Origin of the sequence: Maribacter sp. Hel_I_7, from assembly GCF_000688315.1 — a bacterium.
GTDB lineage: Bacteria > Bacteroidota > Bacteroidia > Flavobacteriales > Flavobacteriaceae > Maribacter > Maribacter stanieri.
The window spans coordinates 1,784,626-1,899,968 of the sequence record NZ_JHZW01000002.1 but is presented as its reverse complement, the minus strand read 5'-3'; the positions used below and the strand labels follow the sequence as shown (position 1 = coordinate 1,899,968).

The following is a 115,343-nucleotide window of genomic DNA, read 5'->3' as shown; positions in this document are numbered from 1 at the left end:
AAAAAGCTTTGAAAGAATAGCTAAAGAAGGGAGAAAGTATGGAGTTAGTTTAACCGTAATAAGTCAAAGACCTTCAGAAGTAAACAGAACAGTTTTAAGTCAATGTAACAATTTTATATCATTGAGGTTATCAAATGCAGAAGACCAATCTGTTATTAAGAAACTTTTACCTGACAACCTTGCAGGATTAACTGATGTTTTACCTGTCTTAGATATTGGAGAAGCTCTTGTGGTTGGAGATTGCTCTTTATTGCCAACTCGAATATTAATTGATGAGCCAACAATAAAACCAGAAAGTGCTACCGTCAAGTTCTGGAAAGAATGGAGTGATAAAGATGCTAAACAAGATGTAAAAAATGCAGTAATCGGATTAAGAAAGCAAACAAAATCATAAAGCACGAACACACAACAATGGCTATAGTTAATGCGGGTTTTTGTACTGAATCCAAAATTTAGAGCCTTTAACCAAGTCCGCCAAATCTTTTGATTTGGCTTTAAAAAGAAAAGATAAAACAAAATAAAAAGTTTTGGCTAAGTGCTTAATCGAAAGTTCACTGCTTTTAATTCCCGCACTAACCATAGCCGAGGCGTTACATAAAATCTATTTAAAAGCCTCCCAATCAATTTCAAACCTATCCGCAATACCTGTTCACCAAAACTTACCCATTCAACAATTTCACCCCATTTTCTAGCAATATGATAGCAATTATCACTATTTTCAATAGCATCTTATTGAAAATAGCTATTTCTGTGCATTAATAGCATTTTTATCATACGCTTTAAGCATAAAGTAAGATGATATATCTAATTAGATTGTTGATTACAATTTTCATTATAATCTTACTATCGAAATTTACTTCATGAAAAAACATAAACTACTAAGCATTATCTCAATCATACTATCTATTACTGGACTAGTCTTAGCCATTTATGGACGGGAAAGCGAGGGCAAATCTGGTGATTTGACTTTTTATGGAATGCTATTACTTGTCGTAGCACTACTTGTTTCTGCCGTAAGCACTTATCTAAGAAAAAAGAAAGTATGAAGAAATGAATGCTTAACTTCATAAGCAACAGATATTAAGTATTGCTATAAAAATCTATTACCACTACACTATTATGAGACAGTTTGCAATTACTATCATTTTCCTATTTTCATTCTTTTCAACCTTTCCTCAAAATAATATTACCAATACCACTCCGTCTTTATTACTTGGTCAAGGAGATCAACTCCTTCGCATAAAAAAAGAGCTTGCAGCAGGTAATGCTGATTTGGTGGCTGCTTTGAAAAAAATCGTTGAAGAAGCAGATGCCGCACTTGGACAACCTATTGTAAATGTAGTAGCAGAAGGTGCTTTGCCACCAAGTGGCGACGCTCATGATTACTTCAGCTATAGCCCATATTGGTGGCCAGATGCTGAAAACCCTGATGGTCCTTACATTTGGCGCGACGGGGTTACTAACCCAGACCGCCGCACCTCTGATGTCTCCAGGCTTGAGGCGATGAACAAGGCGGTAACATCTCTTGTTCCTGCTTGGTATTTCACGGGCGAAGAAAAGTATGCCGAACGTGCCGTAGAACAAATTCGCGCTTGGTATTTAAATCCTGAAACTAGAATGAGCCCTAATTTTCGCTATGGTCAAAAACGCCGTGGTCACGACTATAACAGTAGTGGTGGTATACTAGAATCTAACCGAATGGATTGGGTGGTTGATTGTGCCATTCTGCTAGAGGACTTTTCTGGCTGGACAGCTAAAGACCAAACCGACCTTCGTAAGTGGTTTGGCGAACTCGCTACCTGGATGGTGGAAAGTCCGGAAGGTATTGAAGAAGCTATGCAACCTAATAACCATGGTGCGTGGTACAATCAGCATCTCATTCTCTTTTCGCTCTACGGTGAAAAACCTGAGATTGCAAGTGCTTTTCTTGAACGCATGCCTGCACGTATTTTTGGACAAGTTTTCATAGATGGTCGCCAACCGCAGGAACTTATTCGTACAAATGCATTAAGCTATAGTATTTACGGTGCACGTGCGCTAGTAGGTGTTGCCCGCCTTGGTCGTCATCTTGACGTTGATCTATTTGCCTATCGCAGCACTGAAGGTAGAAGCATACGGCTTGCCATAGATTATATAACGCCATTTATTCTCGGTGAAGAAGAATGGCCAGGCAGTCAAATTAGACCGCTGCGTACTGGAAGAGCTTACGAGTTATATTGGAATGCAGCCCTTGGATTTCAGGAGCGTGAATTTGCCAATATTCTACATAAGTTACCGGGAGACCAATTACCATCGCCCATAGTACAGTTATTAGACCCATTACCTGAAAGCTGGTAAGTCAAGTAGAAGAAATGGATTTCGTAATTTTAATTGGAGTAACTTAGATGTTCATCAATCAAAATAAATCAATATGAAAAATCTCATTATCATCACATTACTTCTATTAACTTCCTCTCCGCTTCTAGCCCAACAAGACAAATTCATTGACGACTCCATAGAGCGATTAGAAAACTCACGCAAATACTTATTACTGGTAGCTGATATGATGCCCGAAGAAAAGTATGGGTATAAAGCAACAGAAGAGTCCTTGAGTTTTTCAGAGAACCTAATGCATATTGGGTATGCGCTAGATTGGCACAGCCAGTCGCTCATAGGCGACCGAGAAGCGCGCGTGTACCAAACGGACACCATTTTTAAACCTGCCAATAAAACAAAGGCAGAAATGATGGCACGTATAGACCAAACGTTTACCGAAGCCATTGCGCTTTTACAAGATGTTGAACCCGCACAATTAGATATTGAACTAGACTATTTTGGATCTACCAGAAGTAAGCGCCAAATTTATATGCTATTGGCAGACCATATTACGCACCACAGAGCACAAATGCTGGTTTCTATGCGATTAAACGGGTTGGTGCCGCCTAGGTATGTGCTGTATCAATAAGAACCTTACTCTTGCTTTTTCTTATCGTTCTTCATTAAATTTAGAACAACTAGTACAAGCCCTAAACATACTACTCCAAAACTGGCAATAAGAATTACGCCATAGCTCCAATTAACAAGGGGTATCATCTGTGAAATCATAGGTCGGTTATTTTAGAGCAACAAAAATAGATTGAAGTTGCAAGGCATCATATGACAATTGTCAGTAAATCAAAATACTACAACATTTATATATTTTCATTTCATAAGAGTGCGATCAAATATTGTAGGCTTGGTAAGGGTTCTGTATTTTTATAGTTGAATTTGGTATGTTATAAATGATGGTAGATAAAATTAAGTGTCCCAATTGCGCACATGAGTTTGATGTCGAAGAGGCGTTGTCCGGTAAAATGCAAGCACATTTTAAGGCGGAGTACGAGCGTAAGGTAGCAGAACAGGCAGAAATCTTTAATAAAGAGCGTAATAAACTTGCGCTAGAAGTTGAGGAATTCGAAAAGAAAAAAGAGAAAGAAAACGAGCTTTTTAAAGAAAAGCTAGCACAACGCCTTGCCAAAGAATCTGAAAAAATACAACAGCAGACCAACGAATCTTTTGAGCAAAAGTTAAAAGCGCTACAAGAAGAGAACGAGAAAAAGAAAGAGGAAAACAGGGCATTACGTTCGCAAGAAATAGATTTACTGAAACGGGAGAACGAGCTTAAAGAAAAAGCGGAGGACCTAAAGCTGAACGTGCAAAAAGAATTGCTGGAAAAGCAGACCGAAATTGAAGAAAAAGCCAAGGCTAAAGAGCGCGAATCTATGGCGCTTAAGGAGAAGGAATACCAAAAGCAACTAGACGATCAAAAGAAGCTTATTGATGAAATGAAGCGCAAGGCAGAGCAAGGATCTATGCAAATGCAGGGCGAGGTGCAAGAATTGGCTTTAGAGGAGCTGTTACGTGCCACCTACCCTTTTGATGATATAGATGAGGTGGGCAAGGGTATACGTGGTGCAGATTGCGTGCAAACGGTTATTAACTCGCTACAACAAACCTGTGGTTCTATTGTTTATGAGAGTAAGCGTACCAAGAACTTTAGTAACGACTGGATTAATAAATTAAAGCAGGATCAAATTAACTGTAAGGCAGATATTGCAGTGATCGTAACCGAAACTTTTCCGCCAGATATGGATCGCTTTGGAGAGAAAAACGGTGTGTGGATTTGCGGATTCAACGAGGTAAAAAGTGTATCGCTTGTATTACGTGAGTTGCTGCTTAAAACCCAATCTATTAAATCTTCGGATGAGAATAAAGGTGATAAGATGGAGCTGCTATATTCTTACCTTACCAGTAATGAGTTTGTACAGAACATTAATAGAATTATAGAGAACTACGATTCTATGATCAAGCAACTGAATTACGAGAAGAAAGCGGCATTCAAGAATTTTGCGGTTCGTGAGAAACAAATTTGGGGCGTTCAAGAAAATATCAACGTGCTATTCGGTTCTATTAAAGGGATTGCGGGTAATGCGTTATCTACTTCTACCATTTTAGAATTACCGGATGCGGAGATAGACGATTAATGTTTAGTTGTTGGTTGTTGGTTGTTGGTTGTTGGAAATTAGAATTTCCATGTACACAAGCAAATTTCAACTGGAAATCATTTATAACACTTTTGAAGACCTATATTAGCACATTACACAATTACGACTCAAGTTTACGAACAGCATAGCACATGGATATTTTAGATTGGATACAAGATTGGTTTAAGGAGAATTGTGATGGCGATTGGGAACATGGAGAGGTTATACAAATAACCACCATAGATAATCCTGGATGGGAGGTTGAAATTGACATTTCCAATACTTCTATTGCCTCTATGAACCTAGATTGGATTCTTAATGAAACCAGTAAACAAGATTGGTATGGGGTTAAAATAGCGGATCAAAAATTTACTGCAGCAGGTGATATTGGCAAACTGAAATTTTTGCTAGGACTTTTTAAAGAGATGATCGATAAAATAGAAAATCAGTAGTGAGAATTTCTTTTCTAGTAACGGTTGATTAAGAGCCTACCCAACTTTTAAAGTCCGACGCTTTTGCCTTGCTTACCACAATTCGTTCGCTACAAACAGGGTGAACATCAACCAACAATTTACTATTAAAATGGAATTTAATGGCGGTAATGGCTTCTCGCCTAACAATAAACTGCCTGTTTGCCCTATAAAAAACTGAAGGATCTAGAGCTTCTTCTACATCTTCTAATTTTATATCCAACACATACGACCGATCTTGTACCGTTACGGCTTTTACAACACCCGTATCTATAAAGAAATAGGCAATATCAGCTGTTTTAACGGGTAATAACTGATCACCGACACCTACCAAGAACGTTTGCTTAAAATTAGCCGGTTTGGCCTGTATTAGATGCAGCAGACTTTGTATTTGCACCTCATCTATTCCCTTTTGTTGATTTAGGGCATTAAACCGATCTAGCGCATCAGACAATTCTTCTTTATCTATTGGCTTCAATAAATAATCGATGCTATTTACCTTAAATGCTTTTAACGCATATTGATCATAAGCGGTGGTGAATATGATCGGAATATTAATATTTACTTGATCAAAAATCTCAAAGGAGATTCCGTCTGCCAAATGAATATCCATAAATACCAAAACCCCATCATGCGGCTTGGAAAAAAAATCAACGGTAGCTTTTACCGTATCTAGAATTTGAATTACCTCTATGTCTGGATCTATTTTAGTCAATAGATACGACAGGTTATCACTGGCGGCAAGTTCATCTTCTACAATAATTACTTTCATGCCGGTTGGTTTAAAGGGAGTTCTACTTTAAAAGTTTCATTATCGTTGGTTACAATCACTTCATTTTTCAACAAAAGAGAATACCGCTTTTTAAGATTATAGAGTCCGGTTCCCATGCCTTCTGCCAATGTGCTACGGCTACGAATTGGGTTTTCTACAAATAACGATTCTCCGTTAGAATATACTTTTACCGTTAACGGGTTGGTAGAGGAAATCTCATTATGCTTCACCGAATTTTCTACCAGTGATTGCAATGCCAACGGTGGCACCATTCGATCCAAGAAATCATCTGCCACATCCACTTCTATTTCTATGCGGTCCCTATAACGGGTTTCCATTAAAAAAATATAGCTACGTAAAAATTTTAATTCGTCTTTTACCGTCACCAAATTAGTTTCCCCACTCTGTAAAATATAACGATACATGTACGAGAGTTTATTTACGAACTGGGTCGCCTTTTCATTCTCCCGAATTAACGATGACAACGAATTTAAGGAATTGAATAAAAAGTGTGGATCTACCTGGTTTTTAAGTGCAGCAAGCTCATTCTCCAAGTTCTGCTGCTTTAACTGCTCGTTCTCTATTCTACTCTCTTGCTTATCTGTACTTACCCGCAACAACCGCGCGATAAAAAACAATACGATCGATAGATTGATAAATGTAAAATTGACCCAGCCTTCTTCATGAGAATCCAAAACCCGACCATTTATTAGTGGATAGAACAGCTTAATCACTTTTACTACTGCCAATAGTAGTATAATATTAATGATCAATATGAGAATCCACTTTACAAAAGGCGGCCATTTAAGACTATCATAATCTATGTTGGCATTCAACTGAATAACGGACCACGAGAAACAAAAAAAGAACAGGTAACGGTACAGAAAATCTGCCACCCAAGACATGGAGAAATCTAAATTCCCCTCCATGATACCATTATACAAATAGATGGTTTTAGGTAGTGAAACTAGAATACCAATTAATAGTGCCGTTTTTACAACCTCACCCTGTTTTACTTTCATTATTGCCATGTAAATCCTTTTCTAACGGTACGCTATAAATGTACCTAATAAACCTATTAAATCCGTAACCACAAAAAGCTGATCTTCACAAAAGCGAAGACCAACCTTAATCTAAACTACACTAACTTCTTAAAGCGCATAGGCATTAAACTCAGATGGTAAATATGCTGTAGTATCAAAACCTAAGTCTACTATTTCTTCGTTTTCAAAAATATCAAAGTCTTGTTCGGTTAAATCTGTACCTGCATAGGCATTAAATCCTATTGGTAAATATTCAAAAGCATCAAAACCTAAATTTACTTCCTCGTTGATTTCTACCAATTTAATATCATCAACTTTTAAATCGTCCATTTTTAGCGATGCTTCCAATTGTGCATTAAGGTCAATTATACAATCATCGAAAATTGCGGTGATTTCTGCCTTTTCGGCTGCTTTATGTTTTTGAACTCCTTTAAAGGAAATAAAGGTGACGGCCAATATAACTACTGCAGATAAAATTTTAATGTTTTTCATTATGTATGTTTTTAAATTTTAGAATTGTTTTTCTATACCCCAAAGATATTGAGGATTACCGCTGCCCGATAGGATAAGTAACCCAACCGACTATATTGCCATCTAAAACAGCTTTAGACTATTATGAAATTTTAATAGATTGAAAATGAAGTGTATGTAGTTGTAAAATTGTTAAATTTTAATAGCAACAGTTGCAACTTTAAATCAATATTATCATGTGGAAAAAAGCAGGAATCGCCATCGTTATTATTCTAATTGTCATTCAATTTATACGACCGGATAAAAATATTTCTGGTGATAATACATATGCTTTAGAAACCAAATACAGCATACCTAACGATGTAGAAAACATTTTGCAAGTTTCTTGTTATGACTGCCATAGCAATACCACTACATACCCTTGGTATTCAAACCTGCAGCCTATAGCGTGGTTTCTGGATGAGCATGTAACGGACGGCAAGAAACACTTGAACTTTTCTGAATTTACCAACAAGCCCTTATTTGTACAAAACCATAAGTTAGAGGAAACTATAGAAATGGTGGAAGAAAAGGAAATGCCATTGGCTTCTTATACCTATTTTGGACTTCACCAAGAGGCGGACCTCACCGAAGCACAACGCCAGAAAATTATAGATTGGGCAAACTCGCAAATGAGCTACTTAAAAGAAACGTACCCAGCAGATAGTTTGGCGTTCCCAAAAAGAAAATAATAGTGCTTACTTCGTAAACCAATCTCGTACGGTTTCTTCTGCCAGTTTATTGTTGGGTGTAAAGGCATTGTTATCCTCGCCACGATATTCAATATAACTGGGGAATTTCCACCATAGAATGCCTTGGCACCAAGGTTCATTTTCTATGCCCTTAAAAATAATCTCATACCCTCTTTGCTGTGCCTCTTCATTTATGGTATCATCTGCCTCTGCATGCGGATTCTTCCACGGGGTATCTACACTTCTAAATCCGATTTCGGTAAACACAATAGGCTTTTTAAAACGGTCGTAGACTTTTCTAATTTTCGTCTTCACAGTATCAAACTGTAAACTCATCTCCTCATCTGTAGGATTGTCCTTTTTACTCAGCGGATAGTAAGAATTAAGACCTATAAAATCTAAATCGTCCCAAAACTCTATTTTTTCAAATTCTTCACCCCAATTGGCTGCATACGTTAATTGCCCGGAATATAGCGCTCTGGTTTTCTTGATCATTGCACGCCAAGCATCGGGCTGCGATAAGGTTGCTTTGGTAAACTCTACACCAAGGCACAATGCATCCATATCATGTATTTCCGCTAAGAACGCGTAATGGCGAATCCACCGGTAATAGTAATCATGGAATTTGTCCCACTGCTCATCGGTTGGCATATTTATACCTCCCGGCCAGCTACCACCCACATATATTTGAGGTTTTAGCAAAGTATACATTCCCATGTTGCTTGCCATGGTCACCGCATGTACCACGGCATCATCATTTTCACTACCCGCATTATCACTAAAATGAAGCGGTGTTGGTGTATTTATATCATTAATGCCCGTATACGGCACAATTGCCATGGCATTACTACTCATATTCTTTTGTTTCAATAAAGATTCCGTAGCCTTTTTAGAACCATAGCCATTGTAAATGCTGTAGCCTTCGTGGGCAAAATTGAACCCTTTTAGATAGGGTAATTTTTTAGATTCTTTCTTTTCCTTGGGATGTGCCTTTGATAAACCCGCTAAATATCTTTGCCATTTGGTTTCTAATTTCGCCACTTCACTGCTTGAAAGCGAAACATTTTTATAGTGCTTTAAATACCTTTCCTTGCCCCAAGTGCTAATTAGAAAATCTGTAAACGCCCCCGCCATGCAATCTCTAATAAGGGAAGATTCCATCTCTAGAAAAGAATTATTTAAAAGCTCCCTTACCGTATACGTATTCTCAGATTCTGCCAATCTTGCAGACCAATATTTATACCCTTTCATTTGCCAGGTATCGGTAAAATAAATAGGTAGCCCTAGCGTAAAAATTGTTTTATTACTTTCACCTATAAGGTTGTGAAGCAACAAGGCATTATCCCTACCAATATGATTATTGGCATAAATTTCATTGACAATCGTGTGAACGGAATTGGTAATCGTGTCAAAAGTAGAATGGTCAGTGTTGCCCGTCATTAAACCTTTCTCTTCTGTACAGGTATAAAAATTATAGGTAATCTTAGGCACGTCTTTACCATTTACAAAAGCGACGATCTTTGCTTTTGATGCTTTTACTTCTGCCTCTTTTTCTGCTACAGCCGAAGGCTTAATTGCTTTCTGATGGTCTATAAATTGAAACTCATCTGTATCTAACAATACTTTGGTACCTGTTGCAAAATTGAAAAATGTTGACCCTTCTATACCCCAATTTGCATTGAAGTCGCCCATAACCAAGCGTTCTTTATTTACATACACCTCATATTCTAAATTCTGACGGTAAAACGACTGCCCCATCTCCGATACTTTTTCGGCAAATAAATCATAGACTTCAGTAGCACTGGTACCCGTTAAAAAACTGAAAGGAACTTTTTGATCTGCAGGACTCGGGTAAAAACATACCCCAAGAATAGCGTTATTATTTGGCACCTGTTTAGCGCCTATTTGTATTTCTGAACTTGATATTTGAAAAGGCGTGCCAAACAAGTATTTTTTTATAAGCGGATTTTCATCTACCGCGCCTACTAAATACACAATTGATGAACTCAACGATTCTTCAGCAACCTCATTTACATTGGCAAAACTTACCTTGGCACTTCGCCATGATTTTGTAACTTCTTTTAAAGAAAGCTCCTCTAAAATGTTTTTATACTGTTGCTGTAATGCTGAATCTTTGGCACCGTAGACCACTAAAATTTCTCGTTTATCAAAGAAGCTTCTGCGTAAATCTCTACGGGTAGCAACGGTATCTAACGCCTCTGGAACAATCTCATTTTCGGTCTCTGGAAAATATTCCGAACCGGCAAAACCAACAATCCCAACAATAACAAATAAGGCAACTAAGAGATATTTCTTCTTCATAAATTCAACAATAGGCAAACACTTGTATAAGATAACAAAACTGCAAACCTTAATTACAACTACACCATTATTTAACTTTTTAAAAGGAGTTTTAAGTGCGCATGTCCAACTCTGTTTTAGAGACATTTTTGTGTATCCGTTTCTACTCCCCCAAAATCACTTGAACTGGCAATGTATTGCTCATGAACTTTAGTTAGATAATAGTATTGCAGCCACCCCTTTTAAAAGCAACCACTACCCTTTTGTGGTATTCCCCGTTTTGTACCTTAACTTTGCCGTATTAAACAGCCAACGTTTCATGAAATCATTTCTACTTTTTACTCTTATCATCTGTGCTAACCTAACGAGTATTGCACAAAACAATGTAACCATACCATTAGAAGAATTCACCGAATTACGGGTTTACGACAGAATAAGTGTTACACTAGTAAAAGGCGAAGAGAACAAAATTGAAATAGCCACAGAGAATAAAAAAGACATCAGCATTACCGAAAATGATGGTCGGCTACGTTTAAAAATGTGCTCAGGAGAGTCCTTACTTAATAGCATTCTAAATATTAAGCTCCATTATACAGAAGTACTAGCCGTTATTGATGCCAATAAAAATTCTAGAATTATCTCAACCGGACTGGTAATTGGTACCGAACTAGCCATTGAAGCGCAAGATGCCAGTACCATAACCCTAAACATTGCATATAATGACATTACAGCTAAGAGCACTAGTGGTAGTGAGATAAAACTTTCAGGAACTAGCGGAAGCCAATATGCGACTATAAATACAGGCGGCAAACTTCTAAACAAAGGTTTAAAGACAAAAAGCAGTACCGTAATTGTACTATCTGGTGGAAATGCGGAAGTTTATGCCAGTGAAGCCGTTATTGCAAAAGTGAAAGCGGGAGGTTCTATTACTGTTTACGGTAACCCAAAATCAGTTGATAAAGATGATACTTTTGGAGGCAAAATTGCCATACCAGAATAATTACTGCTCTATACTCTGAACATTAAAACCTATAAGTTCATTATCTTGAAACTGAGGAGTAACTTCTATAGGGTTACAACATACCTCGCAATCTTCTACATATGTTTGTTGTGACACAGAGGGGTCTAGAAGCATTGAAACTTCTTCCCAGCAATACGGACATTGAAAATAATGTTCGAACATAGCAATTTATGTTTTCAATGCCTTTGCCAACTCTTGCAACGTAAGGGTTTGGATTACATTTCCTGCATTGGAGGTAAATATAGTATCATGCCCCAATTTTAAAGAAAGAACTTCTTCGCCTTGGTCTAAATGAATATCCGCTGCATTGATTTTTATTTCTTCTAACTTTACATCGAAACGTTTTTTAAGCGTAATCAATCCGCTGTGCTTACTTAATTCGAATCCAGAGAAATCAAACAATCTTTTTAATCCGCTGAAAAAGCTAAATCCAATAAATACCAAAGCTGCCATTGCAAATTTATAGGCTAAAGTAAATACGTCTAACTCATCACCATTTAAAAAAGTAAGTACCAGATTTACGCAACCATAAACACCTAACAAGAATACAAATAGACCTACAACTACTGCAAGTATATCTGTCAACATTGCTTTTTTGGTTCTTGTAACAGTTAAACCATCTACACTTTTATTTGCCTGAAAACCAAAATCCTTTAAGTACTCTAAATTATGTATCTGTTCCAGTTTATTGGCAATGGTAGATTCTAAACCGCTTAGGTCTACAACAACAGCACGTTCCTCTAGCTCATCTCGCAAACTTAATTGCGCTTCAAAAGTGAGTAATGAATGTTGATCCAAAATCTCTATGAGCTCGCTATTTGTTTTATCGCTATACATGTTCTTACCTAATTTGTTTACTCGATAACCGAGATTAAATGCTACAAGACTTATCTTAAAGTTACTATACTACCTACAGTTCTATATTTAATAACTGACCCGTAAGTTGCAGTAATTGAAGCTCTGCCAATTTTGCATCGTACTTTGCCAAATTCTTATTGGTCTGGGCATTCAATAAATTTATCTGTGCCTGTCTAAACTCAATAGATGTAATACTTCCCAATTGAAACTGCTCGCGAGAACGTTCAAAATTGTTTTGGTTTGTAAATACATTCTGTTCTTGAATTTGATATATTTTTAATAGATTCTCATACAATGCCATCGCATTCTGCATATCTCTATTTACTTCTAATTCTACCTGCTTGCGCAATAACTCTTGATTGGCATAGGTGATTTTTGCATTTTTTACACTTACCGTTGTACTACCACCATCAAAAAGATTCCAAGTAAGACTTGCGCCTAAAGAGATACTATTGGCAATTGAATTGGTACCTGGGAATACAGCCCCTGTTAAGAAAGCTGATGGTGCATTTTGGTTTCTGTTCCAACCATAAGAACCTGTTAAGTCTAATGTTGGTAGATACCCAGACTTGCTAACCTTAATATCATAATCATTAATGCTCAAATTAGATTCCGTTTGAAGCATGGCAACGTTATTCGTCATTGCCTGATCCATGAATTCTACTATCTGAAATTTAGGTAAGAAAACAATGGTGGTATCTACCTGATACTGCGTATTTAAATCTTGGTTCAATACCACATTTAAATCGCGTTTAGCATTCGCCAATTGTTGTTCCGTATTTAATAAATTGATGCTGTCATTGGTTTGATCAACCTGAGCATTCAATATATCTAACTTAGTGTTCTGCCCATACTCAAAAGAATACTCGGATCTCTTAATTCTATCCGTTGATATTTCCAATGCCTGCTTTTGTACATTTCTATTCTCGGTTAAACGAGCAATTTCAAAATACACACTGAACATTTGGATCATGGTATTTTCAATAGTCTCACGAGCTTGTAATGTACTTAATTGATACTGCTCTTTTAATCTCTTGTAATTATAAAATCTTCCAAGACCATCAAACAAAGTATAATTAAGATTTAAAGCTGCGTTATACCTTTGGCTTTCCGCATCATTTACTTCAATATTACCCCTATCGCTACCATCTTCATTAAATTGACCCGGAAACTCAGTAGTAGTATCATTAGTATTGTACGTTGCACCAGCAGTACCTGTCAACGTAGGCAAATATCCCGAGTTTAAAAGGCTTGCATTATTATCTGCAATGTCCACCTGATTTTTGGCAATTTCAATACCGTAATTATTCTCCAAAGCCTTAATAACGGCTTCTTCTTTAGACAGGGTTTTCTCTTGTGCAAAAACTACACAAACAGGGAGAAATACTAATAATATGATGAATTTAAATCTACTCATTACAACTTATCTATATTCTTATGTGATTGTGAACCTTCTATTTGGTCTTGATGATTACCGTCTTCAATTGCATGTTGCGAATGACCTTCTAAATGGGCGGCTTCTTTTCTTTCTTTAATTGCTCTTTCCACTTCTTCTTTCGTAATCTTATGACCAGAAGCAAATGATCTATTCTGTGCTTTTAGATTATTACTGAAAGACAAAAACAATGGTAACATTAATAATGTAAGTACCGTTGCAATACCAATACCGTAGGCTATAGAAATTGCCATTGGTTTTAAGAATTGTGCTTGTCTACTTGTTTCTAACATTAGTGGCGCCAAACCTGCAATTGTTGTCACAGATGTAAGGAAAATTGCCCTGAACCTAGACTTACCAGCTTCAAAAATGGCATTATCAAATGTCATACCCTCACGTAAGTTTGAATTAAACTTACCAATGAGCACCAGACCATCATTCACCATAATACCTATTAATGCAATGATACCCAATATAGAAAGTACGTTTATTGGGAAATCATGGATCCAATGTCCCCAAGCTACCGCTGTAAAACTAAATGGCACTAAAAGCAATAACATTAATGGCTGACTGAAACTTCTAAACGTAAATGCAATAGTGATGTAGATTAAAAGTATTACCGTGAAACCTACCAATTTCAAAGAACCAGTTAATTTCTCTAATTCTCTATTTTGACCTTCATAAGACGCACTTACTGTTGGATACTTAGATTGTATCTCTGGCATGTGTACATTCTGTATTTCAGTCATTATTTCTGTTGGACTATCCTTTACATCTTTCATATCGGCAGAAACCTGAATTTCTCTTCTACCTTCCAAACGGTTAATGGCTACATCGCCACGAACAATAGTATAATCTGCTATTTCACTCAATGGAACACGTTCACCAGTAGGGGTTACAATACGCATATCGTCTAAATTAGATATCGAAGAACGCTCTTCCCTATCGTAACGTACCCAAACCCTAATTTCATCTTGTGATCGCTGAAAACGTTGTGCCTGTACCCCAAAGAAGCCCGCACGAACTTGATTCATTAACGTCTGTAAATCTAAACCTAACAAATAAGCATTCTCCTTTAATGTTAATCGAATCTCTTTAATACCCGCCGGGTCATTATCGGCAATATCCTTTAACCTTGGGTTCTTAGTCAATATACTTTTCAACTCAGTCTTAGCAGCTTTAAGCTGTTCTATATTGTTACCTAATAACGATACAGAAACTGGTAACCCACCAAAGTTACCACCAGAACCATATATTAAACTTTCAACACCCAATACCGGACCAACAAGCTCTTCTAACCTTTTGGTTACCATATCGGCAGAAATCTCATTTGGTCTTTCTTCACCTGGTAATAGATTAATTGTCAATACCGCTGAAGAAGATCCAGGACCTAATCTTTTGATAACATTTTCAAATACTTCTTTGTCTGAGCCTACAATATACCTTTCTGTCAATTCTTGGTTGACAATCTTGGCTTTCTCTTCTATTAATGAAATAATAGAATCTGTAATTTTTTCATTAGTACCATTTGGCATCTCTAATTCTATACCTACACGGTCACTGGCAATTCTTGGAAAAAACGCAGTTCTAATAATACCACCACCTACAGACCCTAAAGTCAATATAAAACATGCCGCAATTACAGAAAATACAAATATTTTGTACTTCATAGAAAAGCGTAATACCGGTGTATACAATTTATCACGCATCCAAACCATTAGCTTATCTCCAAATTCGTTGATAACCCTAAGTTTAGCAAATGCATTTGCGAATCCGCTTTTTGGTTTATTATCTATTGGCTGTAATGCTTTTGAATGCGCCAAGTGAGCAGGTAAAATAACTAAGGCTTCCACTAATGACACTACCAGCGTCAAGATTACAATAACAGATACTTCACCAAAGAACTCTCCAATTCTACTGTCCAAAAACAAGAAAATTGAGAAGGCTAGTATCGTAGTTATAATAGCAGAAATAATTGGAGGCAATACCTCCATAGTACCATCGACAGCTGCTTGAACAGGTGATTTCCCTTTTTCATAATGCTGGTAGATATTCTCAGCAATTACAATACCATCATCTACCAAAATTCCGATTACGATGATCATACCAAACAATGATAATACATTGATGGTTACATCAAAAAAACCAGCAAAAACGAACATTCCTAAAAATGCTACCGGTAAACCAAAGGCCACCCAGAATGCTAATCTTGTGTTCAAGAACAGTGACAAGAAAATCAATACCAACACCATACCCATTATGGCGTTCTCCGTTAATAACTGTGTTCTTTGGTTAAGTGTCGTAGACTGATCAGAAACAACATCTAACTTAATGTTATTATACTTCTCATTAAATTCGTCAACATATTCATTAACCTGATCCGCCGCTAAAATAAGATCTTCATTATTAGTACTTGTAATAGAAACACTAACAGATAAATTACCGTTAAAATAACTTGCATTTGGTGTTTCGGCAAAACGATCTCTTACCACTGCCACGTCTTTTAAACGTATTACGTTACCAGATTGATCTGCCCTAACAACAAGATTATTTAGTTCACTACCATAATACGAACGGTTATTGGCACGAATTAAATACTCTTCGGCATCAGTTTTAATATTACCACCGGTTACAAGTATATTGGCATTGCCAACTGCACTTGCTACTTCTGAAAACGAAAGACCGTATGCCAAAAGATCATTCTCATTCACTGCAATTTCAATTTCCTCATCTGGAAAACCAGAAATCTCTATTTGAGATATACCGTCCATTGCACGTAGGTCATTCTCAATTTCCCTACCTACACTTTTTAATGTTGCCAACGGAATATTTTCACCACTTATGGCAAATGATATGGTTTGGCGAACAGTTTCTAACTTTGAAACTATCAGAGGCTCCATACCCGTTGGAAAGGTTGGTACTCTATCTACCGCATTCTTCACTTCCAACAACATAAAATCGATATTCTCGCCTTTCTCGATTTCTACGTTAATTGTACCACTATTCTCCCTAGACGTAGAGGTTACACGATCAACACCTTCTAAACCTTTTAAGTTATCTTCTATCTTAAGAACGATACCTTCTTCCACCTCTTGTGGTGAAGCACCTGGGTAGGTTATAGTAATAGCAATGTTCTTAGAATCCGTTAAGGGAAAGTAAGATGACTTTAATGCCTTTGCACCAACGATACCGAAAAGTGCAAAAGAAATTACTACAACGTTAACGGCAACATGATACCGAATAAAATATTCTATCAGTTTACGCATTATCCTTTTGTATTTTCTGGTTGTTCAGCATAAATTTTCACTGCCATACCCGTATAAGCTCCGCTTATTGGTTTTGACACTATAGTAACACCATTGGGAACGTTTTTAAGAACTACACGTTTATCCGAAAAATAAACGGGCTCTACGTCAATGACATCAAGTATAGAATCTCTTACAATAAAAATCTTGTTGCCTTCCAATAATAGTCCTCTATCGACCTCAATAGCATTCTCCTCTTTTTTAGCATCAAGATCTGCCTCTAAGTACATGCCTTCCCTTAGATTTTTATCTTCTACCTCTATGTATGCATTTACGGTTTGGGTCGCTTGATCAATACTACCATTGATTCTAGTAACCTTACCTTTATATGTGCTGTTATCATCTAAATTGGTTAGCTCTACCGATTCGCCTACTTTCAACAAATCTGTATAACGTTTGCTAATGGCAACCTCTAACTCATATACTTCTGTATTGATAAACTCGCCTAGTTTTTGACCAGACCTAACCAAAGTACCTTCTGTAACCAAAGTCTCGGTAAGAACACCCGAAAATGGCGCAGATATACGATACTTAGAAAGTCTTTGCTCTAAATTCTTAACATTGTAATAACTAGTTAAAATACCTCTACCTGATATAAAGAATTTTTCTTTCTCCGTAGTTAACTCAGGAAGTGCCGGAGTGCTTTTAGACATATCGAAGTTAGAAAGATAGTCTTGCCATTTGGAATAGATGTCCGGATAATCTAATCTTAGATCTGGCATAACTGCCGTTAACTGATTAAAGAGATTACTTTTTGCAGATTGTACGCTTGCAGCATATTCATCTGCATCTATACTTATAATTGTTTCTCCTTGACGAAAAGCCTGCCCTTCTTTAAACAACTTACTGCCTTTCTTAAATACACCTTGAACCTCAGCATATAATTCTACACGTTGCTTAGCTGTTAAATTACCATTTGCAGATACTACAATTGGCACTGTACCATTTTCAACTACTTCTGTAAAAACTGTTTTCACAATTTTCTCAGATTTGGGCTTGAATGTTTTTTTACTATCAACAATATACCCCGCTAAAAAAAAGGATACTACAATTAGTAAAATACCTAGTACGGTAAAAATAATCTTTCGCATTTTATTATAATTTATAAGCGTATTTCAAAAAACACAGAATCAAAAATAGTTTTAAATATTCTTAAGGATTATGCTAATTAAATGAAACGACCAAATTCAGAAGTGAAACGACTTTGAACCAATATCAGTTTAAACCAGTATAATACTTAATGAACATCCTTTAAAAAATCAAGCTTCCAAAAAACCAAAATAAATTTCTTTCATCTGTGTAAACATTCAAAATAGTGTTAAAACAGAACGAGTATTTTATAATGATTTTAACTAGAAACTTTTGGAAATCAATTAATCGTTCGCGAAACTACAAAAAATCCATTCTGACATTGAGCGGAACAATGGTTAAAGTAATCACAAAAAACACCGTGATTTTTGTTTTATCTATATAAAAAAAGGGATGCTTTCACATCCCTTTACCTAATATTATATTGTTTTTTAATTTCTTTTTACGTCTTCATATTTAGTATCTACTATACGTGTTCTACTTGCTTCTGTAGTTCCGAATTTCATGTTTAAAAATTCATCATCACTATCAAAAACAGCTAGTTTTGTACTTTGCATTCTTAACAATGAATTTAATGATCTAAAATCATTGCCTTGCAATTGCACAAACTCAAGATTGCTCAAAGAAGCCATACCACTTGGCATATCTCCTTCAAACTGGTTATATGATAGAATCAATTCTCTTAAATTAACCAAACGCCCTAAATCTACTTCAATGGCACCTGCTAATTTATTACCGAATAACTCCAAACGCTCTAGATTACCTAATTTTTCAATTGACTTAGGAAGACTACCTTCTAAATAGTTGCTAGATAAATTTAAAGTTTTAAGGGTTGAAATTTCTCCAATTCCTTCAGGAATAGTTCCTTGAAATAAATTATTGAACATAGACAACTCTTCTAAGCTCTTCATTTTAGAGTAATCTTGAGGTAATGTACCTGTCAGCTTATTCATTTCTAAACGTACAGAGGTCAATGCTTCTAATTGAAACATATCTTTAGGTAAATTACCTTCAATAGTATTAAAAGCAAGATTCAGCGTTTTTAAATTTGAAAGTGCAGAAATACCTTCTGGTATTGCACCTTTTAAATTGTTACGGTATAGCTTTAAACTGGTTACATGACCGTCTGTAATCTCTACACCATACCAAGAGGATGGATCCGCCTGTAAGTTCCACTTATTCTGCCATTGCTCACCAAGTGTACTTTTGTTGAATTCTATTAAATATTGCTTCTCACTTTTTGGTAGCTGGGCATTAACTGCAAAACTGCAAGCCAAAAAGAGCATGAAGCAGGTATAGTTAATTATGTTTTTCATAATGAAAAAGTTAAATTATTTGGGGACATTTTTAATAACACTTTTCGTCTTAGCACTGTCATTTAAAAGTACTGCCGTAAAAAGCACTTATACCATAACGTGCAAAAAATACATTTATGATACTTTACGAACGTTAATGTTCAAAAAGAAGAAAGAGATGCTGTTCAACATCTCTTTCTTTCACCAAACTAACTAAAAGTGTAAACTACTCTTACTCTTCTATATCTTCAAACTTCGTGTCTGCCATTCTGGTCTTACTGAAGTTGATATCTTTAAATTCTAATTTTCTGTCTTCTTTGTCATAATCAAAAACTAAATATTCTTTCGTTTCTAAAAATTCTAAAGCTTTAAAAGAACTGAAATTATTGTTCTGTATTTGAAATACTTCTAAACTCGCTAACTGGGAAAACTCATTAGGTATATCGCCAATAAGTCTGTTATTGGCCAAAACCAATTCTTTCAACTTACTTAATTTGCCCATATCTCTTGGGATAGCGCCTTCTAATCTATTTTCAAAAAGACCCAAAGTTTCTAATTGAGATAATGCACCTAATGAACTTGGTATATCTCCATAAAATTCATTACTAGAAAGATTTAATACTTTCAAGCCCGTTAGATTACCTACCGTAGCAGGAATTTCACCAGTAAAGAAATTATTGAAAGCTGAAAGTTCTTCTAATTGTAATAAACTACCAATACCATCAGGTAACTCACCATTAAACCTATTCATTTCTAATTTCAATACTTTTAAATTAGATAGGTTCTCTATTTCTGAAGGCAATTCTCCTGTAAGAGAATTGAACGCAAGGTTCAGCACCTTTAAATTTTCTAAATTCCCAATTTCTGAAGAAATTGATCCCATTAGATTATTGTGGAATAAATTAATCCCTACTACTTTATCATCTTCAACAGTTACACCGTGCCATTGAGAAACCGGAGTTTTTAAATCCCATTTCTTAACCCAATGGTTTCCATTGGTAGATTCATAAAGATCTACTAAAGCTTTCTTCTCTTTTTTAGAGACTTCTGCAAAGCAAACTGTTGTCAGAAATAATAAACTGAAACTTAAATAGTATAGTTTTTTCATGTGATGGTGGTTTGGCAAATTCTATTACTAAGAATTATCCTACAAATTTCAACTAATAACGTTGAAAACTGAAATTTTATCGTTGATTGACCCCTGTTTGTTGTGAAAGTAGCAGAACTTGTTGTGAAAACACTAAAAACGTATGTGAAGTAATTGCTTCTTACCCTAAAGATTCAATATCAATTGTAAGAATTTCCCAATCTTTCATAAGTGTTTCGAGCTTTTTCTTTTTCGCTTGGTAACCATCGAAAAAATTAGCTTTTGCAATGGTAGCATCGTAATCTACCAAAAGGTTATGGTCTATCTCTTTTATTTCTTTTTCAAGAGAACCAATTTTACTCTCAATAGAACTTAATTGATTTTTTAGACTCTTTAATTTCTTTTGATCTTGAAAAGAATTAGATGGTTTAGATTTTGTCTTTTCTGCAACAACTGCTGTTTTTTTCTCAATAGCTCTAAAATCTTCAACCTTACGCTGCTCTAGATAGAAATCTACATCACCTAAATACTCCCTAATTTTTTGATCTTTAAATTCATAGACCTTATTAGTAAGACCTTGTAGAAAATCTCTATCGTGAGATACCAATATTAAAGTTCCTTCAAAATTTAAACAGGCTTGTTTTAGAACGTTCTTAGATTTAATGTCAAGGTGGTTGGTAGGTTCATCCATCACCAGAACATTAAAAGGTTGTAATAACATTTTTGCAAGTGCCAAACGGTTACGCTCGCCACCAGAAAGTACTTTTACATACTTATCCACTTCATCTCCCCTAAATAGAAAGGATCCTAAAATATCTCTTACCTTACTTCTATTCTTTTCATTGGCAGCATCTATCATGGTATCTAAAATAGTCTTGTTACCATCTAAATACTCTGCCTGGTTTTGAGCAAAATATCCTATTTGTACGTTATGCCCAAGCTTTAAATGTCCGTCATACTTCAAATCACCAACAATAATCTTTGCTAAAGTAGATTTACCTTGACCATTTTGCCCTACGAAAGCAGTTTTACTATCACGTTCTATAAGTAGATTAATATCATTCAACACCAAATTGCTACCGTATGCTTTAGAAAGTTCTTCTATTTCTACCACTACCTTACCTGGTGTAACCGAAATAGGAAAACGAAGACTCATAACACTGTTATCATCTTCATCTACCTCTATACGCTCTATCTTATCTAATTTTTTAATCAAAGACTGGGCCATTGAAGCTTTGGTCGATTTTGCCCTAAACTTTTCTATTAATCGTTCTGCTTGCTGAATTTCTTTCTCTTGATTCTTTTGAGCGTTTACTTGTTGCTGTTTAATTTCATTTCTTAACACCAAGTACTCCGTATACGGCTTGTTATAGTCATAAATACGCCCCAATGAAATTTCTATGGTTCTATTTGTTACATTATCCAAGAACATTTTATCGTGAGATACAATGACAACCCCACCGGTATAATTATTCAAAAATTGCTCGAACCAAATAATAGATTCAATATCCAAGTGGTTGGTAGGCTCATCTAAAAGCAATACATCATTACTCTGCAATAATAATTTAGCAAGCTCTATACGCATACGCCATCCACCAGAGAACGTTTCTGTCTTCTTATCAAAATCTTCTCTTCTAAAACCTAGACCCTGTAAAATCTTTTCTGTTTCTCCTTGATAGTTGTACCCTCCTAATATTTCATAGTGATGGCTAACATCATTTAAGTCTACAATAAGCTGACTATACGAATCTGATTCATAATCTGTACGTTCTGCCAACTGATGATTGATTTCATCAAGTTTCAACTCTAATGCCTTTATCTCTTCAAATGCTTGGTATGCTTCTTCTAAAACCGACCTACCTTGAACAAAATCAATATCTTGTCTTAGAAATCCAATTTTAATATCCTTTTCTACCGCTATTACACCGGTATCCAAAGCCATATCCTTATTCAATAATTTCAATAAGGTTGATTTTCCCGCCCCATTTTTACCTACTAACCCTACTCTATTACCCCCATTTAAACGAAATGAAATTTCTTCAAATAAGTATTCTCCTCCGAAAGAGACTGATAGGTTGTGAACGTTTAACATAAATTCTAATTATTCTTATAGTTACTTAAAAACCTCATTTTTAATTCTGATAATTTTTAAGCTAAATTATTCTTGTAACTGTAGATATACGACCTGAAAAATATCTTAAAATCGTACCTTAGTGTAAAGTTTTGCAAATGTTAAAAAAAGGAAACAAACTCTACAGTATTTTAACAGGAAGTTGTCCAAGATGTCACCAAGAAAGCATGTATTTGGACAAAAACCCTTATCATATGGGTAAAATTTTTAAAATGCATGAGAGATGTGGTCATTGTGACCTCAAATATAAAATTGAACCGTCGTTCTTTTATGGTGCTATGTATGTGAGTTATGGTGTGGGAATTGCCTTTGCCGTAGCTGCATTTGTTATAGCTTATTTATTTATAGGTGCAGACCTTATAGAGACGTTTATCGCCATCGTCATAACCATGATTGTTTTTATGCCTATTATCATGAGATTATCTAGAAATATCTGGATCAATTTTTTCATTAGCTATGATGCTAAGGCAACAATTAAAAAAACTCATGCTTAAGTGAAACGTGCTATATTTATTTCTTCCAGTAATGACACATTAGACTCAATGCGGTCATATAGTAATCTTGCAGCCCAAGGCGCTATTGTAATACCGTGAGAACCAAAACCATTTAATACCCATAAATTATGATATTCATGATGTTGACCAATCAATGGTCTTCTATCTTTTACCGTAGGGCGCATTCCTGCTTCGTGATCAACAACCTCATAAGTACAATCTAAAAGACTATCTAGCTTAGTCATTAGTTCTCTTTTTGCCTCTTCGGTAGTCTTATTATCCTTTTGACCTCTATTATAGGTTGCACCAACCTTATACAAATCATTACCTAAAGGAATTAAAAATATGGATGATTTTATGATATTACATTCATTTAAGTCTTTTGCCTTAATGACTAGATACTCACCTTTTGACCCTTGCATTGGTAAATAATTGAAATACGGATTCTGCATTAATCCATAGCCCTCGGTGAACACAATATTCGTAGCCTTTATATTTTTATATTCAATAAAACTTGAATCGATTAGAAGCTGGTCGTAATCGAATGTTTCTGAATATAACAGATTCTCTTGCTGTAGCCATGTCTCATAACTATCAAAAAGAAACTTCGTATCTAACTTTCCAGTTTCAAGAACTTTACCAAATCCGTTCGGAACCTTAAGTCCTAAATTCTCATTTTTCACCAATGTAGTATCTAAATAAGGTTTCAGTTTTTCCTTATCAGCTGCTTCAAACCATAAATTCTGTTCTTCTATTGAGGCAAATTTGCGCAATACATTCAGCTTTTCATCAAACCGTACTTTTAGAAAATTTTCAAGCTTTGTGTAGAAATCAGTAGCAATAGGCAGCTGTTCATCTGCCCTCCATGACAGTGTAAAACGCTTTAAAATAACAGGATTATAAAGACCTCCAGCAACGCGAGACGATGTTTGAGACCTATCATTAAAAACAACGAATGTCTTGTTATTTCTACGAAGGGTATCGCAAAATGTCGTTCCGGCCAAACCCAGTCCTACTACCATATAATCTACCATGTCGCAAATGTAATGACAATTGAATAAAACCTAATACAAAAACAAAAGGCCCAATCTTTCGATTGAGCCTTTTTTATGTGAATTGGATTTTCAGTAAGCTTAATAAGCCCACATGTCTTGTTCCTTATCTCTAATTGCTTCTTTAATACGTTTTGCTTCCAACAACTGGAACAAAGCATTGTCAGCAATGTAGTCATCTACTTTTCTATCGCCTTGTACGTTATCTTCTTTATAAATAACCGCATCGAATCTTCTTGCATTTAACAGCATATCAAAAGAAATAGGCTGAGCTGAATTTTGTGAATTAAATACTTTAGCCTCGTGTAACATTTCACGTGCATCTGGATACCATACCCAGAAAAGTTCTACCATATCTGGATTATCATCATCCATAAAGTTAACATCTGGCGCTACTGGAGCAATACCTAAAAGACGGTATTTCAATTCTCCCTGTCTCTTATCAAAATACCAGATTCCCTTTACGTGATATTCTTCAATATCAGCTGCAGAAATACTTCTACGAGTAATATACTCTTCTGAAACAGTTTCTCCTGCATTCATTTGCTCATACCCGTAATCTAGAGTATCAACCATTTGTAAGGCATCTTTTAAATCATCAAAAGATCTTTTTTTAGTGAAATAAGAATCTGTATAAGTTTCTAATTTTCCACTCTTTAAATTTTTAATTAGAACGTGGTATAATGACCTTCTATCTGGGCCAATATCCATAGTATCTGTTGGATAATATAATGGGAAATTAACTCTCTCATCTAAATCTATGGTCTCCCATAAAGTTTTAGACCAAAGTATATCCCTATCATCTACATAACCATATTCTAACGGAGCATCGTTATCCACAGCTTTTTGCGCTTCTGTACGAATACCAACCTCATCTGGTTTTTTAGCATTCAATACATTTGCTTGGGCCATCATTGATAAAGGTAACATAGTTACCACTCCCATTACTAAAACATTTTTCCAATTCATGTTTGCTTCACTTTAAAATTAACCGGGTAAAACCATAGGGCTTACCCGGTATCATTCTACTTATTTAGTTTGTAATCTCCACAACTACTGGAGAAACTTTCTTCAACTTGTAACTTTTATTATTTGTGATATAAGCTTCGATATCAAATATTTGAACGATATCTCCTCTTTTAGCACGTGATAAAGCTGATTTTGCTTTACTATCCATTTTATTTCCTCTTACAGAAACAGTTGGTTGACCTGGTACTTTAAATTTAAATCCGCTTACTGCAAGGTTTAAATCAAAATCGAAGTCTTCTAAGCCAGCACCGATCGTAGCGATCTCAACATTCCTTTTTGGAAGTTTAATACTACCTGTTTGCTTACTTACGCTACCTTCTGGTCTTGGAATATCTTTAATTCTAAACTCAGACTTAGAAGATACAGCTTGACCATCTGGCAAAGTACCTGAAGCTGTAATAGTAACGTTTCTTCCAGTTCCTGGAGTCATTACATATTTACTACCACTTACAGCCTTAAGACCTGGAGCAGATGCTCTTACTTTGTTATTTGGTATACCTGGTATAGAGATAGACATTGGGTTAGCAACACCTCTATATACAACATTCATTTTATCAGCAGCAATCAAAGCAGCATTAGGCTTAGATATTGTTGCGAAAGAATTTTTAACCTCAACAGGAATTTCTTCACCGTCTTGCTTAAAGTAGATAGTACCTTTTACTTCATGATCACCAGCAGAACCAGAACCAATCAACATTTTAACACCACCAGCTTCTAATTTGTAATCAGAACCTTCAGATAATTTTCTACCATCTAAAGTCAACTCCGCTCTTACAGGAGTAGAAGAATTATCAGTTTTGCTGATAATGATTTTACCATCATATTTCTCACCTGCATAGTATGCAGATTTAGTAGATGAAAGAGAAGTTGCAAAGTTCTTTAAAGAAACTTGGTTTGTTAGCTCACCTTCTAGCATAGATTTTAAAGCTGCTTCTTCAGTAACTTTAACGTCTGCTTGTAGTGCAGTTAACTTTGCAATAGATGCAATTAAAGGATACCCTTCGTAGTGATAGTTGATCCAATCTTGCATACCATCTTTAGCTTGAACTTTACCTTCAGCGTTTCCTGTTTGAAAACGATCGATAACTGAACTTTTTAAAGAAGCTGGTACAATTTTAGCAACATTATCTCTATAATCAGTAAGTCTTTTTAAGAACTCTTTACCACCTTCTGAAAGGTTGTCTCCTTGAAAGAACTTTTGATCTAAGTAATCTGACATGTCCATTCTTGCATAATCCTTAGGATTTTCAAGACCTTCTGTCATTCCAGTTTTAAGTCCCTCTAAGTAATCATAATACTCTTGAGACATTGACTTAATCTGTTGAGCATTCTTGTACAGCTTGTCATATTTAGCTGCATCTTCAGATGCTTTAGTTTCCAGACTACCTAAGAACGCTTCGTTACTTGCGGTTGTCATTGCGTTTGAAGTTTCTAGCTTTTCATTCATTATACCGAATGCGGCTAATACCTCTTTACTCATGTTTAACGCCAACATTGCGATGAAGATCAAATACATTAAGTTGACCATCTTCTGACGTGGTGAATTTTTTCCTCCTGCCATGGATTTATTTTTTTAGATTTTAATTAATAATTGACTTGGGTTTTATTAAAATCCAAATTAGTTTTTACTCATTGCAGATAACATACCACCGTAAACACCATTCAATGAAGAAAGGTTTGTAGATAACGATGCCATTTGATCTTTAAGTGCACTTGCATTTTGAACAACTTCTTCATTTACTGAAGCTTGCTTGCTTGCACTTTCTAATTGTACTTTATAAAGACTGTTCAAAGACTCCATTTGAGCTGCAGCTTGAACCATTTCACTAGAATATTTCTTAGTAGATTCCATTGCATCAACTGTTGGAGCGATACCTTTAGCAGCACCTTCAAAGTTTTTAATGCTAGAACCTAAGCTTTCCATTAGACTTGCATCTACACCAGCTTCTTTTAACAAATCATCTAATTTCTTAGATAAAGATGCTTCTGCTTCTTTAACTTCTGTAGCCGCTTGTGCTTTTTTAGGTGCACTGCTTTCACCACCAGCTAATTCTGGGTATACTAATGCCCAATCTAAATCGTCATCTACCGGTTCAAATGCACTGATCGCAAAAATAAGTGCTTCTGTTATAAGACCTATCGCTAGAAGAATACCACCATTTAATGGACCTAACTCCCAGTGAAGAATTTTAAATAATGCACCGATAATTACAACTGATGCTCCTAGGCCGTAGGCCATGTTAAATAATTTTTTTGTGGATTTTGACTGTGCCATGATTTTAATTTAATTTAAGGTTTAATAAAAAAGATTTGGTTAAAAATTAATTTGAATTTATTATAAAACTGTTATTATTATTATTTATTGCGTAGAATCTTCTTCGCCCATATAATCTTGTACTGTTCTGAAACCTATGTAACTACGAGCTGAATCTGCGTATTCGTAATCTCTAGTACTTACTTGTAAGAAGTAAGCAACATCTTTCCAAGAACCACCTCTAATTACTTTTCTGGTATTAGATTGATCACCTCCGTTAGGGTTCATTGTTGATACGTAATCATAGGCGCTAGGGTCATAACTTGAGTTTGTCCACTCAGATACGTTACCGGCCATGTTGTACATATTAAAGTCGTTAGGCTCATAAGATTTAGCTTCTACAGTATATAAAGCAGCATCTGCAGCATAATCCCCACGTTGTGGTTTAAAGTTTGCCATGAAACAACCTGTATCACTAATTACATATGGTCCACCCCAAGGGTACGTACCACCTTCGATACCACCTCTTGCCGCGTATTCCCATTCAGCTTCTGTTGGAAGTCTAAATTGATTAACGAATTGTCTACCACGACTCTTGTTGTCATCGTTTTTGAATTTCGTTCTCCAGTTACAAAATGCTTTTGCTTGTTGCCAGCTAATACCTACTACAGGATATTCGCTATACGCATCATGCCAGAAATAATCATTGTGCATTGGTTCATTATAAGAATATGAGAAATCTCTAATCCATACTGTTGTATCTGGATAAATTTCTACTTCTTCTGTACGGATAAAGTCTTTACGACTACCATTTCCTTTAATGGAAGCTCTTGCTGCAGCTTCAATATCCATCCAGCTATATTTATACTTTAATTTTTTAACGTCAATAGTACGTTGACCGTTATAAGATTCATCTTCAGACAAGTAGATAGAGTCCATTATTTCGGTATAGTACTCATCTGGATAATCTGAAGTATCCCAAACAAGTTCCTCATCTTTGCTTAACGCTCTACCTTCGTAGCCTGTTTCGCCCATTCCAGAGTAATTGTCTAACATATACTTATCGTATACAGATGCTCTAGTTGTATCTGCATCCTTAAATGCATAGTCGCCTATACCTCCTTCTTCAGGTCCGATACCCAACTCATCAGCTAAAATGGCTAACTTGGTTCTAACTATAGAATCCTTCACCCATTCTACAAACTGACGATACTCACTATTCGTGATTTCTGTATCATCCATGTAAAAAGAACGTACCGTAACTGTCTTAGTCGGTGCATTTAATAATTTTGCTTGGTCTTCTTCACTCTTTCCCATTATGAAAGAACCCCTTGGGATAAGTTCCATTCCATATGGTTTTTCTGGATACCACTTTTTTCCCTGGACTCCAGTTAGCTCACCTTTCTGCTTAGACCCACAACTTGTGAGTAAAAAAACAAACGCTATAGAGGATAACAATAGCTTCTTCATACTTTAGGTTAAATTTCGATTATGGTTTAAACTTCAGAATACAATAAATTATTCTAACAACTAAAACTAGGTTTTATATAAAATATTGTATTAAAGTCTTTTAATGCTTTAAAAAAAATAATGTTAATTAAAGCCTTTCTTGTAGGCCTTAAACCACCTTTCAGGAATCTGTTGATTACATGCATCTAAATAATCCTTCTCGGTGCAAGGTAATAACGCTGGTGTATGAGCTTTAGTATGTGAAGTAAAAATAGATGGAACCTCTGTCCACCATCTTTCTGTTAATAAACTTTTGTAGAACACCAATTCTTCATCTTCGCTAGGTACGTTATACTTAACAAAGTCATCGGTTTTGGTATATGGAGATTCTTTAATTCTAAAATTGATACCTTCTATGAAGTACCATATTATCTGCGCTATCAGCTGTTGTGACTGTACGGTATTCTCCATTTCGTACAATCCAAAAACAGATACTTTATCACTTATTCCTGCATATCTAGAAATAGCACAGATCTCTCTACCGTTAAATCCGTTAGGAGAAAAATTTGCTGATAAAGAAATTTCACTTGCTTTAACTGATCGCAAATCTAAACTAACCATATGTGCATTTCTAAGCACAGGTTCCGCTAAAGAAATATCATTTGCAACTTCTCCAAGTCTATAGGCGTCAAAAAATAAACGCTCCATTAAATCTATTTCTTCTTGTGCGTTAAAATAACTTTGATAGCCAATATTTGAGAAATTAAATAGATTATTGGGCTTATCGGTTATAATCTTGCTCATGTAAGAATGTGAAGATATGAGCTCATCTTCTATTCCAAAATCGAACCTACTATCTATCGCTACCAGGTTGATCATATCTCTAATACCGTCAAAAGCTCTATATGCTGGATAGGTAATATCTTGAGTTGCCCCAAGTATAATTGGTATAATATCTTCTTCTAATAAGCCAGCCACAACTTCTTTGACGACAAAATAAGTATCGTCCACAGTGGCTCCTTCTTCAATATCGCCCAGATCTACTATAGTAGCATTCCAGTTTCCTATTAAAAGCTTGTAGAATTGTAATCGTATTGCAGAGACATCTAACTTCTCATGCTTTTTTTCATATGCATTTCTTGATTCCCTTACCCCTACTATAGCTACCGTGGCATTAGCCAACACCGGTAAACCATCCTTTTCGGTATGTATATAGGTGTTTTTACCAATAGATTGACTTGGCAATAACTCATTATGGGCTAAAACTTTGTCCGATACCGGAACTAAAAAATCAAAGGCCATTTATTAAAGGGTTTTGGAAATCATAAAAATACTATACTTACTCTTTTGACCTAAAATTAAATTACTTTTTTGACTTAGGTTTAGCTTTTGCCTTTTTCTTTGGAGTTTTTTTCTTCGGAGTCTTTGCCTCAATCAACTTCTGAGCTTCTTCTAAAGACATATTAACAACATCGACAGTTTTAGCCAATTCTACCTTGATTTTGCCTTTTATTACATTATGACGGCCCCATCTCGCTTTTTCTATACGAATGCCTTCTTCTTCCCAGTTATGTATAACCTTATCTATCTCTTTTTGTTTCTTAACTTCGATAAGCTCTATAATATCGTCGTTAGATAAATTGTCAAAATCGTATTTTTTGTTCACGTTAATGAACATGCCATTCCATTTAATGAACGGTCCAAATCTACCGGTGCCTTTGGTAACCTCCATGTCTTCATACATGGCAACCGGCGCATCTGCTTTTTGTTTAGCAATAATAAGTTCTATTGCTCTATCCATCTCAATTTCAAAAGCACTTTCGCCTTTATCCATAGAAATGAATTTTTCACCAAATTTCACGTAAGGTCCAAACCTACCTACATTGGCTAAAACCTCTTCTCCTTCATAAACCCCTAATTTTCTTGGAAGCTTAAAAAGATCCATTGCCTCTTCATAAGAAATAGTATTCAAAGACTGCTCTGGCAATAAACTTGCGAACGTCGGTTTTTCTTCATCATCAACAGTACCTATTTGTACCATTGGCCCGAATCTACCTAAACGTACAGAGACTTGTTTTCCACTTTTAGGATCCTTACCTAATATTCTTTCTCCACTTGCACGGTCTGCGTTTTCTTCTACATCTACTACATTAGGATGAAAATCTTTATAGAAGTTCTTCATCATTTTCTTCCAATCTTCATCACCGGAAGCAATTTCATCAAAATCTTCTTCTACTTGAGCAGTAAAATTATAATCTAAAATGTTTGCAAAATTAGTTACCAAGAAATCTGTAACAATCATACCGATATCTGTTGGTACCATTTTACCTTTATCTGAACCTACATTTTCGGTAAGATTCTTTTCTTGTATCTTATTTGACTCTAAAATAAGCTGTTGATATTTACGCTCCTTACCTTCTATAGTACCTTTTTCAACATAACCTCTATTAAGAATGGTAGAAATTGTTGGGGCATATGTAGAAGGTCTACCAATACCTAATTCCTCTAACTTCTTAACCAAAGATGCTTCAGTAAATCTATAAGGTGGTCTTGTAAAACGTTCTGTAGCCGATATAAAATTATTTAAAAGACGTTCGCCATCTTTCATAGCTGGCAACATACCTTCTTGTTCTTCGGCAACATCTTCATCATCTACACCTTCCATGTAAACTTTTAAGAAACCGTCAAACTTAATAACCTCACCATTTGCAGTAAACTCTTCTGAATGCTTGCTAGCCTTAATCCTTACATTGGTACGCTCTAATTGGGCATCGCTCATTTGAGATGCAACCGTACGTTTCCATATTAGGTCGTATAATTTAGATTGATCACGCTCCAATGATGGAGATTGATTACCCATATCTGTAGGTCTGATGGCTTCGTGAGCCTCTTGAGCTCCTTTAGACTTACCAGTAAAGTTTCTAGTTTCGCTATATTCTTTACCGTAATTTTTAATAATCGCTTCTTTTGCAGATGTCAATGCCTCATTAGAAAGATTAACACTATCCGTTCTCATGTAGGTAATTAAACCTGCTTCATATAAACGTTGTGCTACCTGCATAGTTCTACCTACAGAAAAGTATAATTTTCTTGATGCCTCTTGCTGTAATGTAGAAGTTGTAAAAGGTGCTGATGGTGATTTCTTAGCAGGCTTTTTATCTAATTTACTTACCGAAAAATCTGCAGAAATATTCTTCTCTAAAAAAGCTTTTGCTTCTTTCTCTGTAGCGAAGGTTTTATTCAATTTGGCAGAAAAAACACTACCTGCTTCCGTTTGAAATTCTGCTGCTATTTTAAATGAAGCTTGTGGCTCAAATGCCTCAATAGCTCTTTCTCGTTCAACTATTAACCTTACAGCAACAGATTGAACACGACCGGCAGAGAGTCCCGGTTTAATTTTTTTCCAAAGTACTGGTGATAATTGATAACCCACCAAACGATCTAAAACTCGTCTAGCCTGTTGTGCGTTTACAAGGTTGTAATTAATTTCACGCGGATTTTCAATTGCTTTTTGAATGGCGGCTTTTGTAACCGAGTTAAAAACGATTCGTTTTGTCTTTTTCTTATCTAGACCTAGCTCTTCTGCCAAGTGCCAAGAAATAGCTTCTCCCTCTCTATCTTCATCACTCGCGAGCCATATAGTTTCTGCTTTATCAGCAAGACTCTTCAGCTTTTTAACTAAAGCCTTCTTGTCTTTATCAACTATATATTTGGGTGTAAAATCGTTATCGACATCTACTCCCAACTCTTTTGAAGGTAAATCAGCAATGTGACCAAAGCTCGATTCAACCTTAAAATCTTTTCCCAAAAACTTCTCTATAGTTTTGGCCTTTGCAGGAGACTCAACAATTACTAAATTTTTCGCCATCAACCTTGTTTATACCTACAAATGTATACTAAAAATTGAACTTTAGAATTTTGGAGATTTATTTTTCCCCATATTTCAACAGAGTTTAGCTTGTAAAATCATGAATTTCATTACTATACCCAAGCTTTAAAATTTATCAATACTATTCTTCAAATAAAAAAGGGTAGCTAAACTAGCTTCCCTTTTTTATCATTTAAAAATTTTATAATTCAAATGTGCTTAGCAATCTAATATCATTATTTATATACTCATATTGATACAACAATCCATCTCCTATCATCAATAGAGATGAAGATAACGGAATTACATCATAAGCTACAATATCTTCAAAAGTATTTATTAAAGTAATATTAGGAGCATTACTTTTATCGTATACTTTTAAACCAGACGCTCCATCACATATAAATAAGGTACCCTCTTTAATACCTAATCCGTTTGGTCCATCCATCGGATAAATAACTTTTAACTCTGGATTTTCTAAATTGGCGATATCTATCACATATAATCCGCTTTCTGTATTCCCACAGAAACCACCACCTTTCAAAGTTACATATGCATATTTACCATCTACTACCACAGGATCGCAAGCGGTGCCATGCCTAAACTCTGAAATAAACTTGGGTTTTTCTGGATTCTCTATCCCATATATATACATGCCTTGCGAACCTCCTATAAATAATATATTACCTTGACTATATATAGTTTCTATATCCCAAGCTACTTGAACATCATCTAAAATTTTCACATTTTCAACATCTTCAATGTCAAAAATGTTGATGTCGCTATAATCAACTACATACAGATAATCTCCTATTATTTTGAAGCGAGCTAATGACCCTCCTTGACCTACGGATGGTTGAGGACTTTCACTATAATTTTCAGATGCATCGGAATTAAGGCACACATCGCAATTAAACTGCTCTTCATATTCGGAAACAAGTCTTCTCTCTGTTCTTACCTCCCAACCTGTTACTATATCCTTATCGTAATCTATATCGCCATAATCGTAAAAATCCGCTTGTGGAAATTCAATCGTTGAAAGCCAGACATCATTATTATATATTGCATTTACAATTCTACTTTGTATAGAAATATTATTGATATCTGAAATATCAAAAATCACCAAATCCCCATAACTATCTGCGTACAGTTTATCATCCTTGATGGAAATATCAAAATTGCCTTCTAATTTTATGAATGCAATACTTTCTGGTGATGATGGGTTTTGATTGTCAATAACGTGAAAACCTTTGTTCACATCATTTACAAAAATGTAGTCTCTATAAGCATAAATTTTACCTGATGATTCAATAGGAATTGGTTCCATAACATCAACCGCTTCTGCTTTAAAAGAGATCACATCTTGTAAAATTGGTCGAGCTACTTGATAATTTTCATACGGTCCATCATCATCACAAGACACCAATACGGCTAAAGCAAAAGTGCATAAAACAAAAACTAAATTCCTCATAGTTTTAAAATTAGGTGGTTACACCAGTAAGATGCGAATAACGGCGAATAGTTGCGTTATTGACAAATTCAAGTTTACACCTCTTGATTAAAACCTACTCCGTCTTTATACATATAATATGCTGGCACTTTACCTAACATTGCAGTAAACAGCACACCTACACAACATAATACGAAACCTAATTGCGCCACAAAAGCGGTTACGAATACTAGACCAAATATCACTAACCAGTTTTTGTTACCTAGCGTAAAGCTAGCCTTCACCATTTCTAATGGAGATAATTCATTTGAAAATGCTAAAAAAGCTGGTATTAATGAAACAGGAACCATTACATAAAACATACCTACCCCGCAAGCTAGTGCTCCAAGAATAGAAAGTCCAAAAGTATATAAAGCAAGAATGAACACTTTGCCCAAACGCCCTTCTTTAAAATAAAAGAAATAATCATCGCTAGTTTCATCTCCAATATCTTTTTGCCTACAGATTCTTAAAAAAGCAGCATTTAACGCTAATGCAAATGTCGTAGCCCCAATAACAAAAACTGGAACAAGTATACTCATTGCAATAGCAAGCAGTGGTGGAAATTCATTATGCTGAAGTGCTTCTGGATCAGTTATACCCATTGCAATCATAGGAATATACATAACTATATAAAACGGCAGAATTACTACAAAAGTTAGTAATAAAATAATGAAGCCTTGCAACCATACTTTCTTAAAAAGGTCAAAAGACCTGCTGAATATGGAGCCAAATTCTAAATCTGGCTTCATTTTAATTTGTTGTGTCAAGTTTTCTAAATTCATAAGTATTAGTGGTTATATTAAATGCTAAAACTAAATAATTTTTATACTGAAAGCTTAAACTATCCCTAAATAATCATGCCATCTTGTCATATTTTTGATTATAGTAGTATCTTTGTCTTCCAAAATATTTTATTGCAACGTATTACAAAAATGGAGAAAACCATAGACGAAAATGTGCAGGGCACAACTTTGGTAGTTGAAGGAAAAGAAGTGAACAAACGTAATCTATATATTGAAAGTTACGGTTGTGCCATGAACTTTTCAGACAGTGAAATTGTAGCTTCTATATTAGCGACTGAAGGTTTTAACACCACCCAAACGTTAGAAGAAGCCGATTTAGTACTTGTAAACACATGTTCTATTAGAGATAAAGCAGAACAGACCATACGAAAAAGATTAACGGAGTATAATAAGGTAAAGAAATCTAGACCTCATTTAAAAGTTGGCGTATTAGGCTGCATGGCAGAACGCTTGAAAGACAAACTTTTAGATGAAGAAAAAATAGTGGACATGGTCGTTGGACCAGATGCCTATAAAGATTTACCTAACCTTATAAAAGAAATAGATTCCGGTAGAGATGCAGTCAACGTTATTCTTTCTAAAGATGAAACATATGGTGACATTTCTCCTGTTAGACTAAACACTAACGGTGTTACCGCTTTTGTTTCCATTACCAGAGGATGTGATAATATGTGTACATTTTGTGTGGTTCCTTTTACAAGAGGTCGCGAACGCAGTAGAGACCCACAATCTATTTTAGCCGAAATAAGTGAACTTTCGCAAAAAGGATTTAAGGAAATTACGCTTCTAGGTCAAAACGTAGATAGTTATTTATGGTATGGAGGCGGACTTAAGAAAAACTTTGAGAATGCTTCTGAAATGCAAAAAGCCACAGCTATAGGTTTCTCTAAACTATTAGAAATGGTAGCATTGGCGAACCCAAAAATGCGTATTCGCTTTTCCACATCTAATCCACAAGACATGACTTTAGAGGTGATTAGAACGATGGCAAAGCATAAAAATATCTGTAATCATGTTCATTTACCGGTACAAAGTGGTAGTAACCGAATTTTAAAGGAAATGAACCGTTTGCACACCATTGAAGAGTATTTTGAATTGACCGATAATATTAGAAAAATTCTTCCTGGGTGCTCTATTTCACAAGATATTATTACTGGTTTCCCAACTGAAACCGAAGAAGACCATGCCGCTACATTAAGAGCTTTAGAATATGTGAAGTATGATTTTGGTTATATGTATTCATATTCTGAAAGACCTGGTACAATGGCCGGAAGAAAGATGAAAGATGACGTACCTGAAGTAACTAAAAAAAGACGCTTATCCGAAATTATAGCCTTGCAAAGAAGCCACTGTCAGTACAGAACTGAAAAGCATCTGAACAAAGTGCAAGAAGTTTTAATTGAAGGAACCTCTAAAAAGTCCGAAGATGAGTGGATGGGCAGAAACTCTCAAAGCACTGTGGTTGTTTTTCCAAAAGAACAATACAAGGTTGGTGACTTTGTAAACGTACAAATTAACGATTGCACTTCTGCCACCCTTAAAGGTGTAGCAGTTGGGTATTCTGATAACAATTAACTTTATAGTAGCCATTTTATATGGAAAGCATACAAAGTATAAAACAACGTTTTGAAATTATAGGGCAAGACCCAAAGTTGAACCGCGCACTTGAAAAAGCAATGCAAGTTGCCGCAACCGATATTTCGGTGTTGGTAACTGGTGAAAGTGGTGTTGGTAAAGAAGCTATCCCTAAAATCATTCATTCACTTTCCCATAGAAAGCATGCAAAATATATAGCAGTAAACTGTGGTGCCATACCAGAAGGCACCATTGACAGTGAACTTTTTGGACATGAAAAAGGCGCATTTACAGGTGCAACACAAACAAGAAGTGGTTATTTTGAAGTTGCCGATGGCGGTACCATATTTTTAGATGAAGTTGGCGAACTACCATTAACTACACAAGTACGACTTTTACGTGTTCTTGAAAATGGTGAATTTTTAAAAGTTGGTTCCTCTCAAGTACAAAAAACCGATGTACGTATTGTAGCGGCTACCAATGTAAATATGTTCGAGGCGATCAAGAAAGAGCGTTTTCGCGAAGATTTATACTATCGTTTAAGCACCGTAGAAATCAACATTCCACCATTGCGAGAACGACAAGATGATATTCATTTATTATTTAGAAAATTTGCATCAGATTTTAGTCAGAAATACAAAATGCCTACCATAAGGCTAGATGACCAAGCAGTATCTTTATTAATTAAGTACAGATGGCCAGGTAATATTCGTCAGCTAAGAAACATAGCAGAACAAGTTTCGGTGCTAGAGGAAAATAGAGCTATAACAGCCGCTACACTACACGGTTACATACCTAATAATAATACCAGTAATTTACCCGCAGTAGTTTCCAATTCTAAATCTGAAAGTGATTTTAGCAATGAAAGAGAAATACTTTACAAAGTATTGTTCGACATGAAAGGTGACCTAAATGACCTTAAAAAGCTAACGATGGAGTTGTTGAAAAACAATGACTCAGAGAAAGTTCAAAAGGAGAATGAAAACCTTATTCGAAAAATTTATGGGAACGAGGACGAAGAAGATGCTGATATTGAACATGACAGCCAAGAAGAAAAGGCCATGAATGTTTTGCATTTACCTGAACCTAAAAAGGAAGAACCTACGTTTATTCAAGAATCATACGAAGACAAATATCATTTTGCAGAAGAAATTGAAGAGGAAGAAACTCTATCTTTACAAGAGAAGGAAGTTGAATTAATTAAAAAATCTCTTGAACGAAATAGAGGAAAAAGAAAAGCTGCAGCCACGGAACTAGGTATTTCTGAACGCACGCTTTATCGAAAAATAAAACAATACGACCTTTAATATAAAATGAATCCCATTTCAATGAGATCCCTAAAAAAAGCTATTCTTTATATCTTACCTCTAACCCTTATTTTTAGTTGTGGTATCTACAACTTTACAGGTGGTAATGTTGGTGAAGCAAAAACATTTCAAGTAAACTATTTTCAAAATTATGCAACCCAGAGTCCGGGTTCAACTTTTGAACCTGGTGTTGATAGAGATTTTACGTTAGCGTTGCAGGATAGAATTCTGAACCAGACCAGTCTGGACCTTATTTCATCTGGTAATCCAGATTTACTTTATGAAGGAGAAATTACGGAGTATAAAATTTCACCCATGTCTGCAACTGCGGCACAAACAGCGGCACAAAACAGACTTTCAATCAGAGTCAAAGTACGCTTCTACAATCAACTGAAAGAGGACGCCGCTTTTGACCAAAGTTTTTCTTTCTTTTATGATTATCCAGCTGACACGCAATTAGCTACTATTAAAAGTGAAGCTCACGAAATAATTTTCGAAAGACTGACACAAGATATTTTCAACGCCTCATTGGCAGATTGGTAGGCTATATGAACGTTAAGGACTTTACATATTTTCTAGAACATCCTACCAAAGTGGTAGAACCTATTCATACCAAACACCTAGAAGATATTATTGCAGAATACCCTTATTTTCAGGCTGCACGAGCTCTTCATTTAAAAGGACTTAAGAACTTAAATAGCTATAAATACAATAAAGCCCTAAAAACAACCGCTGCATTCACCACTGACAGAGATGTTCTTTTTGATTTTATAACCTCTAAAGACTTTTTACATCAGAATTCAACTTATAGCTATGTTGAAGAAAAAGAAAAAATTAAAGACGTTGTAATTATTAACGAAACTGAAATTGACCCAGAAAAGAATGATATTGAAGTTTCCACGACAATAGAGAAAGCAACTATCGAAGAAGATACTGAAATAGCCAATGTAGACATTTCAACAACCGAAATAGAAGTTGCAGACGCTGAACCAGAAGGGAATTACGCCGAAGAATCTGTAGTCAACCCCTTAATAGCACCTTCTGATGACAAGCCCTTACCGCAAGACGAACATGACGCCGATCAAATACTAGATCCTGAATTATTTCAATCTAAAGATCCTGCGAATACAGAGGAAGAAAATGCATTGGATATAGGAAAGCCCATAACTTTTGACGCTAAAGAGAAATATTCCTTTTCAGAATGGTTAAGCTTAGCTTCTAAACAACCATTAGAAAAATCTGAGAAAGAGAAAACTATTGTTGACGATATTGACTCTAAAGAACCAATTGCCGAAGCTCCTATAGAAAAAGTTGAGGAAAAGACTAAAGAAAAGAAAGTAGCTTTAAAACCAGTAAAAAAACCTAAAGTTAAAAATGAAACCATTAAAAAGAAATACGATCGTATTGATAAGTTCATCGCTTCAAATCCTAAAATAGTACCAACAGAACAACAGAGTGTTAGTGTAGATATTTCTAAGTCTTCAAAAATTGACAATAACGAGTTAATGACAGAGACTTTAGCACGGGTTTATCTTGAACAAAAAAAGTATAAAAAAGCTATTCAAGCTTTCAAAATTTTAAGTTTGAAATATCCAGAAAAAAGTAGTTTCTTTGCAAACCGAATTAAGGCGGTAGAAAAATTACGAAAAGATAATAAATAATATAGAATGAGTACATTTTCAATTTTCCTAATACTTATCATAGTCGTTTGCTTATTGTTAGTATTAGTGATTATGGTACAAAACCCAAAAGGTGGCGGACTTTCTTCTTCATTTGGTGGAGGAGGAAACCAAGTAGTTGGTGGAGTTAAAAAAACAGGTGACTTTTTAGATAAGAGCACATGGACTTTAGCGGGTTTATTAATAGTTTTAATCTTAGCATCTAACATTGCCCTTAAAGGTAATTATGGTGACGTAGATTCTAAATTATTACAAGGCGATGACATCGAAACAGTAGTGCCAGAAACACTACCAGAAGAGGTTACACCTCCTGCAACAAACCAAGCTACACCTTCGGATAGTTTATAGAATTATTTACAACATTATATTTAAAATGCCAGCTTATGACAAGCTGGCATTTTTTGTTTCCAATTTGTCAGGAAAGAGGCAATGGCATAATTTCTGCCTTTACTTACACACAAAACTAAAAATCAATTTAAAAATTAATAATTATGGCTAAAGTTAATATCAAACCATTGGCAGACCGAGTTCTTATTGAGCCAATGGCAGCTGAAACTAAAACTGCGTCTGGACTTTATATTCCTGATACTGCAAAAGAGAAACCACAAAAAGGTAAAGTTGTAGCAGTAGGTCCTGGTACAAAAGATGACAAAGTTACTGTTAACGTTGGTGATACTGTTCTTTACGGTAAATATGCAGGTACCGAATTAAAGTTAGAAGGTAACGATTACTTAATGATGAGAGAAAGTGATATTCTTGCTATTATCTAAATAGCAATTGGCTAAAGGTTTATTTCCTTGGCCTTTTAATTTCACGAGATTTACTAATTAATAATTTTCTTGATCCTAAGCATTATGTTTAAGATCAAAATCTAAATAAAAATTAAAAATGGCAAAAGATATTAAGTTTGACATAGATGCAAGAGACGGTCTTAAAAGAGGTGTCGATGCATTGGCAAATGCTGTAAAAGTTACATTAGGACCAAAAGGTAGAAACGTAATTATCAGTAAATCATTTGGTGCACCCCAAGTAACCAAAGATGGTGTTACTGTTGCAAAAGAAATTGAATTAGCTGACCCATTAGAAAATATGGGCGCACAAATGGTTAAAGAAGTTGCTTCTAAAACCAATGATTTAGCTGGTGACGGTACTACTACCGCTACAGTTTTAGCACAAGCTATCGTTAAAGAAGGTTTGAAAAACGTTGCTGCAGGTGCAAACCCAATGGATTTAAAAAGAGGTATCGATAAAGCTGTTGAAGCTATCGTTGCTGATTTGGCTAAACAAGCTAAAAAAGTTGGTGATTCTTCTGAAAAAATTAAGCAGGTTGCTTCTATTTCAGCTAACAATGACGAAACAATTGGTGAATTAATCGCTCAGGCTTTCGGTAAAGTTGGTAAAGAAGGTGTTATTACTGTTGAAGAAGCTAAAGGAACTGATACGTATGTTGATGTTGTTGAAGGTATGCAATTCGATAGAGGTTACCTTTCTCCATATTTTGTTACCGATTCTGAAAAGATGGTATCTCAATTAGAGAACCCTTACATCTTGTTGTTCGACAAGAAAATTTCTTCAATGAAAGATTTACTTCCTGTATTGGAGCCAGTTGCTCAATCAGGAAAACCTTTATTGATTATTGCTGAAGATGTTGATGGTGAAGCATTAGCTACATTGGTAGTAAACAAATTAAGAGGTTCTTTAAAAATTGCCGCTGTTAAGGCTCCAGGTTTTGGTGACCGTAGAAAAGCAATGTTAGAAGATATCGCAATCTTAACCGGTGGTACCGTTATTTCTGAAGAAAGAGGATTCTCTCTTGACAATACTACTCTTGATATGTTAGGTACTTGTGAAAAAGTACAAATAGACAAAGACAATACTACTATTGTAAATGGTGGTGGTGTTGCAAAAGATATCAAAACAAGAGTTAATCAGATTAAATCTCAAATTGAGACTACTACTTCTGATTATGATAAAGAAAAACTTCAAGAGCGTTTAGCTAAGTTAGCTGGTGGTGTTGCCGTACTTTATGTTGGTGCAGCTTCTGAAGTTGAAATGAAAGAGAAAAAAGACCGTGTTGATGATGCCTTACATGCAACGAGAGCTGCAGTTGAAGAGGGTATCGTAGCTGGTGGTGGTGTTGCATTGGTTAGAGCAAAAACTGTTCTTTCAAAAGTAGCTACTGAAAACGAAGATGAAGCAACAGGTTTACAAATTGTAGCCCGTGCAATTGAAGCTCCTTTAAGAACTATCGTTTCTAACGCTGGTGGTGAAGGTTCTGTAGTAATTGCAAAAATCCTTGAAGGTAAAGGAGATTACGGTTATGATGCTAAATCTGAGAAATATGTTGAGATGATGAAAGCTGGTATTATTGATCCTAAGAAAGTAACTAGAGTAGCATTGGAAAATGCAGCTTCTGTTGCCGGTATGATCTTAACTACCGAATGTGCGTTAACTGACATTAAAGAAGATACTCCTGCTGGTCCACCAATGGGTGGCGGTATGCCAGGAATGATGTAGTGACGAGCCGTCACAGCCAATAATTAATTGGTTTGCGCAGTCAGTATAAATTAAAACCGCTCTTGAAATATCAAGAGCAGTTTTTTTGTGCGCCACTTTTACAAACAAAAAAACCACCTTCTTTATTTACAGAAGGTGGTTTTCATGTCCAAATGGTAAGCCTACCCGTAGGCTAGTACCGACTACTTCTTTCTAGGAGCAGCTTTTGGAGCAGCCTTTTTTCCAGCTTTTGCTGGAGCAGGCTTTGCAGCTGGTTTCCCTGCTGATTTTGCTTGTGCCATTAGTATCGAATTAAAGATAAACTTAAGCTAATGTATTTCAGATTTTGATTCGTGATAATCACGTTGGCAAAATATTAACTAAAACTTTTTAAACAATTTATAGCAGTTAAAAACACCTCAATAATTACTAGTACTTCGACTAGTTTTTATGAAGCGCACCATCGTCAGAATTATCTTCTCTATACAAACAGCATGGGTGTACGCTATTGTAAGCTTCATCTGTTGCCTTCAATTCTTTAGTATCATGACCAACGGCTACAATTGCTGTTTTAATCTTCATAGCATCAGTTTTACGCTCATCCATAATAACCGCTAACTGATGGGTAGGAATATCCCAATTTGCATATTTTACTCCCTTTACATTTAATGCAGCCTCTTCAATACGTTCTTTACACATGGCGCATTTACCATTCACATCAAAAGTCATTTTCTTATTCTTGTCCTGTGCATAGGTTACCACAGCAATTAATATCATTGCGAAGGATAAAATAGTTGTTTTCATAAGTATAAATTTACGTGTTATAAAATTTTAAATCTAAAGCCGCCATAAAACATTCTACCCATTATTGGCGCATATACAATGGTAGTATCAAAATTTGGACCAAAAGGATTATCAGCGCCCAATACAGGATTAATTTGCTGTACATCCGAAAGGTTTTCACCACCCACATACACTTCAAATGAATTAGAGAATACTTTTGTCACTTGAGCATTCATTAGATTATAAGTTGGGGAAAAAGCAGGTAATTGGTATTCCACCGGGTTAGCACTTGTATCTGGCAACCGCGCTTCTCCAAAACTATGAAGGGTATAATCAAATTTCCATTGCGCACCATTATCCTTAGCCTCGGTCTCATACCCTAAATTAACAAAAAATCGATGTTGTGCTTGTAATGATTTCTGTAGATTTCCGCTTTTATAATCTGTAGATACATCATAAAACTTATACGATGTTCTAAAATTAAGACGGGTCAAAAGCTCATAATTTAATTCTACTTGAAAACTTTTAGCACTACTCTCTCCTTCCAAATTATAAAATGAAACTTCTTGCGGATTTTCCCAATCCACCACCACTTGGTTTTCAAAATCTGTGATGTAATAATCTAAAGAAATATCTCCCTTTTTATTCAAAAAATTAAATCCTTGTAGAAAACTAACTCCATAATTCCATGCATCTTCTGGCTCTAAACCATAAACGTTGCCACCCGAACCTGCAATATTAATTTGCCTAGCAGAGGCAAACAATTGCTGATTTTCGGCAAAAATATTTGCAGCTCTTTTTCCCCTACCAAATGACCCTCGCAGACTTCCTCTATCCCATGGGGTATATCTAATGTGAAATCTTGGTGTTACAAATGTTCCCAATCGATTATGATTGTCTACACGTAGTCCGGCGGTTAAACTTACTTTTTCTAAATTTTCATAACTATACTCCAAAAAAGCACCCACAGACCTATCTTCCCTAGAATAATCATCAGTAGTCACCACCTCATCATAACCGTCATATGCAAAAGAAATTCCGGTTTTAAACTTATTTCTTGTATCTCCAATTATAGAATTAAAAAGAAGACTAGAATAAATGCTTTCATGGCTAATATCATATGACCTAAAACCAAAATAAGAATCTTGCTTATGAAAACTGTAAGCTGTTTGAAAACCAAAACTTTGAAACGGAAGTTCTGGAAAAACATAGCCCAATTTCAATGAGGTATCAAATCTGCGGGTATTTATCTCACTACCCCACACTTCGGCTCCGCTCAGTGAACCACCATTATCAACTCTATCGGTATTAGGATTAAAATCTACCTGCCCTACTTGTTTCTCATCATTCAAAAAACGAACATTTAAGAAACTTACAAAACCTGTTTCAGGATTCTGATACTGCCAACGGTTCATCACATTTATTTGCTCCCCCAAAGGCGCATCTAAAAATCCGTCTTCATTATTATCTTCTTTTTGAGTTCTTTTGTTACCATGAATATAAAGACCGGTACTCAATTTATCGGTCAGCTTTTTATTGAAATGTGTATTCAATTCATAACGCCCATTCTGATTGGCATAGCCATTTACAAAAACTGCATTATCGGTTAACGGCTTTACCAACTCGGTATTAATCTGACCTGATATACTTTCGTAACCATTCACCACACTACCAGCACCTTTTGTAATCTGTATACTTTCTATCCACGTACCTGGCGTAAATGTTAATCCGTAGGCTTGAGATGCACCACGTACCATAGGAATGTTTTCTTGGGTAATCAATAAATACGGACTCGTTAATCCTAACATTTGAATTTGTTTGGTTCCCGTTAATCCATCAGAAAGATTTACATCAATTGCCGGATTGGTTTCAAAACTTTCTGCCAGATTACAGCAAGCGGCTTTTAACAACTCATCACTGTTTACTGTAATTACATTCTGCGGACTAAAATATGTTTTCTGTATAGCATCTCTTTCCTGCTGAACAACAACCTCATCTAATTCATTAGATGGCTTAAGATTAACTCGTATTGTTTTTGGAGCATTTATAGTTAGTGTATCCGATTCAAAACCAACATAACTTATAATCAATCTATTAAATTCTTTAAGATATGGAATGGTGAATTTACCATCGAAATCTGTTACCACCCCAGTTTGTGAATCTTGCCAATAGACATTAGCTCCCGAAAGGCTCAATGCATTAGATGCGTCAGAATCAAAAACAACACCTTCTACTTTTTCCTGAGAAAAACTAAAATAAGGCAACATGCACAAAAGCAATACTACTATATATTTATTCATTTAATTTTCAATTCAATTTGATTAATCAATTTTTACCGTTCGCAATCGCAATGCATTGGCAATTACCGAAACAGAACTAAAACTCATCGCTAAAGCCGCAATCATTGGAGAAAGCAATAATCCGAAAAATGGATATAGCACTCCCGCCGCAATTGGTATACCTACCGTATTATAAATTAAGGCGAAAAATAAATTCTGTTTTATATTCTTCATAACCGCATTACTAAGGTTATATGCCTTTACAATTCCATGTAAATCTCCTTTTACCAAAGTAATTGCAGCACTTTCAATTGCAACATCCGTTCCCGTACCCATGGCAATACCTACATCGCTTTTAGCCAGAGCAGGCGCATCATTAATACCATCTCCTGCAACAGCTACCTTTCTTCCTTCAGATTGTAAACGCTCTACCTCAGCCAATTTATCCTGTGGTAACATACCAGCCTTAAAATCTGCCAGACTTAATTGTTCCGCTACCGCTTTTGCCGTATCATGATTGTCCCCGGTAAGCATTATCACTGCAATACCGGCTTTCTGCAACTCTTCAATAGCTTTTTTGCTCGTCTCTTTAATTTTATCTCCGATTGCAACAAAACCAACTGCCTTATCACCAATTGCCAAGTAAGAAACTGTTTTTCCAAGTTTTTGATGAGAAACTACATCTGCCTTTAAACTATCTAAAATGGATACTTGAGCCTCATTCATCATCTTCTCATTACCCAAGGCAGTAAACTCCCCATTTATTTTCCCGGTGACGCCCATACCTGTAACCGAATTAAAATCTTCAACTTTTAAAATATTTACATTATTCGCCTTTCCATACTTTACAGTTGCATCTGCCAATGGGTGCTCACTTTGCTGATTTAATGAAACAATATATTGCAATACCTTTCCCTGATTAATCTCAGAAATACTACCCACCTTTTCTACGGATGGTTTCCCTTCCGTAATTGTACCGGTCTTATCTACAATTAACGTGTCAATTTTATCCATTCGCTCTAAAGCTTCCGCATTCTTTATGAGTACGCCAGATTGCGCTCCTTTACCTACACCCACCATAACGGACATTGGAGTAGCCAAACCTAGGGCGCATGGACAAGCTATTATCAACACAGCAATAGCATTGACCAAAGCATATACATAAGCAGGTTCTGGACCAAAAATGACCCAAACAATAAAGGTGATAACAGAAATGAACACTACAGCAGGCACAAAATAACTAGAGATTTTATCCGCTAATTTTTGAATTGGCGCCTGGCTACGACTTGCCTTGTTCACCATATCAATAATTTGGGAGAGCAACGTATCTGAACCAACCTTCTCTGCTATCATCACAAAGGAACGCTTACCATTAATTGTCCCTGAACTTACATTATCACCCTCCACTTTCTGTACCGGAACAGGCTCGCCCGTTATCATTGATTCATCTACCGTACTTTCGCCTTCATGCACGCATCCATCAACAGGTATTTTATCACCAGGTTTCACCCTAAGCAAATCTCCTTTTACTATGTTATCTATTGCAATCGTCTCCTCTTTCCCATCAACAATGCGAATCGCTTTATTTGGAGCTAGCTTAAGAAGTTCCTTTACCGCAGAATTGGTTTTACTATGCGCACGAGCCTCTAATAACTGCCCGAACAAGACTAGAGTTAATATAACCGTAGCTGCCTCAAAATATACATGAACCGTGCCTTGGTCTGTCTTAAACTGTGGAGGAAAAAAATCTGGGACCAAAATAGCAAATACGCTAAATAGCCACGCTACACCTGCACCAATACCAATCAACGTAAACATATTTAAATTCCAAGTTTTTACAGAACGATATGCTCTCTCAAAAAACATCCAAGTTGCATAAAACACAACAGGAATTGATAGTGCAAACTGCACCCAATTCCAGTTTCTTAAACTCAAAATATTATGAAGCGGATTATTAGGAATCATTTCTGACATTGCTATAATAAAAATGGGCAACGTAAAAGCCACCGCTATTTTAAACTTTTTCAAAAGCTTATTATAACTTTTCTCTTCAGCAGAAACATCAGCCTGTTTTGGCACTAAATCCATACCACAAATAGGGCAATCACCCGGCTCATCACGAACCACCTCAGGGTGCATTGGGCACGTATACTCCTGACCTTTATGACTACTGACACTCGCCTCTTCTACCAAATCCATACCACAAACCGGGCAATCGCCAGGCTCTGTATAGGTTTTATCTCCTTCGCAATGCATGGGGCAATAAAAAGTACCATTGCCATTTTCTACTTTCTTAGGTTTCACTTCTTTATGATGTTGCCCTCCTAATTCATGAATAGAATAATGACCGCCATCTTCTTTCATGGCATTTTGCAAAGTAGCTAAAGTCAATTCTGAATCCATTTCTAAAGTAGCTTCAGCTTTTTCTAAATCTACAGAAGCACTGGTTACACCAGCAATATTCGCCAATGTCTTTTCTACATGAGACCTACATCCATTACAGGTCATGCCAACTATAGTATATGTATGTTTCATACCTTTTATTATAATTATTATATAAATCTGAACACCTAATTAGATATCCTATTTGACCTTTTAATCCTTCACAACAATCGGCTGTTTATCAAAAATATTAAGCTTGCCGTTTCTATAATTAATTACATACAGCATATCGTCCTTGACCATCATATCCGTTGGTTTTTCTATCTGGTCTTTTAACACCTGTAGCAACTCACCAGTCATATTAAAAACCAAAACACGGTTGTTTTCAAAATCAGTTACAAACACTTCATCAACCGAAACAAAAATCCCTGTTGCCGCATTCATCTTTTGATTTTGACCCATCATTTGAAGAAAACCGCCTTTTTTATCGAACACTTGTACTCGATTATTATAGGCATCTGCTACCCAAATCTTATCCGTGGTAATCTGTACATCTGTAGGATAATAAAACTCCCCTTCTGCTTTTCCTTCTTTACCAAAGGAAATCCAGCTTGCACCATCAAAATAGAGAATCCGATTATTGTAGAAATCTGCAATTGCCCGTTCATTTTCAAAAACAGAAACTCCCGCAGGTGCATCCAATGAATCTGAAACCTGCATTATGAACCTCCCTTTTTTATCAACTGTTTCAATAACATCTTTCCCATATTGAGGAATAAAAATTGTCTCCTTTATAGCATCAATATGCATTGGTCTGTCTAATGAATCTACAGTTTCCGTGATTTTGCCTTCTGTATCAATTTTCACCAAACGGTTGTGGTCGCCATCTGAAAGCCAAATAGCTCCATTTACCTGAGTTAACCCAATAGGATTCACGCCATCTAACTGAAGAGTTCTAGACAACACCCACTCTTTAGGAACAGGTGCTTTTTCTTTACAAGCAGACGCAAAGACTAAAACGATGAGTATACATATACTTTTTCTCATTATTTATAGCTTAAACGTTCGTACTTACAACATGCTGGTAGATTTCCATAATCGTCGGTATGTGCTTGATGATTTTTGGTATCATGACCTGCAACCGCAACTTGCTTTTCAATTTTTTCAAGAGAAGTTAATCCCGCATCAAATGAAACCTTCATGATTTTGGTATCCTTATCCCAAGAAACGGCGGATACACCTTGCACAGATTCTGCAGCTTTGGTTATTCTAGCCTCACACATAGCACAATTACCGGCTACCATTACATTTTTACTCACCGTTCCTTCAGACTTTTTAGTCATTTCACTCGCAGATGATTCTTCAATTTCACCATTGGAACGCTCAACTTTTGCTGTAATAGGTGTGTAACCCGCTTTTTCAACTTGCTTCTCTACATCAGCTAGTGTTAATGCTTTTTCCGCTGGATAAGAAAAACTAAAGTCTCCTGTTTCAATATCTATTTTCACATTCTTAATGCCTTTAAACTCTTTGAACTTCTTCTCAAGTCCATATGCACAAAACGGACAGCCTAGACCATCTACCTGCACCATAAACTTATCCTTACCATCTTGTGCAACCGCACTAAAGACAACCATTAGCGTTAGTAACGCCGATATAATTATTGATTTTTTCATTATTTTATGTTTTAAAAATTTTTATTAAAATGAATATCTAGAACCTAAAAACAGGCTATAGTTTAATTTACGACCTGCTTCAATATCGTTTACCAAAGGCACCTGTACAGCTAAGTCGAACGTAACATTCTTTCTTGCATACTGTATACCTTGTGCGTACAACAATTGATACCAATCACGCTCTACCAGCCAAGAGTTGGTATATTCAAAATACAGATTGATTTGTTTATTAGGATACTGTGGCTTTAACAATGGAAGACCAAAACCAATTTTATGGGTCAACGCATCCAAGCTACCATCGGGCACCCAATTATAGCCTAGTTCGTTAGAAATACCATATTTGAGCGATTCGTAACCTGCAACAATACCATAATACCCTGCATATTTGCCCGTACTTAAATCCATTACATCTAGTTCCCTACCAGTAGGCAATGTCTGAAGTGTTTTCGCAACCATTCTAAAGGTCTTACCAGTACCGTCTTTTCTAAAGAATTGATATTTACCCATTATTTTAATATCCGCTAAACTGCTACCACTTGGTCCGTTTTCGATATCATAATTTATATAAGGTAAATGTATTGCCACCAAAGAATTAGAAGTTGGCAAATAATGTAGCATTACCGGAACATAGGTAAAATCACCTCTTTCCGTATGCCGTATCTCTGTTAAGGTTTTTGCAGTAAAGCTACCGCCACCCAACATAATTGGTTTATCGGCAGTAATAGGAGGACCTTGTGCCTCACAATATTGTATCCCAAATAGGATAATGGCTAAAAGCCAAGTAAAATTTTTCATTGAATATTAGATTTGATTAAAAAATGTGTGAACGCAAAAAAGCGACGTATAACACGTTTTAAATCAAATCAAAAAAACTTGGTGCAGTATGTTCAAATCCTCTGCCAATATAGGCGGCGGATAAGAATCAAAAACAATTACCTTATCTGTAGACTCTTGAAATAAGTTTAAATAAGAAGTTGTAAAAGAAATTAAGAAGACTTGTTGAGAAAAATCTAAATTAAAAATGTCATGGCTTAAATCATCTTGACCTTGCATGGTAAAAGATTCATCATCACAACAATGTTTTATGAGTTGCGAAGAATCATCCAACAACGCCAAACCGGCATCCATACCACAATCTTTTGCAGCGTTGAACAAGGCAATATCCAATACCCGCCCCATACATAAATGTTTCTCTACCGTCCACGAAATGGTGGACAGCAACAATAGCAAAGCCATTGTTATAGAAAAAAGTTTATGGAGTGAATTTTTCATTATTACAAAAAAATCGATATTTAAAATCCTAAATATCATTTCTTTAACGAAACATTGGCGCGATTAACTAAAATTCTCTCATACTTGTTCAAAAAACAGGATTCTTAGTATACGATAATTGCTGTTTTCAAGTTAAAGGAGTAACACATTTTAACAGTTAACTATCATTAACCATTTTAAACACTAATTATTAAATTTAAAAAAACATGAAAAAACATTTAAAATACACGTTTCTAATATGTACTATCGCTCTTTTTATAGGTGGTTGTAGCTCTGACGACGGTTCAGTTTTTGACACACCAATTCCTGACAATACAGGTGGAGAAGATGGTGGTGATGAAACAGAGGAACCTGAAGTGGCTACCATAGTTTTTAACGAAGCTGTCCCTTCTTCAAATATTACAACAGCTTCTGCAAGCGGAGAAGCAGGTACAACCGTTACTGGTAGGGTTATTTTTACATCAGACGCTACTACCCAACGTAGAATGTACATTACTCAAAATTATTTAGGACAAGGAGAAATGCCTTTTAGTTCTTTTGATTTGGTAAGTGATGATTTAACTAAAGCTTTAAAAGCTGATGGTTCTATTGATTTAGATGGTGCTACAAAAAAAGAAATTGATTTTTCTTTCCCTCTCCCAGTTCCAGATATCGATAACGGAGAAATTGTTTACACTTTTTGGACTACAACCGGTAAAGGCGACTTTAGAGATGTCACTAAAAGATTAGCTCTTGGAGCTGGTCAAATTACAGTAACAGTTGGTACAGGTACTAACCCTGCTGCTGCAGTTAGAGAATTTACAGATATTAAATTATTTGCTCCAGCACAAGATGGAACAACAGAATCTTTCTTTTCCCTATTGAACGAAACCGTTTATAGAATTAATGTTGGACCTGAATTTAGAGCATTCTGGGATTTTGGTTACTATTATGGTGCTTCTGGTGATTCAGCCGGTGACAATGCTTCTTTTGCGTCTACCGAACAATATGATGCATCTTTTGGATTTGCTGTAGATGGACTTGAGCCTGGCGTAGACGAAGAAAACTCTGAAACAGAAACATTGAACCAAATGTTCTTTGCTAGCTCAACAACAATAGACGCTGCTGCATTTGACGCAATCACTTTAAATGGTGAATTAAACTTTATTGCTAGCTCTGATGCTCAAAAAATTACAAATCTAAGCGTTGGAGATGTAGTAGAGTTCGTTGACAACTACGGTAAAAAAGGTTTAATAAAAATTACTGCCATTGAACCAGGTTTTAATAATAATGATTTTATTGAATTTGACGTTAAAATTCAACCATAAGTTTAACAGACAATATTAAATTTTAAAAAGAGGATGTTTTAAAAACATCCTCTTTTTTATTTTTATAAGATTGATAACACTACCAAATATGAACAATTCTTACTTTTGCAAAAAAAAATTATGTTAGAAGCACTTCGTCCACAAGTAAGTTCTATTATAGATTCAAACAACACTGCAGATGCCAAAATGCAAGAGATTTGTGAGCTTTTAAAAGCCGAAGTACCTCATTACGACTGGGTAGGGTTTTACTTTAAGAATGGTGACAAGCGCGAGCTAAAACTAGGTCAGTACGCAGGTGCACCAACAGATCATACCATTATTCCGTTCGGAAAAGGTATTTGTGGTCAAGTAGCAGAAAGCAACGAAAATTTTGTTGTGCCAGATGTTCAGGCTCAAGACAATTATATTGCATGTAGTATTACCGTTAAAGCAGAAATTGTAGTTCCGTTGTTTGTAAACGGCGAAAACATTGGTCAAATAGACATAGATTCTAATACACCAGACCCATTTACCAAGGCAGATGAGAGCTTTTTAGAATTCGTAAATTTTGAAGTAGCCAAAATTCTTTAAAACTTTAGGCTTTTTGTTGATAAACTAGCTCATTTGGTAGCTGCAAAAAAATTACTTTTGCTTGCTTATTAAAAACATTTAAGCATCATACAATGAGCAGTGTAAAAAAAGCGTCTTCAGCCTTAATTTCAGTTTTCCATAAAGATGGGCTAGAGCCTATAGTAAAGAAATTTCAAGAATTAGGAATCACTATTTATTCTACCGGTGGTACAGAAAAATTCATAACCGATTTAGGAATAGATGTTGTCCCTGTAGAAGATGTAACCAGCTACCCTTCTATTCTTGGCGGAAGAGTAAAAACTTTACACCCAAAAGTTTTTGGCGGTATTTTAAATAGACAGGATAATGAAAGTGATGTTGCCCAACTTGCCGAATTTGAAATTCCACAAATAGATATCGTTATTGTTGATTTGTACCCTTTTGAAAAAACGGTTGCAAGTGGTGCTTCTGAACAAGATATTATTGAAAAAATCGATATAGGCGGAATTTCACTTATTCGCGCTGCTGCCAAAAACTTTAAAGATGTTACCTGTGTTTCTTCAATGGAAGACTATGCAGATTTTCTTGAAGTAATTTCTGCAGATAATGGAAACATTAGCCTAGAAGACAGAAAACGTTTTGCTGCTAAATCTTTTAATGTTTCTTCTCATTATGATACTGCTATTTTCAACTACTTCAATAAAAACCATGATACCGCTGCCTTAAAAATTAGCGAAACACATGGTAAGGTTTTACGTTATGGAGAAAATCCACATCAAAAAGGATTCTTTTTTGGAGATTTTGATGCTATGTTCTCTAAATTACATGGAAAGGAATTATCATATAATAATTTATTAGATGTTGATGCTGCGGTAAACTTAATGCTTGAGTTTAAAAACGACGAACCAACTTTTGCCATTCTAAAACATAACAATGCTTGTGGACTTGCACAACGCGATTCCTTGCACCAAGCTTACGTAGATGCTTTAGCCGGAGACCCAGTTTCCGCTTTCGGAGGTGTTTTAATCAGCAACAAAGAAATTGACAAAGCTACTGCCGAAGAAATTCATAAATTATTCTGTGAAGTGGTAATTGCACCAAGCTATAACGCTGAAGCTTTAGAAATTCTAAAAGGAAAGAAAAATAGAATTATTCTAATTCAGAATGAAGTTGAAATGCCACAGATGCAAGTAAGAACTTGCCTAAACGGTATACTTCTTCAAGAAAAAGACCATAAAACAGATACAGTTGACGATCTTACCAATGCGACCAATACGAAGCCTACAGATCAAGAATTAGAAGATTTGATCTTTGCCTCTAAACTTTGTAAGCACACGAAATCGAACACGATTGTTATTGCAAAGAACAAACAACTATGCGCAAGCGGTACGGGACAGACCAGTAGAGTTGATGCTTTAAACCAAGCAATACACAAAGCACAAACGTTTAATTTTGACCTTAAGGGTTCTGTAATGGCGAGCGATGCATTCTTCCCTTTCCCTGACTGTGTGGAGATTGCAGACAAAGCTGGCATCACTAGTGTAATTCAACCTGGTGGCTCAATTAAAGACCAATTAAGTGTTGATTATTGCAACGAACATAAAATTTCAATGGTGATGACGGGTACACGTCATTTCAAGCATTAATTTCATTACTTTTGTCGATGAAATACACCCTTTTATCTAAAATTTAAACATCACATATGGGATTTTTTGATTTCTTGACCGAGGAAATAGCTATAGATTTAGGTACAGCGAACACCCTTATAATACATAATGACAAGGTAGTTGTCGATAGCCCATCCATCGTTGCCAGAGATAGAATTAGTGGAAAAATCATTGCGGTTGGTAAAGAAGCCAACATGATGCAAGGAAAGACCCATGAGAACATTAAAACAATTAGACCTTTGAAAGATGGTGTAATTGCAGATTTTGATGCATCTGAAAAGATGTTGATGATGTTCATTAAAAATATTCCGGCATTAAAGAAAAAATGGTTTCCACCTGCATTGCGTTTGGTAATTTGTATTCCTAGTGGTATTACCGAAGTAGAAATGCGTGCGGTAAAAGAATCTGCCGAACGTGTTAACGGTAAAGAGGTATACTTGATTCATGAACCAATGGCTGCCGCTATAGGTATTGGTCTAGATATCATGCAACCAAAAGGTAATATGATTGTTGATATAGGTGGTGGTACTACTGAAATTGCAGTTATAGCTTTAGGAGGTATCGTTTGTGATAAATCGGTAAAAATTGCGGGTGATGTATTTACAAATGACATCATTTATTACATGCGTACACAGCACAACCTATATGTTGGTGAAAGTACAGCAGAAGCAATTAAAATTGAAATAGGATCTGCAACTGAAGACTTACAGTCGCCGCCAGATGAGAAATCTGTTCAAGGACGTGATTTGTTGACAGGAAAACCAAAACAAGTTCAAATATCATATAGAGAAATTGCAAAAGCTTTAGATAAATCTATTTTACGTGTTGAGGATGCCGTGATGGAAACATTATCTCAAACTCCGCCAGAATTAGCTGCCGACATTTATAATACTGGTATTTATCTTGCAGGTGGTGGTTCTATGCTACGTGGTTTAGATAGAAGATTGTCTCAAAAAACAGACTTACCTGTTTATATTGCAGAAGATCCATTACGCGCTGTAGTACGTGGTACAGGTATTGCACTTAAAAATCTAGAACGTTATAAGAGTATATTGATTAAATAAGTTGGTTGTACCAACTTATTTAATCTTAAAAATTTAGGGGTGAATGCAGCAGATTATAAATTTTCTAATTAGGTATAAGATTTTTTTACTGTACCTTTTTCTGTTATTAATATCCTTTATTTTTACTTTTCAATCACATTCATACCACCAATCTAAATTTTTAAATTCTTCTAATTTTATTACTGGGAGCATTTATACTTTTTCAGACAATGTAACTTCTTATTTCAGCTTAAGAGAAGAGAACAACAAGCTTGTTGAAGAAAATAAAAAACTTAGAGATAAGCTATTCAACAACGTATTACTTTCTCCTTCAAAAATAGACTCTACTACTGTAGATTACGAAGTTGTAAGGGGTCGAGTTATAAATAACAGTTATGCCGATCAACGTAACTATATTACTATCAACAAAGGAAAGAATGATAGTATAGTTCAAGATATGGGTGTTATAACCGACAAAGGAATTTTAGGTATTGTTGAGAATACATCAGATAATTTTTCTACTGTACAAAGTATTTTAAGTGACAAATCTAACATCAACGCCAAGATCAAAAACTCTAATCACTTTGGATCTTTAGTTTGGGAAAATACAACAGATTATAACGTTGTTCAACTTATTGATATTCCAAGATTGGTACCGCTTACTATTGGCGACACTATTGTAACAGGAGCCATGAGTAGTATTTTTCCGGAAAACATTCCTATCGGCACCATTAAAAGATTTGATTTAGACAACTCAAAAAGTTTCTATTTTATTGATGTAGAACTATTCAATGACATGACCAATATTGGTAACATTTACATCATTAGAAATTTAAACCGAAAAGAAGTTTTAGAATTAGAAGCAGAAACAGAAGCCAATGATTAATAGTACTTCATTTTTAATTGTGCTCCGATTTATTTTATTGGTTCTAGTGCAGGTGCTAGTATTCAATAAACTAAATTTTTTCGGCTATATAAATCCGTTGATTTATATTCTGTTTCTTTACTGGTATCCTATCAAACAAAATAGAACTACCTTTATTATTCTATGCTTTTTCTTAGGACTATGCGTAGATATTTTTTCTGACACACTTGCCATAAACGCGGCAGCTACCGTTACCATAGCTTATCTACGACCAACCATTATGCGTTTTGTCTTTGGTGTCAATTATGAATTTCAAAGTTTTAAGTTAAACAACAGTACTAAGGCACAACAATTCACGTTTTTAGCGTTATTGATTATAATACATCACTTAGTATACTTCACTTTAGAAATTTTCAGCTTTTCTAACAGCTTGTTAATTTTGCAAAAAACACTAACAGTGGGTGTATCTACATTGATTTTGGGCATATTGTTCAGTACGTTATTCAGCAGTAAAAAAGAATGAGAAAAATTCTTTTATCATTAATAATAGTTGTCATCGCAATTACCTTTTTGGGAAGGCTATCCTATTTGCAAATTTTCAGCTTTTCTGCAGAGCAAGTTTTAGAAGATCCGGCGATAAAAGCTATTTATGACTATCCTGAACGCGGCTATATTTACGATAGAAATGGTCATCTATTAGTTGGTAATGATCCCGCATATGATGTCATGGTTATACCAAGAGAAGTTAAACCCTTAGATACTTTAGAATTTTGCGGTTTACTTGGTATTGACAAAGAAAAATTTGTTGAAAAATTAAGAAAAGCTAGAGTTTATTCCCCTAGACTTCCTTCTGTTTTGGTTCCTCAGCTCTCTAAGCAAGATTATGCCAAATTGCAGGAGAAAATGCGTAAATACAAAGGTTTTTATATACAGAAAAGATCTTTACGTTATTACGACACCCCAAGTGCAGCAAATGTTCTTGGCTACATTAGTGAGGTTAACGAAGGTGATTTAGCTGTCAACAAATACTATGTTCAAGGCGAACTGAAAGGTAGAACCGGGGTAGAACGTTATTATGAGGATTTACTTAGAGGAAGAAAAGGTGTTCAGTACATACAGAAAGATAGATTTAATCGAGATATTGGACCCTATAAAAATGGAACTATAGACACCTTACCAGAACAGGGTAAACAAATAAGCATCACCATAGACAAAACATTGCAAGAATATGGTGAATTATTAATGAACGGTAAAAGAGGTGGCATTGTAGCCATAGAGCCTGCTACGGGTGAGATTCTTTCTATGATTTCTGGACCAACCTATGACCCTGCATTATTGGTTGGGCGTGAGCGGTCAAAAAATTACACTAAGCTTTATAACGATACTATTGCAAACCCTACATGGGATCGCTCCATTCATGCACAACAACCTCCAGGATCTCCTTTTAAAACGTTAAATGCTTTAATTGCATTACAAGAAGGAGTATTGGACGAATCTAGCACTATTCAGTGCTATCATGGTTTTTATGTTGGCAAGAAAAAGAGAGGTTGTCACTGTGGCGGTGGTTTACGCAATATGAACCAAGGTATATACCAATCATGTAATGCTTATTTTGCCGGAGCATTTAGAAAAATATACGAAAAATTTGAAACTACCGACGAAGGCATGGATGTTTGGGAAAAACACATGCGGAGTTTCGGCTTGGGAGATTACCTTGGATATGATTTACCTTTTGGTCAAAAGGGACGTATACCAAGTAAAGAGTATTATGATAAATGGTATGGTGACAATAGATGGAGCTCTTCTTATATAATTTCAAATTCAATTGGACAAGGAGAAATATTAGCTACACCTGTGCAACTGGCAAATATGACAGCGGCAATTGCCAATAGAGGACATTACTTTACACCTCATATTCTTAAGAAAATTGAAGGTAAGGACATTACAGAACCTAAATTTACGGAAGCTAAGCACACTACTATAGATCCTAAACACTTTGAACCTATTGTTCAAGGTATGGCAGATGTTTACCGAAAAAGAGGAGGTACAGCTTATTGGCTTCAAATACCAGATATTGAAATTGCCGGTAAAACAGGTACTGCCGAAAATTTCACCAAAATTGATGGTGTACGTACTCAATTGACAGATCACTCGGTTTTTGTGGCTTTTGCACCTGTTGACGATCCTAAAATTGCTATTGCCGTTTATATTGAAAATGGTTATTTCGGTTCTAGATATGCTGGTCATATCGCTACTCTTATGATAGAGAAATATTTAAAAGGCGAAATCACCAGAACCGATCTTGAAAAAAGAATGCTAGAAAAAACATTAGAGGCAGAATACGCGAAACCCTACAGTGGGGAAGAGTTCAAAATTAACGAGCGTGTCTGGTAGAAGCATCTTAAAAAGAATTGATTGGCTAAGTGTCTTTATCTATTTTGCACTTGTTTTTATTGGCTGGATCAATATATACTCAAGTACGTTCACTGACGAACATAGTTCCATTTTTGATTTTGGCACTTTATATGGCAAACAATTATTCTTTATTGGTGTCAGTCTAGTTACTATAGTTATAATCTTGGCACTTGAGGTAAATTTTTACGAACGCTTTTCTAGTTTGCTTTATCTAATATCCATGATATCCCTTCTTGGGTTATTTGTATTTGGTAAAACAATTGCTGGCGCTACATCTTGGTACGACCTAGGTTTTTTTAACCTACAGCCTTCTGAGTTAGCGAAGGTGGCCACTGCCCTAGCTCTCGCCAAATATCTCAGTGACATTCAAACGGATATAAAGCGCAGAAAAGATCAACTTTATGCTTTTTTAATAATACTTATTCCTGCAATATTAATTATTCCACAACCAGACCCAGGTAGTGCATTGGTATTCTTTGCAATGATATTTGTAATATTTAGAGAAGGATTACCCCTTTTCTATTTAGTAATCCTATTAAGCCTTATTCTCGTATTTGTCATCACCCTAATGTATGGTACTGTTTGGCTAATTATTGGTTTGGCTTTATTGATTATAATTTTATTCGCATCAAAACGTAAAACTTTAAAAATACCGGTAATTCCTCTTAGCATAATCAGTGTAGCAGTTATCCTATTCTCCTTATCGGTGAACTTTGTATTCAATAATGTTTTTGAACAACGACATAGAGACCGTTTTGGACTATGGCTACGATTAGAAAAAGACCCTAATAAATTAGAGCAGATAAGAAAATCTATTGGATATAATACTTATCAATCTGAAAAAGCAATTGAATCTGGTGGGTTCTTTGGAAAAGGTTTTCTTGAAGGCACACGTACAAAAGGTGATTTTGTACCTGAACAACATACAGATTACATTTTCAGTACCGTTGGTGAAGAATGGGGATTCTTAGGTACTGCCACAGTAATAATATTATTTTCGGTTTTATTCTTACGATTGATATCCTTGGCGGAACGACAGAAAAATGCATTTGCCAGAATGTATGGCTACGGCGTAATTTCTATTTTATTGATACACTATTTCATTAACATTGGTATGGTAATCGGTATTTTACCAACTATCGGTATTCCTTTACCTTTCTTCAGCTACGGTGGATCAGGACTATTATTTTTTACGATTTTACTCTTTATCTTCTTGCGATTAGATACCAACCGATTGAAAGAAAGTTTCTAAAATTTCCAGCCAGTAGTATTTTTACTTCCTTCGAAAGCACTTTGTTGCTTTTCTGATAGTTTGGCAAAAAAGTCGATTCCAGTTTCTTTTTCTATCTCATCAACAGACACTACGAAATTGCGTAAAGATGTAAATTGAGGTTTATTCGGCATTAAAAAAGACAGGGTATATATCTTATCTCCCTTTTTACGGGCAATAATCTTATAGAAAGCATCGGGCACATCAACATCTTCTTGTCCGATCTCTTCTAATCCACTTTCTAACACGCCACCGGTAAATATATACAACGTACCATACTTTTTTGCCCAACGTCTTATTTGCTGCTCTAAATCGTTCCATATACCAGCATTGAACTCTCTATCTTGCGGACTTATATTACTTGTATAAAAAGTTTCATTATATGCTTGCAATGAAAACCTACGGTCACCTGCAGGCACTAAATGCCCACGATCATAACCAGATCCCTTATAATTACGCCAATCTGCAGATTTAGAGGAAACGTATGGGTCCTCTATAAAATACGGTCGCTTTCTATCATCATATGTCAAGTGACTTTTGTCAAGAGTATACGCCACCCACTCTGCCTGTTCATATGGTTCATTATAGGACAATGTAAAATATTCATGATTTACAATTTCACCAGTAGTTGACGACGGAAGCAGCTCTTTCGGGAATTCATTTGAGATTGGTTCCTTATCACTATTTGAATAAGTAGCCGGAGTATAAAAGTTTTCAAATAACCAAAAGCCAATTACACATACTAGAATTAAAACACTATAAACAGTTCCATTTTTTTTACGGTATGCCATGCGCCAAAATTACCGTAATTTTGTAAGATATTAGGTAATTTACCGACCAATATACCTGGTATTTAAAGTCTAAACGAAAGGAAAAATATGATATTAACTTGGAAAGATATAATTCATTTTTCAGTAGATGGTAACCCTAAACCTGATAGAAGAGTTGAAAAAACAGAACAGGAATGGAAAGAAATTCTAACCCCTGAACAGTTTAGAGTTACTCGAAAAAAAGGTACAGAAGCCCCACATTCTGGCGCACTATGTAGCGCCCATGAAGCTGGAAAATATGAATGTGTTTGTTGTGGCACGCCATTATTCGATTCTACTATAAAATTTGAATCTGGTACCGGTTGGCCAAGTTTTACACAGCCTATTAAAGAAAATGCAATAAAATACCATAAAGATGTTTCATTTGGTATGATACGCGTAGAAGTTTTATGCAATACTTGCGATGCCCATTTAGGTCATATATTCCCTGATGGTCCAGAACCCAGCGGATTACGCTACTGTATTAATTCAGAATCCATGCAATTAGAAAAGGAGGAATCCAATGGCTAGTACTAATTTAGAAATTGTCACCGTTGGTGGTGGATGTTTTTGGTGTACCGAAGCGGTATTCCAAGAAGTAAGGGGCGTTCATAAAGTTATCTCTGGATATACAGGAGGTAAAGCCCCAGGTAGACCAACATACAGAGAAATTTGTTCTGGATTAACTGGTCACGCAGAGGTGGTACAGGTTTCTTTTGACCCATCGATTATTTCTTATGAAGATATTCTTATCATTTTTATGACAACGCACGACCCTACATCTCTAAACCGACAAGGTGCGGATGCAGGAACCCAATATCGTTCTGTCATTTACCATCATAATGAAGCGCAACAGAAAAAGGCTACAGTAGTCTTAGAAGAGATGCAAGCGGTGTATGAAAAGCCTATTGTAACCGAACTGAGTGCATTAGGCATTTTTTATGATGCAGAAGCAGATCACCAAGATTATTACAAGAATAATTCAGAACAGGGTTATTGCCAAGTGATTATTAACCCTAAATTGGCTAAACTTCGCCAATTACATGCAGACAAGCTTTTGAATTAAATATATTTTAGCTGGTCTTAAGAAAAATTCCATTCAGCTACAGCTATTTTCAATTCACCTATGAAATCCTAAATATTTTATAGGTGAATTTATTTTTGAGATATAATAACATAAAACCTACTTATTATGAATTCTCAAAAATCAATTTATTATATTGTATTAGCTCTTTTCGCAACAGCGGTTATTGGATCAATCATTAATTCTATTGTAAATTTTGATGTAGTTTCAACCACATTTATAAAGCTCGGTTATCCAGTCTATCTTATCTACCTATTAGGCGTGTGTCAATCAATAGGATTGCTAATGATTTTTACCAATAAATCTCACTGGTCTTTAGAATGGGTCTATGCAGGCTTCTTTATGAATTATACTTTAGGTGCCATAGCCCATTTAGCTATTAAAGATGGTAACGGTGCATCTGCTGTAGTTTGTATTGTCTTATTATTTGTTACTTATATTCAAAGTAGAAAAATACGTAACACCATCAACGACTTGGCAGAATTTGGAAAGCCTAAGTATGCCAAGTACATTTAAAAATAAGTATTCCCCAAAAACAAAAAAAACCGCTACATGTATTATGTAGCGGTTTTTTAATTAAATTTTTATTCTAGTTCTTAACACTAGCCAGTTTACCTTGCTTAATATTATTCATTTTCAAATCTTCTAAGACGTTTACTGCTTCTTCAACATAAACATCTTTTGCTAGAAATTTATGCCATCTGTTACGTTTTTCACGAAGTACAGAATCTTTAGTGAATAACTCTTCTTCATAACCCAAAGATTGAAATGTAAGTTTAGAATCATAATCAGTCAATCTTTTAAAGTATTCTGACTGTTCCTTATCCTTATCCTTTTCTTCTTTATAAACCACGAAGTTTAATGAAATTTCGGTTTCATCTTGTTCTGCCTTTAACCATTTTGCATTTTCTTCAATCAACTTAATCTGTTGACTAGAAGCCATTCTTTTCTTACTGTCTGCAATGGTTTTTTCATAGTCAATATAACCATCCCAAGCTTTATAATCTGCAGGAGTAATCTTATCCCATCCTAATGGATTAGACTGATCTCTTTCTCCCAAATCAATATAACTATACCTGTCTGGCACAACAATATCACTCTTAACACCTTCTAGCTGAGTAGAACCACCGTTAATTCTATAAAACTTCTGTGTAGTAATTTTTATAGCACCTAAATCTCCATGCTCATTACTACGTAGCATATTGTTTAAAGGAATTACGTTCTGTACGGTTCCTTTTCCAAAAGTCTGCTTACTACCTATTACAATAGCTCTTTTATAATCTTGCATTGCAGCTGCTAAAATCTCTGAAGCAGACGCAGATAATTCGTTTACTAGAATAACCAAAGGACCGTCCCATTGAATTCTCTCATCTTTATCATCATAGACATCTTTGCCCTTATCTTTTGACTGTACCTGTACTATTGGACCGTCTTTAATAAACAAACCTGCCATCTCAACAACAGTCTTTAAAGATCCACCTCCGTTATCACGTAAATCAAGAATAAGCCCTTCCATGCCTTCTTCCTTTAAACGCTCTACTTCTTTAGCAACATCCGTTGCAGCATTTCTTTCACTATAATCATTGAAATCAACATAAAATTTTGGAAGGTTTATAATCCCAAATTTCTCTTGGCCTTTTATAATATTGGCTGATTTAGCATAAGACTCTTCTAATTCAACAACATCTCTTGTTAAAGAGACAACATCTAAAGAACCATCTACTTTTCTAACGGTTAAGTCAACAATAGTACCTTGAGCTCCTTTTATCAATTTAATAGCATCATCTAAACGCATACCAATAATATTGATTGGCTCTTCTCCATTCTGACCAACTTTAATAATTTCATCACCAACTTCTAATCGTTGATCTCTCCACACTGGACCACCAGAAATAATCTCAACTATTTTTGCTCCTTCAGATTTTTTCTGAAGCTTTGCTCCAATTCCTTCAAATTTACCAGACATACTGGTATCAAACTTCTCTTTTTCTTCTGGTGCGAAGTAAAATGTATGCGGATCAAATTCATCTACAATTGTGTTGATATATTGTACGAACCAATCTTTACGTTCTAAATCATCAACGAAATCAAAAAATTCATCTAAAGTCGTTTCAGTAGATTTTCTAGATTCTTCTTCTGCTTCTTCAAGAGAATGTGCATTATGATCATGCTCATCTGTACTTTCTATTTCTTTGTTCTCCATATGGGAGATTTTAGAATCATAAGTACCTAACGTCGCATATTTCAATTGTTTTCTCCAACGTTCTTTAAGCTCTTCTCTATCTGCAGCAAAAGGCTCTTCATCATATTTAATGCTAATGCTTTCGTTTTCTGAATAATCAAAAGGTGTTTCTAAAACTTCTTTATAAATATCCTTAGCATCGCCCATACGTTGCATCAACCTTTCATATACTATATTGAAGAAAGTGATATCCGTATTCTTAATTTCATCATCAATCTGATATTTATACTTTTCAAACTCAGCAATATCAGACGCTACAAAGTATCTTTTAGTAGGATCAATAACGTCAATAAAATCTTCAAAGACATGTACAGAAAAATCATCATTAAGCACTTTAGGCTCATAATGTCCTTTTTCTAAAACATATGTAATTAAATCTAACAACAACTTATCCTTGTCGTCATTTTCAAAAGTTTTATTTGTAAAACTGCACGATGCTACTGTTGCGAGCATTAATAACAGTACGTAGGCTAAATTTCTTTTCATAAAATTATCTTTTACTTTCCTTTTCAATATCTCCGAATTTGAGGGTTATTAGCGACAGCAATAGCCACTTAAACCCCTAAGGTAAAGAAAAAACCATGCCATTTATTGTGCTTAGAATTAATTTTTTGTTAAACGGCATTTCGGGCTTATCATATTTAAAAACGTATTTTTACTACAGAAAGTATGTGTTATGGAAAAACCATTAATCTTAGTAACAAATGACGACGGCATTACTGCGCCAGGGTTACGAATGCTAATTTCTATTATGAAAAAAATAGGCGACGTGGTCGTGGTGGCCCCAGATAGTCCGCAATCTGGTATGGGACATGCCATTACTCTAGATACAGCCCTATTTTCTAAGAAAATGAAGATTGACCTTGACAGCGATAATATTGATGAATATAGCTGTAGTGGAACACCGGCAGATTGTGTGAAATTAGCACTTCAAGAACTATTGCCAAGAAGACCAGACATTTGTGTTAGCGGCATAAACCACGGATCTAACTCTTCTATAAATGTAATTTATTCCGGCACCATGAGTGCTGCGGTTGAAGCAGGTATTGAAGGTATTCCCGCAATAGGTTTTTCTTTATGCGATTACAATTGGGAGGCAGATTTTACGCAGGCACAAGACTATATTTACACTATAGTTACCCAAGCTTTGGAAAACGGTATTCCTAAAGGCACTGTACTAAACGTAAACATCCCTAAGCTTCTTAAAAAGGAAATTAAGGGTATTAAAGTTTGTAGACAAGCAAAGGCAAACTGGAAAGAAAAGTTTGATAAACGCACCAATCCAATGGGCAAAGATTATTACTGGCTTACAGGTGAATTTGAGTTATTGGACAAAGGTGAAGATACCGATGAATGGGCGTTAGCCAATGGGTATATATCAGTAGTTCCAACTCAATTCGATTTAACCGCACATCACGTAATTCAGGAACTAAATACGTGGGACTTTTAATAAAACACATTCATAGATTACAATAATTACGCATAAAAAATTTAAATGAATACCAAAAAAGAAATCCTAATCGGTTTTATAGTAGGCATTATCGCCAATGCTATTGGCACTTTGTTATATATTCTTATATTCTCAGAATTAAGTATTGCTGAAACTTATAAAGCAGCTGTAGCACAAGAACATGTTGGCAGTCTTTTAGCCTTAGGTGCTATTCTAAACCTCATTGCTTTTTTCGGTTTCCTGAAAATTAAGAGAGACCATAGGGCAAAGGGTGTTTTAATTGCTACCATCTTAACCGCATTTGTAATACTTTACTACAAAGTCTTTTAAAATGAAATATTATATAATTGCGGGCGAAGCATCTGGCGATCTTCATGGGTCTAATTTAATTAAGGCGCTGAAGAAACAAGATGAACATGCCAATATTAGATGTTGGGGCGGTGATTTAATGGAACAAGCTGGCGGCACCTTAGCAAAACATTACAAAGAGTTAGCTTTCATGGGATTTTTAGAAGTTATTTTAAACATAAATTCCATTTTTAAAAACATTAAATTTTGCAAACAAGATATAGCTGCATTCAAACCTGATGCAATTATATTTATAGATTATTCCGGATTTAACTTACGTATTGCAAAGTGGGCGAAGGAACATAATTTCCAAACTAATTATTATATCTCCCCTCAAATATGGGCTTCTAGAGAAGGTAGAATAGAAAAAATTAAAGCGACGGTCGACCACATGTATGTGATTTTACCATTTGAGAAAGAGTTCTACGAAAAGAAACATAATTACCCAGTCAATTTTGTTGGTCACCCCTTATTAGATGCAATTGCAAATAGACCGGAATTAATTGAACATTCTTTTAGGACCGCCAATGGACTGGATTCTAATAAACCAATAATTGCACTATTACCAGGCAGTCGTAAACAAGAGGTGCAAAAAATGCTTACCCTAATGCTTTCGTTGACTGAAGATTTTATTGATTATGAATTTGTTATTGCCGGCGCTCCTAGTTTAGACAAAGAGTTCTACGCTACATTTCTAAATGATGCCAAGGTAAAATTCATTCAGAATAAAACATACGATCTGCTCACTATTTCAACTGCCGCATTAGTTACTAGTGGTACGGCAACTTTAGAAACAGCTCTTTTTAAAGTACCACAGGTTGTTTGCTATAAGGCAAATTGGATTTCTTATCAAATTGCAAAGCGAATCATCACTTTAGAATATATCTCTTTAGTGAACCTAATAATGCAGAAAAAAGTAGTTAAGGAACTAATTCAGGATGATTTTACAAAACAGAATTTAAAGAAAGAACTGAACTTAATTTTAAAAGGAGAAGCAAGAGCCAAACAACTAAATGCCTATGAGGAGCTTATTGCCAAATTAGGAGGTTCTGGCGCAAGTTCAAAAGCTGCTTCGTTAATCATTAAAAATGCCAAAACTTCTTAGGTTTAATTATTTTAAAAAATAATTATATAATTTTGAGGTTATACGTACTAAAAGGTACACTCTGTTTTTATGCGCATACTACCATATTTTATTGTTATTTGTTTTTTAGCCAGTTGTGGCGTTAAAAAAAATAGTACTTCTGACAAGGAGCGAAAAATTTCTGTTGCAGCTGCCAATAATGAACGGACAGGTAATACAACAGTAACAACCAGAACAGAAGAACGAACTGTCAACACCTCATTTACAAATACCAAGGCAGACGAAATAATCAATACAGCACTTTCATTTTCTGGCACTAGATATAAGTTTGGTGGTACCACAAAAAAAGGAATGGATTGTTCTGGTTTGCTTTATGTTTCCTTTGGTGAGCATGATGTTCAACTACCAAGAACTTCTTTTCACATGGCAGAAGAAGGGCATCGCGTTACGGTTAAAAATGTAGAAAAAGGTGATCTATTGTTTTTCAAAACTAGCAGAGGTTCTAAACGTATTAACCATGTAGGTATGGTTGTAGGTACCGATAATGACGAAATAACTTTTATTCACGCATCAACATCTCGAGGTGTTACCGTATCATCTTTAAGAGACGGCTTTTGGAACCAAGCATTTGTAAAGGCTACAAGAATTTTATAACATGAAACTCTTAGCGTTTATTCCTATCAGATTAACGCTATTACTAATTGTTGGAATTTTAATAGGTCATTACTTTTCGTTCAACCCTACACATCTCCTCTTTACAACTCTTTTTCTTTTTGTTCTTCTTGCTAGTATTTTCGTTTTTGAAAAGAACACGAAATCTATCCTTTTCGGAGCAATTGCTACGCTATCGTTTATACTCCTTGGCATCTACAGTTATACTGCTGCTCAACCTATAAATAACCCTAGCCACTATAGCAAATACACACAAGCAAAAGATGCGCTTTGGGGTTTAAAAATAAAAGAAATACTAAAACCAAATCAATTCTCTAATCGGTATTTTGCAACGGTTGAAGGTATTGATGACAAGAAATTTAGTGGCAACCTATTAATTACTATACCAAGAGACTCTACTTATCAAACCTTGAATGTTGATGATGAATTGTTAACCTATGCTGATATTCAATCTATTCCCAATCCTTTAAATCCACATCAATTTAATTACAAAAAATACTTAGAAAATCTTGGGATTTATCATCGTATGAACATTACCCCTGGTACATTTGTGAAAATAAAAAACTCGCGTGCAACCCTAATAGGCACTGCTGCCAAGGCACGTAATTATATTATTAAAAAACTTGATCAAGAAAATTTCGGAGCAGATGAATTAAGTGTTATTCAGGCTTTGCTACTAGGTCAACGTTCAGACATCTCAGAAGAGACTTATACGAACTACCAAAAAGCCGGCGCCGTTCATATTTTAGCTGTATCGGGCTTACATATCGGTATTCTACTATTACTAATTCAGTTTTTACTAAGTCCACTACAATATTTCCCTAAAGGCAGAACTATTACCCTAATCCTATCTGTTCTTTTGTTGTGGACATTTGCATTTATTGCAGGACTGTCTGCAAGTATTATACGTGCTACTACAATGTTTACTTTCGTAGCCTATGCCCTCTATTTAAATAGACCTAGCAATACATTTAACATTCTTGCACTTTCCATATTGTTCATTCTTCTATTCATTAATCCTAATTTGTTATTTCAAGTGGGATTTCAAATGAGCTACGCTGCCGTATTTGCCATTTTATGGATATTTCCTTTGCTAAAAAAATTATGGTTTCCGAAGAACAAAATCATAAGATACTTCTGGCAGTTGCTGTGTGTTAGTGTTGCTGCTCAATTAGGTGTTTTACCTATTAGTTTATATTATTTTCATCAATTTCCGGGATTGTTCTTTATTTCGAACTTAGTAATCATACCTGCATTGGGAGTTATTCTAGGTATGGGCATTTTAGTAATATTCTTGACCTTGCTAAATTGGCTACCTTCTCAATTAGTATGGTTTTACAATGAAGTTATCGGTCTTATGAATAGCCTTATCGCATGGGTCGCTAAACAAGAAAACTTTATTTTCAGTGCAATCTCTTTTGATTTCATTCAGCTAGTTCTAGCTATTCTAGTTCTTGTTATGGGCATTGAACTTTGTACAAAATTCACCTATAAACGAATAATTTTCTTCTTAATAAGCATCTTGTGTTTTCAAGGCTGGACGGTGTATCGAAATTTTGAGTCTAATAAAAAGTCGGAAATATTAGTTCTACATCAAACAAGAAAAAGTATTATTATAAATAGAAATGGAAATAATTTATCCATCATCACCAACAAAAATAATACGCCAGATTATTTAATATCTGATTACAAAACTGCAGAACGAATAGATAATGTAAAATTTGATTCGTTAAACAATAGTTATACTTTTCTAGACAAATCGCTATTGATTATTGATAGTACAGGAATTTATCGGAAATCAACATCTAACAGAATACTTCTAACACAATCCCCTAAAATTAATTTAGACAGACTTATTGATAGTTTGATGCCAAATGAAATTATTGCAGATGGTAGTAATTACAAAAGCTATGTTAACCGTTGGAAAGCGACTTGTATAAAAAACAAAATCCCTTTTCACTATACTGGCGAAAAGGGATATTATAATTTTGAATAAATTAAATTAATGAACTTTACCCATTAATCTTTTTATTAGAGGAGATGCCAAAAGAACAATTGCTCCAGCACCTATAGCGTATTTAGCTATTAGCATAAACCCATCTGTATATACAGTTAGCGTTTCAAAACCACCTACGTTTTTATCTGTACTTTCAATTGCAAGTTGCTTACCAATAAAGCCTACTATCTGAAAAGCAAATGCTGATGATAAAAACCAAACACCCATTATAAAAGCAATTAAACGCAATGGTGCTAAATCTGTCATTTTAGATAAGCCTACAGGAGACATAAACAACTCTCCTACAGACAATAAGAAATACATCAATAATAAATATGTGAATGGAACAAAGCCACTTTCGTTTGCACTACCACCACTTAAGGCAAGTACATAGAAACTTATACCCGCAAAAAGCAATCCTAATCCGAATTTATATGGTGTTCTAGGATTCCACTTTTTCTTACTTAACCATGTCCACATCATTGAAATTGGAATAGCCAATATAATAATGAACATAGAATTCAATGAATTTGTTTGGGCTGCAGACATAATACCATCTAAGTCAATGTTTCTAGCTGCAAACAGCGTAATAACACTACCTGACAACTCATGGAAACCCCAAAATATGGTCATAAAAAATGTAAGCAATACCGCGACAAATAACTCTTTTCTCTCCTTTACATTAGCCTTAAACATTTCATACGCCAAGTAAGCAAGTACCGCAATACCTATTCCTGTAAAGATTACATTGACTATATTTTGATCTGCGAACATACCATCAGTAGCAATAGCTTTATAAGATGCCAATAACAAAGCAATTAATGGTGCAGAAAGCACAGCCAGCACTGGCACCAAAATTCCCTGCTTAACTCCAAGAACCTTTTTTTCTAATACATGCTCATTTGGTGGTAATCCCCTATCTCCAAATACATTGGTCTGGATACCTCTCCAAAATACGATTAAGCCTGTTAACATACCAATACCTGCCAAGCCAAACCCATAATGCCAACCGTAGGTGGCAGCTAACCAACCACACAATAAAGGTGCTACCCAACCACCAATATTAATACCCATATAAAATATAGTAAAACCAGAATCCTTCTTGGGATCTCCTTTTTCATATAAGGTACCTACGAATGTGGAAATATTAGGTTTAAAAAAGCCATTACCTACAATGATTAATGATAGGGCTAAGAAAAAAGCCATGTTATCTTCAATAGCCAAAACAAAGTGACCAATAGACATAAGTATTCCTCCCAAGAAAATTGAATTTCTCATTCCCAATATCTTATCCGATAATTTTCCGCCAATTACCGTAGAAGCATAAACTAACGAACCATAAGAAGAATATACCGCAGCGGTAGCGTAATCTCTTTCAGCCAAAGCTTGAAAGATTACATCTATCATGTAAAGTGTAAGTAGTGCACGCATACCATAGAAGCTAAAACGCTCCCATAACTCGGCAAAAAATAAGTAAAACAAACCTTGTGGGTGTCCAAAAATCTGTTTCTGGTCTGAAATTTCAGTACTTTCAGTCATAGTTCAATTTGTTAGTTATAAGTTCTCTTTTATAAAATTGGTCATTTTATTATACAGGTGAATTCTTGTGTTTCCACCATAAATACCGTGATTTTTGTCTGGATAAATGCCCCAATCGAACTGCTTGTCCGCTTGAATCAAAGCTTCTATCATACGCATAGAATTCTGTACATGAACATTATCATCACCAGTACCATGAATCAATAAATAATCTCCTTCCAATAACTGTGGATAGTTAAATGGCGAGTTATCATCATATCCACTTGGGTTTTCCTGTGGCGTTTGCATATATCGCTCCGTATAAATTGTATCATAAAATGCCCAGGACGTAACCGGTGCAACTGCAATTGCCATTTCAAAAGTATCATTACCCTTTAATATGCAATTGGTTGACATAAAGCCGCCATAACTCCAACCCCAGATACCTGTTCTTTGTTCATCAACATATGCCAATTCACTTAATTTCTTTGCTGCAGAAATTTGATCTTCTACCTCATACTTACCTAGTTCCTTTTGAGTGACCTTCTTGAAATCTCTCCCTTTTAAACCTGTGCCACGACCATCTACACATGCAACAATATACCCCTCAGACACCAACATTTGATGCCAATAATCATTTGCACCCATCCAGCTATTAGAAACATTCTGAGAACCAGGACCGCTATATTGGTACATAAATAAAGGATACTTCTTAGCTGGATCAAAATCTTTTGGCTTAATCATATACATGTTAAGATCATTGCCATTAATAGAAATTGTAGAGAACTCTTTTGGACTAACAGCGTACCCATTCAATTTTTCCAATAACTGTTTATTGTCCTTTATATCTTTTACTTTCTTACCATTAATTGCTTGATGTAATGTATACATCGGAGGCATTTCTGCACTAGAGAACGTATTTATGAAATAGGTGAAATCTGCACTAAACGAAGCATTGTTTGTGCCTTCTGTTACCGCCAATGCCTTCTTGTCATCACCACCGCTACTAATATTGTAAACGCCACGATTTATAGAACCATTTTCTGTAGATTGGTAGTAAATTTTATCTTCGTTTTGGTCATAACCATAATATTTGGTTACTTCCCAATCACCTTTTGTAATCTGATTCATTAAACTACCATCTTCCCCATAAAGGTAAATATGGTTCCAACCATCTTTTTCGCTAGACCAAATAAAACTATCATCTTCTAAAAATGTTAGGTTATCAGTTATATCTACATAAGCATCGTCTTTTTCTTCTAACAAAACAGAAACATCACCTTTTTTGGCATCAATAGAATACATCGTTAAATGATTTTGATGTCTGTTCAAGGTTTGAACACTCAACATATTTTTATGGTTTTTCCACTTGATACGTGGTATGTAATAAGCGTCATTTAAATCCACTGCAGTAATTGCACCACTGGCAACATCTAAAAGATGTAAGGTAACAATCGAGTTATTCTCCCCTGCTTTTGGATATTTAAAAACGTGAGGCTGTTGATATAACCCCGTTCCATAAACATCCATAGAGAATTCTGGAACATTGGTTTCATCAAAACGAAGGAAAGCTATTTTAGAACCATCGGCATTCCATTCAAAAGCGCGAACAAATGCAAATTCTTCTTCATAAACCCAATCAGTTACTCCATTTATTATTTCATTTTTCACTCCGTCAACCGTAACCTGCTTGGTTTCACCTGTTGCTATATTGAATAGGTAAATATTATTATCTTTTACGTAGGCAACTTTCTTTCCATCTGGCGATAGTGTTGGCTCTTGTATTTTGGCATCGCTTATTCTAATTACTTCCTTTGCGTCTATATCATATACATAAAATACACCTAAAGTAGAGTGCCTAAATATTGGCTCTATCTCCGTTGATAATATCATCTTTCTTTCATCGTCACTAAAGCTGTATGCTGAAAAGGAAGAAATACCTTGTAAATCTGCTGATGATACTATTGTGGAAACCTTGTTTAATGTTTTATAATCATATTTATCAACCGTAGTTATTTGGTTAAATCTATTTCTGTTTAGAACGGTATATTGAGTGCCATTCTTCATAGATCTTAGCGCATCCATCCCTTCAGTTCTAAAAGCGCCTTGATAAATCTCGGAAATTTCAATTTGTTTTTCCTGTGCCCAAGTAAATACGCTGAATGAAAGTAAAATCAACGCAAATAAGTGTGTTTTTCGCATAAATTATTGAATTTTGTTAAATCTCTCAAGTTTACCACTATTTCCTCAAAAAAACACGCTTTACCCCGAAAAAGAAACCGCATTTAACGCTTTGCCAAGTTAAAATAGATTCTTGTCAATATGCTTATCTTTACTACCGTAATAACATGTACGATTTTTGTAAATTTTGATCTTTACATAACATCAATCATAGAAGAAAGTTATACCTAAATGACCAAGCCAATAAGTGGTTTCTCCAAACTTACGAAAGAAGAAAAAATAGATTGGATCACCGCAAATTACACTCAAAATAAAGAACAATCAAAGAAAATTTTGCAAACGTATTGGAATGAAAACGAAAGCATTCAACAGCTGCATGATGAATTTATTGAAAATACACTCACCAACCTTTACGTACCTCAGGGCATTGCGCCAAACTTCTTAATTAATGATACGCTTTATGCCATACCAATGGCCATTGAAGAAAGTTCTGTTATTGCCGCAGCAAGTAAAGCTGCTAAGTTCTGGTTAAAAAGAGGTGGGTTCAAAGCTGAAATTTTAGGTACTGAAAAGGTAGGTCAAGTTCATTTTATTTTCAAAGGTGATGCCACAAAACTGAATTCGTTTTTCACTTACTTAAAGCCCATATTATTTGCAGAAAGTGCTTCTTTAACCACCAGCATGGAAAAAAGAGGTGGCGGTATTTCTGATATTGTTTTAAGAGATAAAACCTTAGACTTAGATCATTACTTTCAACTTCATGCAACCTTTCAAACGAAAGATGCCATGGGTGCCAATTTCATTAATAGTTGCTTAGAACAATTTGCCACTACCTTAAAAAAAGAGGCTGCAAATTTTGACGGATTCTCCGCTCAGGAGAGAGACGTAGAAGTTGTTATGAGCATCTTATCCAACTACGTTCCTAATTGCACAGTACGCGCCATGGTTAGCTGCGCTGTAGAGGATTTAAAGTTGACTACTGAACTAACTCCGCAACATACAGCTGAAAAAATAATACAAGCCATAAAAATTGCCCAAGTAGAGCCTTACCGTGCCGTTACGCATAACAAAGGAATTATGAACGGAATAGACGCTGTAGTTCTAGCCACTGGAAATGATTTTAGAGCTATAGAAGCCGGCGTACATGCTTATGCATGTAGAAACGGACAATACAGTAGTTTAACGCATGCCGAAATTGATAATGGAATTTTCAAATTTTGGATTGAGCTTCCACTTGCCTTAGGCACCGTTGGCGGACTTACAAATTTACATCCGTTAGTAAAATTAAATCTTGAAATTCTTCAACGTCCATCTGCAGAAGAATTAATGCAAATTGTTGCGGTTGCCGGACTTGCCCAAAATTTTGCAGCGGTGAGCTCTTTGGTAACTACAGGAATTCAAAAAGGACATATGAAAATGCACCTTTTAAATATCTTAAATCAACTAGGTGCCAATGAAAATGAAAAAGCTACATTGGTAGAATATTTTAAGACCAACCCTGTAACACATAACGGAGTTGAGCATCAACTTAAAAACCTCAGATAATAAGACGTTCATAAATGACCAAAGAATTTTATAGTAACGGAAAATTATTGCTAACAGGTGAATATGCCATTCTTGATGGTGCTAAAGGCTTAGCCTTACCCACCAAATTTGGACAGTCATTAACATTATTAGGTTCAGATTCAGAAAATTTTGTCTGGAACAGTTTAGATGAAAGTGATAATATTTGGTTTAGTTCTGAATTTTCAAAGAAGGATTTAAAAACAATTCATACCTCTGACAGAGAAGTAGCATACCGGTTATCTCAAATTCTTATAGAAGCAAAAAAAATAAATCCTTCATTTTTACAACATTCAACTGATTTTTATTCGGCAGAGACCAAAGCTACTTTCCCAAGAGATTGGGGACTTGGTACATCTTCCACATTAATTGCCAATATTGCTACTTGGGCAGAAATTAACCCATATCAATTATTAGAAGCTACCTTTGGTGGTAGCGGTTATGATATTGCTTGCGCAACGCACAATACTGCAATCACCTACCGAAGAAATGGTTTTGAACCAATAGTAGAAAGAGTGGTTTTTGACCCTAACTTTAAGGACCAACTGTTTTTTGTATACCTCAATCAGAAGAAGAATAGCCGAGATGCTATTAATAGTTACAGAAATTTAGATTTCAATAAAGAAAAGCTGATATTAGAAATAGATGAGATAACCGATCAAATAATAATGTGTGAACATTTAAAGGACTTTGAACTTCTATTGAATGAACATGAGACTATATTATCTAAAACGCTACAAATACCTACTGTAAAGAATTCTCTTTTTTCAGATTACAATGGAACTATTAAAAGCCTGGGAGCTTGGGGCGGGGATTTCATTTTAGCCACAGGAACTGCAACTGACATGTCTTATTTCAATAACAAAGGCTACAATACTATTCTACCGTTTCCAGAAATGATTCTATAAAAAAAGCATCCATTTTTGGATGCTTTTTTATAACTCTTAAAATTACTACTAGTAAAAAGTAGCTCTTTTATCCTCAATTTCAGAACCGTCTTTTAACGCATTGTAAACTGCAGTGTTTACACGGCTAGCTGCTCCTGTTTTTAAAGCATTAGCATATACACTATAATTATCTAATTTAGGAGCTTCTGTTTTCTTTACAATTTCTATTTTAAAAACTCCTGTATTTCCTTGAATTAGACCGGAAGTTGATCCAGCTGCCATTCCGTAAGCAGTACCTACAACTACTGGCTCACTACCTGCTCCTGGAATAGTTGGAGATTTTACAGTAAGTGCAGAAGCATTAGAAATACTTACACCATTATCCGATGCAATTGCACTCATATCCTTGCCCTTGTTGTCAGCTATTATTTTTGCCGCCTTACGTTCTTTTCTAATAATCGGTAAAACAAGAACAGAAGCATCTTCAGCACTCATTACACCTTTAGCATAACTACCTGTTAACTGAACTACCGCATAACCATTATTAATGTTGAATCTTTTGATATCACCAACTTCAGTATCAGCATTAAAAGCCCACTGAACAATATTTCTTTGATTAGATAATCCAGGAAGATTTTCGTCTAAAGCCTTAATTTTATTTACAGGACGAACTACATATTCTTCTTTTTTAGCTAAAGCAGAAAATGCACTTTCATCATCTGTAGTTTCCATTTCAAATTTAGTAGCATTTGTAAACAATGTATTAATTGTTTCTTCAGAAGCTACTATTTCTCTAGATATAGTAGCTATTTGAACTACATCCTCTTTATCGTCTATTTTAATAACATGAAATCCAAAATCAGTTTCAACCAATCCAATAGAACCTTCATTATTGTTAAAAGCAAAATCATTGAATTTAGGAACCATAACTCCTTTTTGGAAATATCCTAAATCACCACCGTTCGGTGCAGACGGTCCGTCTGAGTTATCTCTTGCCAATTCAGCAAAAACAACTCCAGATTTCTTAGCCTCTCTCAATAATTCCTTTGCCTTAGCTTCTGCTTCTTCTTTAGTTCTTGTAACTGCAGGGTTAGCTCTTGTAGCACCTGTATAAGCTAAAAGAATATGACTTGCTTTTACAGAACCATTTGGCTTTCTAGCAATCATTTTAGAAATCTTGTATGAATTTCCATCTTTATAAGGACCGTAGATTTGACCAATATTTAAGCTCATTAAAGTATCTGCTACGCTAGAAGGTAAATTTTTCTTTGCCTTGTATATTGTATCAAATTTAGTATCAGAATATCTATCTAAAAATGCAGTAACATCTTTTGTATTTCTGAATCCTTTAATAGTATCGTTACGGTCTGTTTGAGAATTATATTCAACAGTATCATCTAACAGTTTAGTGATCTCTTCTTTAATAGCATTTTGATCTGCTTCAGATGGCTTCTCTTGAAAATACACATATTGTAAATCTCTAGCAGGATCTTGCTTGTACTCTTCTTTATGCTTACTAACGTAATCCGCGATTTCGCTTTTAGTAACATTTATAGTACTATCTGGAATAGATGTGTAAGGTACTCTTACATACTTAATATCCATTTTTTCGTTAGCTAATTTATAATCTAACTCTCCTTCTTTCAAAGTAGCACCAACACCAGCCTTTACCATATTAAAGTACGTCTGTTCTTTTGCTAACTGAACGATTTCGTTTTCAGTTTGTAACCAAGCACTGTATTGTGCTGGATTGTTAACTTTCCAATCAGCTACCGTTTGCTTAAAGATGTTAGGATCAAACTGACCGTTTTGGTTTTGAAACTGAGGATTCTGTGCGTACCCAGTAGTTCTAAGAAAATCAACAATTTGATCTTGCTCTATACCAATACCTAAATCTTCAAATTGTTCTCCTAAAATTGTTTGTCTAACCTTGTTCTCCCAAACCTGATTTACAACTTGCATAGAAGATGTAGTTGGACCGACTCTATTTGAAGCTACTTCAACTTCTTGTCTGAATTCATCAATAGAAATATCTTCTCCATTAATTTCAGCTACAGACGAGCCTACTTTTTCTCCTCCAAAATTACTACTGGTAAATACCCCAGAAATAACAAATGCAAAAAGCGCTAAACCTATTATCAAGATCAACACTGTTGTACGTTTCCTAATATTTTCTAATACTGCCATTCTTATTAACGTTTAAAATAATCGTTTGTGGTTATTGGGAGGCAAAACTACCATTTTTAATTGAAATAATAAAAACTAAAAAGACTCCTAATTTATTGATTGATGCACTGTTATTCCTGTTCCAAAACTTCTATCGAAATCAAATCTATTTTGGTATTGGAAACTTCTAATACCGTAAACTTATAAGTCTCTATTGTAAGCTCTACTTCTTTTTCAGGAATTTCACCTAATGTATGTACTAAAAGCCCGCCAAGTGTCTCATATTCATCAGACACGGGTAGATTTAATTTATAATTCTCATTGATATCATCTACCTCTAAACGTGCAGAAAAAAGGAAATGACGGTCATCAACCCGCTCTTCTCTTAAGTCAGTCGTATCATGCTCATCTTCAATTTCTCCAAAAAGCTCCTCTACAATATCTTCTACCGTTACCAAACCAGAAGTACCTCCATATTCATCTAACACTACTGCAATACTTTTACGTTTCTTGATCAGCACATTAAGTATATCTTGAATTAGCATAGTTTCTGGAACAAACTCTACTGGCAATAAAATGCTTTTTATAGTTTTTGGTTTTTTAAACAACTCATATGAGTGTATGTAACCAATAACATTATCTACAGTATCATTATACACCAGTACTTTTGAATATCCGGTTTCTGTAAATATTTTAGCTAAATTTTTTGGCGTCTCATGCACTTCTACAGCAACGATTTCCGTTCTTGGAACCATAACTTCACGCGCTTTTACAGCTGCAAATTCTAATGCATTCTGAAAAATTTGAATTTCGGTATCTACCTCATCTTCTTCTTCTACGGCTTCCATCTGTTCGGTAATATAATCACCAAGTTCTAACTTACTAAATGCCAACTGCACCTCATCACCAGATGTTCCAAATACATATTTTAATATGAAATCTGATATCCAAATAATGAAATCTGAAATAAACGAGAACAAAATGTAGAACAAAAAAGCTGGAATCGCCAATAACTTCAACAGGTTATTAGCATAAATCTGAAAAAGAACCTTAGGTAAAAATTCTGCAGTTATTAATATTATAAATGTAGATATTAAGGTTTGGGTCAGCAGACTAAAATCAGTAATCAATAACTGTAGAATAGCATTATCAGGAACAATGCCCGTAAACCAATTCATTAGTAATTCTCCCATGAATAAGCCATAAATAACCAATGCTATATTGTTGCCAATAAGCATAGTCGCTATAAATTTTGATGGTTTTTTGGTTAGCCTGGTAAGTACCATAGCCAAAAATCCCTCTTGTTTTTTCTCTATTTCAATATGGATTTTATTCGCAGAAATAAAGGCAATTTCCATTCCTGAGAAAAATGCTGAAAATACTAAGGAAAGTATAATGATAATACCGGCTGTACCCACTATTTATTGTTATTATCCCGTTTACGTTGTTCAAATTTTTTCCGGTAGTTTCTTCTAAACAAGAACATTCCAATAGAGACTACTGCGAAAAATATGAAGAAATAAGCCATACTTCTATCAGTGTTCCAATCACTAAATATTCTATAAACCGAAAAACCTGCTACTAAAACATATAAGTACTCTGTATACCTTAAAATACTAATCATTCTCTTGTTCTTTATCTTCTTTAATCAACATTAAACCATACGTTTTATGGGCATTTAAAAACTTAAGGTCTTTTTGAATATCCATTCCCTCACCATCCATTACCGTTCCATCATCAGGATTGGTAAACGTAAACTTTTCTTGGGTGAACGCCCACTCGTTACCGCGATCGTAATAAAGTTGTGATGTTGCCAATTTCTTACCATCATCACCTTTAATAAGTACATTACCTCGCAAATCTACGATAGAAGTCTTAGAGTACAATACTCCGTAATCTGCTTCTATAGTAGTTTTCTCATTCTTCTCATTGAAAATTTCCACTAACAAGCCTTCTGGGAAGGTTTGATACGGAAATGTAAGTTGTTCAAAATCGTTTCTAATAGGACCGGACAAAACTGCCAACACCTTAGAAGAACCAACATCCTCAGATCCCAATTTTTCTGGAGATTCGGTATAGGTAAGCACAAAATCTTCAACTACACCTCTAGGGTATACTTTTTTTGCAGCTTCTTCACCAACTCTCTTGTAATTATCTTGACAAGATAAAAAAAGCATTGCCATGGTAGATACCACGGCAATGCCCTTAAAAATATAAATCTGTTTCATTTTTTCTATAAAGAAGGTACTTTCACACTACCTCCAACCCAACAGCCGAAAGTAACAGTTTTACCAGCCATACCTGAACTAAAGATCATTTCTTTAGATGGCGCTTTTGCACTATAACTGTTTGCTGCCTGACTAGAAGAACCACTTAATGATGGATCTACTCTACCAGCTTTTCTAGCCATATCTGCTGCTTTCCAATACATTGCTCTTTTCTCAAAAGCGCTAGCACCACAATCATTTGCACTAGTTGCATATAAGTTAGCTATTAATAAGTATGCTCGACCGTTAGACGCGTTAGCATCTATTGCCTTTTGTGCATAGCTACGTGCTGTAGACTTACTTCCTTTTCTTTTATTAATTACCGCTACTTTGTAAGCAATCTTAGATTTTTTCTCATTATTCGTTTCTAAAGACAATGCTTTATCGAAATCTGCAAGAGCTCCTTTAGTATCTCCATTCTTCATTTTCAAAGTACCACCGTATACATAAGCATCGGCAGATGGATCTAATCTTAACTGAGCTTCAAATAATTTCTGGAACATTGGATCATCTGTACATTCTTTGTTGAACATAAGACCAACAGCTCTTTTTACCCAAACAACATCGTTCTGTTTCTCTTCAAAACTCTTTTCGTAAAGAGGAATTAAGTTGCTACAATCAGCTAAAGGACCTAATTTAGAATCTATACTTCCTGCAATTTTACCGTAAACTTCAGAATAAGAATTATAAGATTTTAAACGAGATTTTTCTTTAGAAGTTAATGTACCAGCTTCTTCTTTAGGTAAAAGCTTAGCAATTTTACCAGTAAGTTGTTCGTTTTCAACCTCAATTTTTTCAGTAACAGCATCGTACACATCAAATACTTCTTGCAAATCTTTTCTACCAGCCTTATGCTCATCTACCAAACTCGAGAAATAGATATATAATGCTTTAGGGCTTTTAAAATTCTCTTGATCCTTTGTAAAGGCATCACTTAACATGCTGTACATTTTAGCATCGTCTGCCATTTTATTATCATACATCACTAACGCTTTGTCAACTTCAGTTTCAGCTACGCTAGTTTTAGATGCAAAATACTTCATCTTATTGTCGTAAAGACCCATAAGATCATTTGCAAATTTTTCTTTGTCGGCGCCCGTTGCCTTACCCATCTTATCTTTTAGTATACGTTCACCATATACATAGATAGCATTATTTAATTGTGGACAAGTTTCATAAACCATTTTCCATGGCTCATAAGCCGCATCATAATTTTTAACTTTCGAATGCTCAGAAAATATAGACAGGTTTGTCATACATTCAGGGTTTTGTGCCTGCGCATTGCTCACCCCCATCATTCCAAGGAACATTATTGCCGTGAAGTAAAGTTTCGATTTCATTTTTTCTCTTTTTAAATGGTTAATGTACTAATTTTTTATTAATTGATTTTTCTTTTCTGGAACCAGCGATCGTTAAGTGAAAGACCTACATTAAACTTAAAATAGCTCTCTTCAATTAAATCTGCTCTAGTAGTTCCTCTTTTACCAAATTCAAAACCTAAGTTAAGATTAGAAAAACTTCTACCCAGTGGTAACCCTAATCCAAAAGTTATGCCAAAATTATTTATATCAACATCATCCACCAACATACCTGTCTGATCTAAACGTAAACCTGCACGGTAAGTAACTCTCTTTAAGTAACTTGAAAAAGAATTATGGTCAGGTGTAATAAAAGCACCTAATGCAAACGAACTTGCATCCTCGTAAGAGATATTATCCGCTCCTAGAAAAGAATTTTCAAAAGAACTCATCTCTTGAAAACTATATTCCGCACCTACGAACCATTTATAATCTTCACCGTAACCTATACCCAACGTAGTAGTTGTAGGTATTTTTAATTCTGTATTACTTAAATTCTGAGAAGCTAAGTTCACCTCTAATTCTTCAATTGTACCGCCATTAGCTACAGAAAAAGAACCTATTTGTCTTTCATTCTTAGATACCAAATTACCCTGAGTATTTACACGAATAGAAGTATGAAGTCTTTGTCTTCCTTTTATAATAGGGGTATAATTTAAGGCATAATTAAAATCGAATCCATTAACTCTAGAACTACGTCTATCAAAAGTTCCAAATTGGATATCCTCTACTTGTTGTAATCTTTCACTATCTAAAGTACCAAAATTGAAGTTTATGGTTGCTCCAATACTTAAATCCTCTATAATTTCATATCCTATTGAGTAAAAAGCACGCGTTAACCCACCTTCACCTGAATATACGTTAACTAAAGAACCACTTGCAGTTGTTTGTTCTTCTGCCAAATTATAGCCTACAGAAGAATAAGGCATAATACCAAAGCCCATACCCAATCCATTACCAACACTAAAGCCTAAAGCTAAATAGTCCAAGCTGGTAATTGAGCTTTTTTGTTCTTCCGTAAAACTTTTAAGGGTATATTGCTTGTTAGATACACCTGCAGTATAGGTAACCAAACCTTCCTTATCCATTACTTCCAAACCTAACTTACCATAAGCGGCAGGGTTTTTCAAATTTAAATGAATACTATCGGCATATACGCCAATGCCTCCCATCATTTGATTTTCTACCGTACTGGCGTTTTTCAAATCACCGATTCCAAAGAAGGAATAAGGAGAAATAGTACCATCTTGAGCGTACATACCCACGGTGGTTATGTATACAATTGCAATTACAATTTTTCTGATCATTTAGTGCTTGTTGTATTCCAGCAAATAATTAAGCCCTTTCAGGAGAAATTTGGAATCCGCAAATATGGTATTTTTTAATCGTTTAGACAAAAATAGTGTGTCTCCACCGGTTAAAATAACTGTTAAATTTTCAAATCTAGCCTTGTAGAGATCAATGACACCGTCTATTTCAAGAGTAATACCATTTATTACACCACTATGCAGACAATTTTCTGTAGTATTACCTATATAGTCCAACAGCTCTTTTTTTTCGAGTAAAGGCAATTTTGCCGTTTGTTGATGCATGGCATTATACCTCATTTGAACCCCCGGAGATATTGCCCCTCCTAAATATTCATCAAAATCATTAAGCATATCATAAGTAACACATGTACCTGCATCAATCACCAAATTATTTTGATGAGGATTGAAATAATAAGCTGCCGTTGCCAAAGCTATACGATCAACACCTAAAGTCTGAGGCGAAGCATATGAGTTCTTAAATGGTACTTTTGATGCATTAGAAAGCTCATGTAGGTCACAAAAAACCGCCACAACCTTCATTTGCCCCTTAGAAAGCGACCCAACACTAGAAACTATGGAAGATTTTATATTTGGATAATCTTTAAATATTTTTTTTACCGATTTAACGAACAAATCGACAACAACAGTCTCTAAATGAATTAATTCCGACTTTTTAAATATTGCTAATTTGACGTTTGTATTACCTGCATCAATTATTAAATTCATGTTGCAAAGATTAAAAATTAAAAAAACATTTCTCTTTTTTCGCGATTTAGTTTGTAAATCCTAAAATAGAAATTATATTTGCAGCCGCTTACAGCGACATGGTGCCTTAGCTCAGTTGGTAGAGCAATGGACTGAAAATCCATGTGTCCCTGGTTCGATTCCTGGAGGCACCACAATAAATCCTTACTTAACGGTAAGGATTTTTTTGTTTTAATACCTATCTTTCAAATTACGAAAATATATAGGTTGTGTTACAAATAAACGAAGACAGTGCATTTATTTCTCTTCAAGATCACTTAAAATCTAAAGGTTGGTTAAAAGATCAAGAGGAAATCACCCAAATATCTAAAGCAGGAGAAGGTAATATGAATGTAGTATTGCGTGTAACCACCAATCTCCGCTCCATAATTGTAAAACAATCTAGACCCTTTGTTCAAAAATACCAGAACATTCCCGCCCCTATAGATAGAATTGCGGTAGAGCATACTTTTTACAAGGCTGTCGCAAACAGCACAATTACCTCTCACATTCCAACAATCATCGGTTTTGATGCCCATGCCCACATTCTAGTAATGGAAGACCTTGGTGATTGTGATGATATGACTTTTTTATATGAACAACGAAATATTAGCAATGAACAGTTTAACATTCTTACTGCAGTAATTCACCAAATTCACAATACTAAGCCGCCTGAAAATTTCCCTGATAATATTAAAATGCGAAAGCTTAATCATCAGCATATTTTCATTTTACCATTTTTATCTGATAACGGGTTTTCATTGAATGATATACAACCTTGTTTACAAGAATTATCAATACCTTACAAGGAAGATGAATTGCTAAAAGAAAAAGTAACGCTCATTGGAGAACGTTATTTATCTCAGGGAGATACGCTTTTACATGGCGATTACTACCCTGGCAGCTGGATGTCTAAAGACAATCAGCTTTTTATTATTGATCCAGAATTTGGCTTTTTAGGGTTTAAAGAATTTGATCTGGGTATAATGGCCGCCCATCTTATTATGGCTACTCATGACATATCCTATATCAAAAAAATAGAAAGTTCTTACCCTTCTGAAATTGATATTGAACTACTACAAAACATAGCTGGCATAGAAATTATGCGAAGATTAATAGGTTTAGCCCAACTACCCCTCAACAGAACCATATTAGAAAAAGCGGAATTATTAACCATGGCAAAAAACTTAATTCTATCATGAAGTATGTATTCTTCTTAATTATTATTTGTCTAGTAGGATGTAAAAATGGTGCCGAAAAATTTAATATCCCCTCTCCAACTTCAAGCAATTATACAAACAACGTAGCTCAGTTACCAGATTCTGTTTACTTCGATAAAGTTTTGGGTGCTTTAGTAGGCTCTGCAATTGGAGATGCTATGGGTGCATCTACCGAAATGTGGCACAGAAAGGATATTCAATTAACGTACGGATACATTAACGGACTAACACCTGCCGTACGTGAACAATCACCAGAAGGTACTTGGGACCACAACCTTTTAGCTGGAGCTACTACTGATGATACCCGATGGAAAAGCTTGATGGTTCATTATTTTAAAGCCACTCAGAACAAAACGAATCCTGATACATTCACTGAATTTATTATTGACTATTATAATACATTAACGACAACGTTAAGTAATAAAGAAATCCAAACTAGTACGGATGCATTAGATACCCAAATTGAAAAAATAGATTGGATCAAAGAATGGGCACGCGTGGCATTGGCATATAAAAAAGATAAAGACAGCTATATAAAAGCCCAGAATAGATTTTATGGCGGAGAAATGTCTTGTGCCGGACAATTGTACTCACCAATGATCGGTCTTATTTCTAAATCACCATTAGAAGCATATGACAAAGCTTATGATTTGAGTTTATTTGATATTGGCTATGCTAAAGATATTACTGCCTTGGTGTCTACAATGACCTATATGGCAACAAGAACCCAAGACCTGGACTCTATTATGAATGCACCTAAGTTTATAGACCCAATAGGTTATGCAGATAGTAGATTAGTTGGGCGCATACCTACCGCCATCTTAAACAGCGCCCAGATAAATGTTCGTCGTATAAATGAAATAACTTTTGATTCTCTTTTACTACAAGACACACTTACTTACAAAGTACCTAAAGGATTTTTAGGTACTAAAAAGGACTGGATTCGACAAGAAATGCTTTTCCGCTTATTAGAAAAAGATGAACGTGGTATTGCATTTCATTCTGCAGAAATTTGGCAAATACTTGTTACCGCCCTAGAATATGGTCGAGGAGATTTCGAAAAAACAATGCAATTTATTGTTAATTATGGTCGCGACAATGATACAGTGGCCGCCATTGCTGGCATGATACTCGGAGCCAAATTAGGCTACAAAGCTTTGCCACCGCAACTGAGTGAAACCATTATAAATGTAAATAGAGAAAACATGGGCATAGACCTTGAAGTTTTAGCCCGTGAAATATCTCAATAAAAGACTAGTCCCAAACACGTTCAACTTTATGCTCTGCAAAATCATCAATTTCAAATTTTTCTTCTGATGTGTTTACAATAGATATTGACCTATAAAATTCATTAGGAAAAATTTGATTCGTCATCACATATTGCCCACCGTTAATAAATAACTCTATTGAAGAATGATCTAATATAAAAACGATTTCAATAGGGCCATCTGGAATATTAGGTATCGGCATTTGCTGAACTCCCGAAGAAAATTTATCACTAAAATCAACCTTACCAGATTTTCTTCTATCAAAAGTGACTAGTTTTTTATCTCTATTAATATCAATACTTAAACTATCGCCATTTTCACCCCTAAAATACACTTGCGTATTTGGCACTTTTAAAGTGAACTTTGTTTTACTTTGGTTACTGTATTTAAGTGGAATTATCCTTTTTCTTGTTGGTAATATTTGAAACACACTTTCAGGATACGCCAAGGCAACGTGCTTCTCAAAACTTTTAAGGGGATAATTAAACAATGACACCTCGTCTCCCACTTTACGTAAAGTCAGTTCTCTTGGTATGGTCATAGCGCTACGCCATTTTTCCGTTGGTGTGTCACGTGCATAATCCCAATTACTCATCCATCCTATAAAAACACGTTCATCGTTTGGTGCGTCATTATAAGTTACACCAGCATAATTGTCCCTACCTAAATCTACCCACTTATTCTCTTTTTGATCTGTGGTAAACGTTGTTCCATCAAAATCACCAATAAAATATTGAGTACCACTACCTCCATTTGGGGCACCAGGATTAATACTAATTAGAAGTACCCATTTCACTTCTTCTGTACCTTCTATTTTCAATGGAAACAAATCTGGACATTCCCAAACACCTCCATGCGCACCTTTATCCTTGCCAAATTCACTTACTTTTTTCCATTCTTTTAAATCAGGAGAACTCCATATTTGTAAATGATCTCCCGCCACTAAAAGCATGGTCCAGTTTTCTTCAATTTCATTCCAAAATACTTTAGGATCCCTAAAATCTTTGATTCCAGTATTTCCTATTACTGGATTTCCCTCATACTTCGTCCAACTATCGCCGTTATCTAAACTATAAGCAATACCTTGAGTTTGAAAATCTTTTTTCCCCGCCTGTTCGCCTTCCATGTCATGATAGGTGAAAATAGCTACCATTGCCGTTTTATCTTCTGTGCCAAATCCAGAAGTATTTTTATGATCCATGACCGCACTCCCGGAAAAAATTAATCCGTTTTCATCAGGGAATAATGCAATAGGCTTATGTTTCCACTTCATCATATCTTCACTAACGGCATGTCCCCAATGCATAGGACCCCAAACCGTACTATCAGGGTAATATTGGTAAAACAAATGGTATACACCGTCATTATAAACGAGTCCATTAGGATCGTTCATCCAACTCTCTTCGGGTGTAAAATGAAACTGAGACCTATACGGTTCCACATAGTGCCCCGTAACTTCTATTTCGTCTGTAACGACCTCATTTTTTGCTTCTTCCTTACAACTAAAATTGCACAGAACACATAGTAGTACAACTAGCTCTAAACCTCTATTTCGTATAGTTTTAACCATAAATTCACTTTTATACAGATACTCCTTATATCTTAATTATAGTACCTTTGCGACCATGAATTTAATCAATTATAAATTAACATTCTGCTTACTCATCTTCCTTTCTATTTCCAAAATAGGTTTAGGACAAGATGAAATATCAAAAGTTTTGGATACTTGGAACAAAGGCTCCATACCCTACGCGTATTTTAACAATATACCCGAAGCCGATTCCATCGTATTTTTAGACACTAGAGAAAAAGAAGAATTTGATGTTAGCCACCTAAAAAATGCAGTTTGGGTTGGGTATAAAAATTTTGATAAAGAAAAAATACGCCAAACTGTACCTGAAAAATCACAACCAATTATCGTTTATTGTTCTATTGGGGTTAGATCAGAAAATATTGGTGAAAAATTAAAAAAACTAGGATACACTAAAATTCTCAACCTTCATGGTGGTATTTTTGATTGGAAGAATAAAGGAGGAGCCGTTTTTAACGACAAAGAAATAGTAACCGATAGTGTTCATGCTTTTAACAAACACTGGGGAAAGCTATTGCATGAAGGAATTAAAGTTTACTAGTTAGTATAATTAAAATAATACTTTGGGAATATTACAGAATAACAAAGCGGAGCGAGACGACAAGGTCATAGATTTTACACTCGCAAACTCAAATAATTTATTACTTATTTTCACCCGAAATCCTGAACTTGGAAAGGGAAAAAGGCGTTTGGCTGCTACTGTTGGAGATGAAGCGGCATTAGACATTTATAAATTTTTATTAGACCATACCGTAGCGATTACCAAAAATTTATATGCCGAAAAAGAGGTGTATTATTCTGAAGAAATTTGGGAAAATGATATTTGGGACAATCAAAAATTCGGTAAAAAATTACAAGTAGGCGAAGATTTAGGTATTCGTATGGCAAATGCCTTTCAAGAAGGTTTTCAAAACGAATATCAAAAAATCATTATCATTGGCAGCGACATGTTAGACCTTTCTCAAGAAGATTTAGAAAATGCTTTTAAATCTTTAGAAAAAAATGATTTTGTAGTTGGTCCTGCTGAAGATGGTGGTTATTATTTACTTGGCATGAAGAAGTTTATGCCTGCACTTTTCAAAAACAAAACATGGGGAACAGAAACCGTTTTAAAGGATACATTAGCTGATCTCGAAAATGAAAATACTGCCCAATTAGAAACAAAAAACGATGTAGATTATTACGAGGACATAAAGGATATTAAAGCCTTTGAGCCCTTTTTAAAACATATAAAGTTATGATGAAAGAAGAACTTTTAGAATCTGTAGCATACCTTAAAAACAAAGGTTTTGATCAACCAGAAATTGGGATTGTATTAGGTACCGGATTAGGGAAATTAGTAAATAGTGTTGAAGATCCTATTGAAGCACATTACAATCATATTCCATTTTTTCCTTTAGCAACTGTAGAGTTTCATACTGGAAAATTAGTATATGGAACAATTAGTGGTAAAAAAGTTGTAGTGATGCAAGGTCGTTTTCACTTATATGAAGGGTACGACTTTTTAGATATTACATACCCTATTCGCGTTATGCACATGTTAGGTATTTCTAAACTGTTTATATCTAATGCTGCTGGTGCCGTAAACCTTGATTTTAAAAAAGGTGACATGATGTTAATTGAAGATCATATTAATCTACAAGGAGGTTCACCCTTGGCATTTAAAGGTGTTAGTGAATTTGGTGAGCGTTTTGCAGACATGTCAGAACCTTATGACCTAGATATGCGCAACAAGTTAATGTCCATTGCTAAAGAGCATAACATTTCATTAAAAACTGGCGTGTACGCCTCTGTAGTTGGACCACAGTTAGAGACTAAGGCAGAATATAGAATGATTAAATTAATAGGCGCAGATGCTGTTGGTATGAGTACGGTACCAGAGGTTATTGTTGCCAATCATTTATCGCTACCTATTGTTGCAGTTTCTGTTTTAACCGATGAATGCGACCCAGACAACCTTAAACCGGTCGATATCAGTGAAATTATCGCAATTGCCGAAAAAACCGAACCTAAAATGGTAAAGTTATTTCAAGAATTGATCAAACAATTGTAAGGAATTCTATCAATTGGCTACCATAAGAAAGCAAACATTGAGTTATGAATGCTAAGCAGCCAACTATAAGTATTATTATTCCGGTGTTGAATGAAGAAAAGTACATCAAAGATGTACTTTTCTCTATTTCTACTAATGCCAGTACAGACCGTATTAAAGAAATACTTGTAGTAGATGGTGGCAGTACAGACCTTACAATTAAAAATGCTCAAGAATTTGGAGCATCTGTAATAAAGAGTAAAAAAGGGCGTGCAACCCAAATGAATATTGGTGCAAATAAAGCTACTGGCGATATTCTTTACTTTCTACATGTAGACTCCTTACCTCCTAAAGATTTTGACCAAGCTATTTTAAATGAAATTGAGAGCGGTTTTGAAGTAGGCTGTTTTCAAATGCGTTTTAATAGTAATAGTCGTTTTCTAAAATTCTTCGCGTGGTGCACTCGAATTAACCATCAAGTTTGTCGTGGTGGTGATCAATCACTTTTTATTACTCACAAACTGTTTCATCATATTAATGGTTTCAATGAAAATTTTGTCATTTATGAAGACAATGAATTTATTCAACGGGTATGTAAATTAAGATCTTTTAAAATTATTTCATCTTCCGTTACAACATCTGCCAGACGCTATGAAGAACGCGGAATGGTTAGATTACAATGGCATTTCGGAATGATTCATCTAAAATATTACTTAGGCGCAAAACCAACAGAGCTGCATCAGTATTATTTAAAACACATTGCAACATAACCTTTACTTTTCTTCAAAATCAAGCAAAACACCTTCACTAATCCATTTAGCAAGTGCTTGACGATTATCAGGGTCTACAATTCTTACTTGATCCTTGGCATTTCTAATATTTCCAATTTCAATAAAAGTCATGGCAGGGTGTGTTTTCTTTACTAAATAAAGAGATGTTCTATCTTCAAAAGTACCTGCATAACTTCTATTTGGCTGGTATTTCTTATACTTTGCTTCAAAGGTTTTATGAATACTCTCCGCCAGCTTTTTTCCGTTCTTACTATGCTCATGATGGTAAAAGAAGACATCTATATTCTGACCTTCACTTCTACTATCTACGTGGGTAACAATTAGTCTTTGATACTTGCCCTTGTTAGATTTATACAGATTATTTACTATCTCTACACGTTGTTTTAGGCGCGCTACTTGGTTTAAAGGAATTGTTTTATCTGGGTAAGCAACCTCATCATGGTCTATTTCTAAAACAAAATCATCCCTAATTCCGTCATTTTCATCTTGTATAATAATATAAACCTTTGCACCATGAGCCATTAATTCCTTTGCCAACCGCAGGGTAATATCATAAGCATATTCATCTTCAGCAATTGCCTTACCCGCATATACACCCATTGCACCAGGATCAGGACCTCCGTGACCGCTTACCAAATAGTAAATATTACCTTTTAAACGTTCACTTTTAGATATTACGTTCTTATGCTTATCTCCAAAAATATCATAAGCAACACTCTCTAATTTTTTAATTTTCTTTGCTTGTTGTTGTAAAGAATCTACAATGGCAACGGTATCTAATTTCACATGCGGAATTACATAAATTTTGCCTGCTATTAAATGTACACTATCACGTAAATCGTGATTATTCAAGGTTACAAATTCATCATAAACATCATATGGATTAACGCCATGCTTTCTCAATAGAGACAAAATTCCGTCACCGGGTTCAGCCACAACGGTCTTAAGCGAATCTTGTGCAGTACAAAAAACACTTAAAAACAAAAATAATCCGCAAATAAAAATGCTGTCTTTCATGTTAAGATTAAATACAAGGTCTATGCCATAACGAGTTTATGACATTTGATTGCTATACAAAGATTGCTAAAAATATTGACCAATACCAAAGACAATACCATTGTCTCCTTCTTTTGTGATGCCATAACCGTAGTCTATTCTAAATATGGCATTGAAAATTCTTTTATGCACAAACCGAATACCTACTCCTGGATAAATTCTAAGATTTTCTGTCTTTAATAAATCATTGAAACCACCACCAGGGTTTCGCCAAGTACCTCCATCAATAAAAACATTGCCTTGTAACACGAACTTGTTTCGTTCTATTAAAGTTTGCCTATACTCTGTATTCAATACAATCATGCCCGTACCTCTGTCAATAGTATTTCCTACACCGCGTATATTTAAATTATTATCTACGGTAAATGGTGCAAACGGACTATCTACATTACTTGCCAAACCTAAACGTAACCTGTTTGCCCAATTGCCTCTGTCTCCAATTCTTTTGAAATAAGTAAAATCATTAAAACCTATTAAAAATTCTGGCAAGTTTTCATCTGTACTACCCACATATTGTAAATTAAGCTGGCTTCTAAAACCGTCTAAATAATGATAGAAGTAATTCAATCCATTATAATCATAAATGAATTTGAATAAATGTTTATCTACATTTAAAGCTAAAGGAACCGCGTCATTTGTTGCTCCGGAAATATAATTATAGTCTTCAGTAAAAAAACTAAAACCTAGCTCTAAACGGTTTTCAAAATTTAGCTCATACAACCCCAACAGCTCAACCCCAGTATTACTATACTTATAATCAGCAGTATTATCCTGAAAAAAAACGGGCTCTAGTGTAGTAAAGTTATTATAGTTCAATGCTAACCCAAACTTATTGGACAATAGGTATGGAGCTCTAACACTTACCCCGTAAGAACTATAGTTATCGTATTGATAAAATGCACCTAATGTAATATTTCGTCCAAGAAAATTAAACTCTTGAAGTCCAATTCTAAAAGCAAAATCATCGTTCGATGAGCTGAAGAGATTAGCAAACGGAATTAAAGTAAAATTCTCTTCAATAATATATTGTATCTCACAGCTATTTTCATTCAATAAATTAACCCGATAAAAAGCATGAGATATAGCAGGTAACCTTTTAAGACGTTGAATATCTCTTTCCATTAATAAGGTATTTAATAGCATACCTTCCCTAGCTTCCACCAGATTACTTAAAAATGATATTTTTGTATTATTTGCACCTAGAATCTCTAATGTTTCAACCCTTATACCTTGCCCATTTGCTGATAAATACGCGAATAATAGAATTAATAACGGTAGAAATTTTACGTTCATTTATAGAATGCTCATATTATATTATTCGTTATATAGATTTTCAATATAGAACAAAATTAGTGCTCCATCAATTTTCATTTAAAATCCGCAAACTATTAAAACCAAAAAAGAGCTTGGTTGCACTACACAACCAAAGCTCTTTTAAGGAACACTCAAATTCTATTAAAAAATACCTCTTAATCCTAAATTAAAAGTTTGCCCAAGACCAGTATTATTACCACGAACAAAATTGGTATAAAGTACTTCTAGGTTTAAGGCATCTGTAAGCTGATATTTTGCACCACCGCCCAAAGCTGTGAAATCTTGCGTAAAATTATTACCTAAATCTAGACGTTGAGAATGCTGTGCCAATGCCAAAACGGTAAATTTATTAGTTGGAAAATAGCTAAGAAATAAACCCGGGCTAAGATTTAAACTATTGTTTGCAAAACTCTCTTCTTTATCTCCAAAACTTAATTCTGAGTTAAGCTCACTAAAAAGCTGCCATTTATCTCCTGTAAATGTATAGTCATAAAAGAATCTGTTTTGCCAGATATACCCTTTTTGATCTAAAAAGACCCCGTTTTCAGATTCGTTATCTACCAAAGGAATAAAAAATGAACTTTGAATAGAAAAATTACTGACTGAAGCAATAGGTACAAATTTTACCGATGGTGCAATGGATGTAAGTCCTGATCTGGCAGTGTTATTCTCCCCATCAAACTTAAAAACATCTAAAGCATCTCTATCACCTACCACGTTTGATCTGAATTCTAAAATGGCACCTACATTCCATCTATTATTTTTACCAACACCTGTATACCCTTCTAATGTAGAAGTAAAAAAAGTTTGTCTTGGCTCTTTACCTTCTGTAAATGTGCTTTCGGTTTGTGTATATAAATTATTAAACCACTTAACATCATACTGACCTTTGCCCACCAATTTAGATGGCGTATACTGCTGTATATTGCTTTTCTGTTGCAAACTATCTTGGCTATACCCCTTAAATAAGGCACAAAAAGCCACTGCAAGAAATACATTTCTAGTTAAAATATTCATTTTTAGGTTTTTAAAATTCTTAGTTGATTATTTAGCTTCGTTCAAAGACCAGTCATACGGGTAATAAGAAAGTTTTGCGTTTTCTGGCAACTTCTCTTTTCTATACGTATTGATAAAATCTACCGTACTTCCTTTTTGTTCAAAATCTCCTTTGTACCATTCAAACAATTGTGATATCTGGACTTTATTCTTATTTACTTTTATAAAAGTAGGATTGTTCAATGCCATTACGGTCTGCTTTTGCAACTGACTTTCTAATGTTTTAGGTGTGTAAGCAGTGTTTATTATTGGTGGACATCCTAAACCTGCGCATACCAATACAAAATGAAACCTTGCTTCTGTTGGGAATTTTGCTCTCAGCAAATCATTTTCTATTCCGTTTAAGGTTACGGACTTACCTCCTATTTCATGCTTTGTTTTATCAAAAAAACCAGCAACATCTAAGGGAGATTTTAATGGATAGTTTTTTACGATACCATCAATTACAAGTAGGTTATATGCATTGATCCAAAAGGCTTGGTATGTACTGGCATCAGTTTCTGATACAGAAACGCCTTTTGCAGATTCTAAAATATCATTCAACGTTTTTGGATTATTTTTGATATCAGCATACTTCACTTTACCATCCATAACGTTAGTTTTAAAAAAACTATCGGCACTATTAAAAAACTCGTCTAAATCTTGTGCGGATATACTGGTTACCGTTAGAAATAAAAACAATGTCTGTATAAAAATTCTTTTCATAGTATTTGAAATTTAATATCGCTTTTGAGTTTGTATAGGTCGGTGTTGTTATGAAAACCATACAATCAAAAAAAAATATTATTAATATTCTTTATAAATTTTCAACCAACTATTGCCTGATTTTCTGTGTATTATGAATCCGTTTTAAGTCGATTAAAACGCAAACTACGTTTAAAAGTATCACAGAATCATAACAAGTTTATAATCTTTCTAAATAAAAAGGGAGCTGTTAAGTTATTACCTTTAATACCGACACACCCATCAACAAATGTATTTTATGGATCATATTGTAATTATTGGTAATGGTATTTCTGGCGTCACTTTAGCGAGACATATTCGAAAACTATCAGACAAAAAAATAACTATAATTTCTGCTGAAAGCGATTATTTTTTCTCACGTACCGCATTAATGTATGTTTATATGGGGCACATGAAGTTTGAACACACACAACCTTATGAGAACTGGTTCTGGAAGAAAAACAGAATAGATTTAGTTAACGGTTTTGTAGAAAAAATAGAGACTGACGCTAAAAAGCTTGTTTTAAAAGATGGCTCCTCTATTTCATATGATAAACTAGTTATCGCTACAGGTTCTAAACCAAATAAATTTGGCTGGCCAGGGCAAGACTTAAATGGCGTACAAGGTCTATATTCTAAGCAAGATTTAGAACTGTTAGAGAAAAATGCACCTAACAATAAGGTCTGCAATCGTGCTGTTATAGTAGGTGGCGGACTAATTGGTATTGAAATGGCAGAAATGCTACGTTCTCGCGAAATACCAGTAACCTTTCTTGTTCGCGAAAGGAGTTTTTGGAACGGGGTTCTACCTGCTGGGGAATCTGCTATGATCAATGAGCATATTCTAGAACATCATATCGATTTACAATTAGACACCAATCTTGAGAAAATTATTTCTGATGATAATGGGCGTGCAAAAGCGGTTGTTACCGATAAAGGCCAAACTATTGAATGCAACTTGGTCGGCTTAACGGCCGGCGTAACTCCAAACATAGATTTTCTTAAAGATTCTGGTATTGAATTGGGCAGAGGTGTTAAGGTAAACCGATTTTTAGAGACCAACGTAAAAGATGTGTTTGCCATAGGTGATTGTGCAGAACAACATGAAGGTATTGGTAGTAGAAGGCCTATTGAAGCGGTTTGGTATACGGGTAGAATGATGGGCGAAGCTCTTGCGCAAACATTATGTGACAAACCCAGAAAATATACACCAGGACATTGGTTTAACTCTGCTAAATTTTTAGATGTTGAATACCAAACCTACGGATGGGTATTTAGCGAACGTAGCAAAAAAGATAATGAACAACATTTTCATTGGCGCCACCCTTCTGAAAAGATATGTATTACAGTAGCATTTGATAAAGACAGTCATCAGTTCTTAGGGCTAAATACTTTTGGCATTCGCATGCGACATGAAATATTTGACCAATGGTTAACAGAGAATAGAGACATTGATCATGTAATCACCTATTTAAGAGATGCTAATTTTGACCCTGAGTTCTATAAACTCTACGAAGAAGAAATTGTAGCCAAATACAATGCTGATTTCAATAAGAACATCAGTCCTAAGAAAAAAAGCTGGAAACGTATTTTCAGTATCGCCTAACTAAATAACAAACACAAACAACACCTACTATGGGTAATTTTGACAGAAGTATGTCACTTGCGGGAGAGCCGCCAAAAGCACTAAACACAGGCCAGAAATTGGCTGTTTTAACGGGAATGACCGGTATGGGCATTCTTATATTACAATTGTTCAATTTAAACTTAGGCAATACAGCATTATGGCTTTCGGTTGCTATTCTTGCAATTTTCACCGGTATAATTTGGTTTTCTCAAGCTGCATATGCATATAAGCAAAAAGGAATTAAAAATGATGGTGTATGGTTTAAGTCAATGTCTAGCCGTGGTGTACTAGCTTGGATGGCAGGTATTGCGTTAACCGGGTTTTACATTGTACTATATTTCTACCCTGAGTATTTAGGCTTGGTAAAAGACGGTGATAACACTGGCTTAATTGCACTGTTTGATCCATTGAGTAAAGGTTTAAGCGGTAACCCTGCCAGCCAATGGTTTGTATATGGTACCATGTACACCGTAGCTATTTTAGCTTTTGGAGTTAAATTCATATGGAAATATCGTCATAATAAATATGAGCAATTGAGAACGGTAAGTGTTATGTTTTTTCAAACTGCCTTTGCCTTCTTTATTCCAGAAATTATGGCAAGATTAAACGGAGACCTACCGTACTATGACCTTAAGAACATGTGGCCTTTAAACTATTACAATTTTGAGCGTTATCGTATCAATGGCTTTATAGATTCTGGCAGTGTTGGTATGACAATGTTGTTCTTCGGTATCATATCCATCTTTGTAATCTCACCATTTCTAACATATAAATACGGTAAACGTTGGTATTGTTCTTGGGTATGTGGTTGTGGCGGATTGGCTGAAACTGCAGGAGATTCTTTTCGCCAGTTAAGCGACAAATCTATATTTGCCTGGAAAGTAGAACGTTGGGTGGTACATAGTGTTGTGGTATTCGTAACCTTAATGACTACTGCTGTAATTTATTCTTATTTAGGTAATGATACTAGCAAATACTGGCTTACAAAAACGGTATTTATTTCTGGAGTAGCATTTATTCTAACCGCGGTTTTCGCTTGGGTAATGATTTATAAAAGAGAAGAACTAGCAAAAGATGCCAAATATGGGGCTATAGGCTATTTTACCATTATCGTTGTGCTAATAGGAATGCACTTTTTTAGTGACTCAAGTAACATATTCATTTTTAAAGCAGAGACTTTACGTTCTACCTACAGCTTTTTAATAGGCAGTATTTTCTCTGGTGTTATTGGAACCGGATTTTACCCAATTTTAGGTAATAGGGTATGGTGTAGATTTGGCTGCCCAATGGCTGCAGTTTTAGGTTTTCAGCAACGTATGTTCTCTAAATTTAGAATTACTACCAATGGTGGTCAATGTATTTCTTGTGGTAACTGTTCTACCTATTGTGAAATGGGTATAGATGTACGTGCATATGCTCAAAAAGGAGAAAATATTGTACGGTCTAGTTGTGTGGGCTGTGGTATTTGTTCTGCGGTTTGCCCAAGGGGTGTTTTAAAATTAGAAAACGGACCTGAAAAAGGACGTATCAATTCTAAAGATGTCTTATTAGGTAATGATGTTGATTTAATGGACCTAGTAAATAACAAATAGAATTTATTTATAAACGGCACTATATATAGCAGCAAAAGGATCTTTTTTGTCATGTTAGCCTAAATTATATATCAGGAAAAAGTTCATGGAAGGCTGGTTTTTGCCAATCTTTCATGACCTTTACATACTATCAACACCAACTTATACCATTAATGAATCGCTTATTTATTTTCATCTTTATAGTTTCCCTGCATGTTCAAGCACAGAAGGAAGTCAATTATCCTGAGGTTGTTTATGGTAAAGAATACATACGCGCGGCTTGGGTGAGCCACCCAGATATTAAAGGTGGTGAAGATGTTGCCGTGTTGTTTCGCAATACATTTAATATTGATGATTTAAGAGAAGATTTCATCATTAATATTTCTGCTGACAATCATTACTTTTTATATGTAAATGGTCAATTTATTACTCACGGACCTCAGTTGAGCGATATTCAGCACTACAAATACGAAACCTTAAACTTAAAAGACTACCTCATAAAAGGGAAGAATAGTATTGCCATTAAGGTAATTAATTTTGGTAAAAGAAGGTTTTTAGGTATGCAGTCCATTTTTACCAGTTTAATGGTAAATGGCGTTTCTAAAAATGCCAAAATCATTAATACAACCGGATTCAACGATACTTGGATAAGCACCATTGATAAGTCTTATAAAGCGAATGAAGTAGTGTGGCGCGGAGATAAAGAAAAAGCTATTGTTGGCGGATTTTATGCCAACAATCCTACCGATATTGTAGACATGAACAACTACCCTACTCATTGGGAAACATTAGATTTTGATGATTCTGATTGGAAAAAAGTTGAATTTTTTGAAAATGCCAGTAGTATGGGCGGATCAATTGCCTATTTGTTAGAGCCACGTAATCTGCCGTTACTTTCTTGGGATGAGGAGAGAATAGGAAGTATTGTAAGATCATCGAAACCTATTGCTACAGAATTCCCGGTATTGGGCGAGTTAAAAATTGCTCCAAACTCTAAAACTACGTTTCTTCTGGATCAACAATATGTTACCAACGGATTCCCAGAATTAATCTTCCGTAAAGGAAAATCGGCTAAAATCAGCATCAAATATGCCGAGAATCTTTTTGGTCCCAATAATGAAAAGGGGGATCGTAATGATTTAGAAAACAAACAGCTTTTAGGCTACTACGATGAAATCATTTCTAACGGCGAAGATGCGCAGAAATTTATCCCAAACTGGATGCGTACTTTCAGGTTCATTGAATTTGAAATTGAAACGAAAGACCAAGAACTTGTTTTACAGAAATTTGTAAACCATAGATCAAGAACTACCATTCCTTCCATTGCAGAATTTACATCAGATGATGAAACATACAATGAGATTTTTGACATATGTAAACGTACTATTGATATATGCACACAAGATTACTTTTTAAGTGATGCTTATTACGAGACCATGCAGTATGTTGGCGACACTAAAATACAGGGGTTAATTTGGCAAGCTATGAGCGGTAATGCCGAGCATACTAAAAATGCCATTAGACAATTTGATCATTCTAGAGATTCTGAAGGTAATATCTTAGGTGCCTATCCGCTTCGTTCTACATTTATTTATCCTACTTATTCCCTTGTTTGGGTAGATATGATTGCCGACTATTACAACACCTCTAGCGACAAAGAATTTATTCACACTTATAAAGACGGAATCGTAAATACTTTGGCTGGTTTTGAAAAAAACATGAACGAGTTAAACTTGGTCAACAAAACCCCCTACCGCTATTTTGTAGATTGGTATACAGGACCAAATAACGGTAGTGGTACGGCAACAAAAAATGACGGACTCAACTCTGCTGTAGTAAGTTTACACTATGTACATGCTTTACAGAATGCATCTCGCCTATTTCAAGAAATTGGAAAGGAACAAACTTCAGTAACATTTAAAAATCGTGCTGAGGAAATAAAAAAATCAGTTTACAATCTGTGTTACGATACCGAAAGAAATCTTTTTGCCGAAAGACCAGACAAGACCATATATGACCAGCACACCAATATCATGGCCATATTGACAGATGCTATTCCTAAGAATGAGCAAAGAGCACTATTAGATAAAATCTTAAATGAAGAAGATTTACTACAAGCTACCTATTACTATCGCTTTTATCTATTTGAAGCGATTAAAAAAGTAGGTGCTCCAGAGTTGTTCGATGCTGTACAAAAACCGTGGGAGAAAATGATTGATGACAACATGACCACAACCCTAGAACGTTTTGAAAGTGCAGAAAAACCAACACGATCAGAGGTTCACCCATGGAGTGCGTCACCTGCATATTTCTATTTTAATTACTTAGCAGGTATCCAATCTGTAAAAAATAACTTTGAAGAGGTGCGTATTGCCCCTGTATTTGGCAAATTACATGCTATGGAAGGCATATTGCCTACACCGAACGGGAATATAATATTCAACCTGAAAAGAACTAAGAATAAGCTAACCGCAGAAATAAAGATTCCCGAGACAATGACTGGCACATTAGTATGGCAGGGAACTGAAATTGCGCTCAGCAAAGGAAATAAAACCTATAAACTTAAGGGCTCAAAATAATATATTGATTTCTGGTGTTTAAACGATGAAGAAGCTCTTAACCTGAAATAATTAGATATGAAACTATTAAAATCAGTATACGCCGTACTTATTTGTTTTGGATTGTTAGCTTTTATAAATCCAGAAGACAAACGTTACGAACGCACCTATTATGATGACGGCACTTTGGCTAGCGAAGGATGGATGCGATATAATACGAAAACAGATTATTGGACTTTCTATCATAAAAACGGTCATAAGTCTGAACAGGGGTTTTTCGCTTATGGCAAAAGAGAAAAATATTGGTTCTTTTACGATGAAAACCGCATTAGAACAAAAGAAGGCAGATTCGCAGAACATGAAGAAATAGGCTGGTGGTTATTCTATGACAAAAAAGGACGTATAAACCATAAATGTCAATTGACAAAAGGTATTAAAGATGGTTACTGCTTAAAATACGAAGACGCTAAATTGATATCTGCCGAGAAATATAGCAAGGGTGAAAAAATAAAAGAATGGAAATCTTTTCGTGCTTTTACCCATGAAAATAGTTTATCTGATTTAAAATAATGACAGACATTAAAGTAATTATACCAGCTTTTAACGAAGCAGATTCCATTGCCCATGTCATCAATGAAATACCAAAAACGGTTTCTGAGGTTATTGTGGTGAATAATAATTCTACAGACGACACTGTAAAAAATGCAGAAAAAGCAGGTGCCACTGTGCTTACCGAAACTAGAAAAGGTTATGGGTACGCCTGTCTTAAAGGATTAGATTACATTGCCGCGAAATCTAAACAACCAGACATTATCGTATTTATTGATGGGGACTATTCAGATTATCCTGAGGAACTGGACAAGATAGTTGCTCCTATTTTGGAAAATAACATCGATTTTGTGGTAGGCGCAAGAACAAAAAGCTTGCGAGAAGAAGGTTCCATGACCCCACAACAAGTATTTGGCAACTGGTTGGCAACATTTTTAATGAGTTTATTTTTTGGTGCAAAATTTACGGATTTAGGTCCTTTTAGGGCAATTAAATACGAAAAGCTCAAAGAATTGAACATGGAAGACAAAACTTATGGATGGACGGTTGAAATGCAATTGAAAGTTCTTAAGAAAAAAATGACATATACCGAAGTACCAGCACGTTACAAACGAAGAATTGGCATATCAAAAGTGTCAGGAACCGTAAAAGGTAGTATATTTGCGGGCATAAAAATATTGGGGTGGATCTTCAAATACAGTATAAAATAATATGGCATTAGCTCTTGCGTATCTTATCATCGTAATTTATAGTATCTCTTTACTATTAATTTTCTTTTATAGCTTGGCGCAGCTGAATCTATTGATCAATTATTTATCACAAAAAAGAGAGAACACTACCGCACCTAAATTTAATCTACTAGATCCAAAAGAAATTCCATTCGTAACTATTCAGCTTCCAGTTTTTAACGAGGAGTATGTGATGGATAGATTATTGGAGAATATTGCCAAAATAGAATACCCAAAAAGTAAGCTAGAGATTCAGGTATTAGATGATTCTACAGATGATACCGTAATTACTACCGCTGCTAGCGTTGCAAAACTACAAGAGACCGGTTTAGATATTCAGCACATTACAAGAACCGATAGATCTGGTTTTAAGGCAGGAGCTTTAAAAGAAGGACTTAAAGTAGCAAAGGGTGAATTCATCGCCATTTTTGATGCCGATTTCTTACCGGCTTCAGATTGGTTGAAGAAAACGGTCATTTATTTTAAAGATGAAGAAATAGGTGTGGTTCAAACCCGTTGGGGACATTTGAACAGGGACTACTCTACATTAACAAAAATACAGGCATTTGCCTTAGATGCGCATTTTACTTTAGAACAAGTTGGGCGTAACAGCAAAGGACATTTTATCAACTTTAACGGTACAGCAGGTATTTGGCGTAAAGAATGTATTATAGACGCTGGTAACTGGGAAGGCGATACACTTACAGAAGATCTTGACCTTAGCTACCGTGCACAATTAAAAGATTGGAAATTCAAGTATTTAGAAGATGTTGAAACTCCTGCAGAACTTCCGGTTGTAATTAGTGCCGCACGTTCTCAACAATTTCGTTGGAACAAAGGTGGTGCAGAGAACTTTAGAAAAACAGTTTGGAGCGTTGTCAAAGCTAAAAACATACCTTTTAAAACCAAGTTTCATGGTGTAATGCATTTACTGAACAGTTCTATGTTCTTATGTGTTTTCTTAGTTGCATTATTAAGTATCCCATCACTTTATATCAAGAACACTTACGGTCATTTAGACTGGGTATTTTCTCTATTAAGCTTGTTTACCGTAAGTACAATTATTTTGTTTGTTTGCTATTGGTTTACATATAAGAGTATACAAGGTAGCGGCTTTAACAACTTTGTAGATTACATACGTATCTTCTTCACCTTTTTCTCTGTTGCCTTAGGTTTCTCATTACACAATACCATTGCCGTAATTGAAGGCCATATGGGTAAAAGAAGTGAATTTGTACGTACGCCAAAATTCAATATTAGCACCATAAAGCAAAGCTGGAAAGGTAACAAGTACTTGGCTAAAAAATTATCGCCAAATATGATATTGGAATTTGCCTTAATGATTTATTTCATGTTTGGTATGTACAGCGCTATACCATTGAATGATTTCGGGTTGTTTCCGTTTCACTTTATGCTGTTCTTAGGCTTTGGGTTTGTATTTTTTAAATCATTGACCTCAAGAGCTTAAAACAGCTTTAATTAAGATATTAAAAAGGGATAGCCATTTGGCTGTCCCTTTTTAATATCTTAATTCTTCTCATTGGTTTAACTTACACATAAAACAGGAATAAGATTACTAGTGATCTTATTCGTCTTAAATAGCGTATAAAGTAACTTGTTACCTTATACAATTGTTAGAAATAATTATTAAAAACAACTACATGAATTACAAACAAGTTATTAAATTCACAATACCACTAATTACAATACTACTTATGTCTTGTGAAGGCGACCAAGGTACTGAGGGAGAAAATGGTTTGGATGGTCTAATCAGTATAATTAATACTTCCAACGAACCACAAGGTTTGAACTGTGATACTGGTGGAATTAGGTTAGATTCAGGAATTGATGAAAATGTTAATGGGACGCTTGAATCTAATGAAATTCAAAATACATCATTCATTTGTAATGGTTCCAATGGAGTTTCAGATGAGCAGGTAAGGTTTAGATTTGATTTTGGAGGCAATACAACAAGCACAACTCCAATTATTGGGGGAAATCTTATTAATTTTGACAAGAATTTTTTCGTAGAAGTCGACTCAATTGTTTTTGCTGCGGACCCATATGTAGGGGATATTAGTAATACTTCATTTGTGGAATTATACGATAGGACGAATGAAGAACCCATTGCTAATAGCCTTTTGAGTTCCAATAATCTACCCGAAGATGCTCAATTTTTATATTCTGAAAATATCATTAATCAACTTCCAGATGGTGAAATTACACTTGGAATTAGGTTTTGGTCGGAAACGCAAGGACAATTTGCCGCGACGGATTTAAATTCCATATTCTTACTTTTATATCGATCAAATTAAACTTTAACTATTCCTAATCGAGTAGACGGGTCCGCCCCTAGTTAGGAACGGACTGCGCCTCTCACACCACCCAGCGTACGGGTCTCGTACTGGGCGGTTCGTTAATGATGCTTTACTTTCTTATAGTAATCCAATAGACTTAGATATCCTCGCTGCTTTAAGCGTGATACGGTTATGGTGGTACCCAGAATAGGACTCTGGGCTACTGCCCATCCTCCCATATTGGTTCTGCTCCATGCATAGGCTTGTCCTTGTTCAATACCTAAACGGATAAGGTTTTTACGCTTGCGCTCGGGTTTCTTCCAGTAATGCCAAATACAGTACCGTAATCGGTTTCGCAACCATTCATCCAGCTGCTTTAGCTTTGCTTGAATGTTCGCTAGTTTAAAGTAGTTTGTCCAACCACGTATCAACCTATTTATGCGCTGTATACGCTCATCAAAACTGGCAGGAACCGTCTTCTTGGTCAGGTACTTTAACTTTTGTTTCAGCACTTGCCATTTCGACTTTTCTACCACAAATTGATACCTGCCCCGTTCTCCTTTCTTATAGGTAGGAACAAATCCGTAGCCTAATAAATTGAAGTTGTAAGGGGTGCGTAATCCGCTCTTTTCTCGGTTGATGGGTAAGTCCAGCTTGTCTCGCAAAAACTTGAAAATGCTATTCCCTACCCTTTTGGCGGCTGGCTTACTGCGCAGGTAAATACTGAAATCATCGGCATAGCGTACAAACTCGTGACCACGCTTTTCTAACTCTTTATCTAGCTCATTGAGCAAGATATTCGACAGAAGTGGGCTTAAGGGCGAACCTTGCGGTACCCCTTTACTGCGTTTGTGCAAGCTGCCATTGATTTCAATAGGTGCACGTAAGAATTTGCGTAGCAACTTTAGCGTTAGTGGACACCTTACTTTGTCATGTATCAAGTTGAGAAGCACATCATGTCTTACCTCGTCAAAGAAGCTCTTTAAGTCGATGTCCACAATATACTTTCTGCCCGAGTTGATTTCTGATAGGCTCTTCGCTAACGCTTGATGCGTGTTACGCTGAGGACGAAAACCAAAACTATAAGCATGAAAATCTTTCTCGAACAAAGGTTCTAACACTTGATGTAGTGCTTGTTGAAATACCCTGTCTACTACGGTAGGTACGCCTAAAAGGCGCGTCTTTCCGTTTGATTTCGGTATCTCTATGCCCTTTATCGCTGAGGGATAATACGTGCCACTTGCTATTTGCAAGGCGTACTGTTCGCCATAGTGCCCAAAGTGGCGAGACAGTTCATGGACTTCCATGCCATCTACACCGCTTGCTCCACGGTTTCGGTAGACCTTTAAATAGGCGCGGTTTAGGTTTTCTTTGTTGATTAATTCCTTAATCATCGGTACTATAAAATTGTTTAGGTGTCTCGCTTGATTTAAGGCTATTTAACTGCTGGAAAACTATCTGTAACACAGCTAAACTCCTTAGTTCATTAAAGACCATTAACGTTCAGTCCTTCATTCAGTATCACAACTGAACTACTATGACCTCTGCTGACTTCTCCATATAGCTACTCGTAGCTTGGGAGACCTCCCCAGGTAAGGGCATCTTCTTTCCTCTGATCGCTGCCCAATCTACTACTTTGGTCTGCTTCCAATTGCTTGGAGTTTGGGGCGTCACAGTTATGTGCCTGCTTACCCGACCTTATAGCCTCATATCAGGTTCCTATTCGTCAGTACCAGAGTTTGTAGGCTCGCTTCCTTCAGTCCTAGCTTCGCAACTAGCAACCTTGCAACTTACTAATGGTTAAAGGCGTTACCCCTGTCCATAAGGGACTTGCACCCTCTAGATTAATCAACTACTTTTCTGTAGTTAAAAAGATGCCCATGCTGGGCACACACAAGGTATAAAATGCATTAAAACGCATTTTATACAAAACGTTAAACTCAATATAACCAGATGTCAGATATTAGTACTTTTAAATTTTCATGTTCTTATTGTGATGAAATTCACAGGGGAGTTCCTAATTTAGGAAGCAATGCTCCAAATTACTATTACTCAATTCCTGATGAAGAAATTAAAAAAAGAACCTTTTTAACTTCTGACACCTGTGTAATTAAGATGTATGAATACTATGTATACGGGAAAAAATAATCATTAAGAAAGCTATAATGAATACGGAGTTTTGTTTTTTTCATACTTCGGTGACGATTGAAAAGTTCGCCACGACTAATTAGAAAAATAAAGAGATATACAGCTTGCAAATAGAAATTAAAAACTCAAGAATTAAATGTTATAAATGCATGAGACCCTCAAGCACATGTATTTGCAAACACATTAGTCCTTTTAAGACAAAGGCACGTTTTATTATTCTTATGCACCCTAAAGAGTACAAAAAAGAAAAAAATGGAACGGGACATATGACTAAGCTTCAACTTAAAAATTCAGAAATTATAGTGGGTGTAGATTTCACCAATAATAATCGTGTAAATGAAATACTGACTAAAGAGAAAAATTCTTTTTTACTTTATCCGGGAAAAGATAATTTCAACTTGTCTATAAGAGAAAGTTCAGAAATAAATTCATTTATGGGTACTAACCCACACATTTTCATTCTAGATGGTACATGGCCCTGCGCCCGTAAAATGCTTAAACTTAGTAAGAACTTGCAGAACTTAAAAAGAGTGAGTTTCGATAATAAAATAAAATCAAAATTCATCATTAAACAGCAGCCAAATTCTCTCTGCCTTAGTACTATTGAATCTGTTTATACGGTCTTAAATTTACTTAAGGAAGGTGATTTAGAACAATGCGAGACAAAGGATTTTCTTATTCCTTTTGAAAAAATGATTGTACATCAACTAGAATATTTGCTAAACCCAAATAGCAAAAACTATTCTTCAACTGCAAAAAAGACCATTATACCTAAGGACATGTATAAGAAAAGTACGGAAAGAAATATAATTTTTGAACTAGAGTAAGTTTGAAAATGCAAGTGAAATCATAGTTATTACTTCGCAATTGGCTTATAAGTTTTTTTTTGGAAATTTGGTTTTACTACCACAGATAAAGAATATTGGGGATAATGACTTGATCTTTTTGAAGTGGAGCTGGTAAATAATAAATCTATTTAATTATATCTACATCAATTGCTTTAGCAAACTTAGGCTTCTATTTACTGTATCGTGTTATTAAAAAGCATACAAATTGCCATTATAATTCAACATTATTTTAAACTTAGAAATATGCAAAAGATAATTTATTATGTAGCAAGTTCTCTTGATAGTTATATTGATGTTTCTGATGATGACATAAGTAAATTTACACCTAGAGTTAAGGGCGTAGAAAAGTATCTATAAGATTTACAAAAGTTTAATACCATTAGAATAGGTAAAAGAACCTATGAATTCGGGTATTAATATGGATTGTTTATCAAAGTGCCATCCTATTCGCAAAAAAAAAACACAAGGTATATGCAACCATGCGTAATCTTAAAAAAGGCGTTGAATTAAAAAAAGCGATTGAATTGAAATACACCAAACAGTACGGCAATGAAGTAGAAAAATTGATAAATGAAAATTGTAAGTAAAAAAAGGATAGCAAAAAAAAGACTTGTGACCTAAACAACAATCTATTTGGTTAATTGATTTGAAATACCACTTGAAATCAAGCAAACCACGCGCTACCCTCTATTTTTAAAATTTTATACTGTATTCTATTTGAATAAATGCACAGAAGATTCCTTAAGATTTAACTTTGCAGATTCTGGAAATTCTGCATGAACTATTAATACATTTTCATGATGTTGCTCTAATTCGCTTAACACATTTCTGTTTAATAATAATATGGTAGAATGACCATGATGGTCTAATTTATCTAAAATTGTTTTTCCGTTGAACTCACATATCCAATGGGTTTCAGACATTTTTTCTTCGTAAAACACCTCAATAGTAGGTACTTGATAATAATCATGCTCACCAATTCCCTCAAGATCAAAAACTAAACGAAGCAATCCGCTTTCTAACTCTGCGACTTCATTAGAAATTCCTAATTCTTCAAAAGATACTTTACCAGTAGTTGGCTCATTGAATTTCACTTTAATCTCTCCTTGATTTATCTCTACCTTGTTCATCTAGTTTTGTTTTTATGATATTATCAAAGCTAGATAACTGTAGTAATTTATTCTATGATATTTATCAGGATTGGTCAATCTTATACATCGTAGTTATGATAACTCCCTTTCCGTCCCTTACCGCCAATAATTGTTTTTCTTCAACTATTTTTAAATTAAAAGGTGCAACTAAAAGATCAATTCCACTCTGTTTTTTTAATCGGGTTCCTTGTCCCGATATAATATCGATATTGGGCACAAAATCACCTTCAGGCACATGTTCCGTAACTATTAGATATTTATAATCATATAACTTATCTATAACTTTTTTCACCTCTGCATTTGATATATGTTGCAGCACTTGACGAACAATAGCACAATCTGCAATTGGCAACTCATCTACGGCAATATCTAAACATTGAAATTCTAGATTTCCCAATTCAAACGCCTTCTTGTTTCGCTCAATTAGCTCAGGTACAATATCAACGGCAATGTATTTCTTGGTATACATCACCAACTCCTTGCCAACGTTAAAATCTCCACAGCCTAAATCGCACACCGAAACCTGACTTTCAAACGCATTTAAGAATTTGACCAGAGCTTCTACATAAGGCGCTACAATTTCTGAACGATGTGATCCATCACCAGAGTAAAAATCTGAAGTACTGCTACCCCACAGGTTCTTTTCATAGACCTGCTGCATGGCATCTTTCGTAGGCCATGGTTTTTTATTTCGTTTCGATTTAATTTCTTTGTTATTCACCGTACTCTATATTAAAAAAACAAGCCATAAACTTTCGTTTATGGCTTGTTAATATACTTTAAAATAGATGAATTCTAATTATTTCTGAGTTGCTATCCAAGTCTTTACTCTACGTTCTAACAATTCTAAAGGCAAAGCACCTCCGCCAAGAATAGTATCGTGAAATCCTTTAATATCAAATTTATCACCTAACTCGGTTTCTGCCATTTTACGCAATTCTTGAATTTTAAGCATTCCTATTTTATAAGAAGTCGCCTGTCCTGGCATTACCATATACCGCTGAACTTCTGCAACAATAGCACCTTGAGAAATTGATGAATTCTCTGTAAAATATTTTACAGCATCTGCTTCTGTCCATCCTTTTGCATGTATTCCTGTATCTACCACCAAACGTATTGCTCTCCAAATTTCATTTACCAAGCGACCGAAATCATAATATGGATTCTGGTAACCGCCCATTTCCTTAGCCAAAGCCTCTGAATATAATCCCCAACCTTCACTATAGACACTAAAACCTGCCTGAGTTCTAAACTTAGGTACCGCTTCTAACTCTTGTGCAATAGAAATTTGCATATGGTGCCCTGGGTTACCTTCATGATACGCAACGCCTTCCATGGTAGTTTTTGGCATAGCGTTCATATCTGATAAATGCACATAATAGGTACCTTTTCTAGAACCATCGGGTGTACCTGCAGAATAGTGCTGTGGTGCACCATCTTGTTCACGAAAAGCCTCTACCCTTTTTACCTGCAACTTTGCTTTTGGTAAAATACCGAAGTAGTCTGGCAACTTCTTAGTTAGGTCATCTAAATACTTTGTGGACTCATCTAAATACCCCTGTCTACCTTCGTCTGTATTTGGGAAAAAGAATTGCGGGTCTGTATTCACAAATTTGAAAAAAGCATTTAAATCGCCATCAAAACCTACCTTTTCTTTGATTGCCATCATTTCTTCTTTTATCCTTGCTACCTCTGCCAGACCAATTTCATGAATTTCGTCTGCTGTTAAATCTGTGGTAGTAAAAACTTTTAAACGATAATTATAAAAATCTTTACCGTGCTCATGACGACTTACGCCCGTTGGTGTTTCTTCCGCATTATCAACCTCACTTTCTAACCAAGCCAATAAATTATCGTATGATGGTGAAAAATAATCATTTAGAACCTTTACCGATTCTTCTTTTAGTGAAGTAGCCTCTTCTGCCGTAATTTCTTCTGATGCTACAAGCGCATCAATTTTACCGTTCATATCGTTCAGCAATGGCGTACCATCTTTCAATGATTTTGTTTGAGCAATAACCGTAGTGAACGCAAATTTTGGAGGTAAATTTCCTGCTGTGGCTTGTTCTTTTGCTCGCTCTACCAATTGATCAATTCCTCTTGAGACCTCTTTAACTCTAGAGATATAAGCCTTCATGTCAGAAATACTATCTACCTTATGAAAATTGATTAAATAACTTGGTAAACGCGTATGCATACCACGCATTTGATCAAAAACGTAATCTAAATTCTCAAAAGTGGCACCCTCTTTTAATGTCTCATATTGATAAACCCATAAATCGTAAGACGTTTTATCGGCATCATTTAGCTTATCGTAATCGAATTTCTCTTTTAATTCGTTGGTAGTTTCTGTATACCAAGCCAACTCTTTTTCTTCAGCTGCTTTACTTAAATCATCAATTTTATCATATTGATCTTTTCTGCCCTGAGCGGTCAATCCCAACGGACTCATTTGTAACTGCTCTTCGTATTTATCGTCGAACCATTTGTTCAATTCCGCTGTTTGGTCTACGACCGGTTTTGGCTCTTCTTTACAGGAAGAAAGTACTAAAAAAGCTATTGCGATACTGGTAGTAACAAGTTTTTTCATGTGTAATGATTTTGATTTAGTCAATAATTGAAGTGTTAGTTTTGGGAATTAAAATACATCATTGGGAGGATGTTTTAAAGATATAGCTATTTGTTTAATTCCTTACAGTACACTAAAAATTTATTACTGATCAAAACCAGTTAAATTCAGCCTAGTCACACAATTGCATACTGAAAAAAGAGATTAACTTTTATAAAAAAAATAGATCCTGATGGATCTTGATATTCTAAAATTGACTGTTCTCAATAGAATAGGGAGTACCGAAATTATTGTAAATACATTAGAGTTTTCTGATTATGCTTACTTTTCAAAATTCTTTAAATCTAAAATGGGAATGACCCCCCTATGGAATTTAGAAAAACGTATTTTCACTAAAATAACCACTTAAAAATAGCATTATTATGAACCTAAAGAGAAACAAAGAAAATGCCATTGCATTTTACAAAACAGCTTATTTAGGACAACCAAAATTGGCTATAGAAAAATATGTAGGTAACGAATACATTCAACATAACCCAGATGTAGCTAACGGCACACAAGGTTTCATTGATTATTTTGAACGCATGAAATCAGAATACCCAGAAAAGTCTATTGAATTTGTACGTTGTATTGCCGAAGGTGATTTAGTGGCATTACATACGCACCAAATATGGCCAGGAAATGACCAATACATTACCATGGATTTTTTTAGATTTGATACCAACGGTAAAATTTGTGAACATTGGGATGCTATTCAACAAATACCCAAAAAATCTAAGAACCCAAATACAATGTACTAATACAGTAACTGACAAAAGAATTCAACTTTATGAAAACTATTAATATTCAAGGTCTTAATTGGGATGCCAAATCATCGTTTCAACAGGGTCCGGCAAAAGCTCCTGCTTTAATTAAAAGAGCATTGTACAGCGATTCGATGAATCTATGTACCGAATTCGGGGTGTCAATTGAACATGATGCTATAACCGATAAAGGTGATTTTACCATAAATGAGTATTTTGATATTACAGACATTACCAGAAAAAATATTGAATCTGGCGTTAAACTACTTTCATTAGGCGGTGATCATTCGGTTACCTTCCCTATAATAAAAGCGTTTCATGAGCAATATCCCAAACTAGATATTTTACATATAGATGCACATGCAGATCTATATGATGATTATGAAGGTGATCCTTATTCTCATGCATGTCCGTTTGCTAGAATTATGGAAAATGGATTTGCCGTTAAACTGGTACAAGTAGGTATTAGAACTTTGAATCCGCATCAGGCTGCACAAGCAGAAAAGTATAAGGTAGACGTTCATGAAATGCGAAACCTTGACCTAAATAACATTCCTAAATTTGAGAATCCGTTATACATTTCTTTAGACATGGATGGTTTCGATCCTGCGTTTGCTCCTGGAGTATCTCATCACGAGCCCGGTGGCCTCTCTTCACGTCAAGTGATAGACTTAATTCATAGTATAGATACCGAAATTGTTGGTGCTGATATTGTAGAATACAACCCTGATCGCGATTTTAACGACATGACCGCTTATTTGGCTGCAAAAATGATGAAAGAGATTTTAGGAAAAATGATGTGACGTTGAAATCATTTTTCAATAAAAAACCATTAAATTGACTAGCCTTTAAATCAAAGCCCCTAATGCCGACTAATTTTAAAACTTTTTTGAAACTCCATCGAGTTTCCTTGATATTAGCCGTTTTAAGCTTTGTCTTTTATTACACCTTTGCATATCATTTGCAGCGAACAGATTTCGTTAAACTGCTAACGCTTTTTGTTGCACTTTTCTTTTTTTGCTTCAAATTGATTCAGTTCGAGAAATTGAACTTTAGATTCCTATTAGGGTTAGGCATTATTTTTAGACTTGTTTTTCTATTTACAGAACCCAATCTTTCTCAAGATTTTTATCGGTTCATATGGGACGGACATTTGGTTGCTAATGGGGATAACCCCTATCTACACACACCAGATGAACTTATAAAAAACATGGTTTCCATCATACCCAATGCCGATGTTCTTTATGAAGGAATGGGAAGTTTAAGCGCTCGGCATTACAGTAACTACCCTCCATTAAACCAACTTCTATTTGCACTGGCATCGTTTATTGGCGGTAAAAGTATGTTTGGGTCTTTACTGGTTCTAAGAATCACTATCATTCTTGCAGATATTGGTGTGTTCTATTTTGGTAGAAGGTTGTTAAAAAACCTAAATAAATCTCCTCACTTAATATTCTGGTATTTTTTAAATCCGCTAGTAATCGTTGAATTAACAGGTAACCTTCACTTTGAAGGAGTCATGCTATTTTTCTTCATCCTTTCTATGTTTTTATTATCTATCAACAAATGGAAGGTAGCAGCCGTTGTTATGGCATGTTCCATTTCGGTAAAACTAGTTCCCTTGTTATTTCTACCGCTATTTTTTAAATACTTAGGATGGAAAAAGAGCATCATATTCTATAGTATTATAGGTATTACTTCTATCGTTCTGTTCCTACCTTTTAATACACCAGAATTTATAGACAACTATACAAAAACGATCAGCTTGTGGTTTTCTAATTTTGAATTCAATTCTAGCATTTACAATATTGCTAAAAAAATAGCCATACATTTTGATGCCAAACCATGGGAGTTTATTAAAGAATATGGTAAAATCACCCCTGTACTTACTATTGTTACAGTAGCATTGTTTACATTATTACCTAAAAAGTATGATTTAAACCGAGTGCTTTGGTCAATGATGTGGGTAATGACAATTTATTATTTCATTTCTACTACTGTACACCCTTGGTATCCTATTTTTCTAGTATTACTTTCTATTTTCACTACCTACAGATACGCTATTATATGGTCTGCAGCCATTGTACTTAGTTATTTCGCATATTCACAAGCAGATTTTAATGAAAACCTATGGTTACTAGGCATTGAATATACTTCAGTGTTCGGTTTCATAGTTTATGAAATTGTTACGCATCATAACAAAAAGTGAAGTTTTTGTAAAAATTTTCTCATGCGGGTTGTCAAATAAATATAATTTGTACATTTACCCCGTAATGAACGAAGAAATCTACTTTTTATATAGTACCGTGAGCCCAGTTGCTCTTGCGCGTCCGTTCACATCTCGCCGTCGTCGCCCGTAAGGGTAAGATATATTTATGGAATTAGGTGAGTCCATTTCCGCACAGAAAATCAAAACTTTTTTTACACTTTTAAATCTAACTGGCAATGAACTTAATTGTTGCTAACGAATCACATTTTAAATACGCTCAGGATATCTGCGACACCATAGCAGATTCGGCTAAAGTTCGCGGAACAGGTATTGCGAAACGTACACCAGAATACATCCAGAGAAAACTATCTAACGGCAATGCTATTTTAGCGTTGGACGGAGAGAAATTTGCAGGCTTTTGCTATATAGAGGTTTGGGGACATGAGAAATTTGTTGCCAATTCCGGATTAATAGTACACCCTGATTATAGGGGGCAAGGACTTGCAAAAAGCATAAAAGCTAGAATTTTTGAACTCAGCAGAGAAAAATTTCCTGATGCCAAAATATTTGGAATCACCACTGGTTTAGCTGTTATGAAAATTAACTACGAGCTTGGCTACAAACCTGTTACCTTCTCTGAACTCACTGATGACCCAGAGTTTTGGAAAGGCTGCCAAACTTGCAAAAATTTCGATATCCTTACCAGAACAGAACAAAAAATGTGCTTATGCACCGGTATGCTCTATGATGGTAATGTTAAGAAAAAAACTGAAGAAGTAAAGCAAGTGAACAGTAAGGCTTTTACCAGATTAAAAAGTATTAAAGAGAGTTTGTTCCTTAAAAGAAAGTCGAAAAAAGTAAATCATAATTCTGAAAAGAGATAAGAACGAGCTTCATTTTTAAAATATAGCTGTTCTCAATTGAAAACTATTCTCTATTCAAATTGAATCATATAATTACCCGGATATACTGGGATTGAAAATATTAAAATGAAAAAATTAGTACTAGCATACAGCGGCGGATTAGATACATCTTATTGCGCAAAACATTTATCAAAAGACAAAGGCTTTGAAGTTCATGCAGTAAGTGTAAACACAGGTGGTTTTTCATCAGATGAAATAAAGGAAATAGAAAAAAAGGCTATTCAGTTAGGTGCTACTTCTTACACCTCTATTGATGCCGTACAAACGTTTTATGACAAGGTAGTTAAGTACCTTATTTTCGGAAACGTTCTAAAAAACAATACATACCCTCTTTCTGTTAGTGCAGAGAGAATAGTACAGGCTATTGAAATTGTAAACTACGCCAAAAAAGTAGGTGCCAAATATATCGCACATGGTAGTACAGGCGCAGGAAATGATCAAGTACGTTTTGATATGATTTTCCAAATCATTGCTCCTGAAATAGAAATTATCACCCCTATTAGAGATAACAAATTGGCTAGGGAAGAAGAGATTGCTTATTTAAAAGAAAATGGGGTAGATTATCCTTGGGAAAAGGCAAAATACTCTATTAATAGAGGTTTATGGGGAACATCGGTAGGTGGCGAAGAAACTTTGACTTCAGACAAAGCATTACCAGATAGTGCTTACCCAAGCCAGTTACAAGAAAAAAATCCGACAGATATTACTTTAACTTTTGAAAAAGGAGAATTAGTAGCGGTTAATGGAGAAAAAGATACGCCGGTAAACAACATTGAAAAAATTGAAGCTCTTGCATCTAAATATGCAATTGGTAGAGATATTCATGTTGGCGATACTATTATTGGTACTAAAGGAAGAGTTGGTTTTGAAGCTCCCGCCTCATTAATTATCATAAAGGCGCACCATCTTTTAGAGAAGCATACACTTACTAAATGGCAACAATACCAAAAAGAGCAACAAGGTAATTTCTACGGTATGTTATTGCATGAAGGTAATTACCTAGATGCGGTAATGAGAAATATAGAGACCTTTTTAACCGACACTCAAAAAACCGTTTCAGGTGATGTATATGTTGGCTTATATCCTTTTCAGTTTAGGCTGCACGGTATTTCATC

At 35.2% G+C, this 115,343-nt stretch carries 103 protein-coding genes and 1 tRNA gene (2 of these 104 only partly in view); 55 read left to right on the top strand and 49 right to left on the bottom strand.

Annotation, left to right across the window (positions count from 1 at the left end):
* From P178_RS0109795 to P178_RS0109775, 3 genes are all read left to right on the top strand, one after another.
* Positions 1-394, top strand: the end of a protein-coding gene (locus tag P178_RS0109795) for an ATP-binding protein (protein WP_027066065.1). It extends 1,349 nt beyond the left edge of the window; 394 of the gene's 1,743 nt are visible here — the last part of the coding sequence; its start codon lies off the left edge, out of view; it ends in the stop codon at positions 392-394.
* 725 nt (positions 395-1,119) lie between these two features.
* Positions 1,120-2,337 (top strand): alginate lyase family protein, encoded by a 1,218-nt coding sequence (locus P178_RS21725; protein ID WP_051638219.1) that lies wholly within the window; start codon positions 1,120-1,122, stop codon positions 2,335-2,337.
* A 73-nt stretch (positions 2,338-2,410) separates the two neighbouring features.
* The gene (locus P178_RS0109775; RefSeq protein ID WP_027066063.1) at positions 2,411-2,944 is read left to right on the top strand and encodes a DinB family protein; all 534 of its coding nucleotides are present in this window, start codon (positions 2,411-2,413) and stop codon (positions 2,942-2,944) included.
* Positions 2,945-2,949: 5 nt separating this feature from the next.
* Here P178_RS0109775 and P178_RS23645 read toward each other — a convergent pair whose 3' ends face one another.
* Positions 2,950-3,084 (bottom strand): hypothetical protein, encoded by a 135-nt coding sequence (locus tag P178_RS23645; protein ID WP_262493284.1) that lies wholly within the window; start codon positions 3,082-3,084, stop codon positions 2,950-2,952.
* Between the two features lie 176 nt (positions 3,085-3,260).
* Between P178_RS23645 and P178_RS0109765 the strand changes: the two genes are divergently transcribed.
* Together P178_RS0109765 and P178_RS0109760 are read left to right on the top strand one after the other, a co-directional pair.
* Positions 3,261-4,502 (top strand): DUF2130 domain-containing protein, encoded by a 1,242-nt coding sequence (locus P178_RS0109765; RefSeq protein ID WP_081819414.1) that lies wholly within the window; start codon positions 3,261-3,263, stop codon positions 4,500-4,502.
* A 152-nt stretch (positions 4,503-4,654) separates the two neighbouring features.
* Complete coding sequence (locus P178_RS0109760) at positions 4,655-4,954, top strand: immunity 53 family protein (protein ID WP_027066061.1); 300 nt, start codon at positions 4,655-4,657, stop codon at positions 4,952-4,954.
* A gap of 28 nt (positions 4,955-4,982) precedes the next feature.
* Here P178_RS0109760 and P178_RS0109755 read toward each other — a convergent pair whose 3' ends face one another.
* The 3 genes from P178_RS0109755 to P178_RS0109745 all read right to left on the bottom strand — a co-directional run bounded on the left by P178_RS0109755 (position 4,983) and on the right by P178_RS0109745 (position 7,279).
* Positions 4,983-5,744 carry a LytR/AlgR family response regulator transcription factor gene (locus tag P178_RS0109755; protein WP_027066060.1) on the bottom strand — a complete coding sequence of 254 codons (762 nt, stop codon included), beginning with the start codon at positions 5,742-5,744 and terminating at the stop codon, positions 4,983-4,985.
* Entirely contained in the window at positions 5,741-6,766 is a 1,026-nt protein-coding gene (locus P178_RS21720; RefSeq protein WP_197026793.1) for a sensor histidine kinase, read from the bottom strand. Before P178_RS21720 ends, P178_RS0109755 begins: the two co-directional genes overlap by 4 nt.
* A 129-nt stretch (positions 6,767-6,895) precedes the next feature.
* On the bottom strand, positions 6,896-7,279 hold the full coding sequence (locus tag P178_RS0109745) for a hypothetical protein (protein WP_027066059.1): 384 nt from the start codon (positions 7,277-7,279) through the stop codon (positions 6,896-6,898).
* Between the two features lie 215 nt (positions 7,280-7,494).
* Between P178_RS0109745 and P178_RS0109740 the strand changes: the two genes are divergently transcribed.
* Positions 7,495-7,989 (top strand): heme-binding domain-containing protein, encoded by a 495-nt coding sequence (locus P178_RS0109740; protein ID WP_027066058.1) that lies wholly within the window; start codon positions 7,495-7,497, stop codon positions 7,987-7,989.
* 6 nt (positions 7,990-7,995) lie between these two features.
* Here P178_RS0109740 and P178_RS0109735 read toward each other — a convergent pair whose 3' ends face one another.
* Positions 7,996-10,311, bottom strand: coding sequence for a glycoside hydrolase family 113 (locus tag P178_RS0109735; RefSeq protein ID WP_155941605.1), 2,316 nt, complete (start codon positions 10,309-10,311; stop codon positions 7,996-7,998).
* 298 nt (positions 10,312-10,609) lie between these two features.
* On the opposite strand from P178_RS0109735, the gene P178_RS0109730 reads away from it, so the two are divergent.
* Complete coding sequence (locus P178_RS0109730; RefSeq protein WP_027066056.1) at positions 10,610-11,290, top strand: head GIN domain-containing protein; 681 nt, start codon at positions 10,610-10,612, stop codon at positions 11,288-11,290.
* On the opposite strand, the gene P178_RS0109725 is transcribed toward P178_RS0109730, so the two are convergent.
* The 8 genes from P178_RS0109725 to P178_RS0109690 form a co-directional block, all read right to left on the bottom strand.
* The gene (locus P178_RS0109725; RefSeq protein WP_027066055.1) at positions 11,291-11,473 is read right to left on the bottom strand and encodes a CPXCG motif-containing cysteine-rich protein; all 183 of its coding nucleotides are present in this window, start codon (positions 11,471-11,473) and stop codon (positions 11,291-11,293) included. It lies immediately after the preceding gene.
* Between the two features lie 6 nt (positions 11,474-11,479).
* Complete coding sequence (locus tag P178_RS0109720) at positions 11,480-12,148, bottom strand: hypothetical protein (protein WP_027066054.1); 669 nt, start codon at positions 12,146-12,148, stop codon at positions 11,480-11,482.
* A gap of 73 nt (positions 12,149-12,221) precedes the next feature.
* On the bottom strand, positions 12,222-13,586 hold the full coding sequence (locus P178_RS0109715) for a TolC family protein (protein ID WP_027066053.1): 1,365 nt from the start codon (positions 13,584-13,586) through the stop codon (positions 12,222-12,224).
* The gene (locus P178_RS21715; RefSeq protein ID WP_081819413.1) at positions 13,586-16,870 is read right to left on the bottom strand and encodes an efflux RND transporter permease subunit; all 3,285 of its coding nucleotides are present in this window, start codon (positions 16,868-16,870) and stop codon (positions 13,586-13,588) included. Before P178_RS21715 ends, P178_RS0109715 begins: the two co-directional genes overlap by 1 nt.
* Positions 16,870-18,000 (bottom strand): efflux RND transporter periplasmic adaptor subunit, encoded by a 1,131-nt coding sequence (locus P178_RS0109705; RefSeq protein ID WP_027066052.1) that lies wholly within the window; start codon positions 17,998-18,000, stop codon positions 16,870-16,872. The genes P178_RS21715 and P178_RS0109705 overlap by 1 nt, the downstream gene beginning before the upstream one ends.
* Before the next feature lie 429 nt (positions 18,001-18,429).
* Positions 18,430-19,314 carry a hypothetical protein gene (locus P178_RS0109700; RefSeq protein ID WP_036146006.1) on the bottom strand — a complete coding sequence of 295 codons (885 nt, stop codon included), beginning with the start codon at positions 19,312-19,314 and terminating at the stop codon, positions 18,430-18,432.
* A 211-nt stretch (positions 19,315-19,525) separates the two neighbouring features.
* Positions 19,526-20,401 (bottom strand): hypothetical protein, encoded by an 876-nt coding sequence (locus tag P178_RS0109695; RefSeq protein WP_027066050.1) that lies wholly within the window; start codon positions 20,399-20,401, stop codon positions 19,526-19,528.
* Between the two features lie 160 nt (positions 20,402-20,561).
* A complete protein-coding gene (locus P178_RS0109690; RefSeq protein ID WP_027066049.1) occupies positions 20,562-22,472 on the bottom strand; it encodes an ABC-F family ATP-binding cassette domain-containing protein in 1,911 nt (636 codons plus the stop codon).
* A 137-nt stretch (positions 22,473-22,609) separates the two neighbouring features.
* Here P178_RS0109690 and P178_RS0109685 point away from each other — a divergent pair, with 137 nt between their 5' ends.
* The gene (locus tag P178_RS0109685) at positions 22,610-23,005 is read left to right on the top strand and encodes a DUF983 domain-containing protein (RefSeq protein WP_036146004.1); all 396 of its coding nucleotides are present in this window, start codon (positions 22,610-22,612) and stop codon (positions 23,003-23,005) included.
* On the opposite strand, the gene P178_RS0109680 is transcribed toward P178_RS0109685, so the two are convergent.
* The 9 genes from P178_RS0109680 to P178_RS0109640 all read right to left on the bottom strand — a co-directional run bounded on the left by P178_RS0109680 (position 23,002) and on the right by P178_RS0109640 (position 34,931).
* Positions 23,002-24,039: an NAD(P)/FAD-dependent oxidoreductase gene (locus P178_RS0109680; RefSeq protein WP_027066047.1), complete on the bottom strand. Its 1,038-nt coding sequence runs from the start codon at positions 24,037-24,039 to the stop codon at positions 23,002-23,004. The genes P178_RS0109685 and P178_RS0109680 overlap by 4 nt on opposite strands.
* Before the next feature lie 99 nt (positions 24,040-24,138).
* Entirely contained in the window at positions 24,139-25,026 is an 888-nt protein-coding gene (gene gldN / locus P178_RS0109675; protein ID WP_027066046.1) for a gliding motility protein GldN, read from the bottom strand.
* A gap of 64 nt (positions 25,027-25,090) precedes the next feature.
* Positions 25,091-26,647: a gliding motility protein GldM gene (gldM, locus tag P178_RS0109670; RefSeq protein ID WP_027066045.1), complete on the bottom strand. Its 1,557-nt coding sequence runs from the start codon at positions 26,645-26,647 to the stop codon at positions 25,091-25,093.
* Between the two features lie 57 nt (positions 26,648-26,704).
* Complete coding sequence (gene gldL / locus P178_RS0109665) at positions 26,705-27,361, bottom strand: gliding motility protein GldL (RefSeq protein WP_027066044.1); 657 nt, start codon at positions 27,359-27,361, stop codon at positions 26,705-26,707.
* Between the two features lie 84 nt (positions 27,362-27,445).
* A complete protein-coding gene (gene gldK / locus P178_RS0109660) occupies positions 27,446-28,810 on the bottom strand; it encodes a gliding motility lipoprotein GldK (protein WP_027066043.1) in 1,365 nt (454 codons plus the stop codon).
* 123 nt (positions 28,811-28,933) lie between these two features.
* Positions 28,934-30,091 (bottom strand): formimidoylglutamase, encoded by a 1,158-nt coding sequence (locus P178_RS0109655; RefSeq protein WP_027066042.1) that lies wholly within the window; start codon positions 30,089-30,091, stop codon positions 28,934-28,936.
* A 61-nt stretch (positions 30,092-30,152) separates the two neighbouring features.
* Positions 30,153-32,657: a type I DNA topoisomerase gene (gene topA, locus P178_RS0109650; RefSeq protein WP_027066041.1), complete on the bottom strand. Its 2,505-nt coding sequence runs from the start codon at positions 32,655-32,657 to the stop codon at positions 30,153-30,155.
* Positions 32,658-32,859: 202 nt separating this feature from the next.
* A complete protein-coding gene (locus P178_RS0109645; RefSeq protein ID WP_027066040.1) occupies positions 32,860-34,128 on the bottom strand; it encodes an LVIVD repeat-containing protein in 1,269 nt (422 codons plus the stop codon).
* Between the two features lie 74 nt (positions 34,129-34,202).
* On the bottom strand, positions 34,203-34,931 hold the full coding sequence (locus P178_RS0109640) for a hypothetical protein (RefSeq protein WP_027066039.1): 729 nt from the start codon (positions 34,929-34,931) through the stop codon (positions 34,203-34,205).
* Between the two features lie 150 nt (positions 34,932-35,081).
* On the opposite strand from P178_RS0109640, the gene miaB reads away from it, so the two are divergent.
* The 7 genes from miaB to groL all read left to right on the top strand — a co-directional run bounded on the left by miaB (position 35,082) and on the right by groL (position 42,030).
* Entirely contained in the window at positions 35,082-36,527 is a 1,446-nt protein-coding gene (gene miaB, locus P178_RS0109635; protein ID WP_027066038.1) for a tRNA (N6-isopentenyl adenosine(37)-C2)-methylthiotransferase MiaB, read from the top strand.
* 20 nt (positions 36,528-36,547) lie between these two features.
* Entirely contained in the window at positions 36,548-37,834 is a 1,287-nt protein-coding gene (locus P178_RS0109630) for a sigma-54 interaction domain-containing protein (protein ID WP_027066037.1), read from the top strand.
* Positions 37,835-37,855: 21 nt separating this feature from the next.
* Positions 37,856-38,377: an LptE family protein gene (locus P178_RS0109625; RefSeq protein ID WP_027066036.1), complete on the top strand. Its 522-nt coding sequence runs from the start codon at positions 37,856-37,858 to the stop codon at positions 38,375-38,377.
* Positions 38,378-38,382: 5 nt separating this feature from the next.
* Positions 38,383-39,495 (top strand): hypothetical protein, encoded by a 1,113-nt coding sequence (locus P178_RS0109620; RefSeq protein WP_027066035.1) that lies wholly within the window; start codon positions 38,383-38,385, stop codon positions 39,493-39,495.
* Positions 39,496-39,501: 6 nt separating this feature from the next.
* The gene (gene secG, locus P178_RS0109615; protein WP_027066034.1) at positions 39,502-39,861 is read left to right on the top strand and encodes a preprotein translocase subunit SecG; all 360 of its coding nucleotides are present in this window, start codon (positions 39,502-39,504) and stop codon (positions 39,859-39,861) included.
* 143 nt (positions 39,862-40,004) lie between these two features.
* Entirely contained in the window at positions 40,005-40,283 is a 279-nt protein-coding gene (gene groES / locus P178_RS0109610; protein ID WP_027066033.1) for a co-chaperone GroES, read from the top strand.
* Between the two features lie 118 nt (positions 40,284-40,401).
* The gene (gene groL / locus P178_RS0109605) at positions 40,402-42,030 is read left to right on the top strand and encodes a chaperonin GroEL (protein WP_027066032.1); all 1,629 of its coding nucleotides are present in this window, start codon (positions 40,402-40,404) and stop codon (positions 42,028-42,030) included.
* Positions 42,031-42,450: 420 nt separating this feature from the next.
* On the opposite strand, the gene P178_RS0109595 is transcribed toward groL, so the two are convergent.
* The 7 genes from P178_RS0109595 to P178_RS0109565 all read right to left on the bottom strand — a co-directional run bounded on the left by P178_RS0109595 (position 42,451) and on the right by P178_RS0109565 (position 50,401).
* Complete coding sequence (locus tag P178_RS0109595; RefSeq protein ID WP_027066031.1) at positions 42,451-42,813, bottom strand: heavy-metal-associated domain-containing protein; 363 nt, start codon at positions 42,811-42,813, stop codon at positions 42,451-42,453.
* A gap of 17 nt (positions 42,814-42,830) precedes the next feature.
* Positions 42,831-45,092: a TonB-dependent receptor gene (locus P178_RS0109590; protein ID WP_027066030.1), complete on the bottom strand. Its 2,262-nt coding sequence runs from the start codon at positions 45,090-45,092 to the stop codon at positions 42,831-42,833.
* 21 nt (positions 45,093-45,113) lie between these two features.
* Entirely contained in the window at positions 45,114-47,606 is a 2,493-nt protein-coding gene (locus P178_RS0109585) for a heavy metal translocating P-type ATPase (protein ID WP_027066029.1), read from the bottom strand.
* Between the two features lie 60 nt (positions 47,607-47,666).
* Positions 47,667-48,500: an NHL repeat-containing protein gene (locus tag P178_RS0109580; RefSeq protein ID WP_027066028.1), complete on the bottom strand. Its 834-nt coding sequence runs from the start codon at positions 48,498-48,500 to the stop codon at positions 47,667-47,669.
* Entirely contained in the window at positions 48,500-49,129 is a 630-nt protein-coding gene (locus P178_RS0109575) for a heavy-metal-associated domain-containing protein (RefSeq protein WP_036145999.1), read from the bottom strand. Before P178_RS0109575 ends, P178_RS0109580 begins: the two co-directional genes overlap by 1 nt.
* A gap of 24 nt (positions 49,130-49,153) precedes the next feature.
* The gene (locus tag P178_RS0109570) at positions 49,154-49,924 is read right to left on the bottom strand and encodes a hypothetical protein (protein ID WP_027066026.1); all 771 of its coding nucleotides are present in this window, start codon (positions 49,922-49,924) and stop codon (positions 49,154-49,156) included.
* 63 nt (positions 49,925-49,987) lie between these two features.
* On the bottom strand, positions 49,988-50,401 hold the full coding sequence (locus tag P178_RS0109565) for an HYC_CC_PP family protein (protein ID WP_231500523.1): 414 nt from the start codon (positions 50,399-50,401) through the stop codon (positions 49,988-49,990).
* A 206-nt stretch (positions 50,402-50,607) separates the two neighbouring features.
* On the opposite strand from P178_RS0109565, the gene P178_RS21710 reads away from it, so the two are divergent.
* From P178_RS21710 to rodA, 8 genes are all read left to right on the top strand, one after another.
* Complete coding sequence (locus P178_RS21710) at positions 50,608-51,708, top strand: hypothetical protein (protein ID WP_051638216.1); 1,101 nt, start codon at positions 50,608-50,610, stop codon at positions 51,706-51,708.
* 120 nt (positions 51,709-51,828) lie between these two features.
* A complete protein-coding gene (locus tag P178_RS0109555; protein ID WP_027066024.1) occupies positions 51,829-52,278 on the top strand; it encodes a GAF domain-containing protein in 450 nt (149 codons plus the stop codon).
* A gap of 92 nt (positions 52,279-52,370) precedes the next feature.
* Positions 52,371-53,903, top strand: coding sequence for a bifunctional phosphoribosylaminoimidazolecarboxamide formyltransferase/IMP cyclohydrolase (gene purH / locus P178_RS0109550; protein WP_027066023.1), 1,533 nt, complete (start codon positions 52,371-52,373; stop codon positions 53,901-53,903).
* 56 nt (positions 53,904-53,959) lie between these two features.
* Positions 53,960-54,988, top strand: coding sequence for a rod shape-determining protein (locus P178_RS0109545; RefSeq protein ID WP_027066022.1), 1,029 nt, complete (start codon positions 53,960-53,962; stop codon positions 54,986-54,988).
* Between the two features lie 43 nt (positions 54,989-55,031).
* Positions 55,032-55,853, top strand: coding sequence for a rod shape-determining protein MreC (gene mreC / locus P178_RS0109540; protein ID WP_027066021.1), 822 nt, complete (start codon positions 55,032-55,034; stop codon positions 55,851-55,853).
* Entirely contained in the window at positions 55,846-56,355 is a 510-nt protein-coding gene (mreD, locus tag P178_RS0109535) for a rod shape-determining protein MreD (RefSeq protein ID WP_027066020.1), read from the top strand. The genes mreC and mreD overlap by 8 nt, the downstream gene beginning before the upstream one ends.
* Positions 56,352-58,226 carry a penicillin-binding protein 2 gene (mrdA, locus tag P178_RS0109530; RefSeq protein WP_027066019.1) on the top strand — a complete coding sequence of 625 codons (1,875 nt, stop codon included), beginning with the start codon at positions 56,352-56,354 and terminating at the stop codon, positions 58,224-58,226. Before mreD ends, mrdA begins: the two co-directional genes overlap by 4 nt.
* Positions 58,216-59,499 (top strand): rod shape-determining protein RodA, encoded by a 1,284-nt coding sequence (gene rodA, locus P178_RS0109525; protein WP_027066018.1) that lies wholly within the window; start codon positions 58,216-58,218, stop codon positions 59,497-59,499. The genes mrdA and rodA overlap by 11 nt, the downstream gene beginning before the upstream one ends.
* On the opposite strand, the gene P178_RS0109520 is transcribed toward rodA, so the two are convergent.
* Positions 59,496-60,308, bottom strand: a complete 813-nt coding sequence (locus tag P178_RS0109520) for a DNA/RNA non-specific endonuclease (protein WP_027066017.1) — start codon at positions 60,306-60,308, stop codon at positions 59,496-59,498. The genes rodA and P178_RS0109520 overlap by 4 nt on opposite strands.
* A gap of 90 nt (positions 60,309-60,398) precedes the next feature.
* Here P178_RS0109520 and msrB point away from each other — a divergent pair, with 90 nt between their 5' ends.
* From msrB to P178_RS22615, 3 genes are all read left to right on the top strand, one after another.
* Positions 60,399-60,857: a peptide-methionine (R)-S-oxide reductase MsrB gene (msrB, locus tag P178_RS0109515; RefSeq protein WP_027066016.1), complete on the top strand. Its 459-nt coding sequence runs from the start codon at positions 60,399-60,401 to the stop codon at positions 60,855-60,857.
* On the top strand, positions 60,850-61,392 hold the full coding sequence (gene msrA / locus P178_RS0109510) for a peptide-methionine (S)-S-oxide reductase MsrA (protein ID WP_027066015.1): 543 nt from the start codon (positions 60,850-60,852) through the stop codon (positions 61,390-61,392). The genes msrB and msrA overlap by 8 nt, the downstream gene beginning before the upstream one ends.
* Before the next feature lie 126 nt (positions 61,393-61,518).
* Positions 61,519-61,926: a DoxX family protein gene (locus P178_RS22615; RefSeq protein ID WP_051638215.1), complete on the top strand. Its 408-nt coding sequence runs from the start codon at positions 61,519-61,521 to the stop codon at positions 61,924-61,926.
* Between the two features lie 73 nt (positions 61,927-61,999).
* Here the strand turns inward: P178_RS22615 and P178_RS0109500 are convergent, their stop codons facing one another.
* Positions 62,000-64,138, bottom strand: coding sequence for a carboxy terminal-processing peptidase (locus P178_RS0109500; protein ID WP_027066014.1), 2,139 nt, complete (start codon positions 64,136-64,138; stop codon positions 62,000-62,002).
* A gap of 190 nt (positions 64,139-64,328) precedes the next feature.
* On the opposite strand from P178_RS0109500, the gene surE reads away from it, so the two are divergent.
* From surE to P178_RS0109475, 5 genes are all read left to right on the top strand, one after another.
* On the top strand, positions 64,329-65,102 hold the full coding sequence (gene surE / locus P178_RS0109495) for a 5'/3'-nucleotidase SurE (RefSeq protein ID WP_027066013.1): 774 nt from the start codon (positions 64,329-64,331) through the stop codon (positions 65,100-65,102).
* 45 nt (positions 65,103-65,147) lie between these two features.
* The gene (locus P178_RS0109490; protein ID WP_027066012.1) at positions 65,148-65,432 is read left to right on the top strand and encodes a hypothetical protein; all 285 of its coding nucleotides are present in this window, start codon (positions 65,148-65,150) and stop codon (positions 65,430-65,432) included.
* A gap of 1 nt (position 65,433) precedes the next feature.
* A complete protein-coding gene (lpxB, locus tag P178_RS0109485; RefSeq protein WP_027066011.1) occupies positions 65,434-66,555 on the top strand; it encodes a lipid-A-disaccharide synthase in 1,122 nt (373 codons plus the stop codon).
* Positions 66,556-66,624: 69 nt separating this feature from the next.
* Positions 66,625-67,188 carry a C40 family peptidase gene (locus P178_RS0109480; protein ID WP_036145995.1) on the top strand — a complete coding sequence of 188 codons (564 nt, stop codon included), beginning with the start codon at positions 66,625-66,627 and terminating at the stop codon, positions 67,186-67,188.
* Between the two features lies 1 nt (position 67,189).
* Positions 67,190-69,202: a ComEC/Rec2 family competence protein gene (locus P178_RS0109475; RefSeq protein WP_027066009.1), complete on the top strand. Its 2,013-nt coding sequence runs from the start codon at positions 67,190-67,192 to the stop codon at positions 69,200-69,202.
* Between the two features lie 6 nt (positions 69,203-69,208).
* Here the strand turns inward: P178_RS0109475 and P178_RS0109470 are convergent, their stop codons facing one another.
* Together P178_RS0109470 and P178_RS0109465 are read right to left on the bottom strand one after the other, a co-directional pair.
* Positions 69,209-70,741 carry a peptide MFS transporter gene (locus tag P178_RS0109470; protein WP_027066008.1) on the bottom strand — a complete coding sequence of 511 codons (1,533 nt, stop codon included), beginning with the start codon at positions 70,739-70,741 and terminating at the stop codon, positions 69,209-69,211.
* Between the two features lie 15 nt (positions 70,742-70,756).
* A complete protein-coding gene (locus tag P178_RS0109465) occupies positions 70,757-72,922 on the bottom strand; it encodes a S9 family peptidase (RefSeq protein ID WP_027066007.1) in 2,166 nt (721 codons plus the stop codon).
* A gap of 210 nt (positions 72,923-73,132) precedes the next feature.
* Here P178_RS0109465 and P178_RS0109460 point away from each other — a divergent pair, with 210 nt between their 5' ends.
* Positions 73,133-74,446: a hydroxymethylglutaryl-CoA reductase, degradative gene (locus P178_RS0109460; protein ID WP_027066006.1), complete on the top strand. Its 1,314-nt coding sequence runs from the start codon at positions 73,133-73,135 to the stop codon at positions 74,444-74,446.
* A 14-nt stretch (positions 74,447-74,460) separates the two neighbouring features.
* Positions 74,461-75,372, top strand: coding sequence for a GYDIA family GHMP kinase (locus P178_RS0109455; protein WP_027066005.1), 912 nt, complete (start codon positions 74,461-74,463; stop codon positions 75,370-75,372).
* Between the two features lie 48 nt (positions 75,373-75,420).
* Here the strand turns inward: P178_RS0109455 and P178_RS0109450 are convergent, their stop codons facing one another.
* The 6 genes from P178_RS0109450 to P178_RS0109420 all read right to left on the bottom strand — a co-directional run bounded on the left by P178_RS0109450 (position 75,421) and on the right by P178_RS0109420 (position 83,178).
* Positions 75,421-77,538, bottom strand: a complete 2,118-nt coding sequence (locus P178_RS0109450; RefSeq protein WP_027066004.1) for a peptidylprolyl isomerase — start codon at positions 77,536-77,538, stop codon at positions 75,421-75,423.
* A 110-nt stretch (positions 77,539-77,648) separates the two neighbouring features.
* Positions 77,649-78,875 (bottom strand): hemolysin family protein, encoded by a 1,227-nt coding sequence (locus P178_RS0109445; RefSeq protein ID WP_051638274.1) that lies wholly within the window; start codon positions 78,873-78,875, stop codon positions 77,649-77,651.
* A gap of 258 nt (positions 78,876-79,133) precedes the next feature.
* Positions 79,134-79,745 (bottom strand): LPS export ABC transporter periplasmic protein LptC, encoded by a 612-nt coding sequence (lptC, locus tag P178_RS0109435; protein WP_027066001.1) that lies wholly within the window; start codon positions 79,743-79,745, stop codon positions 79,134-79,136.
* 5 nt (positions 79,746-79,750) lie between these two features.
* Positions 79,751-81,124 carry a tetratricopeptide repeat protein gene (locus tag P178_RS0109430; protein ID WP_027066000.1) on the bottom strand — a complete coding sequence of 458 codons (1,374 nt, stop codon included), beginning with the start codon at positions 81,122-81,124 and terminating at the stop codon, positions 79,751-79,753.
* A gap of 38 nt (positions 81,125-81,162) precedes the next feature.
* Positions 81,163-82,449 (bottom strand): hypothetical protein, encoded by a 1,287-nt coding sequence (locus tag P178_RS0109425; RefSeq protein ID WP_027065999.1) that lies wholly within the window; start codon positions 82,447-82,449, stop codon positions 81,163-81,165.
* Positions 82,450-83,178 (bottom strand): type III pantothenate kinase, encoded by a 729-nt coding sequence (locus P178_RS0109420; protein WP_027065998.1) that lies wholly within the window; start codon positions 83,176-83,178, stop codon positions 82,450-82,452. It abuts the gene before it with no gap.
* 100 nt (positions 83,179-83,278) lie between these two features.
* Between P178_RS0109420 and P178_RS0109415 the strand changes: the two genes are divergently transcribed.
* From P178_RS0109415 to P178_RS0109405, 3 genes are all read left to right on the top strand, one after another.
* Positions 83,279-83,351, top strand: a tRNA-Phe gene (locus P178_RS0109415).
* A 75-nt stretch (positions 83,352-83,426) separates the two neighbouring features.
* Positions 83,427-84,398, top strand: coding sequence for a phosphotransferase (locus tag P178_RS0109410; RefSeq protein WP_027065997.1), 972 nt, complete (start codon positions 83,427-83,429; stop codon positions 84,396-84,398).
* Positions 84,395-85,666 (top strand): ADP-ribosylglycohydrolase family protein, encoded by a 1,272-nt coding sequence (locus tag P178_RS0109405; RefSeq protein WP_027065996.1) that lies wholly within the window; start codon positions 84,395-84,397, stop codon positions 85,664-85,666. The genes P178_RS0109410 and P178_RS0109405 overlap by 4 nt, the downstream gene beginning before the upstream one ends.
* Positions 85,667-85,670: 4 nt before the next feature.
* Here the strand turns inward: P178_RS0109405 and P178_RS0109400 are convergent, their stop codons facing one another.
* Complete coding sequence (locus tag P178_RS0109400; protein ID WP_036145991.1) at positions 85,671-87,254, bottom strand: glycoside hydrolase family 32 protein; 1,584 nt, start codon at positions 87,252-87,254, stop codon at positions 85,671-85,673.
* Positions 87,255-87,309: 55 nt separating this feature from the next.
* On the opposite strand from P178_RS0109400, the gene P178_RS0109395 reads away from it, so the two are divergent.
* The 4 genes from P178_RS0109395 to P178_RS0109380 are packed head-to-tail and all read left to right on the top strand — an operon-like array spanning position 87,310 to position 90,077.
* Positions 87,310-87,816: a rhodanese-like domain-containing protein gene (locus tag P178_RS0109395; protein WP_036145988.1), complete on the top strand. Its 507-nt coding sequence runs from the start codon at positions 87,310-87,312 to the stop codon at positions 87,814-87,816.
* Positions 87,817-87,838: 22 nt separating this feature from the next.
* A complete protein-coding gene (locus P178_RS0109390) occupies positions 87,839-88,516 on the top strand; it encodes a TIGR04282 family arsenosugar biosynthesis glycosyltransferase (RefSeq protein WP_081819412.1) in 678 nt (225 codons plus the stop codon).
* Positions 88,513-89,328, top strand: coding sequence for a purine-nucleoside phosphorylase (locus tag P178_RS0109385; protein WP_027065992.1), 816 nt, complete (start codon positions 88,513-88,515; stop codon positions 89,326-89,328). Before P178_RS0109390 ends, P178_RS0109385 begins: the two co-directional genes overlap by 4 nt.
* A 44-nt stretch (positions 89,329-89,372) precedes the next feature.
* Entirely contained in the window at positions 89,373-90,077 is a 705-nt protein-coding gene (locus P178_RS0109380) for a TIGR04283 family arsenosugar biosynthesis glycosyltransferase (RefSeq protein WP_027065991.1), read from the top strand.
* Between the two features lie 3 nt (positions 90,078-90,080).
* On the opposite strand, the gene P178_RS0109375 is transcribed toward P178_RS0109380, so the two are convergent.
* The 4 genes from P178_RS0109375 to P178_RS0109360 form a co-directional block, all read right to left on the bottom strand.
* Positions 90,081-91,115: an N-acetylmuramoyl-L-alanine amidase gene (locus P178_RS0109375; protein WP_027065990.1), complete on the bottom strand. Its 1,035-nt coding sequence runs from the start codon at positions 91,113-91,115 to the stop codon at positions 90,081-90,083.
* A gap of 66 nt (positions 91,116-91,181) precedes the next feature.
* Entirely contained in the window at positions 91,182-92,447 is a 1,266-nt protein-coding gene (locus P178_RS0109370) for a hypothetical protein (protein WP_027065989.1), read from the bottom strand.
* Positions 92,448-92,609: 162 nt separating this feature from the next.
* Positions 92,610-93,485, bottom strand: coding sequence for a hypothetical protein (locus P178_RS0109365; RefSeq protein ID WP_027065988.1), 876 nt, complete (start codon positions 93,483-93,485; stop codon positions 92,610-92,612).
* 27 nt (positions 93,486-93,512) lie between these two features.
* On the bottom strand, positions 93,513-94,229 hold the full coding sequence (locus P178_RS0109360; RefSeq protein WP_027065987.1) for a DUF547 domain-containing protein: 717 nt from the start codon (positions 94,227-94,229) through the stop codon (positions 93,513-93,515).
* Positions 94,230-94,506: 277 nt separating this feature from the next.
* Here P178_RS0109360 and P178_RS0109355 point away from each other — a divergent pair, with 277 nt between their 5' ends.
* The 7 genes from P178_RS0109355 (at position 94,507) to P178_RS0109325 (ending at position 103,595) form a co-directional block, all read left to right on the top strand.
* Entirely contained in the window at positions 94,507-95,853 is a 1,347-nt protein-coding gene (locus P178_RS0109355) for an NAD(P)/FAD-dependent oxidoreductase (RefSeq protein WP_027065986.1), read from the top strand.
* Positions 95,854-95,882: 29 nt separating this feature from the next.
* The gene (locus P178_RS0109350) at positions 95,883-97,466 is read left to right on the top strand and encodes a 4Fe-4S binding protein (protein WP_027065985.1); all 1,584 of its coding nucleotides are present in this window, start codon (positions 95,883-95,885) and stop codon (positions 97,464-97,466) included.
* Between the two features lie 152 nt (positions 97,467-97,618).
* The gene (locus P178_RS0109345; RefSeq protein ID WP_027065984.1) at positions 97,619-100,024 is read left to right on the top strand and encodes an alpha-L-rhamnosidase C-terminal domain-containing protein; all 2,406 of its coding nucleotides are present in this window, start codon (positions 97,619-97,621) and stop codon (positions 100,022-100,024) included.
* 57 nt (positions 100,025-100,081) lie between these two features.
* The gene (locus P178_RS0109340) at positions 100,082-100,573 is read left to right on the top strand and encodes a toxin-antitoxin system YwqK family antitoxin (protein WP_027065983.1); all 492 of its coding nucleotides are present in this window, start codon (positions 100,082-100,084) and stop codon (positions 100,571-100,573) included.
* Positions 100,573-101,262 (top strand): glycosyltransferase family 2 protein, encoded by a 690-nt coding sequence (locus P178_RS0109335; protein WP_027065982.1) that lies wholly within the window; start codon positions 100,573-100,575, stop codon positions 101,260-101,262. Before P178_RS0109340 ends, P178_RS0109335 begins: the two co-directional genes overlap by 1 nt.
* A gap of 1 nt (position 101,263) precedes the next feature.
* Positions 101,264-102,748, top strand: a complete 1,485-nt coding sequence (locus P178_RS0109330; protein ID WP_027065981.1) for a cellulose synthase family protein — start codon at positions 101,264-101,266, stop codon at positions 102,746-102,748.
* Positions 102,749-102,941: 193 nt separating this feature from the next.
* Positions 102,942-103,595 carry a hypothetical protein gene (locus tag P178_RS0109325; protein WP_027065980.1) on the top strand — a complete coding sequence of 218 codons (654 nt, stop codon included), beginning with the start codon at positions 102,942-102,944 and terminating at the stop codon, positions 103,593-103,595.
* A gap of 101 nt (positions 103,596-103,696) precedes the next feature.
* Here P178_RS0109325 and ltrA read toward each other — a convergent pair whose 3' ends face one another.
* Together ltrA and P178_RS23220 are read right to left on the bottom strand one after the other, a co-directional pair.
* On the bottom strand, positions 103,697-104,971 hold the full coding sequence (gene ltrA / locus P178_RS0109320; RefSeq protein WP_027064861.1) for a group II intron reverse transcriptase/maturase: 1,275 nt from the start codon (positions 104,969-104,971) through the stop codon (positions 103,697-103,699).
* A gap of 127 nt (positions 104,972-105,098) precedes the next feature.
* Positions 105,099-105,251, bottom strand: a complete 153-nt coding sequence (locus P178_RS23220) for a hypothetical protein (protein WP_155941570.1) — start codon at positions 105,249-105,251, stop codon at positions 105,099-105,101.
* A 279-nt stretch (positions 105,252-105,530) separates the two neighbouring features.
* Between P178_RS23220 and P178_RS0109315 the strand changes: the two genes are divergently transcribed.
* Together P178_RS0109315 and P178_RS21700 are read left to right on the top strand one after the other, a co-directional pair.
* Complete coding sequence (locus P178_RS0109315) at positions 105,531-105,725, top strand: DUF2199 domain-containing protein (protein ID WP_027065979.1); 195 nt, start codon at positions 105,531-105,533, stop codon at positions 105,723-105,725.
* Positions 105,726-105,829: 104 nt separating this feature from the next.
* A complete protein-coding gene (locus tag P178_RS21700) occupies positions 105,830-106,552 on the top strand; it encodes a tRNA-uridine aminocarboxypropyltransferase (protein WP_262493283.1) in 723 nt (240 codons plus the stop codon).
* Positions 106,553-107,286: 734 nt separating this feature from the next.
* On the opposite strand, the gene P178_RS0109300 is transcribed toward P178_RS21700, so the two are convergent.
* The 3 genes from P178_RS0109300 to P178_RS0109290 all read right to left on the bottom strand — a co-directional run bounded on the left by P178_RS0109300 (position 107,287) and on the right by P178_RS0109290 (position 110,314).
* Positions 107,287-107,703: a hypothetical protein gene (locus P178_RS0109300; RefSeq protein WP_027065977.1), complete on the bottom strand. Its 417-nt coding sequence runs from the start codon at positions 107,701-107,703 to the stop codon at positions 107,287-107,289.
* A 64-nt stretch (positions 107,704-107,767) separates the two neighbouring features.
* On the bottom strand, positions 107,768-108,445 hold the full coding sequence (locus tag P178_RS0109295) for a class I SAM-dependent methyltransferase (RefSeq protein WP_027065976.1): 678 nt from the start codon (positions 108,443-108,445) through the stop codon (positions 107,768-107,770).
* 78 nt (positions 108,446-108,523) lie between these two features.
* Positions 108,524-110,314 (bottom strand): DUF885 domain-containing protein, encoded by a 1,791-nt coding sequence (locus P178_RS0109290; RefSeq protein WP_027065975.1) that lies wholly within the window; start codon positions 110,312-110,314, stop codon positions 108,524-108,526.
* Positions 110,315-110,525: 211 nt separating this feature from the next.
* Here P178_RS0109290 and P178_RS23215 point away from each other — a divergent pair, with 211 nt between their 5' ends.
* The 6 genes from P178_RS23215 to argG form a co-directional block, all read left to right on the top strand.
* Positions 110,526-110,702: a hypothetical protein gene (locus P178_RS23215; protein WP_155941604.1), complete on the top strand. Its 177-nt coding sequence runs from the start codon at positions 110,526-110,528 to the stop codon at positions 110,700-110,702.
* Between the two features lie 13 nt (positions 110,703-110,715).
* Positions 110,716-111,093 carry an ester cyclase gene (locus P178_RS0109280; RefSeq protein WP_027065974.1) on the top strand — a complete coding sequence of 126 codons (378 nt, stop codon included), beginning with the start codon at positions 110,716-110,718 and terminating at the stop codon, positions 111,091-111,093.
* A 29-nt stretch (positions 111,094-111,122) separates the two neighbouring features.
* Positions 111,123-111,899: an agmatinase gene (speB, locus tag P178_RS0109275; RefSeq protein ID WP_027065973.1), complete on the top strand. Its 777-nt coding sequence runs from the start codon at positions 111,123-111,125 to the stop codon at positions 111,897-111,899.
* Between the two features lie 242 nt (positions 111,900-112,141).
* A complete protein-coding gene (locus tag P178_RS0109270; RefSeq protein ID WP_316930003.1) occupies positions 112,142-113,305 on the top strand; it encodes a mannosyltransferase in 1,164 nt (387 codons plus the stop codon).
* Positions 113,306-113,541: 236 nt separating this feature from the next.
* A complete protein-coding gene (locus P178_RS0109265; RefSeq protein WP_027065971.1) occupies positions 113,542-114,189 on the top strand; it encodes a GNAT family N-acetyltransferase in 648 nt (215 codons plus the stop codon).
* A gap of 105 nt (positions 114,190-114,294) precedes the next feature.
* Positions 114,295-115,343, top strand: partial view of an argininosuccinate synthase gene (gene argG / locus P178_RS0109260; RefSeq protein ID WP_027065970.1) — the 5' portion only. Its footprint extends 142 nt past the window's final position; only the first 1,049 of its 1,191 coding nucleotides appear in the window; its start codon is at positions 114,295-114,297; its stop codon lies beyond the right edge, outside the window.

Bases quoted from the DNA above. Each gene is read 5' to 3' on its own strand.
- P178_RS21725 (WP_051638219.1), top strand. From the start codon at position 1,120: ATGAGACAGTTTGCAATTACTATCATTTTCCTATTTTCATTCTTTTCA.
- P178_RS0109775 (WP_027066063.1), top strand. From the start codon at position 2,411: ATGAAAAATCTCATTATCATCACATTACTTCTATTAACTTCCTCTCCG.
- P178_RS23645 (WP_262493284.1), bottom strand. From the start codon at position 3,084: ATGATTTCACAGATGATACCCCTTGTTAATTGGAGCTATGGCGTAATT.
- P178_RS0109765 (WP_081819414.1), top strand. From the start codon at position 3,261: ATGATGGTAGATAAAATTAAGTGTCCCAATTGCGCACATGAGTTTGAT.
- P178_RS0109760 (WP_027066061.1), top strand. From the start codon at position 4,655: ATGGATATTTTAGATTGGATACAAGATTGGTTTAAGGAGAATTGTGAT.
- P178_RS0109755 (WP_027066060.1), bottom strand. From the start codon at position 5,744: ATGAAAGTAATTATTGTAGAAGATGAACTTGCCGCCAGTGATAACCTG.
- P178_RS21720 (WP_197026793.1), bottom strand. From the start codon at position 6,766: ATGAAAGTAAAACAGGGTGAGGTTGTAAAAACGGCACTATTAATTGGT.
- P178_RS0109745 (WP_027066059.1), bottom strand. From the start codon at position 7,279: ATGAAAAACATTAAAATTTTATCTGCAGTAGTTATATTGGCCGTCACC.
- P178_RS0109740 (WP_027066058.1), top strand. From the start codon at position 7,495: ATGTGGAAAAAAGCAGGAATCGCCATCGTTATTATTCTAATTGTCATT.
- P178_RS0109735 (WP_155941605.1), bottom strand. From the start codon at position 10,311: ATGAAGAAGAAATATCTCTTAGTTGCCTTATTTGTTATTGTTGGGATT.
- P178_RS0109730 (WP_027066056.1), top strand. From the start codon at position 10,610: ATGAAATCATTTCTACTTTTTACTCTTATCATCTGTGCTAACCTAACG.
- P178_RS0109725 (WP_027066055.1), bottom strand. From the start codon at position 11,473: ATGTTCGAACATTATTTTCAATGTCCGTATTGCTGGGAAGAAGTTTCA.
- P178_RS0109720 (WP_027066054.1), bottom strand. From the start codon at position 12,148: ATGTATAGCGATAAAACAAATAGCGAGCTCATAGAGATTTTGGATCAA.
- P178_RS0109715 (WP_027066053.1), bottom strand. From the start codon at position 13,586: ATGAGTAGATTTAAATTCATCATATTATTAGTATTTCTCCCTGTTTGT.
- P178_RS21715 (WP_081819413.1), bottom strand. From the start codon at position 16,870: ATGCGTAAACTGATAGAATATTTTATTCGGTATCATGTTGCCGTTAAC.
- P178_RS0109705 (WP_027066052.1), bottom strand. From the start codon at position 18,000: ATGCGAAAGATTATTTTTACCGTACTAGGTATTTTACTAATTGTAGTA.
- P178_RS0109700 (WP_036146006.1), bottom strand. From the start codon at position 19,314: ATGAAAAACATAATTAACTATACCTGCTTCATGCTCTTTTTGGCTTGC.
- P178_RS0109695 (WP_027066050.1), bottom strand. From the start codon at position 20,401: ATGAAAAAACTATACTATTTAAGTTTCAGTTTATTATTTCTGACAACA.
- P178_RS0109690 (WP_027066049.1), bottom strand. From the start codon at position 22,472: ATGTTAAACGTTCACAACCTATCAGTCTCTTTCGGAGGAGAATACTTA.
- P178_RS0109685 (WP_036146004.1), top strand. From the start codon at position 22,610: ATGTTAAAAAAAGGAAACAAACTCTACAGTATTTTAACAGGAAGTTGT.
- P178_RS0109680 (WP_027066047.1), bottom strand. From the start codon at position 24,039: ATGGTAGATTATATGGTAGTAGGACTGGGTTTGGCCGGAACGACATTT.
- gldN (WP_027066046.1), bottom strand. From the start codon at position 25,026: ATGAATTGGAAAAATGTTTTAGTAATGGGAGTGGTAACTATGTTACCT.
- gldM (WP_027066045.1), bottom strand. From the start codon at position 26,647: ATGGCAGGAGGAAAAAATTCACCACGTCAGAAGATGGTCAACTTAATG.
- gldL (WP_027066044.1), bottom strand. From the start codon at position 27,361: ATGGCACAGTCAAAATCCACAAAAAAATTATTTAACATGGCCTACGGC.
- gldK (WP_027066043.1), bottom strand. From the start codon at position 28,810: ATGAAGAAGCTATTGTTATCCTCTATAGCGTTTGTTTTTTTACTCACA.
- P178_RS0109655 (WP_027066042.1), bottom strand. From the start codon at position 30,091: ATGGCCTTTGATTTTTTAGTTCCGGTATCGGACAAAGTTTTAGCCCAT.
- topA (WP_027066041.1), bottom strand. From the start codon at position 32,657: ATGGCGAAAAATTTAGTAATTGTTGAGTCTCCTGCAAAGGCCAAAACT.
- P178_RS0109645 (WP_027066040.1), bottom strand. From the start codon at position 34,128: ATGAGGAATTTAGTTTTTGTTTTATGCACTTTTGCTTTAGCCGTATTG.
- P178_RS0109640 (WP_027066039.1), bottom strand. From the start codon at position 34,931: ATGAATTTAGAAAACTTGACACAACAAATTAAAATGAAGCCAGATTTA.
- miaB (WP_027066038.1), top strand. From the start codon at position 35,082: ATGGAGAAAACCATAGACGAAAATGTGCAGGGCACAACTTTGGTAGTT.
- P178_RS0109630 (WP_027066037.1), top strand. From the start codon at position 36,548: ATGGAAAGCATACAAAGTATAAAACAACGTTTTGAAATTATAGGGCAA.
- P178_RS0109625 (WP_027066036.1), top strand. From the start codon at position 37,856: ATGAGATCCCTAAAAAAAGCTATTCTTTATATCTTACCTCTAACCCTT.
- P178_RS0109620 (WP_027066035.1), top strand. From the start codon at position 38,383: ATGAACGTTAAGGACTTTACATATTTTCTAGAACATCCTACCAAAGTG.
- secG (WP_027066034.1), top strand. From the start codon at position 39,502: ATGAGTACATTTTCAATTTTCCTAATACTTATCATAGTCGTTTGCTTA.
- groES (WP_027066033.1), top strand. From the start codon at position 40,005: ATGGCTAAAGTTAATATCAAACCATTGGCAGACCGAGTTCTTATTGAG.
- groL (WP_027066032.1), top strand. From the start codon at position 40,402: ATGGCAAAAGATATTAAGTTTGACATAGATGCAAGAGACGGTCTTAAA.
- P178_RS0109595 (WP_027066031.1), bottom strand. From the start codon at position 42,813: ATGAAAACAACTATTTTATCCTTCGCAATGATATTAATTGCTGTGGTA.
- P178_RS0109590 (WP_027066030.1), bottom strand. From the start codon at position 45,092: ATGAATAAATATATAGTAGTATTGCTTTTGTGCATGTTGCCTTATTTT.
- P178_RS0109585 (WP_027066029.1), bottom strand. From the start codon at position 47,606: ATGAAACATACATATACTATAGTTGGCATGACCTGTAATGGATGTAGG.
- P178_RS0109580 (WP_027066028.1), bottom strand. From the start codon at position 48,500: ATGAGAAAAAGTATATGTATACTCATCGTTTTAGTCTTTGCGTCTGCT.
- P178_RS0109575 (WP_036145999.1), bottom strand. From the start codon at position 49,129: ATGAAAAAATCAATAATTATATCGGCGTTACTAACGCTAATGGTTGTC.
- P178_RS0109570 (WP_027066026.1), bottom strand. From the start codon at position 49,924: ATGAAAAATTTTACTTGGCTTTTAGCCATTATCCTATTTGGGATACAA.
- P178_RS0109565 (WP_231500523.1), bottom strand. From the start codon at position 50,401: ATGAAAAATTCACTCCATAAACTTTTTTCTATAACAATGGCTTTGCTA.
- P178_RS21710 (WP_051638216.1), top strand. From the start codon at position 50,608: ATGAAAAAACATTTAAAATACACGTTTCTAATATGTACTATCGCTCTT.
- P178_RS0109555 (WP_027066024.1), top strand. From the start codon at position 51,829: ATGTTAGAAGCACTTCGTCCACAAGTAAGTTCTATTATAGATTCAAAC.
- purH (WP_027066023.1), top strand. From the start codon at position 52,371: ATGAGCAGTGTAAAAAAAGCGTCTTCAGCCTTAATTTCAGTTTTCCAT.
- P178_RS0109545 (WP_027066022.1), top strand. From the start codon at position 53,960: ATGGGATTTTTTGATTTCTTGACCGAGGAAATAGCTATAGATTTAGGT.
- mreC (WP_027066021.1), top strand. From the start codon at position 55,032: ATGCAGCAGATTATAAATTTTCTAATTAGGTATAAGATTTTTTTACTG.
- mreD (WP_027066020.1), top strand. From the start codon at position 55,846: ATGATTAATAGTACTTCATTTTTAATTGTGCTCCGATTTATTTTATTG.
- mrdA (WP_027066019.1), top strand. From the start codon at position 56,352: ATGAGAAAAATTCTTTTATCATTAATAATAGTTGTCATCGCAATTACC.
- P178_RS0109520 (WP_027066017.1), bottom strand. From the start codon at position 60,308: ATGGCATACCGTAAAAAAAATGGAACTGTTTATAGTGTTTTAATTCTA.
- msrA (WP_027066015.1), top strand. From the start codon at position 60,850: ATGGCTAGTACTAATTTAGAAATTGTCACCGTTGGTGGTGGATGTTTT.
- P178_RS22615 (WP_051638215.1), top strand. From the start codon at position 61,519: ATGAATTCTCAAAAATCAATTTATTATATTGTATTAGCTCTTTTCGCA.
- P178_RS0109500 (WP_027066014.1), bottom strand. From the start codon at position 64,138: ATGAAAAGAAATTTAGCCTACGTACTGTTATTAATGCTCGCAACAGTA.
- surE (WP_027066013.1), top strand. From the start codon at position 64,329: ATGGAAAAACCATTAATCTTAGTAACAAATGACGACGGCATTACTGCG.
- P178_RS0109490 (WP_027066012.1), top strand. From the start codon at position 65,148: ATGAATACCAAAAAAGAAATCCTAATCGGTTTTATAGTAGGCATTATC.
- lpxB (WP_027066011.1), top strand. From the start codon at position 65,434: ATGAAATATTATATAATTGCGGGCGAAGCATCTGGCGATCTTCATGGG.
- P178_RS0109480 (WP_036145995.1), top strand. From the start codon at position 66,625: ATGCGCATACTACCATATTTTATTGTTATTTGTTTTTTAGCCAGTTGT.
- P178_RS0109475 (WP_027066009.1), top strand. From the start codon at position 67,190: ATGAAACTCTTAGCGTTTATTCCTATCAGATTAACGCTATTACTAATT.
- P178_RS0109470 (WP_027066008.1), bottom strand. From the start codon at position 70,741: ATGACTGAAAGTACTGAAATTTCAGACCAGAAACAGATTTTTGGACAC.
- P178_RS0109465 (WP_027066007.1), bottom strand. From the start codon at position 72,922: ATGCGAAAAACACACTTATTTGCGTTGATTTTACTTTCATTCAGCGTA.
- P178_RS0109460 (WP_027066006.1), top strand. From the start codon at position 73,133: ATGACCAAGCCAATAAGTGGTTTCTCCAAACTTACGAAAGAAGAAAAA.
- P178_RS0109455 (WP_027066005.1), top strand. From the start codon at position 74,461: ATGACCAAAGAATTTTATAGTAACGGAAAATTATTGCTAACAGGTGAA.
- P178_RS0109450 (WP_027066004.1), bottom strand. From the start codon at position 77,538: ATGGCAGTATTAGAAAATATTAGGAAACGTACAACAGTGTTGATCTTG.
- P178_RS0109445 (WP_051638274.1), bottom strand. From the start codon at position 78,875: ATGGAAATTGCCTTTATTTCTGCGAATAAAATCCATATTGAAATAGAG.
- lptC (WP_027066001.1), bottom strand. From the start codon at position 79,745: ATGAAACAGATTTATATTTTTAAGGGCATTGCCGTGGTATCTACCATG.
- P178_RS0109430 (WP_027066000.1), bottom strand. From the start codon at position 81,124: ATGAAATCGAAACTTTACTTCACGGCAATAATGTTCCTTGGAATGATG.
- P178_RS0109425 (WP_027065999.1), bottom strand. From the start codon at position 82,449: ATGATCAGAAAAATTGTAATTGCAATTGTATACATAACCACCGTGGGT.
- P178_RS0109420 (WP_027065998.1), bottom strand. From the start codon at position 83,178: ATGAATTTAATAATTGATGCAGGTAATACAAACGTCAAATTAGCAATA.
- P178_RS0109405 (WP_027065996.1), top strand. From the start codon at position 84,395: ATGAAGTATGTATTCTTCTTAATTATTATTTGTCTAGTAGGATGTAAA.
- P178_RS0109400 (WP_036145991.1), bottom strand. From the start codon at position 87,254: ATGGTTAAAACTATACGAAATAGAGGTTTAGAGCTAGTTGTACTACTA.
- P178_RS0109395 (WP_036145988.1), top strand. From the start codon at position 87,310: ATGAATTTAATCAATTATAAATTAACATTCTGCTTACTCATCTTCCTT.
- P178_RS0109385 (WP_027065992.1), top strand. From the start codon at position 88,513: ATGATGAAAGAAGAACTTTTAGAATCTGTAGCATACCTTAAAAACAAA.
- P178_RS0109380 (WP_027065991.1), top strand. From the start codon at position 89,373: ATGAATGCTAAGCAGCCAACTATAAGTATTATTATTCCGGTGTTGAAT.
- P178_RS0109375 (WP_027065990.1), bottom strand. From the start codon at position 91,115: ATGAAAGACAGCATTTTTATTTGCGGATTATTTTTGTTTTTAAGTGTT.
- P178_RS0109370 (WP_027065989.1), bottom strand. From the start codon at position 92,447: ATGAACGTAAAATTTCTACCGTTATTAATTCTATTATTCGCGTATTTA.
- P178_RS0109365 (WP_027065988.1), bottom strand. From the start codon at position 93,485: ATGAATATTTTAACTAGAAATGTATTTCTTGCAGTGGCTTTTTGTGCC.
- P178_RS0109360 (WP_027065987.1), bottom strand. From the start codon at position 94,229: ATGAAAAGAATTTTTATACAGACATTGTTTTTATTTCTAACGGTAACC.
- P178_RS0109355 (WP_027065986.1), top strand. From the start codon at position 94,507: ATGGATCATATTGTAATTATTGGTAATGGTATTTCTGGCGTCACTTTA.
- P178_RS0109350 (WP_027065985.1), top strand. From the start codon at position 95,883: ATGGGTAATTTTGACAGAAGTATGTCACTTGCGGGAGAGCCGCCAAAA.
- P178_RS0109345 (WP_027065984.1), top strand. From the start codon at position 97,619: ATGAATCGCTTATTTATTTTCATCTTTATAGTTTCCCTGCATGTTCAA.
- P178_RS0109340 (WP_027065983.1), top strand. From the start codon at position 100,082: ATGAAACTATTAAAATCAGTATACGCCGTACTTATTTGTTTTGGATTG.
- P178_RS0109335 (WP_027065982.1), top strand. From the start codon at position 100,573: ATGACAGACATTAAAGTAATTATACCAGCTTTTAACGAAGCAGATTCC.
- P178_RS0109330 (WP_027065981.1), top strand. From the start codon at position 101,264: ATGGCATTAGCTCTTGCGTATCTTATCATCGTAATTTATAGTATCTCT.
- P178_RS0109325 (WP_027065980.1), top strand. From the start codon at position 102,942: ATGAATTACAAACAAGTTATTAAATTCACAATACCACTAATTACAATA.
- ltrA (WP_027064861.1), bottom strand. From the start codon at position 104,971: ATGATTAAGGAATTAATCAACAAAGAAAACCTAAACCGCGCCTATTTA.
- P178_RS0109315 (WP_027065979.1), top strand. From the start codon at position 105,531: ATGTCAGATATTAGTACTTTTAAATTTTCATGTTCTTATTGTGATGAA.
- P178_RS0109300 (WP_027065977.1), bottom strand. From the start codon at position 107,703: ATGAACAAGGTAGAGATAAATCAAGGAGAGATTAAAGTGAAATTCAAT.
- P178_RS0109290 (WP_027065975.1), bottom strand. From the start codon at position 110,314: ATGAAAAAACTTGTTACTACCAGTATCGCAATAGCTTTTTTAGTACTT.
- P178_RS23215 (WP_155941604.1), top strand. From the start codon at position 110,526: ATGGATCTTGATATTCTAAAATTGACTGTTCTCAATAGAATAGGGAGT.
- P178_RS0109280 (WP_027065974.1), top strand. From the start codon at position 110,716: ATGAACCTAAAGAGAAACAAAGAAAATGCCATTGCATTTTACAAAACA.
- speB (WP_027065973.1), top strand. From the start codon at position 111,123: ATGAAAACTATTAATATTCAAGGTCTTAATTGGGATGCCAAATCATCG.
- P178_RS0109265 (WP_027065971.1), top strand. From the start codon at position 113,542: ATGAACTTAATTGTTGCTAACGAATCACATTTTAAATACGCTCAGGAT.